Source organism: Mesorhizobium sp. B2-4-6 (genome assembly GCF_006442775.1).
Classification (GTDB): Bacteria; Pseudomonadota; Alphaproteobacteria; order Rhizobiales; family Rhizobiaceae; genus Mesorhizobium.
The window spans coordinates 113,963-226,968 of record NZ_VFVI01000006.1; the positions used below are offsets into that span (position 1 = coordinate 113,963).

Here is a 113,006-nt window from a genome sequence, read left to right on the forward strand (position 1 = left end):
GATCGGCATGGTCTTCCAGCGGTTCAACCTCTTTCCCCACCTGACCGCGCTGGAGAATATCACCGTGGCGCCCTTGCGCGTGCAGGGACGCGATCCCGGCGAGGTGAAGCGCGAGGCGCACGATCTGCTTGCCCGTGTGAAATTGGCAGACAAGGCCGGCAACTATCCTTCCCAACTATCGGGCGGCCAGCAGCAGCGCGTGGCCATCGCCCGCGCACTAGCTATGAAACCGGCCGTGATGCTGTTCGACGAGCCTACCAGCGCCCTCGATCCCGAAACGGTGGGAGAAGTGCTCGACGTGATGAAGGCGTTGGCCGAATCCGGAACCACGATGATCGTGGTTACGCACGAGATGGGTTTCGCACGCGAGGTGGCGGACCGCGTCGTAATGATGGATCACGGCGCAGTGGTCGAAATCGGTCCCGCGGCTCAGATATTCACAAATGCCGTGGAGGAGCGGACACGCTCTTTTCTCAAGGCACTTCATTGAGACTGACATCATATCTTGGCCCGTGCCACCAAACACCTCTTCGATCCGCTTGCGGCAGCGCTGTCTGGCTTCATAGACCGGATAGCGCTTCGTGCGGGCATCGATCGCTCTCACGTGAAGCTTTTGGGTTTTGCTCAGATGGCCGTCGATGGCGATATGCGGCGTGACCTTGCGCAGGCGACAGGTTCCATGTCATCCGCATTTCGCCTGCGGAAGCCGAGGCGTCGGACTAGAACGTGACGAGATGCACCAGACGCAGGTCCGAAACCAGTTCGGCAAACCTGCCTTCGACGACATCAGTATCTTCCGATGTCTTGCCGGGGCTTCCATGATTGTCGCCGAGACAGGTCAATGCCATCCTGTAGCGGCCTCCAACCCAAGGCTCGAAGTGTTCGACATGGCCTGTCATCCCGCGCGGTGGCAGCCATTGAGGCCAGGCCGCGGCATCGATAAAGGCGCTGTAGATTTTTCGGGCAAGGCCGCGACAATGCGCGAAGCCGAATCCGTTCTCCGTTGGGATCGTGCCGTTTGGGCATGTCGATTTCCGTTTGTGCTGTGACGATCGACGTTGCTGCTAGTACGACCATTCCACAGGTGAGGTTGGCGATGGCTCAAGTCATTGCTCTGGTACGATCGGAAGCGGCAAAAGGCTGCGAACTCGGCCACTTCACGCAAAGTCGGCGCACGCTGAAGCAGCGCTCCTTGCTTCGCCCGGCGGTGAACATCTCCTCCACCGAGAGGCCGGCACGGAAAACGTGGATCACAAACGCCCCTTCGTCACACAATCCCCCACGCCCGGAACCTTCCCCTGCCCGTCATCTCGCGCAGCCCGAGTTCAGCCCGGCAGGGTTGATCGTGATCGGGTGGTGGTAACCGTGCTGGATGCGGCGGACGTGCTTCTGCATACCTGGCCGCAACCGAACTCCAGCGCGCGACATCATGCAATAAGGGCATGTTTATCGTGTTGCGGGACGGAAAGCCGCCACGCGTGGCACGCCAGGCCTTCGTCGCTGCCGCAAAAGACGCAAGGATTTTCCTTGCGACCAGACTTGAGGCCGGCGCTATTTTCGCCTGCGAGCTGCGCCTCAGGTTAAAGCGACTCTTTCCGGTTCGGATAAATTTCAGCCCTGGCTTAACAAAACGCTGGCAGCCAAAGAGAGCCGGAGGGCTCGCCTAACTCTACCCCCAGGCGAGGCGGGCCCTTTTCTGCCGATCGGACCCTTGCTGCGCCAAAGCTTCCAAAGAATTTCCGCCTTCCTCTCATGGGTTAATGCGTGGCCGCGAAGCTGAGCGCAATTATCAACTGCAAGACTATAAAAGCGCAGCTAAGGGAGGTTGCGGCGTGATCAAATATCATCCTGTGCGGCTCAACGAACTCATCGAACATTACATGGAAACGCGTCTCTCGCACCGCTCGCCGGTGTCGGTGGCCGCGGCCACTCGTGCCATCTTGACGGTTATGCCGGATTGCTCGGTCGAGAGCCCGCAATTGAGCAACATGATCGCGCGATCGGCCGTAAAGCACGGCCATGCGGTGAGCTTCGACTTGATGAGCATCTGATCCGGCGACGAACGCTCAGCGTCGGAAGATGCCGGCAATGGCTGGCGTGTCATTTCCGATATGTGACGCGCCAGTTCCGTGGGATCGTAAGGCTTTTCAAACCTGCAACTTTCGCGCCCTAGCCGATGCGAAAACCAATTGCAGCCGCCGTCGCAGCAATTCGTCCGGCGACAAAGTCGATGGTTCCGACGCGATCCCGACCGACAATTCCATCGCTGGTCGCACAGGACCGATGACAGCCAGACCGAGCGCAGCGAGCGCTTTGGTGATATTCTGTGCCAGAAATGCTCCTCTTCCATTTCGAGGACACGAGCACCGGCGACCTTCTTGTCCGTGGGTCTGCCTCCCTCAAGTGGGAGTCGCGGCCCATGCTCGACATTAACATAGGTAAGGTCGTTGCCGGATCATACTGTGTATCACGGAACAAGAGGATAAGGATGAGGCGACCTCTGATCCGCAAGCTTGAGAAATTCGCTCGGCTTTCGCACGCCGACAAGGAGATGCTGATCAAAATCGCGGCGCAACGCGTTCGGCGTTTCTCCGCCCGAGAAGACATTATCCACGAAGGCGAGAAGCCTGAATTCATCAATCTGATCAACGAGGGCTGGGCTTGCCGCTATAAAACCCTCGAAGACGGGCGCCGGCAGATCATTGCGTTTTTCCTCCCCGGCGATCTGTGCGATCTCAACGTCTTCATCCTCAAGGAGATGGACCACTCGATCGCTGCCATCACGCCGGTCGCCATTTCGGAAATTTCGCGCGCGGCCTTCGACGAGATGACGATCGGGCACTCGCGCATCACTCACGCACTGTGGTGGGAGATGCTGGTCGCGGCAGCGATCCAGCGCGAGTGGACGGTCAATCTCGGCCAGCGCGATGCGCTCGAGCGGATGGCGCACCTGTTGTGCGAGTTGTTCATCCGGCTGGAGGCTGCCGGCTGCACAAGCAATAGCAGTTGCGAATTTCCGTTGACGCAGACGGAGTTGGGCGAGACGCTGGGTATGTCGACGGTTCACGTCAATCGTACGCTGCAGGAGTTGCGCGCTTCGAACCTCATTGTGCTGAAGGACAGGACGCTCACCATTCCCAATCTCCAGGCATTGCAGGATGTCGCCCTTTTCAATCCCAACTATCTGCATCTTGATCGCGAAGGCAGGCATCTCGATGCTAATGAGGAGTGATGTCCAAGGGCCCGCCCAACAAGCCGCTTGAACGCGGTCTGGCCGATGTCAAGGCGAGCATGCGCGAGCATGCGCGTGCGGAGGCTCGACTGCGTGAGAGCGAGGGGAACCTGCAGGATTTCGGAGAGGCCGCCTCGGACGTATTATGGATCCGCAACGCCGAGACGCTGCAGTTGGAATACCTGACGCCCTCCTTCGATGCAATTTACGGGATGAGCCGTGAACAGGCCTTGGCCGGCGACAACTTCGCCACTTGGATCGAGCTTATCGTGCCCGAAGATCGCGAGCATGTGCTGGGCCACATCGAGCGCATTCGCGAGGGCGAACGCGCTACCTTCGAATACCGCATATGCCGGCCGGCCGACAACGAGATGCGCTGGCTGCGCGATGCCGATTTTCCGATGCGCAATGAAGCGGGAAAGGTCGCCCATATCGGCGGCGTCGGCCAGGACATCACGCGTCAGCGGGAAGCCGAGGAACGGCAGCAGGCGCGCTTCGCTGAATTGCAGCATCATGTGCGCAACACGCTGGCCGTCATCCGTTCGATCGTTCGGCGTACGATGGAAAAAAGCCAATCGCTGGACGAGGCGGCGGCTCATCTGGAGGGTCGCATCAACGCTTTCGCCCGCGTGCAGGCAGCCATCACGCGTCGCCCGTCCATCGGTATCAATCTGGCGTCGATCATCGCGGAAGAATTGCGCGCCGTAGGTGGCCGGGAAGGCGAGAACCTGACGATCAAAGGCCCGCCCGTGGCCCTGGCTCCGAGGGCCGCCGAGACACTGGGTCTGGCCATTCACGAGTTGGCGACGAACGCGCTGAAGTACGGAGCACTTTCAAGTCGCGGGGGCCGCATCGACATCGAATGGCAGCTGGAAGAAGACACGCTCCGCTTCGCATGGAGCGAAAACAGTCCTCATGATTTCAGGCCAGCCGAGCGGCGCGGTTTCGGTTTGGAGGTGCTGGAGCACACCTTGCCTTACGAGCTCGGAGCGACGGTGGACTTGCGGATCGCTCCGAGCGGTCTCAATTTCATGGCTGCCATACCGCTTGAGGCCATCGGCAGCCAGTAGCACCAGAGCTATCGGCGGCTGGATTGCCGCTCTATCTCCTTCAACGCAATTCCGACAGGAAAGCCGCTCACTTTCCTGGGGTCCTCAGCGTGTGGCGGTATCCGTCAGCCGTTTCGCAAAAGCGGGCCTCGTCCTCGTCTCTCTGGCGGCCACCAAGCACTCCGGCGACGGCCGCGATGAAAGCGCCGATCACCAGCGACAAAGTTCCGATTAGCGCGGTCGTGGCGCTCGCCTTGTGTGCCTTATCGGCAGCCGCCTTGGCCTTGTTCTCGCATCCTCGACCCGCGCCAAGACGTCGTCGACCCGCTTTTGCGCATCAGCCCGCGGAAGACCCGTGCGCGACGCGACCAGACGGGCGAGATAAGCCTTGTCGTCCGCGCTCATTTCCCCGTTCGCGGCGCCGACCGCCAGTATGCGTGACGCCTGGGCTGCGGTCCGTGTTGTTTTGGGGCGCGCCAGCCGCGGGAGGCGCCGCGGCGGCTGCGTTGTCGGCCGACCGGAACAACGAGTCGACGAAATATCCTGCCAAGTCATTGGCGGATGGCGTTGCCGTCCAGACACCTTCAGCATAGCGGATCGATCCGAAATTTGCCCGGCCACGGCCGGGCGCTTTTTTAGGCCATGGAAACACGGTCCTTGGGAACAAAGGCAATAACGGTTGTTCGGTGCCACCAAGACCAAAGGAAGCCTTGCCCCATGAGCACGCGGATATCCCTTATCTTATCGGCGACCGCAGCGTTGATGCTTGCCTTTCCGGCCGGGGGCGGATGCCTTGGCTTGAGCTATCTTGGGCCGGCGTCCGTTCCTTCCCCTGTTCCGCTTGCCTGGGAACGGTTCGGCGTCGCTCGCGAGGATGCACGAGCGGGCACCTCTCTCGGTGCCGGCATGCGAGATTTTCGGCGCCACCAGCGCGGCAGGAACTCGGCCATCAGGCTTTTGAATAAGGCTCTTCATCCATTCACCATGGAACGTTTCACAGGCGAACAGATCCCGGCCCCAATTGTTCCGGATCGGCGCGATGTCGTCACGCGACGTCTTCAGTTGAAAGTCAATTCGGACGGGAGTTGTGCGCACGCAACGCCATTGCGGCCATTGCGGTGTCGAGCTTTCGCGCCAGTTCGAGCATTCGAGAAGGCGCTTCCTCGACTATCAGCGCCTCCAACGCCAGGATCGTCTGGCGTTCCGGCGTTATCGCCTCGGACAGTTCCTGTTCCGATCTCAGTGCTTGACGAAACTTCCGTACCACAGCCGGACCCTAACATGCGTTAATACCTGCCCCACTAACCCACTGACGGAGAAAAAGTTCCTGCTCCGCCCATCCGCTGGACCGGCGACCGTCTCTTCGCCTGCCGGAATCGGCCAGGAATCCCTCCAACCGCCTCTTTAAGGGCACCACACTGCAGTGGCGCCCAATCCTGCGCATCGGGTTGGTTCCCAGTGGCTGTCGGCCCGGCCCGATCCGATGTGAGGGAACCAACCGCAGGTCTTGCTGGTTCGGGCAGCGATAGCGGAGCCTCGCCATGCCCAATGCAGCCGAAATTCTCGTCGACACCTTGATTGCCTGGAACGTCGAAGTCGTGTTCGGGCTCCCCGGCGGCGGCATCAACGGCGTCATGGAGGCGCTGCGCAAAAGCCAGGACAGGATATCCTTCGTCCAGGTGCGACACGAGGAATCGGCCGCGTTCATGGCTTGCGCCTACGCCAAATGGACAGGCAGGCTCGGCGTGTGCCTGGCAACATCCGGACCCGGCGGCACCCATCTTCTCACCGGCCTCTACGACGCCAAGCTCGACCAGGCGCCGGTGCTGGCAATCACCGGCATGCAGTTCCATGACCTGATCGAGACTTTCACGCAGCAGGATGTCGATCTTACTCGAGTTTTCAACGACGTCAGCGTCTACAACGTCCAGGTCTCGGACGCCGCGCATATGGAGAACGTAGCAAGCCTCGCCTGCCGCACAGCGCTTGCCCGCAAGGGCGTCGCCCATCTTTCGATCGCCAGCGATATCCAGGAACAGCCCGCCGACGCGGCCAAGCGATCCAAGCGCAACCGCGCGGCGCACACGCCGCAGGACATGTTCGCACCTCACTGTCTCGCGCAAGATGCGGAGTTGGACAAAGCCGCGGCCGTCCTCAATGATGCAGGGCGCGTGGCGATCCTAGCGGGGCGCGGAGCCATCGGCGCGGCGGTGGAGCTCGAGGAAACGGCGCGGCTGCTGCAGGCGCCGATCGTCAAGGCGCTGCTCGGCAAGGCGGTGCTGCCGGACGACCATCCCTACACCACCGGCGGCATCGGCATTCTGGGCACCTTGCCATCACAGGAGGCGATGGAGACGTGCGACGCCATCCTCATCGTCGGCTCGACATTCCCCTACATCGAATATTATCCGCAGCCGGGCACAGCGCGTGGCGTCCAGATCGATTGCGACGCGCAGCGTATCGGCCTGCGCTTTCCGGTCGAGGCCGGCCTGGTCGGCGATGCGGCCGAGACATTGCGCGCCCTCAACAAGCGGCTGAAGCAGAAAGGCGACGGCGAATTCCTGGCGGCCGCGCAAACCGCGATGCAAAAATGGCGCGAGATGATGCGCCAGTCAGAAGATGGCGCGGCGCATCCGCTCAAGCCGCAGCGCATCGCGCGCGCCTTCGGCGAACGCCTTGCCGAGAATACGGTACTGGCGACTGATTCCGGCCAGAACACGGAACTCGCCGCCCGCGATGTCGATCTCCGCGCTGGGCAGGCCTTCGGCGTCTCGGGCGCGCTCGCCTCCATGTCCTGCGGTCTCAGCTATGCGATCGCCGCCGGCATCGCCTTTCCCGGCCGGCCGATCGCGGCGATCGTCGGCGACGGCGGGCTTGCCATGCAGCTCGGCGAGTTTTCCACGGCGGTGCGCTACGGCATCCCGCTGAAAATCCTGGTCATCAAGAACAACATGCTGAACCAGATCGCCTGGGAGCAGATGATGTTTCTCGGCAACCCGCAATTCGGCTGCGAATTGCAGCCGATCGATTTCGCCAAGGCCGCCGAGGCGATGGGCGGAAAAGGTTTCAGCATCGAGCGGGCGGAGGAGGTCGAGCGCGTGCTGGACCAGGCTTTCGCCACCAGCGGCCCGGTGATCATCGAGGCGCTGGTCGACGCCTATGAGCCGATGATGCCGCCGAAAATGCCACCCGACTACGCCAAGAACTTCCGCAAGGCGCTGCCTCAGACTCCGGGTCGCGGTGAGATCGAGGAAAACGTCGCCCGGGAGCCAGCCAAGACGATGATGGAGGCAGGACAATAGGAGGGAATTCCGATGCTCGATCTTTCCCGCGAGCGCCGTCGGATGGTCGATGTTCATCTCGGCCGCCGCGGCATCCATGATCGGGAAATCCTGGCGGCGATGCGCGAGGTCCCCCGCGAAGTCTTCGTGGATCCCGGCTACGAGGAATTCGCCTATGAGGATGGACCGCTGCCGATCGCGGAAGGCCAGACGATATCGCAGCCTTACATCGTTGCCTTCATGCTGGAGATGGCGGAAATCGGCCCGGGCGACCAAGTGCTCGAGGTGGGCACAGGATCGGGCTACGCAGCCGCCGTCATGAGCCGGATCGTCGACCATGTCTACACGATCGAACGCCACACAGCGCTGGCCGAAACCGCACGGCACCGCTTTCAAAGACTAGGCTACGACAACATCGAAGTTCGGACCGGTGACGGCACCAGAGGCTGGCCGGAAGCGGCGCCCTTCGATGCCATCGTGGTCGCGGCGAGCGGGCCGGGCGCGCCGCTGGCCTTGCAGCAGCAGCTCCACGTCGGCGGCAGGCTGGTCATCCCGGCGGGCGACGATCCCGACGAGCAGCGCCTGCTCAAGGTAACCCGCACGGGCGCTTCGACCTACAGCGAGGAGGATTTCGGCGGGGTGCGGTTCGTCCCGCTCATCGGCGAACAGGGCTGGCGGGAGGAAAGCCGCCCGGCGACTGTCCGCGCGATTCCACTGGCGCGCCAGCGCAGCCTCCCGGAAATGATCGCCGCGGCCGCCGAGCCGCTGCCCGACTTCAACGATCCCGGCTTTGCCGAACCGTTCGACCGCTTCGCGGACCGGCGGATCGTCTTGCTCGGCGAAGCCAGCCACGGCACATCCGAATTCTACCGGGCGCGCGCGGCAATCACCAAAAGGCTGATCGAGAGACACGGCTTCACCATCGTGGCGGTGGAAGCCGATTGGCCCGATGCGGCTGCGATCGACCGCCATGTTCGCGGTAAGAGCACTTCCGCTGGCGCCGAGCGACCCTTCCAGCGCTTTCCGACCTGGATGTGGCGCAACACCGACGTCGCGGCATTCGTGGAGTGGTTGCGCGAGCACAATGACAAGATCAAGGCACTCCAGCCGCAAGCAGGCTTCTATGGCCTCGACATCTACGACATGCGCGGCTCGATCGCCGCCGTCCTGGAGTATCTCGACCGCGTAGACCCGGAAGCGGCAAAGGTTGCGCGCGAGCGCTATGGCTGCCTGACGCCTTGGCAGACCGAGCCGTCGACCTATGGCCGCGCCGCGCTGACCAGGGGTTACCGCGAATGCGAGGAAGCGGTTCTCGAACAATGCCGCGAGATGCTGGCGAGGCAGCTTGACGATACCGGACAAGACGGCGACGACCTCTTCGACGCCGCGCAGAATGCCCGTCTCGTCGCCTCCGCCGAGCATTATTACCGCACCATGTATTATGGCGGCCCGCAATCCTGGAATTTGCGCGATACTCATATGTTCGAAACGCTGGAGCATATCCTCGATGCGGGGGGCCCCAACGCGAAGGCTGTCGTTTGGGCGCACAATTCGCATATCGGCGACGCGCGCTACACCGAAATGGGCATCTCGCGCGACGAAGTGAATATCGGCCAGCTCTGCCGGCAGAAGTTTGGCGATGCCGTGGCACTCATCGGCCTGGGCACGCATGCAGGCACCGTCGCGGCAGCGACCGACTGGGACGGAGACATGGAAATCAAGTCGGTGCGGCCCTCTCGCGAAGACAGCTACGAGCGGCTCTGCCACGACGCCGGCATTCACCGGTTCCTGCTTGACCTCGGGCACGACCCGGACCTGCGCGACCGCCTGACCGAGCGCCGGCTGGAACGATTTATCGGGGTGATCTACCGGCCGGAAACCGAACTGCACAGCCACTATGCCGACGCCTCGCTGGCGCGGCAATTCGATGCCTTTGTGTGGTTCGATGAAACCAACGCGGTCACGCCGCTCGGACCCGAGCACGCTGCCGAACGCGTGCCGGAAACCTATCCGTTCGGCTTTTGACGCTGGAACCTTCGGAGCTTCCCCGGGTTCGGAAAAACATAGCGAGGAACAGCCATGAGTGGAAACCAGCACCCGAAATCGAAAAAACCGAGCAACGCCGACATGGCGAACGATCCCGGCATCGGCACCTCCAAGGGCACCATCAAGGAAGGCGACGAATTGGAGCACGGCGAGAACACCGTTGAGGGAGATGTCGAAAACGACACCACCTCCGCGGGCGGAATCAACCCGCGCCAGAAAGTCCGTACGAACAAATAAATCCATTCGTTCCTACGTTAGACACAACGTTGCATCTTTCACAAACGAACAGCAAACAAACCAGAACTCGCGCATAGCTCAATTGGAACATTGGTAGGAGTCTCTTGTTTGAAACATATCGCAATCAGGCGATCAAACAGGAGACTTCCCCATGATTAAGCTTCTCTCGGCTTCGGCCGTCGCAATTGTCCTGGCTACATCCGCAATGGCCCAATCGAGCGGTTCCGGTACTGGGACCGGCGGCACCGGGACTGGCACCAACAACACAGGCGCCACGACCGGGACCAACGGCATGAACAACAACGGCAATGGCGGCACGGTCGATCCGAATGCCACAAACAGCACGACGACAAACGGGTCCGGCGGCATCGGCGACCGCTGCAAGGACGCGAGCGGAAACGACATCCAGAACAACACGGCCAGCGGGAACACCACGTCCGACACGCAGAATTGCAACAAGTAAGCCCTAGCCTTTACGCGGCCGGAGGCCCGTCCGGAAAGGCGGGCCTCCGGCCCTGCTACAGTGCCGGCCCGGCCACGTCTCGCGGTTAGGAAGATAAGGGCAGAAGGAGTGCTGGAACTTGTTGTCGCAGACTTGCGCTCGTTCCCGCGACCGTTGGTGCGATGATCGCTGTAGGGGATTAGCTCGCCGATCGAGAGCTGGTAGCCGTATTTGTCTCTTTCACATCCGAAGGCGGCGCCTGGTAGCAATCTACCCCAGCGCAGCAGGCGCTGGTGCGTCGATGCCGGGACGCTGAGCAAGCTCGTCAGGACATTTGCCGTCAGGGGAAGCTATGCCATCGCCGGAGCGGACGTGGCCCGCCCGTTCCCGCAGATGTTCGCTCGACGCTGTTCATGGCCGCCGATCCGCCATGGTTGCGGCGGCTCCAGATGGTTCCAGAGCCTCACAATCCGCCGCCGGATCGTCGACGGCGGCCAGTCTCCAAACTTAGAAGTCATAGCTATGCTTCACGACGTCGGCGGCGCCGTTCATTCCGTCGCATAAGCGCGGGGCTGACGACCGCTCCTGGGCGCTCGGTCGCCGGGCTGGGCGTCGGCTGCCGCGGCGGATTGCGGCCATCCGATTGATGGGTCTTGTCCTCGACCTCGCCCTGTTTGCGGTTGCGGCTTGGATCGACGTGAGGTCTGTCGTTGCTGGCGGCGTCCTGGGAAAATTCGTCGCTCGGATCCGGATCGGTGTTGGCGGGATATTTCGTGGCGCCGGTCTCGCGACGGTTCTGACTGTTCTTCATGGCTCTATCTCCGGTTGGATGAAAGATAACACCGGCGCGAGAGCGGCGTTCCAACAGCTGGGCAGTCCGTTTCAAGTCCGGTGGAACAAACCTCCAGGCATCCGATTAGGCGCAGACAATGCAGTTCAGCCGTGCGAGAGGAGCCAGGCATGGACAGGGAAGAACGCATCAGGCAACGCGCCCATGAGATCTGGGAGCGTGAAGGCCGCCCTCAGGGCCGCCAGCAGGAACACTGGGATCAAGCCGTGCAGGAGATCGAGTCGGAAGGCTCGGAAGTCGAGCGCGGTCCGGTGGCGCCCGATCCCGCAGTTGGCGCCGGCTCTGATCCGGCCGCCAACCGGCCAGGCGGCTGAAACACGTCGGCCCGGGCATGCGTCGTATCCTAATTGCGCTCGGCATTCTGGTGATCGTTCTGGTCGCCGTTTGGGTCTGGGCTGACCAAAACGGCGGGCGCCCGAGCGGTGGCGCCCAGCAGCCCTCGCCGCACGCTATCGACCAGAACGGCTGAGAGGACAGCCAGCCTCAGCGCGTCGCCGTGTCGCCGGGCTCATGCCGCCTTGCTTTGTCCGGCACCAGCCGGCCTGAGTTGGCGCGCAGGCCTCTGAAGAACTCCTCCACATAGGGCAGCAGCTCGAACAGCACGATCACGATCATCACGACGGCAATGTATATCACCGGCAGTTGCTGTTCTTTCCAGGTCAAATCGAAGCGAGCCTTTTCCGTTCCGGCGCCGAACAGCGCCAGGAATTGGCCCCAATGCAGCGCCACCACGATGACCAGACCCATCAGCGGGATCATTTCCAGGAAGCTGTGCACATGCTGCTCGATCGGGCTCACCGTGCGCGCGGTGGTCGCATAGCGAACGTCCCACAGCGCCGTCGCTTCGTGAAGGAAGAAGGTGACGATCATCACGGCGATCACCAAGGCATTCACCTCCAGGAACATTGCCGCAAGCAGCGGGATTCCAACCTCGGCGAACATCAGCAAATGAATGAGCGATTCCTTCGCACCGGTCGTCGATTCGATGTGGGTGGCGCGATGGCAGAGCCAGTCGGCAAAGCCCGCAATCAGCCAGACCGGCAAGACGAAATACATTAGGATGAGCACCATCGGATCAGCTAGCACCGGGTGTCTCCCTATTCTCCGCGCCGCGCTCGAGCTTTGCAGCCTCGCGATCGAGCACGTTCGGCTCGTTGCCGTATTTCAGCATCAGCGCCAGCACCAACCCGCTTGGAATTCTCGCTCTTCCCGGAAGGTCGCGGACACATTCGGCATTTTCGACCCCGTTGTCGTCCCTGGGAGCTTCGCCGTGCGAAGTCATAGTCATGGTTCCCGGCCGGCCTCACGCCGAACCGCAGGCCGACGGAATGGTTCCATGCCTGTCGGATCCGGATCGCGCGCGCAGTTAACGGCTGGAACGGTTCACCCATCGCCGCGTTCTACCAATTGGGTTCCCTGCGACCTCGTGGATACACGCGCCTGGTATCGACGCGCGACTGAGGTCTCACCACAATGAGAATATGAACTAAGGAGCTTCGTGTGCGAAACCTCAGGGGACTTCACCTCTTGATCGCGGAAGACGAGTGGCTGGTGGCCAGCGATCTGGCGACTTTCTACGCTGACATGGGCGCTATCATCCTCGGACCGGCAGCGACAGTGGAGCAGGCCGGGCGACACGCAAAGGCGGCGGACGCAGCGATTCTGGATATCAATCTGCATGGCCGCCACGTTTTCCCGGTAGCGGATGAATTGATGCGGCGCAACGTGCCTTTCGTCTTCTTCAGCGGGTATGACGAGATCGCCATCCCCGAGCGTTTGCGTTTCGCGAGCAGCCTGAGCAAGTCGTCAAACCGCGCTGTCGTGGTCGATGCGCTGTTCCAGCCGGAGCCCTCTGCAGAGCCATTGACCGTCGCGCAGCCGGCGACCGCGGCGGAGGACGTCGTGGCGCTGCTCCCCAAACTCCGGCTCACCGCGCGTCTGCTGTTGGACGATGCCGGCGCTTCCGACCGCCTTGTCCAGCACACTTTGGAACAGGCGCTTGACGATATCGACAAAAGGCCCGAAGGGTCGTCGATCGCCGACTGGCTGAACACCATCATGCGCAGGATGGCGCGGTTGCGCGGAGCTTGCCTGCTGCACTGATCTCAGACAGCCGAGCCGCCGGCGAGCTGCGTTCGCCGGGCGACCAGCATTGTCAATGCGTCAGGCGGCTTCTGAGCCAGCCGAGAATCCGGTTGCCTTTTATGATCCGGCGGACCCGCGCGGCAGCCCAGGTGGCTTGCATCGTCGCGCCGGCATGGCAGCTGCACACGACGTCATGCAATTGCCAATCGGACAATTCGAAAAAGCGCTTCGCCTCGCCGTAGGTGTCGGACTGCAAGCCGGCCGCGCGCAGCAACGGATCATCGAACGCAACCGCGAGCGGCGATCCGTCCGCGCGCACGCGTTCGCGAACCTCGGGATCGACATATTCGGTGCCCGTTAGCGCGGACAGGCACCGAAGGGGATTGCGGTCCAGCAGTTCCGCCCACCGCTCGATCCGCTGCGTTCTCGTTGCAAGCGGAATCAATTCAAGCCGGTCGACGGCTGCCACCGATTGAAGTTCATATGAGGTCTGATGCTTCATTGCTGTCTCCTGTGGTTTGGGGGCCGATATCTGCACGGCGCGGCAGACCTGCCGGGCCGGAAGCACGCGCCTGCAAGGGACAGGCGCTGGCCGATCAGGGTGTTGTTCACCGATCTTCGACAAACGCCTGGCGTGGCGCCTGAAGCGAACCCGAACTACCAGTCCTCCGCTATGTTCCAGCCATCCTCGCGATGATGAGCCTGGGCCGGCAGCGAATGGAACTTCGTGCAGATTGCAGGGTTGAACATCTGACCAGTCGTTTCAACCGCTGAACCGCGGTGGCGCCATCACTGCATCGGGGCGGTTCTCAGCCAAGCTTGGAGGCTTGTTGGCGAATGGCCCGTTCCAAAGGCCCATCGAACAACCACAATATCATCGTCATCGGGGCGTCGGCCGGCGGGATCGAGCCGCTGAAGCGGATTGTCAACGACCTGCCCGCCGATCTGCCGGCCGCCATTTTCGTCGTGGTGCATATCGGCCAGGTCAGCTACCTGCCGGAGATCCTAGACCGCGCGGGCACGCTCGAAACGAAGCCGGCCAGGAACGGTGAAGAGTTCAGGACTGGCTGCATCTATGTGGCGCCACCCGGCTTCCACCTTCTCCTTCACGATGGCCATATGATGCTGCGGCGCGGCCCGCGCGAGAACCTTGCCCGGCCGGCCATCGACCCCTTGTTCCGCTCGGCGGCGCTGAGCTACGGTGCGAGTGTCATCGGAGTTCTGCTTTCGGGTTCGCTTTCCGACGGCACCGCCGGGTTAAGGGCCATCAAGTCCGTCGGCGGGCTGGCTGTCGTCCAGCACCCCAAGGACACGCTGGTGCCGGGGATGATTGAAAGCGCGCTGCGCTATGTCGACGTCGACCACTGCCTGCCCGCTGCCGAGCTCGGGCCTTTGCTGGCAAAGCTTGCGGTCGAGCCGCCCGGAGAATCCTTTCCTCCCCCGCCTGTGGTTAGATTGGAAGCGGCCATTGCCGCGCAGGAGCATTCGACGATGCAAGAAGCGGATCGACTTGGCGAATTGTCAGTGTTTACATGCCCGGAATGTCACGGGCCGTTGTGGGAGATCGAAGACGGTGACATGCTGCGCTATCGGTGTCATACCGGGCATGCCTTCACCACCGACGCGGTGATGGAGGTGCAGGCGGTGGAGGCCGACGATATCCTGTGGAGCCTGCTCCGCTCGCATCAGCAGCGGGCGGCGTTTGCCAAGCGAATGGCAGAGCGGGAGCGGGCGAAGCTCCGCTCCGAACTCGCCGCCGAAATGGGCAGGCGGGCGAAGGAATATGAGGCGGATGCGGCTGTGATCGAACGCATCCTCGAAAGCAGGCGGGTTCAGGTAAGGGGCAATGGCGAAGTCAGCGCGGAAGGCAAGTACTCACAAGGCAAGGGTTAGTTCGCGCGACGATGAAAAACAGCCGGCGTCCTTCCCCATTGTCGGCATCGGCGCATCGGCGGGTGGGATCGCGGCATTGCGGAGCTTTTTTCCCGAGGTGCCCGCCGACAGCGGCTTCGCCTACGTGGTCATCCAGCATCTCGACGCCGAGCATGAAAGTGCACTTGCCAGCATCCTCCAGCGCTCAACCGCGATCGCAACGCAAACAGTTGCCGAAAGCGTAGAGATCAAAGCCGATAACATCTATGTGATCCCGCCAGGTGTTTCGGTGAGGATTGAAGAGCGGCGCTTTCACTTGGTCAAAATCGCGGCCGAGCGCGACAAACGGGCGCCGATCGATGATTTCTTCACCTCGCTTGCGCAGGAGCAGGCCGAGAACGCCGCCGGAATCATTCTTTCCGGAACCGGCAGCGACGGCACCGTCGGCCTGAGAGCTATCAAGGAGCGCGGCGGACTGACCCTTGCGCAGGAGAGCGCCGAATATGACGGGATGATGCGCAGCGCCGTCCAGAGCGGCCTGGTCGACATGGTGCTTCCCGCGGAGGAGATGGCCGGCAAGCTGGTCAGCTATTTCACTCACGCGAGCCGCACCGAAACCGAGCGGGATCGGCGCAAGCGCGAAGTGACCGAACAGCTTTCGCGCATCGTCGCCCTGCTTCGCTCGCGCACAGGCCATGATTTCAGCGGCTATAAGGACAACACCATTTTGCGGCGCATCCAGCGCCGCATGCAGGTGCTGCAGATCGACGATCCCACCGTCTTCTATGAGCGGTTACGCGAGGACCCGCAGCAGGTCGATCTTTTGTTCCAGGACCTGTTGATCGGCGTCACCAGCTTCTTCCGGGACCCGCAGGCTTTCGACGCTCTCGAACGTGTGGTCATTCCCCGGCTGCTCGAGAGCCGCAAGCCTGGCGAGACGATCAGGGTATGGGTGCCGGGCTGCGCCACAGGCGAGGAAGCCTATTCGATCGCTATGCTCTTGAAGGAAAACGCGCCGCGCGGCGCCGCCTCGCCCAACTTACAGATCTTCGCCACCGACATCGACGAGCGCGCGCTGGAAGTAGCGCGCGCCGGTCGCTACTCGGCGACGATCGCGCCGGACGTTGCGCCGAAGCGGTTGAAGGAGTTCTTCTCGCGCGAGGACGGTACGTACCGCATTTCCGCCGACTTGCGGGAGATCTGCCTATTTTCGGCGCACAATCTCTTGCGAGATCCGCCGTTTTCCAAGCTCGACCTGATCGCGTGCCGCAACCTTTTGATCTATATGGGCCCGGAACTGCAGGAGAAGATCGTCCCGATCTTTCACTACGCATTGCGCAACAACGGCTATCTCCTTCTCGGTTCCTCGGAGAACGTCACGCGCCATCCACAGCTGTTCTCGACGGTAGATAAGACAAACCGCATCTTCCAGAGGCGCAACGGGGCCACCACACATCGGTTGCCGGAATTCCCGCTCGCTGCCGCCGGGAGATCGACGGATCCAAGTGCGCGCCGGCGGGCAACGACCGAAACCCTGCAGGAAATCGCGGAGCGTTTGATCGTCGAGCGCTATTCGCCGGCATATGTGATCGTGAATGCCGCCGGCGAAATGATGCACAGCTCAGGCGGCACGGGCAAATATCTGGAGCTCGCTGCCGGCGCCCCCAGCCACAGCGTCTTTTCCATGGCGCGTCGCGGGTTGCGCATGGATCTGAGGGCCGCGCTTCACAAGGCCGTAAGCACCGGACAGGTGGCAGTCCAGAATAAGATCAGCGTCGGCACCAATGGCGGGCGTCAGACGATCAGCCTGGCTGTGCAGCCGCTGCCGGGCGATGGTTCTTCCGACCCCCTCTATATGCTGGTCTTCCGGGATGTCGGCGGGATCAAGCCTGAAGCCGAGTACGAGGCCATCCACATAACCGACGATGTTGAAAGCGCCAATGTCAGCCAGCTCGAAAGGGAGCTGAGGGAAACCAAGGAGCGTCTGCAGATCACGACGGAGGAACTCGAATCCTCCAACGAGGAGCTGAAATCCTCGAACGAGGAGCTTTCCTCGATCAACGAGGAGTTGCAGTCGTCCAACGAGGAACTGGAGACCTCGAAAGAGGAGCTCCAGTCGATCAACGAGGAGTTGCACACCGTCAATGCCGAGCTCAGTCTGCGCGTCGACGAGCTCACCCGCGCCAACAACGATGTGGCGAACCTGCTCGAAAGCACGCAGATCGCCACCGTCTTCCTCGACCGGGACCTCTGCATCAAGAACTTCACACCGACCGCGCGCGACCTGTTCCGGCTGGTGGAAAGCGATGTCGGACGGCCGCTGGCGCATGTCCGTCCGCGCTTCCCGGCCGACGGCCTGCAGGCCGACATGGAACAGGTGCTGCAAAGGCTTGGCACGATCGAGCGGCAGATCGAGGGCATGGACAACGGCAAGAGCTATATCATGAGGGTGCTGCCCTACCGGACAGTCGACAACATCATAGCGGGCGTGGTCGTCACCTTCGTCGACGTTACTCAGATCACGCAGGCCGAGAAAAGGATCGGCGCACTCTCGCATGACCTGCGCAACCGCGTCGAAAGCCTCGGGACCCTGCTCGACCTCGTGCCGATCGGCATCTTCATCGCCGAGGATGACGCTGGCGTGCAGATCCGCGCCAACCGGCGCGCGGCGGAGCTGTTGGGTCGGCCCGCTGCCGGCACCAAGCTGATATCCGTGCCCGCAATCCTGCCGCTGACGCTCAATGGAACCAAGATAGGCACCGACGACCAGCCACTGCTCAAGACAATGCGCACCGGCAGGGCAATTCCCGGCTATGAAGCCAGGGTCCAGCATGAAGACGGCACCGCAATCGACGTCATGATGTCGGCCAACCCGCTGTTCGACGAAAAGGGCAAGGTCCGCGGCGCCATCGCGGCGCTGGTCGACATATCCAGCCACAAGGAGGCCGAGCGCAGCCAGGAAAGGCTGCTGCACGAATTGCAGCACCGCGTGAAGAATATCCTCGCCACGATCACCGCGCTGACATCTCGCATGGTTCGCACATCCAGTTCGATGAGCGATTTTTCCACATCCTTCCAGCAGCGGCTGCAGGCAATGGGTCGAACGCACGACGTGCTGTCTTCCTACAACTGGACAGATGCCGATCTCGAGCAGTTGCTGCGGGCAGTGCTGTCGCCTTACAGCAGCAAGCTGCGCCAGAATATCATCATCCTCGGAAACCCTTTGCAGCTTGGCGCGAGCGCGGCCGCGACACTCGGCATGGTATTCTTCGAGCTTGCCAGCAATGCCGCGAAATACGGGGCCCTATCGACAGAGGACGGTCGCGTCAAAGTAGCCTGGAACACCGACAGGCCGGGCATTCTGTCGATCCGCTGGAGGGAAATCGACGGACCTGTCGTCGAAGAGCCGCCAAGGCGGAATTTCGGAACGAGCTTCATCCAGCAGAGTTTGGAGTACGAGCTGGGAGGGAAGGTCGATCTAAGGTTCGAACGCTCCGGACTTGAATGCGACATAGAGATTCCGCTGGCGTCAGGCAAAGGTCGCTGACATTTGCCGCTGAGCGATGAGGAGTGGACACAACATGCTCTTGTCCGGCCTGAATGTCCTCGTGGTCGAGGACGTATTTATGCTTGCGGAGGATCTCACCGACCGGTTGACGCAAGCAGGATGCACAGTGATCGGCCCGGCACCTACGGTCAGACAGGCGCTTGCACAAATCGATGGTGTTGCCCTGGACGGAGCCGTGCTGGATGTAAACCTTCGGGGGGAGCAAAGCTTTCCGCTGGCCGAGCATCTCACGCTCGGCCGTGTCCCTTTCATTTTCCTCACCGGCTACGACAGCACCACTGTCTTTCCCGACCAGTTTCGCGACAAGCCCAAGCTGTCGAAGCCGGTCGATTACAACCTGTTGATCGAAGCGGTGTCGCAGTTCCGCAAGAGCGATGCGCCGGACTGAGAAAGCCTGGCCTACGACATGGTGCGATCGCCTATCAACCGGCTCGCAAGCTCGACCAGATGCCGGATCGGCGCAGGCTTCGGCAGAAAAGGCGCGCCATGGAAGACAGGCGACTGGAAGGCCGGATCGTAGCCCGAATGCACGACAAAGGGCACACCCGCCTCCTTGAGGCGAGCGGCGGCGGTCCCCCTTTGGCCGTCGAGCAATTGGATGTCGATGATGGCCAGATCGGGCTGGTTGTCGTCCAGCCAGGTCGCGGCTGCCCGTTCCGAGGCCACGCAGGCCACCTCGAAGCCGAGCGCCTTTAAGCCATCCGCCACGTCGCAAGCGATCAGGTATTCGTCTTCAATGATCAGTGCCAGGGGCGCTTGCATGACGATCTCCTCTGACACGCTTACTTCCTCCTGGCAAACGGCTTGTTATACTCCGCCGGCCCGGGAAGCGTACGACGTTTCGTCCGCAAACGGCTGCGCGGCTGCCGATAGGATTCGGGCCGGCTTGATCCAAGCCTGCGTCCTCGCCCCGGCTGAGCTGGATCACATCGAGGTCTGACAAGGCCGCGCGGGCCTCGAACAGGCGAAGAAATTCCGGCCTCAGCCCATCGCCGCGTGTGGCGGCAATCGCGTGCAGGGGCATAAAGGTCTTTATCGTCCGATCCTTCACAGACTTGCCTCCATCACAATGCGGCGGCCTTTTCCCGCCTTGCCTCATCGAAATCGATCGACAAGATTACATCGCCGTCGCCGCCGCGAACCCGAACCGCCCAGCCCTCCCGCCGAGCTTCGGCAGCCGGATCGTCGAGAAGATCGATCGCGGAGCGCAACGCTTCATCATGAACAGCTTCGAGGTTGGGCAATTCCACCCCTTCTAGCCGCCTCAAACTGCCACCGTCACGATATTCGAATGTGTAGAGATCCTGGCCCACGTCGGTTGGCCTCTCGACGGCGGGCCGGACGGCATCCACGGACCCGTCCCGGCTGCCTTGCGCAGACCGGCCGCCGAATGCAGCACACTGAACCATCAGCTCTTTGGCGCGATCGACAAGCGCGGCATCGCCGGGCAACGGGTCGGACACAACCATGGTGACAGCGATCTTTTCCCCGCCCTCGCCGAGAAATTCGACCGTCACGTCTCCAGGACCGACATGTATCGCTGTGTCGAGAACTTGCATTCCTGCCTCTTCGTCTCCGTGTCGAGGACACAAAGCTCCCCTGCTCCTGAAAGTTCCGCCCGAGTTCACGAATCGGCTTGGATAGCCGCGCCCGACATCCCGCAACGCTCGCGATGAAACTCGAAGGCAGCGCCTGATCGATATCCGTCTTAATGGCGCGGTTGGAACAGCGCGGCCGGAAGCAGGTTTGGAAACAAAGGAGGCGCCGAATGTCACCCAACCAACGCACGCCCGCCGAAGCCCGCGGCGAAATCCAGGCCGGCAGGACGCAGGATAAGACCCCTGGGTTCGACCCTGCGGCGGCGCCGCAGGAGACGGATGCCGAGGCCGGCGATGTCCCGACTTCCGCCAAGCCGGCATGGCCGCGCGAACCGAGCTTCACCAATCAGGCAAGTTTTGCCAACGCGATGCGGCCGCCAGAGAACGCGCCCGGCCTGCAGCCGCGCAGGAACGGCCCGGTGCTGGTGATCGTGGCGCTGGTCGTCCTGGCCGCGGTTGTGTTTCTGCTCGCCGCGATCTTCCGCCAGGTATGAAAGGAACATCGTTCCCCGTCCCAGGTTTGATAGCGCAAGGTGGTAATTGCGATGCCGCGCTTGAGAAGTTTGTTTCGTCATCTATGGCGCTGGAAAGCGCAGCCGACCACGGACCCGTCTCCGGTGGACGCCATCGTGCGGCTGCTCCGCGACGCCGAAAAGCAAGGCAGATCCCGGCGTTCGGGATAACGGCTGAAAGCGTCCCTCGGCTAGCGTCTCCGGCGGATCGAGCAGTCGCCGCAGTCAGTCCCCGTCATAGATATTCTCGTGGATGATGCCGAGGATCTGCAGCTTCACCGTTTCGCGGGCCTCCGGCCGCACGAAGGGCATTAGAAGGTTGACCGTCTCCTCCACCCGCCGCGGCAGGTCGGCGCTCGGATCGCTCAGATAACTGCCATGGGCGTACAGGTTTTCGGTCAGCTTCTTGTTCAGGTCGGAAAAGAGTCCCATGGTCATTGCTCCTTGCTGATCCAACAGCCGGAGCGCCCACGCGGTTCCCACTGCCGACGCCATTCGGGAACCCCGCGCCGGGGATGGCTACGATCTTGGAACGACGCCCAGGCCGACGGACAGCCGCTCGATTGAGCGCAGCGGAATAAATGCGGCAGCCTGACCCCGCCTGCCGCGCGCCATTATAGGGCCTCCTCCCCTCCAACGGCGCCAGGTTTTCCGCCTCTCAACCTTTCTGGCTGCGCTCGACGAACTTGTTGAAGCGGCTCGTTCCACCGCTGCCGGCTTTATCCTGATGCAGGAAGGCGAGATCGTTCTCGTCGAAGATGCGGAAGAATTCGTCCCATTCGATTGGCTCGAGCGTGTCTTCGGGCTCGCCGAAATCGATGCGCAGAATGCCGCCCTTGCCTTTCGTGCGAACGACAGCCGGCTGGCCATTCCGTTCTTCTACCCACTTGCGGATTTCGTCGTGATTGGTGGTCGTCTTGGCCTCGGACATGGACTTTCCTTTCTGCAGCGGGGACCGATGAACGGTCCTAACGGCAGCCAACAGGCAATGTTCCAGATGGTGGAACGGCTCCTTGTCGAAGCTGCGGCACCTCCTGCGACGGGAACTTTGTTGAAGCAGGGAACAAACCTTTTGCCGCGCAGTTCGGGGCGCCGAAGCCAAGTCCACAAGGGAGTCATCGTGAAACGTGTATTGGTTACGGGAGGTTGCGGCTTCATCGGCCGCCACGTCGCCCAGGAACTCACCGACCATGGTTATCAGGTGCGCCTGCTCGATGCGCTTGTCGATCAAGTGCACGGCGCCGAAGCCATCAACCTCCCTGTGGGGGCCGAACTGATCAAGGGCGACGTGCGCGACCGCGACGCTGTCGCCGAAGCGGTTTCCGACGCCAATGCCGTGATCCATCTGGCGGCCGAGGTTGGCGTCGGCCAGTCCATGTACGAGATCGCCCGCTATGTCGGCGCGAACGATCTCGGCACCGCGGTGCTGCTGCAGGCATTGATCAAGCATCCGGTCGAGCGGATCGTCGTGGCGTCTTCCATGAGCATCTATGGCGAAGGCCTCTATCAGACTCCGGACGGCGAGCGGATCGACAATGCGCGCCGAAAGCCTGCCGATATAAAGGAGGGCCGCTGGGATTTGGTATCGGTGACCGGCCAAGCACTGTCGCCTCTTCCGACGGACGAGGAGAAGCGGCCCGATCTCGCCTCGATCTACGCGCTGACCAAATATGCGCAGGAACGCGCGGTGCTGATCTTCGGCCAGGCCTACGGCGTCGATGCCGTTGCACTGCGCCTGTTCAACGTGTTCGGCGCCGGACAGGCGCTTTCCAATCCCTATACCGGGGTCCTCGCCAATTTCGCTTCGCGCCTCGCCAACGGCAAACAGCCGACGATCTTCGAGGACGGTGAGCAGAAGCGCGATTTCGTCCATGTGCGCGATGTCGCCACCGCGTTCCGCCTGGCGCTGGAGCAACGCCAGGCAGCCGGCCACGCCATCAACATCGGCAGCGGCCGAGCCTATTCGATCAGCGAGGTGGCCCGGCTGCTTGCCAAGGCCATGGGCGTTCCGAAGCGCCCCGCCGAAATTCTCGGCAAGGCGCGCTCCGGCGATATACGCAACTGCTTCGCCGACATTTCCAAGGCGCGCGAACTGCTCGGCTTTGAGCCGAAGCATCGACTGGAAGATTCGCTCGGCGAATTCGCGGCATGGGTTCGCAACAGCGTCGTTATCGACCGCGGCGCGGACATGCGGCGCGAGCTGGAAGAGCGGGGATTGGTCTCATGACCCAGGGCCATCGGCATCCGCGCAAGGCACCGATAGCCGTCATTGGCGGCAGCGGCTTCATCGGCTCCAATCTGGCCGACAGCCTGCTATCCGACGGCGAGGCCGTGCTGGTCGTCGACAATCTCAGCCGTCCGGGCGTCGAGCAGAATCTCGACTGGCTGGCGCAAAAGCACGGCGACAGGCTGAGCGCCAAAATCGTCGACATACGCGATGCCAGCGCACTGGCAGCGGCGCTGGCGCCGGCAAAGGCGATCTTTCACCTCGCCGCCCAGACCGCCGTGACGACCAGCCTGACCGATCCCGCGCAGGATTTCGACATCAACCTCAAAGGCACGTTCAACGTACTGGAGACCGCTCGCAGCACCGGCGCCCCGGTAGTCTTCGCCAGCACCAACAAGGTCTATGGCAGCCTACCCCAGATCGCGGTGCGGCAAGCCGATGATCACTACGAGCCGCTCGACGAGAAGGTGCGTGCGAGCGGGGTCGATGAGAAGGTAGGCCTTGATTTCTGCACGCCCTATGGCTGCTCGAAGGGCGCGGCCGATCAGTATGTGCTCGACTATTCCAAATCCTACGGACTGCCGACAGCGGTGCTGCGCATGAGCTGCATCTACGGGCCGCGCCAGTTCGGCACCGAGGACCAGGGCTGGGTCGCACATTTTCTTTTGAGCGCCCTGTCCGGCCAGCCGATTACCATTTACGGCGACGGTCGGCAGGTGCGCGACATCCTGCACGTATCCGATGCCGTGGCTGCATATCGCGGCGTGCTCGCCAGGATCGAGGACGTCAAGGGCCAGGCATTCAATCTGGGCGGCGGTCCGCGCAACACGGTCAGCCTGCGCGTGCTGCTGGCGCAAATCGCCGACATGACCGGCAGCGACATCGCGATCCGCCATGACCGCGAGCGCCTCGGCGATCAGCCCTTCTTCGTCGCCGACACGCGCAAGCTGCAAGCCGCGATCGGCTGGCAGGCGCATGTCCCATGGCCTGAAGGCGTCCGCGATCTCGCCAGCTGGTTGCTGCGGCATCGGCTCCAATCGCGCCCCGAAGCCACGAGGTATGTCGCATGAAAGTCGCCTTGGTCAATCCTCATTGGACCTATGAGCACAGCATCTATTTCGGCTGCCGCCAGCCGCATCTGCCGCTGGAGCTCGGCTATTCAAAGGGAATGCTGGAAGCCGAAGGGCACGACGTCCTGATGCTGGATGGCTTGCTGCAGGGGTTCGACAACGAGGCCCTTGCCGAAAGCGTCGCGGCTTTTCAGCCCGACATGACCGTCGTGACCACCGCGCCGACCTACCTGTTCTGGCGCTGCGCGCCGCCTGAATTGCGCGTGCCGGCGGAGTTCCTCAACCATCTCGCAGGACGCGGCGGACGCACGGTGGCGGTCGGACCGCATGGCTCGGCGACGCCGGGCCCTACCTTGCGCAAGCTGGGCGCCGATCTCGTCGTGCGCGGCGAATGCGAGGAGGTGGTGACGGAGCTCGCGCGGCAAGACGACTGGGGCGAGGTTGTGCATACGGCTCGCCTGGAAGGCGACGTACCGGCCTGCAATGGCGGCGTGCATGCCAGCACGTTCGTCGATCACCCGGCGCTCGCCTGGCCGTCCGACTGGATCGCCGCGCATGGCCATCATCATCACAGGTTCGATTCCGTCCAGAGAGGCGCCGGCGCCGAGGTGGAGGCGTCGCGCGGCTGCCCTTACAATTGCAGCTTCTGCGCCAAGATCGATTTTCGGGATGCCTATCGGCGCCGAAGCCACGACGCCGTCATGGCCGAGATCGACGGGCTGATCGCGCAAGGCGTCGGCTACATCTATTTCATCGACGAGATTTTCCTGCCCCAGAAGGCGCTGCTGGAAGCGCTGGTCGATCGCGACGTCCAGTTCGGCGTCCAGACTCGCATCGACCTCTGGAAGCCGGAACTGCTCCGGCTGCTCGGCGAGGCCGGTTGCGTCTCAATCGAGGCCGGCCTTGAAAGCCTGACCGTCGAGGGTCGGGCGATGCTTGCCAAGCGCTGCCGGCTGGATACCGACGATTTGGCCGCGCTTCTGGTCGACGCCCGTCGCCACGTGCCTTTCGTCCAGGCCAATCTGATCGGCGTGGTCGAGGACGACCCGGCGCTGGTGGATTATTGGCGCAAGCACCTCATCGACCACGGCGTCTGGGCGAACGAGCCCGTGCCGCTCTATCCCTATCCGAGCTCTCCCAGCTACCGCGAACTCTGGGGCGAACCCGACGACCTCGCCTGGGAACGCGCGCATGAGCACTACCTCGCCTCCTTCCGCTCCTTCAGCGACATCCAGGACCAGCGCCCGCATGCGCTGGCTGAGTTGGAGTCCTCATGCTGCAGTCACTGATTCACCGTCCGCGGCGCATCCTGATGACGACCGACGCCGTCGGCGGCGTCTGGCGCTATTCGCTCGACCTGGCGCGCGAGCTGGCGGCCGGAGGCGACAGCATCGTGCTCGCCGGGCTGGGACCCGAACCTTCTCCGGAGCAGGCGCGGGAGGCGAGGGCTTTCGCCACGCTGGTTTGGCTCAAATCCCCGCCGGACTGGATGACGCGCGACGAAAAAGATCTCGACAGCTTGCCGGGCGAACTGCGAACCCTCGTCCAGACCTATGCGATCGACCTCATCCATCTCAATGCACCGGCGCAAGCGGCCGGCCTTGATCTGGCATGTCCTGTCGTCGCGGTCTCGCATTCATGCGTGGCAACCTGGCTGCACGCGGTGCGTGGGCAAGCGCCAGCGGACGCTTGGTCGTGGCAGCGAGATCGCAACAAGGCCGGATTCGATCGCGCCGAAGCCGTTGTCGCTCCGAGCCGAAGCCATGCCGAGATCCTCCAAGTCTGCTACGGCGCGATCGAAGGGTTGAGCGTCGTCCATAATGGCGCCCTGCCCGGCCCGAGGCCGGGACGGCGCGAGCCTTTCGTCTTCGCCGCTGCGCGATGGTGGGACGAGGGCAAGAATGCGGCATCGCTCGACGCCGCCGCCGCGCTCTGCGACTGGCCCATTCAGGTCGCCGGCCCGCTCGCCGGGCCTGACGGACAGCGCGCCCGTTTCGATAACTGCGTCTCGTTCGGGCCAATGGACCACGGCAAAGTTCGCCGGCTGATGAGGCGAACCGGCATCTTCGTTTCGAGCTCCATCTACGAGCCTTTCGGTCTGGCAGCCCTTGAGGCCGCGCTGTCGGCCACGCCGCTGGTGCTCGCCGATATCGCGACCTACCGCGAAATCTGGGACGGCGCGGCCATGTTCTTCAATGCGCGCGATCCACATGCGCTGGCCGGCTGCATCGAGAACCTGTCCCACGATGAAAGTTTGCGGCGCAAGCTGGGCAGGCGCGCGGCGCGGCAGGCACGCAAATTCTCGCTGGGCAAGCAGGTGAGGGTGATGCGCGACGTCTACAAACGGGCGGCGCTGACCGCAGCGGGGCGTTGACCATGCGTTTTCTATTCTACACTCATTCGGCGGTTTCGGACTGGAATCACGGCAACGCGCATTTCCAGCGCGGCATCATGCGTGAGCTTGCCGCACGCGGCCATGAGGTGGTCGCGCTCGAGCCCATCGATGGCTGGAGCCGGTCGAACCTGCTCGCCGAGCAAGGCCCCTTTGCCGTCGAGCGCTTCCGCAAGGATTTTCCGGAACTGAGGGTAGTGGCCTATGCCCCTGGCTTCGAGCACGAAGCTCGGTTGGCCGGCGCGGATGTCGTGATCGTCCACGAATGGACGGACAAGGATCTTGTCGCGCGCATCGGACAAGCGCGCGTGCTGAGCAATTTCACGCTACTGTTCCATGACACTCATCATCGCGCGGTATCGGCGATGCAGGCGATCGCTGCGCTTCAGCTCGAGCATTATGACGGGGTGCTGGTCTTCGGCGAAGTGCTACGGGAGAGCTATCTTCGCGCCGGCTGGGGCAAACGGGTGTTCACCTGGCATGAGGCGGCGGACGACCAGCTGTTCAAGCCATGCCCGGAAATCGACCCCGCCTTCGACCTCGTGTGGATCGGCAATTGGGGCGACGATGAACGCAGCGCCGAGATCGCCGAGTTCCTGATCGAGCCGGCGAGCACACTCCGGCTGTCGGGAACCGTACACGGGGTGCGCTATCCGGCCTATGCCAGCGCCGCGCTTGCGGAAGCTGGGCTGCGATATGATGGCTGGATTGCCAATGCCGACGTGCCAAAAGCCTTCGCTCGTCATCGCGTCACCATGCACATCCCCCGCAGGCCTTACCGGGAGAGCCTGCCGGGCATTCCCACCATTCGCATGTTCGAAGCGTTGGCCTGCGGGATTCCGCTGGTCTCGGCGCCGTGGTTGGATGTTGAAGGGCTGTTCCGCGCCGGCACGGATTTCCTGTTCGCCCGGAACGGCGCCGAGATGCGAGGACACCTCCGCGATGTGCTGAACGATCGCCAGGGTGCAGAAGCACTGACCGCATCCGGCCTGGAAACCATCCTGGCGCGACACACGTGCCGGCACCGCGCCGACGAGCTGTTCGACATCCTGGCCGTATGCGGCAATCGCGCGGCGGCGGAAATCAAGCCTGCAAGGGAGGCCGCCGCATGAAGATAGCCTTTTACGGATCGAGCCTTCTGTCATCCTACTGGAACGGCGCCGCCACCTATTACCGCGGCTTGCTCAAAGCCCTGTCGCAGCTCGGCTATGACATCGTCTTCTATGAGCCCGACGTATACGATCGGCAAAAGCATCGCGATATCGAGGCGCCGGACTGGTGCAGCGTCGTCGTCTACGAGCCAACAGCGCATGCGCTGATGCAGGTCGCCTCGCGCGCCGCGCAGGCGGACGTCGTGGTCAAGGCAAGCGGCGTCGGCTTCGAAGACGATGCGCTGCTGCGTGCGGTTCTCGACAATGCCCGCCCCGACGCGCTGACTGTCTTCTGGGATGTCGACGCGCCGGCGACCCTAAGCGAGTTGCGCAACGATCCCGAACACCCGTTGCACCAGGCGTTGAAGAGGATCGGCGTCGTGCTGACCTATGGCGGCGGTGACCCGGTGGTCTGGGACTATCGTGCGCTCGGCGCGACGGAATGCGTGCCGATCTACAACGCGCTCGATCCGGAGACGCATCATCCAGTCCCCACAGATCCGCGCTTTGCCTGCGACTTGGCTTTCCTCGGCAATCGGCTGCCCGACCGTGAGGCGCGTGTCGACACATTTTTCCTCGATCCGGCCCGCGGGCTCGGCGGCCAGCGCTTCCTGCTTGGTGGCTCCGGTTGGGGGGACAAGCCCTTGCCGGCAAACGTGTCGTGGCTCGGCCATGTCGGCACGCGCGATCACAACGCCTTCAACGTGACGGCGAAGGCGGTGCTCAACATCAGCCGCGACAGCATGGCGGCCAACGGCTTTTCGCCCGCAACCCGTGTCTTCGAGGCGGCAGGCGCGGGTGCATGCCTGATCACCGACGCCTGGCTCGGCATCGAGATGTTCCTAACACCCGGCGAAGAGATACTGGTCGCCCGGGACGGCGCCGATGTCGCAGAGATCATGCGCACGCTGACGCCGAAGCGGGCCAAAGCGGTCGGCGCGGCAGCGCTGCGGCGCGTTCTGGCCGAGCACACCTACACGCTAAGGGCTCAACTGGTGGAGGACATCTTCAAGGCGCATTTCGAGCGCCGGGCAATGGAGGCCGCGCAATGACGAAACCGCTCGACATCGTTTTCCTAGGGCTTTCACTATCTTCGTCCTGGGGCAACGGCCATGCGACGACTTTCCGGGGACTGCTGCGCGCGCTCGACGAACTCGGCCATCGCGTCACGTTTCTTGAACGCGACGTGCCCTGGTACGCGCATCACCGGGACCTGCGCGATCCCGATTTCTGCGTCTTGCGCTACTACGACACTGTTTCGGAGCTGCGCTGCAACCACCGGCAGGAGCTGCAGCGGGCCGACGCAGTGGTAATAGGCTCCTTCGTGCCGGAAGGCAGGGCGATCATCGACGACCTTGCTTTGCTGTGCACCGGACAGTTCTGCTTCTACGACATCGACACGCCAGTGACGCTGGCGCGGGTTGCCGAGGATGATTGCGACTATCTGGCCCGCAGGCAAATCTCCTACTTTGACATCTACTTCTCGTTCACGGGCGGACCGACGCTGGAGCGCCTCAAGTCGGAGTTCGGCGCCCGCCGGACGGAGCCGCTCTACTGCGCCGTCGATCCGAAGCGACACCATCGGACCAGGCACGCGATCGAATGGGACCTTGGGTATCTTGGCACATACAGCGCGGACCGGCAGCCCGCCCTCGACGCGCTGCTGCTGGAGCCTGCGCGGCGCCTGCCGGACCGCCGCTTCGTCGTTGCCGGCTCGCAATATCCATCCGACATCGCCTGGCCGGGAAATGTCGAGCGGATCGAGCACCTGCCGCCCTCCGAGCATGCCGCCTTCTACAGCCGCCAGCGTTACACGCTGAATCTTACCCGGGCATCGATGATTGCCGCTGGATGGTCGCCCAGCGTGCGGCTCTTCGAGGCCGCTGCTTGCGGCACGCCGATCATCAGCGACCGCTGGCCCGGGCTCGATGATTTCTTCCCGGAATCGGCGATCGAGACGGCGGCAAGCACCGCAGATGTCGAGGAGATCCTAAGCGCCAAATCCGAGCGGGCAAGGCTCGATTTGGCCAGGGCAGCGCGGGAGGCGGTGCTTTCAAGACATACCGCCATGGCGCGGGCACGTGAATTCGTTTCGGCGCTGACGCCGTCTGTTGAAACGCGTCCGGCGATCGATCTGGACGTCGAAAGTGCAGCATGAGTGACAGACAGGAGACCATCGAGATGCGGCGATCAAAAAGGGCTGAAAAAACACGGACGGCGCTTGTTGCCGGCGGTGCCGGTTTCCTCGGTTCGCATTTGTGCGAGGCGCTGCTGCATGACGGCTATCGCGTGATCTGTGTCGACAATTTTCTCACTGGCAGAATGGAGAACATCGGTTCGTTGGTTGGCCTGGCGCGCTTTAGGTTGATCGAACAGGATGTTTGCACGCCGCTGGAACTCGGCGAGCCTGTCGATCGCGTTTTCAATCTGGCCTGCGCGGCATCGCCGCCTCGTTATCAGGCCGACCCGATCCATACGACACGCACCTGTGTGATCGGGACCCTAAATCTTCTGGAGCTCGCCGCCAGCAACGGTGCCCGCTTCCTGCAGGCGTCGACCAGCGAAGTCTATGGCGATCCGGAACAGCATCCGCAGCGCGAGGACTATGTCGGCCATGTCAACTGCACGGGACCGCGAGCCTGCTATGACGAGGGCAAGCGCGCCGCCGAAACGCTCTGCTTCGATTATCTGCGAGCCGCTATGGCCGATATTCGCGTGGCCCGCATCTTCAACACATATGGGCCAAGGATGGACCCTGCCGACGGCCGCATCGTCTCGAACCTGGTCATGCAAGCGATCGAGAAGCGGCCGCTGACGATATTCGGGGATGGCCGACAGACCCGCTCCTTCTGCTATGTCACGGATCTGGTCGAGGGACTGCGCCGCCTGATGGATGTCGATCCAAATCCGCGCGAACCGGTCAATCTCGGCAATCCCGGAGAGTTTTCGATCCTCGAGCTGGCAAGATTGGTGCGCGAACTGACCGGCACCAGATCGCCCGTGAAGTACCTGCCTTTGCCGCAGGACGACCCGCGCCGCCGACGCCCCGACATAGGCCGCGCAAAGGCGCTCCTCGGCTGGTCGCCCGAGGTGCCCCTAAAGCAAGGCCTGCTGCAGACGATCGCCTATTTTTCAAATATCGACGATCTGGCGATCGAGCCCGTGGTCGCGATCGACAGAACGGGTGGAGGAAAGCTGCAGAACCTGCAGCTCTGAGACAGCGGCATCTTTTCACCGGGGCGGAACAACCAACCGACATCGCGGTTGGGCATGACAACCGCGATGGAGGAAGAACTGTGCAGTCGAAGCGATCAGTCAAGGACATAGAGCAGATGGCGGCGGTGGAGACGGCCGCATTCCTGCGGAGGGCTTCCATTACCTATCTCGAGTGCTGCGTCAGCCTGATGATGACGCATCTGCAACGCGAGGAAGTGGCAACCATCCTGGAACAGGAAGCCGACATGCTGCGCAGGCTGGACTGATCAAGTCTTCAAGCGCTCGGTGAACCGCGAAAGCCTGATCTGGTAACGGTCAGCGGCCCGAATGGCCTTCACCCGATCATGGCCGTCTGCAGACTGTGCGGCTATCGTCCACAGGCCAAGCTGCAACGCGAGATAGCAGGGCTCCATGCGATCGACCAGGGAACGATCGACGGCACGCGACATTTCTGCCTCGATGCCTTTGATGAGCCGCGCAAGCTCCGCGTCGCAAAGCTCATATTCAACCCTCGCGCCTGCAATGTCCCACGCTATATCCTGACAGCCGACGATGTCGTGCGAGCGGCAGTGGTCAACGGCATCTGTCTTGAGCACGGTCCCGTCCTGGCGAACCAGAAACTCCCATGGATGAAGGCGCCCGTCGATCTCGATCCTCCCCAGCACGGGCTGTGGCGGGTAGCGGGCGAACCAACCCGCCAATGCTTGGGCCTGACCTTCCCCCAAATCTTCCCTGCAGTTTTGTACGGCCATGGCCACGAGCTTTTCCGGCGACGCGCCGGCCTCGTCGGTCGGCAGCTTGGCGGCGCGCCAGCCGAGATAGCGCCCGAGCCAGTCGATCAGCATATCTCTGGGCAGCCCTGCCCGGTCCAGCCTGCCGGCATCGATCCAGCGCTCGACCAGGAAACCGTGGCTGATACCGGCAGGCTGAGCGCCAAAGCCCGCTTCGTGGAGTGCCTTGGCCGTACGCAGCTTGCGCTGGCCGGCCTCGCCGAAACCTGCGAACTTGACCAGCCAACGCTCGCCGCCGGCTAAAGCCATGAATTTGCGCCGCTCGAATGCCGGGAATATCGGGGGCCAAGCGCTGGTCGGCACTGAAAGAACTTCGCGCCATGCGCCGCCTGAAATTTCATGAAGCTCGACATCGGCCCTGCCGAGCAAATGTCCTATCCAGTCCCGCAGCCCCGGGCTGACCGCGCCATCAAAGGCGTCTTCGAAATCCGCGACATGACTTTGGCACTGCGACAAGGCAGCGACAGTTTCGGCAGTAGCTTGCGCGCCCGGCCCGCCGCGGTGGCTCGGGAACAGATGAATGCGCTCATGGCCGATGCCGTGCCGGCGAAGCCAGGCAATGACAGCATGAAAGGAACTGCCGGAGAGGCCCGGACCTTCATCGACGATAGCAAATTTGGCCTGCGGTCTGTCGAGCCAAGAGCGTAGGAGTTCGGATGCGGCGCTTATGTGCCGGGAAAACGGATGGCCGATCGGTCGCAGGCTGATAGGCGGCGGCGCATGCAGGGCGGCGGCGACCATCGCCGCGAGGCCGAGACCGATGCTGCGGATGCCGATGACGCATGTGTTCGCATCGAGGCCCGACCCCAGCGCCGCAAGCAGATAGGTTTCCGGGTAGAGGGCGTACAGCGCATAGCCCTCAGCCGGTCCGGTGGTTATTGCGCTGCCGCAGTCGATGGCGGCAAGCTTTGCAAGCAGCGCCTCATCCAGCGCTCCGCTTCGAGCAAATTTTTGTTGCCAGGACCGCAGCACTTCCTGCGACAACTCGACGAGAATTTCCGACCCCAGCTTCTGCCTCGACGAACTGCTGTCGCGGCCTGTTATGTCGAATTCCGCATCGGCGAGGCCCTGGAGAAGTTCAGAGACGGTGACGAATAGATCGACCACAGCGGCGTGACGTTCGAGGCCGGCAGGCAGATCGCCAATAGCTCCAGCCGCGGCCAAGACAGCCTTCCGGAGCTGTTCTGCGCTATGCGTTCGCTTGTGGTCGCCGAAGACGATCATACGGCTCCTGCCTAGCTGTCTGGCCGCCAACGCGAAACGGCGCCTGTTTGATCCGCAATCAGGCTCACCAATTTTTCGCGGCGCGAAGGAACATTCGAGGCCGCTCCCGGTTCGGCGGCGAGGAACTTACCTCCAACTTAAACGAGGCAGTGGTTTCGTGACATCGAAGAAAGTTCGTATCGGCATTGTCGGCGTAGGCAACTGCGCATCATCCCTTGTGCAAGGTCTCTCCTACTATCGCCACGCCAATGGCAACGAGCCGATCCCCGGACTGATGCATGCCGATCTCGGGGGCTACCATGTCGATGACGTCGAGGTGGTCTGCGCCTTCGATGTTGCGAAAAACAAGGTTGGGCGCGATGTGGCGGAAGCGATCTACACCGCGCCCAACAACACCTTCCGTTTCGCCGACGTCGCTCCGATCGGGGTGCGCGTTGAGCGCGGCCCGACGCTGGACGGAATCGGCAAATATCTGCGCGATGAGATCGAAGAGTCGGGTGAACCGGTCGCGGACGTGAGCGCACGACTCAAGGAAAGCGGGACCGAGGTGCTCATATGCTACCTTCCGGTCGGCTCCGAAGAGGCTGCGCACTTCTATGCCGAATGCGCACTGGACGCCGGCTGCGCCTTCGTCAATTGCATTCCTGTGTTCATTGCTTCACGACCGGAATGGCGTCAGCGCTTCGAGGACCGCGGCCTTCCCTTGGTCGGCGACGACATCAAGAGCCAGGTCGGTGCAACCATCGTGCACCGGCTGCTCGCCAATCTCTTCCGCGAACGCGGCGTGCGCATCGACCGCACCTATCAGCTCAACTTCGGCGGCAACACCGACTTCCTCAACATGCTCGAGCGCGAGCGGCTGGAATCGAAGAAAATCTCGAAGACGCAGTCCGTCACCAGCCAGCTCGATGTCCCGCTTGAGGCCGGCAACATCCATGTCGGACCCAGCGACCACGTCCCGTGGCTGACCGATCGCAAATGGGCCTATATCCGGGTCGAGGGCACCACCTTCGGCGGGGTGCCGCTCAACGCCGAGCTCAAGCTGGAGGTTTGGGATTCGCCCAACTCGGCAGGCGTCGTCATCGACGCTGTCCGCTGCGCGAAACTCGCCCTCGACCGCGGCATCGCCGGCGCGCTCACCGGGCCTAGCAGCTACTTCATGAAGTCGCCGCCGGAGCAGTTCACCGACGCGGAGGCGCGCCTGCGCACGCTCGCCTTCATCGCCGGCAATGACGAGCCGATGCTGGACGCCGCCGAATGACCACCACGTTCTTTCTCATCCGCCATGCGGCGCACGATCACGTCGGCTCGTACCTGGCCGGGCGGCTCGAAGGCGTTCGCCTCGGCGAAGCCGGCCAGGCGCAGGCGCTGCAGCTCGCGCGGCGGATGGCGCGAGAGCCGCTCGCCGCGATCTTCAGCAGTCCGCGCGAGCGCACGCTCGAAACGGCGAAGCCGATCGCCATCGCTTGCGAGATTGAGAAGATCGCGATCTGCAAGGAACTCGACGAGATCGACTTCGGGGAGTGGTCCGGCAAGACCTTCGAAGAGCTGAACGGCGATGCAAGCTGGCGACTTTGGAACGACCAACGCCAGAGCGCCCGCACGCCAAGCGGCGAGACCATGCTGGATGTCCAGCACAGGATGATCGGCCTGATGGACGCATTGCGCGCGAATGGGCAGGGCCAGTGCATCGCGCTTGTCAGCCATGCCGATGTGATCAAGGCGGCTGTCTGCGCGATCCTTGGCCTGCAACTCGGCGATTGCTTTCGCTTCGATATCGCGCCGGCCTCCATCACAACGGTCGTCCACGGCGACTGGGGTTCCAAGCTGATTCGTTTGAATGAAATCGCCTGACGGGAGCGGTAACCGATGCGCATGGTTATTTTCGGTCTCGCCGTCACCTCCTCATGGGGCAACGGACATGCCACGCTCTGGCGCGGACTGATTGGCGCGCTGGCGCCGCTTGGCTGGTCGATCACCTTTTTCGAGCGCGACACACCCTACTATGCCGGCGCCAGGGACATCGACCGATTGAACGGCGGCGATGTCGTTCTCTACCCGGCCTGGGAGGATACCCGCCAAGCGGCCGAGACGGCGATACGGCAGGCCGACGTCGTCATCGTCACCTCCTATTGCCCAGACGCTATCGAGGCCTCGCGGCTCGCCAACGATACCTGTCGCGGGCTGAAAGTGTTCTATGACCTCGATACACCGGTGACGCTGGCGAGCATCGAGCGAGGTGATCATCCAGCCTATTTCGAGCCGGACAGCTTGTCCGATTTCGACTTGATCCTGAGCTATACCGGGGGGCCGGCCATCGATGCGCTGAGGGCCATCCTGGGCGTGCGCCATGTGCTGCCGCTCTACGGCCATGTCGACCCAGACCGGCACCGGCCGGCGCAGCCAAGGTCCGAATTCGCCGGCGACCTGTCCTACCTCGGTACCTATGCCGAGGACCGGCAGAAAGCCGTGGAAACACTGCTCGTCGCTGCCGCCGCCCGGCTTCCGGACCGCCGTTTCATCATCGGCGGGGCGCAGTACCCGCAGGACTTCCCATGGAGCAGCAATATCTTTTTCGTCAGGCATCTGCCGCCCGCCGATCACCCTGCCTTCTTTTCCTCCTCGCGCCTGACGCTGAACGTCACCCGCGAGTCGATGGCGCGAAAGGGCTGGTGCCCGTCAGGCCGTCTGTTCGAAGCAGCCGCCTGCGGCGCCGCGATCATCTCCGACAACTGGGCAGGCCTCGACAGCTTCTTCACGCCGGGCAGCGATATCCTTCTGGCGCACAGCACCGGCGATGTCGTTGCCGCGCTTGGCCTGTCCGACAATGAGATCGCGACGCTCGGCCGCCGCGCCAGGGAGCGCGTCCTCGACGAGCACACATCCGCGCATCGTGCCGCCGAACTCGACCGAATCCTGAACGACGCTTTCGCGTCCAAGGCGAGAGGGACAATGGAGGAAGTCGTCTGATGTTGGGCATCGTGCCTGCCGCCGGTCGCGGCAGCCGCATTCAGCCGCTGGGCTTTTCCAAGGAGCTGCTGCCGGTCGGCAGCCGGCTCGACGGGCAGACCGAGCGCCCATGCGCGGTGAGCGAATATCTGGTGCGGCGGATGGTGCGCAACGGCGTCGACCGCATCTGCTTCATCATCGGTTCCGGCAAGTCGGACATCCTTGAATATTACGCCGCCGGCTATGGCGATGCCGCAGCAATCTTCGTGGCGCAGCCGTCTCCGGTTGGACTATGCGACGCTATCTTCCGCGCCGCGCCGCTCGTAACGCCGGAAGAAACGGTCTTGATAGGCCTGCCCGACACGATCTGGTTTCCTGAAGACGGCTTCTGCCATCTGGCCGACGACCGGCTGTCCTTCCTGATGTTTCCGGTCGATCGCCCGGAACTGTTCGACGCCGTCGTGCTCGATGGCAACGGGCGGGTCGAGCAGATCCAGGTCAAGCAAGCGGACGCCGCGACAAACTGGGTCTGGGGCGCCTTCAAGATGCCAGGTCGTATCTTCCACCAGCTTGCTGCGCTTTGGCGCCAGCGCGACGGCATCGACGAGTATTTCGGCACTCTGGTCAACGCCTATCTCGCCGGCGGAGGCGAAGCCTACGGTGTCAAGGCCGGGACTGCCTATGTCGATGTCGGTACTTTCAACGGCTACCGCACGGCGCTCAGGCTGCTCGAAAGCAATGATGCCGTCGATGATCTGACCCTGACGATATTCGCATCACAGGATCGTTCGGCAGTGCCAACCGTTCCAGGCGAAGGAGCTTAGCCATGCTGCATTCCAGCACGGAAATACGTCGCCGCATCGACGCATTAGGGCCGTGGTTTCACAATATGGAACTGGCGGGCGTGGAGACCGCTCCCGATCATTTCCTTGGCAACTACCCGCTGATCAAATGGCGCAAATTCGCGGATGCCATTCCGACTGATCTCTCGGGCAAGTCGGTGCTCGACATCGGCTGCAACGCAGGCTTCTACTCGATCGAAATGAAGAAACGTGGGGCCGATCGCGTGCTCGGAATCGACTTCGACGAAGCATATCTCGCCCAGGCGCGCTTCGCCGCCGAGATCGCCGACTGCGACATCGAGTTCAGGGAACTGTCGGTCTACGACGTCGCATCGCTCGGCGAGCGCTTCGATATCGTGCTGTTCATGGGTGTGCTTTACCACCTGCGCCACCCGCTGCTGGCGCTCGACCTGATCCGCGCGCATGTCGCGAGCGACCTGATGATCTTCCAGTCGATGCAGCGCGGCAGCGGCAAGGTCCTGCCGCTTGAGCAGAACTACCATTTCTGGACACGCGACCTCTTCGATCAGCACGAATTTCCGAAACTGCACTTTATCGAGCATCGCTATGCGGACGATCCCACCAACTGGTGGATCCCGAATCGCGCCTGCACCGAAGCGATGCTGCGCAGCGCCGGCTTCGAGATCGTGCTTCACCCTGAAGACGAGGTCTATTTCTGCCGCGCGGCCGGCAAGCCGGCGGACGGCGCCGCCGTCTATCCAGCGAAAGGAGAGGCCGATGATTGAAGCTGCCATGATCTGGAACGAACCGAACAACAAATCGCATTGGGATCCCGAGCTCGATCCGGACTGGAGCCGTTTCGCCGCAATGGCAACCCTGGCAGCCGATGCGATCGATCGGGAGAATCCGACCCTCACAAAGGTGCTGGGCGGCATTTCGCCGATCGATGCCGGCTTCATGACGCGCATGAAGGATTTCGGCGTGCTCGACCATGTCGACGCTGTCGCGGTGCATGGCTTCCCGCTCGATTGGAACCTTTGGCAGATTCATGAATGGCCGCAGAAGCTTGGCGAGATTGCCGCTGTCACCGATCTGCCGATCTGGGTCAGCGAAGTCGGCGTCTCGACCTTCGGCGCCGAGGAGATCCAGCTCTGGGGCCTGCGCCGCGCCGCCGAGCTGCTGCTCGATATCGCGCCGCGGGTGCAGTGGTACAGCCTCTATGATCTGCCGCGTTCGTGGGAGGCGACAACGCGCCATCGGGAAGCGGAAGGTTCGTCTTATTACAGGCATTTCTACATGGGCCTGCTTCGCGAGGACGGCACGCCCAAGCCGGCGCTCGAGGAATTCGTGCGCCACACCCCGCAAATGGGCCTGGTCCAGTGGTTCCATTACGAGGACCATCGGCTGGACGACGCTGTGGCCTGGATGGAACGGCTGGGTGTCACCCATCTGCGCACCGGCCTGTCCTGGGCCGACAGTTTTCGGCCGAATGCGCTGGACTGGTTCGACCGCCAGATGGAAGCGCTCGCCGACTTCAACGTCACGGTCACCTTCTGCTTCACGCCGGAACATCGCGGGCTTCAGCCTCATCACACCAGCCCGCCCCAGATCCCCGAGGAATTCGCCGAGTTCTGCGCGGCGATGATCCGACGCTACGCTCCCGCGATTGGCGACGACATGGCAGAAATGCAACGTGTGTCGGCGGCATGGTGAGGCCCGGCTCGACCAGCGATGACACTGACAGTCCTCAACGTCGCCTACCCTCTCGCGCCCGTCGGGCCGGATGCGGTCGGCGGGGCCGAGCAGGTGCTGTCGGCGCTGGATCGGGCGCTCGTTGAGAAAGGCCACCGTTCGGTTGTCGTCGCCTGCCAAGGGTCAAGCACGGCCGGCGTCCTGGTGGAAACACCAGCCGAAACAGGCGTGCTCGACGAGGCGGCGAAGAAGCGTGCCCATCAAGCGCATCGTGATGCGATAGCAGCCGCTCGGGCGCGCTGGCCGATCGACGTCGTTCACCTCCACGGGATCGATTTCGACGCCTATCTGCCTGGCGATGGTCCTACCCTGGTGACACTGCACCTGCCACTCGGCTGGTACCCGCCCGAGGTGCTTGCGCCGTCGCGCGAGGACTTGTGGGTGCACGCGGTCTCGCAGGCGCAGCACAGGACGGCTCCGGCAGGGTCGAGACTGGCGAAGCCTATTCCAAACGGCGTTGACATCGCCGCACTGAACCAGCCTCGGTCGCGGCGCAATTTCGCGCTGGTGCTCAGCCGCATCTGTCCGGAGAAGGGCGTCCATCTCGCGATCGAGGCAGCCAAGCGCGCGAGCGTCTCCCTAGCAATCGCCGGCCAAGTCTATCCTTATGAGACCCATCTGCGCTATTTCGCCGATGAGGTCCGTCCTCGGCTCGATCGGCAGCGGCGTTTTCTTGGGCCACTCGGGTTTTGCGCCAAGCGGCGCTTGCTCAACGCCGCCCGCTGCCTGGTCATTCCCAGCCTTGCCCCAGAGACAAGCTCGCTTGTCGCGATGGAGGCGCTTGCCTGCGGCACGCCGGTCGTCGCGTTCCCGAACGGCGCCCTTCCCGATGTCGTCCAGCATGGCAGGACCGGATTCCTGGTCAATGACATCGAGGAAATGGCGAAGGCCATCGTCGCTTCCGGAGCCTTGGACCGCGAAGCATGCCGAGCCGAAGCGCGCAGCCGCTTCTCGCTTGAGCGCATGATCACATCCTACATGGATGCTTACGAAGCACTGGCGAAGCTTGGCACCCGTCGCGCCTTGCTGGGAACCGCCTGATGGGCGGTCTGCGCACTGAGATCATCCGTGATGCGAGAGCGTTCATGGACCTGGAGCCTCATTGGTGGCAGCTCTGGCGCCAGAGCATCTCGGCCACGCCGTTCCAGTCTCCCGCCTGGCTCATTCCCTGGTGGCAGACATTCGCCCCCGGCGACCTTGCGGCCATTGCAGTGTGGAGCGGAGGCGCCCTCGCCGGCTTGGCGCCGCTCTATGTCGAAAGGCATGATCGCGGTCAGCGCCTGCTTCCCATCGGGATTTCGCTGAGCGACTACCTCGATATCCTGTGCGTGCCGGAGCTGGAGGCGAAGGCTGGCGCCGCCATTGCCGACGCGGTGCTCTCGCTTAAATGGTCGCAGTGGATCCAGCCTGACCTCTCGGCCGATGCCCTATCGATGTGGCTCGAACTGCCGAATACCGAAGCAAGCCGAGCGATGGCGCACGCCGCCTGTCCCGTGCTCCTGCTCGACGGCGATCGAACTCTGGCCCGTTCGGTTCCGGCTAGACGAAGACGCCAGTTGCGCCGCGCCGAGCGAGCCGCCCGGCGTAGAGGCGCCGTTGTCGTCAGCCGCAACGAGTCCGATCCGCAGATGTTTCTCGACGAGCTGGTCCGACTGCATGGCGCACGCTGGGTCGGTCATGGTGGGGGCGTGCTGTCCGACATGGCTGTGGAATTTCACCGTAAGGCCCTGCCACGACTTGCCGATAGCGGTGTGGCACGATGCCTGACGATCCAGATCGGCGATGCCATCGTCGGCGCCTATTACGGATTTCATCATCGCAATCGAGCCTATGCTTATCTCGGCGGTTTCGATCCGGCCTATGCCGACGAAAGCCCCGGCGCGATTCTGATCGGCCATGCCATAGCGGGAGCCGCCCACGAAGGCGCGCGCGAGTTCGATTTCCTGCGCGGCCGGGAAAGCTACAAATACGGTTGGGGCGCAAAAGACCGCTGGACGGCGCAGAAGGTCTGGACCCGGAGCGCGCCACAGTGAATATGGCGAGGCAAACCGGCGCGATTGCCAGACGCCTGCTGCAGGATTGCATGGCCGACGGCCTCTCCGTCGACAACGCGCTGGCCAGATTGGCCGTCTATGTGGATAAGTCGACCAGCGCGGCGCAATTGGCGAATATCGCCCTGGACATGCGCCCGAGCCAAGCTTCCGAGCGATGCTGGCTGGAACACATGGCCACGAGACTTCGGGACAAGCCCTCGGCCTTCGACGACGTGCGTAGGACCGCTGCCTGCGTGTCTCATGACCGTACCAACGGCGAAACGGCCGCCATGACCATCGAGCGGCTGGCCGGCGCCTTCGATCGGGCGGCGGCTATCTCCCCGGCAGCCAGCGTGCAACTGTCGTCGCTTGGCGACGAGGACAGGCTTTCGGCCACGACCGGCGAGATTGCCTCGTGGTTGGAACGGCACGGCATGCTCGGCACCCGCAAGCACATACTGGACATCGGCTGCGGCATCGGACGCCTCGAACATGCGCTTGGCGCCATGGCGGGATCTATCGTCGGCATCGATATTTCGCCCAGAATGATCGCCATCGCGCGTCGGCGGTGCGCCGGCGTCGCCAACGTGGAATTCCGCCTGACCTCGGGCATGGATCTCGGCGACTTCGCCGATCAAAGCTTCGACGACGTGCTGGCTCTCGACAGTTTTCCTTACCTGGTGCTTGCCGGTGTTGCCGAGCGGCATTTCGGCGAGATCGCGCGTGTGCTGCGGCCAGGAGGAATGGCGGCAGTCCTCAACTACTCCTATCGGACATCGGACATCGATTCCCGCGATATCAAACGTCTTGCCCGTGCATATCGCATGGAAGTCTTGGTTGACGGCGAAATGCCTTTCGGCAGTTGGGACGGCACGGCCTTCCTTATTCGCCGTGACGGCGGAACATAACGCGCGAGCGGCAGTTTGGTCGCCGGACAGTTTCACGCAGGCAGACCAGGGAGAAGAACAATGGCGTCCGGCGGTAAGAAGCATATGGGCCGCGGCAGCCAGGGCAAGAGCTCCGGAACCGGAGCGAAGACAACGCTCGCAAAGGACATGGTCGGCGAGAACGACATCCTGTCGAATCGGGACAAGAAGCAGCATACCGAGCAACGCGGTCTGGACGGCAACCGGGTCAAATCCGATCAGTACCAGGACCACGCAGCGAACCGTCTCCCGAAGGATTGAGCGCATGCTCGCGGATCGCCTCTTGCCACGAAACCCGAAGACAGCGATCCGGAAACCCCACAGCTTGCGGCGAACGCCTTGCAAAGGACGGTCGAGTATGACTCAGTGAGTTCTGAAGGGGCCCTCTATTGTTAAGAGAATGCAATGTCTCGCAGGAGCCAGCGCGATCTGTGCGCCCAGGCAATCCAGAGCTTGGACCAGGAGATCGCATCCCTGTTGATCGCCATCGAGCGGGAGAAGGTCCCTGACCGGCTGACCAGGCTTGCACTCGAACTGCAGAACGCGCTGATCGAAAAGCGCAAAGGCGATATGACGGCTGAGCGCGGCTGAAGACGTCGCCGGCAAGGATGCTGCACCGTTTCACGCCGAAACGCCCTATCTCTTTGTTTTTACGCAATTCCGGACGGAAAACCGCTCATACTCTCGGCGCTGCTCTAGCGTCTTGCGGCTTCGGTATCCCAATGGTCGTCCGAAAATTGACGTCGTCGCTCGATCAGCGCCCGCGGCGAGCTTTCCCCGAGGAACTCAAGAACACCGGCACGAGCACGATTGAGACGGCTTTTGACGGTGCCGACCGCGCAACCGCATATCTCAGCAGTTTCTTCGTAGCTTACGCCCAGCACACCGATCAGCACCAGAACCTCACGCTGATGGGACGGCAGTTTCTGGATGGCTTGATGCACTTCCTTGCTTTGGACGGACCAATCCTGCGACGGCTCCGAAATCGGCCGGCTGGAGGCGCAGTCAAGCAGCCCAGGAGCCTCCCTGGCCGCGGCTTTGATGCGCGTGTAATGCGTGTTGCGCATTATCGTGAAGAGCCAGGACTTCAGGCGCGTGCCCGGCTCGAACTTGTCCAGGTTGGCAAGTCCCTTGGCCAGTGTCTCCTGCACGAGATCGTCGGCATCGTCGGGCGCCCGACAGAACGTTCGCGCAAAAGCCCGCAAGGCAGGAATAAGATCGACGACGGAGATCTCACCGCCGTCAGGGTTCGACAAATTATGCTCTCTAGATGACAATTTTCCGGACCCAGCAAACAGGAGTGGATGAGATGCAGACTAGGGAAAATGCCTGAGAAAAAGGAACGTTCCTGTTTCCATCGTTCGGCCGAAACTTTTGGCCAAGGGGCTCCATCGATGGAGCGGCAACATTTCAATGGGTCGCTTCGATCCTCGGTTCCTCGACATACCAAGGCATGGAAATGATCGCGATGTCCGATCCGCCGAACTCGAGCAGTTTGGCGTGCAGTCGGCGGGCGCGATGGGTATGCAGGATGTACTGCCACCAATTGGGCGGCACGACCTCGGGAAGCAGCACCGCAACGGTGCGGCCATCGAACTCCTCTCGCAGCACCCCGATCTCCTTCAGCAATGGCTCGTACATCAGCCGGTAGTCGGCATTCAGGAGAACGAGGCGGGGCGGGCGCAGGCCAGCCGCCTTCGCCGGCGCTTCCACATCCTTCGACCACCTCCCACGAATTGCGCGCTCTTCCTCGCTCTCTCCACCCGACAGACGCGCCACATGGACGGCAATGACATCTTTCGATACCTGAAAGGCAAAGGAGAGCGCCTTGTCCGCCATCCTGTTCCATCGCTGAGTCACGACGAGAACGACAGGCGGCTGAGTGTTGCCGAGATTGAGCTTTCCGGGCTCGCGCAAACCGGCCTCAAGATGGTCGTAATAGCGCCGCACCAGCCGCAGGAGCAGGATAACCAGAGGAATAACGATCACCGTTATCCAGGCTCCCTCCCTGAATTTGGCGATGACGATCACGGCGAGCGCCACGGCGGTGATGGCGCCGCCGAGCGCATTGATCGCCAGATGCATGCGATCGCCAGCGCGCTTCGGGCCCCTCTCCATCCGCAACGCCCTCACCCAATGCAGCACCATGCCGGTCTGCGACAGCGTGAAGGTCAGAAAGGCGCCGATGGCGAAGAGCGGGATCAGATGGTCGGTGATGCCGCCAAACACCACCAGCAGCAGCCCCGTGGTCAGTCCGAGGTAGAGTATGCCGACAGAGAAAACCAGCCGGCGGCCGACCATTGCGAAGGGCCTGGGAAGATACCCGTCTTCAGCCACCATGCGGCAAAGGCGGGGAAAGTCGACGAAGCTGGTGTTGGCCGAAAGCGCCAGCACGCAGAGCAGGCTGCCGATGGCGACGTAATAGAAAATACCGTCGCCAACCACGGCATGCGCAAGCTGCGAAAGAACGCTTTGATAGCCGTCCTTCTCCTGGTCCATCGCGCCGATGCGATAGCGTGCCGACAGGAAGGCGATACCGCCGAGCAAGAGCCCCAGGATCAGGCAGATCGCCGCCAATGTGCGGCGGCCGTGCCTGACGGGCGGATCCTTGAAGGCGGTCATGCCGTTGCTGACCGCCTCGACACCGGTCATCGCCGTGCAGCCGCTGGCGAAGGCGTGCATCAAGAGCAGCAGGCTCACGCTCCCGGTCTGCTGGGGTAGCGGCGGCGGCGGAATCGCCGGCGACGGCTGACCGCCCGATAGGCTCGTCTTCCAGACACCTATCGCAAGGATCGCCAGAAAGCTCGCCACAAAGAGATAGGTGGGCAACGCAAACAGCCGCCCGGCATCCAGCGTGCCGCGCAGGTTGACGATCGTCACCAGAAGCAGGATGCCAAGGCAAAGCCACAGCGTGTAGGAGTGCAGCGAGGGTAGCGCCGAAACCAGCGCGCCGACGCCTGCGGAGATGCCGACGGCAACGTTGAGCACGTAGTCGACCATCAGCGCAGAAGCGGCGAGCAGGCTGGCATTGCGGCCAAGGTTTTCGCGCGAAACGATGTAGGCGCCGCCATTGCTGGGATAGGCCGCAATGGTCTGGCGGTAAGAAAGATAAAGGACGGCGAGCAGGCCGACTATGGCGCCCATGATCGGGCCGATATAGCCGAGGCCGGCCGCGCCGAGCGGGATCAGGATGGTGAGTGCCGCTTCCGGACCATAGGCCGAGGAACCCAGCCCATCGAGGCCCATGGCCGGCACGCCTTCGAAAACGCCGATCTTGCGCTGCGACCATTCCTGATTGGCCAGCCGGCGGCCAAGAATCCATCCAAGTATCGACATGTCACGATCCCGAGAAACGTCTCCCGAAGAGTGCGGAGGGAAGAATGTTCCTCGACGACCGAGCGCGCGACTGGAGGCGCTTGGCACTTCGGTGGAGAAACCGAGTATCGGCTCGCCTCAACGATTCCCTCGCGACCGAAATAGTCCAAGCCGCCTTCACGCGCAAAATGACTCGTGACCGAAGCGATCCTCAGAAATATTTCGTTGTATTTTTTTGGCTTTGTTGCAACGGATCGGCAGTCAACAACCTGGAAACGAAGCGGAATTTCTTGCGCTTGGATTCCGCCTCTGGGCGCGGCCCAGAACGCGCAGGCCAAGCTCGACGCGGCAAACGCCCAACTGGCCGCCGACCAGAGCAAGCTCACCGGCCTCACTCAGCAGCTCGCCGACCTCAACGCGATCGCCACGACTGGCTTCACGCCCGAACAGCAGGCGGCTCTCGATGCGCAGATCGCCCACGTTCAGGCGCAGATTGATGCCCAGAACACCGCAATCACAGCCGACAACCAGTCGGCCACCGATGCCCCAGGCCGCATCTGGAAGCGCACCGCCTCCCACCGATGCATCTTTGGACGCCGCCCTTGCCGGCATGGCCAACAAGGCGGTCGACGCGGACGTGACGGCTGCGGCGAAGGCCATGCTGGCGAGCAAGATCGGCGCGCAGGCCGCTGCCACGGCGACGACGACGGCCACGACCCCATAAGGGTCCCGCCATAACAAGAAGATGAAGCCGTTATCATGGAAGACGATCCATCCCGTGGCGAAGGACTATGTCTCCTCAATGGCAGCGATGTTCAGCGTCGCCAATGCCGATATGAAGGCCTGTGTACAGTCCCTCATCGACGAAGGTGACCTCACTCCGTGGCATTCGCGCCCAAAGTGGGAAGGACGCCTCGGCGTGCACAAAGGGAAGGCCCTCGGATCGAGCGTGTCGCTGCATGAGCTCACTCTCGCAAACCTCATGCTCTCGATCACGGGCGCGGTTGCGAATTCGAATGGTCAGAAGGTCTTCAAAACCTTGAAGAACAAGGAACTCCATTGTTCCGAGGCCGAGATGAAGGCTCATCTTGCCAGCCTCTGCGCGGAGCATAAGGGGAAATGCGCTATCACCGGTCTTACGATGCATCTGCATGGGCAGGACGATTGCGATAGCGATATGCTCGTCTCTCCGGACCGGATTGACAGCTACGGCCACTATTCGATCGGCAATGTTCAGCTGGTCTGCCGTTTCGTGAATTTCTGGAAGATGGCCCAGGATAATAACCGCTTTGCTGAACTCCTGGACCGTGTGGTGGCCTACCGGCACGCAGATACGTTGTAGCCAGACCACAGATCGTGCATTCCGTTGCTGCGTCGTCCGGCGGGGCATCAATATCTTTCCGCCAATCTTGTCGAAGGCGACAGCATCGCCGTTCATGACCCCGATCATCGGCTGCCACACGATCAGTCGTGCTGATCGTGATACCACCTGTCGTTAAGGGCGCAGCGACCCGCTCAAAACGCTTGGTCCTCAACTATATCCTCTCGCCCTCCCCGTTAGCCAACCCGGCTGGAATATCGCCGGCCAGCAGCTTCTCTTTCGACAGCAGCCCTGCGTCCTCGAGCGCCTCGAAATCCGGCAGCTGGCGCAGCGTGTCGAGCCCGAACTGCGACAGAAACGTTTTGGTCGTTACATAGGTGTAGGGCGCGCCCGGCTGCGGGCTGCGCGGCCCTGCGGCGATCAGCTGCTGCGCGCGCAGCACGCCGATCAGGTCGCGCGACACCTCCTTGCCGAAGAAGGAAGACAGCTCGCCACGGGTGATCGGCTGGAAATAGGCGATGCACATCAAGACAAGCGCCTCCGCCTGCGATAATTCTTTCGCCTCCTGCCCGGCTGAGCCGAATGCACTGCGGATAACATCTCCAAAGGCTTTTTTCGTGCGGTGCTGCCAGCCGCCGGCGACAGACACCAGCTCATAAGGGCGGCCGGAGAGCTCGGCGCGGATGTCGTCGATGACCAAGTCGAGATTGCAGCTTCTGCCTACCACGCGCCAGCACCTCGCGCGGCACCGGTTCGCTGGCGGCAAAGATCACCACTTCGACGCGGCCCATCCACTCGCGCCAGCGCAGTTCCGGCGGCAGGTGCTCGAGCTCAGTGTCCAGCAGTGCCGGTTGCTCGTTAGGCTTGCGGCGAACGGAGGCTTGGCTCATCGCTACAGCCCAAACAGCCGGAGGTCGAACAGCCGGCGCGTCGCGAAACGCGACAGGTTTTTCGTGGTCAGCGAGCCGGAGACGGCGTCTTCGTTGAGCAGCAAAAAGATCACGTCGCCAGCGCCCTTGGCGCGCAACTTTGACGCCACCGCCAGGAGTTTCTCGGTCCGGCGTGACAGCTCGGCGGCCAGCCGGCAGGCCTCGGCCGACCGCCTGAACCAAAGCAGCGCAGACCGCCCGTTCAAAGCCTTTTTCGCCAGGCCGGATGCGCTTGCCGCCAGCCTCGCCGCGAAACGCCGGACCAAAGGCTTGCGCCATCAGGAGTGGCAGCGGCCGTGGCCAGCGCAGCGTTTGCGCCAGCACCAGATCGGCCAGCCACCAGGCTAACAGCTCCGCATCGGGGCGCACGGCGACGACGCGAGCTGCGATCGCAGCGGCGGCGAACGGCGCTGGCCGCGGCGCCTCCAACGGATCTCCGATGTCCTTGGAAAGGTCGGCGAGCGCCACATTATCCAAATGAATCCCGAGCTGGTCGAAGACCTTTTCAAGCCGGTCGGGGGTAGCGGCGGGCGGCTGCGCGGCCAGTTGCCGCCAGGCGCCAAAGACGGTGCCGGCGGGACCGGGATCCGCGCCAACCGGTCGAAGATACCAGGCATCACGCAAGGCGGCTTCATCCTCGGCACGGTCGGCAAGTCGCATGCTGGCGGCAGCGCAGCGAAGCGCCAGTCGCTGGCGCCAGGCGCCGGCCCAGGCAGGCTGCGCCCGGGCAAGCGTGTCGAGCGCGCCCAGGGCGGCGCCGGCCTGGAAGGCGGCGTCGACGTCATGGAGCGCGCCGCCGGCGAGCGCCCAGGGCGGGACGGTCGGCGGCGCGACGTGACTAGCGGTCGCGGGGTCAAGGCGAATCATGATTTCGAGGTAAAATGCCGGTGCGCTTTATGCCATCAATTTCGCGCTAAAACGCACAGCCCGTCGTCGGCACAAGACGAATGATAATCTTGCAATATCAATCCTTTAACTGGAAGGCTGAAAGCCATCGGACCCAAGCTTCCGACAGCGCACAGCCTGTCAGGAAAGAGCCCATTCGTCATCGGCAGCGGTGATCATGCCCTGCCCCAATCGTCTATGAAGATCAAGCCACGATGGGTCGGTCACGAAGCTTGTCAAACTGCCACATGCCTCGGCGAGCGGAGTAGCGCCAAGGCGCTCCACAACAACGTCGGCGCCGCCGGTCGGACTGGTCAAAAACCGCTTGCAGGGATCATCGGCGCACTCAATTACCCGGTGTCCCCAAGCGCCCGAAACGTCGTCAGTCGCGAGAGCTTGCCGAAGATCGGAAGCGATGCCCGCAGCCCCGAGTGCCCTGTGAACCACATGGCGCATCAATGGGTAGAAGACTGGCTGGTGGCTGCCTCCGAGGACCCGCACCCTGGGCAGAATAGAGACGACCAACATAGCCGTCAGAAAATTTGGAATGAGGGTACGATCTGCCAACCGCGGCACGATGTCAGAGGCCGTGAAGCGGGCGACCTTCCTACCGTTCGAAGGATCGATCAAATCTCCCGCAGCAAGTCGCAGCGGGAGACGCTTGCCACTATGATAGAACCAGAAGAAATCAGTGGACCGCGTCAACCACCCACTCCAGGGGCCGGCGGCCAGCCGGTCGAGTTGCGCGAGGATGTTTGGAGCGAGCGTCGGCTCTTCAAGCAGGCACGTCCGAAGCCAGGAACCTGCGTCTGACAGATGATCCGCCACCAGGTCGGAAATGTCCTCGTCGTCGATCTGCAGAAATGCGAAACGGCTTCCGAAGAGCTTTGGCCAAAGCACCTGATTAGCAGCCTTGATGGCATGCGCTGGCCGCTGAAATTCAATGCTCGGCAGGAGATCGCGCAGCTGCGCCGCTTCGGCTTGCGCGCCTGGCTCGACAGGCACCAGCTCAAATCGGTAGGATCCGGGTCCACTCAAAAGATTGTAACCGACCAACTGGCTTCTGCTGAGGCCGAAGATGTTGACAGGCTTGCCGTCAACGGCGAGCCAACCGGGTCCTTTACGCGATCTTTCAACGAGACTTACCGTTGAAACTGCATAGGACACATAGGTCGAGCAGCCGTGCGCGCCGAGGCCGAGTATGCTGAAGATGTGCGTGTAATAGGCTTCCGGCTCGACGAGCAGAAGCAGATGTGGCCCTGTCTGCAACACGCGTCGCCGTTCCAGGTCACGGCAGATGTCCGCGGCAGCATCGGCGCTGAGCCCACATCGCAGCGCCGCTTTCCTGATGACGCCCAACAACTTGTCGAGGGCCTTCCTTCGGACCTCGGGGATGAACCCCGACGCTGGCGCCTCAAACAGGCGAAAGGCGTAGTCGCGTACCGGCCGGGAGCGAAACGGCCTCATCCAGGGATAGAGAGCCTCCACCGTCTCGAGGACAGCCCATTTCGCATCCACCTCTTCTGTTACTTTATCCACCTCACGACCCGCCCTCTCCTCCAGTTGCCAATACAGGCCCTCGCCCATGGCAGCATCGCATCAATGCTGATCGCATCATAGCGTCCGACACCAAAGCATGCTTTGCGGCTGCGTTCCGATTTTCAAATCCTTGCTGCCAACGGATATGGTCGGGCTAGATCCTGCATCTGCGCCGGAATTCCATGGGTGAAACGCCGAACGCTTGCCGGAATGCATTGGTGAAGTGGCTTGAGCTCCCGAAGCCGCACTCAAGCGCGATCTCGGTTGCCGACAGGTTGGTCGATCGCAACATGCCGGACGACTTCTCCAGGCGTCGTTGAGCGATGAACGCATGCGGCGTCTTGCCTGTCGACTGCTTGAACGCCCTGCAGAAATGAAACCGGCTGACGCCAAGCTCCCTTGCCAAGGCGGCGAGCGTCAGGTTTTCGCCCGACAGCGATCCCATCATCTCCATCGTATGCTTGAGGTCGAATGAAGACAGACCGCCTTTCAGGGGTTCTTGATAGGCGCCATTCAACCTGACCATCTGCACAAGCAGCTGCTTGGCCTGGCTCTCCACCATCGCCGCGCTGATCGGATCAGGTTGCTTGAGCTCGATCGCGATCCTCTGCAACGCCATTTCGACGAGACCGTCGCGAAATCCGATCGAAGGCGACAAAGCCGTCTGGCGGTATCGCGCCGCTTCTCCGAACATTTCTTGCGCGAACTCCTGTTCAATCGAGACCAGCAGGAAGGATGCTGTCTCGTCGCCCTCGTCCCAACCGGTCCAGTCATTGCCCGCGGGCATAAAGACGACCGAGCCGGGATGGCGCGGCGAAAAGGAGATGCGGCGTCCGTTGACAAAGTTCTCGCCGTTGCGCGCCGTGCCGTGCAAATTCAACAGGAAAACGTGTCCCGGGCAAAAGATCTTTGTCTCCTGGCGCTTGAGGCCGGTCCTCTTGACCATGTCCACCCGCACCTGTCCCCAGCTTCCACACTGATGAGCAAGCGTGCGGTGCTGCGAAGGCCGCATTTCCTTTGGATCAAAGCCAAGCCACACACGACTCAAAGCGGTTCCCGTACTTCCGTCTCGCCAGTTCTGCTGTTCTGCCTAACCTTCGATTGCCAGACAAATCACAGATAACTCAGGGTTGGTAGAAGATGTGACTTTATCGAAAAAATCGCAACCAATGGAAAGCCGCCAGTAGCCAGCCTCCCTACGACTTGCCTCAGTCAATGCCAATCCGGCCGAATATTAGACTATTCTTAAAATCTGTCGGTACCGCGCATTGGCATCTCACCGGGTCGATAAGGTGTAGAGGCATACTGCGATGCGTGGACTCGACGACTTTCTGGCTGAATGCGACCACGCCCCACGCATCAATGAACTTTCCGGCTTCTTTGCCGCGACAGCTGCAGGCAAGAATGGGGTTCCTCTGCGCAAACCAGTCGCAGACAATCGCCTGCTGCCGCAAGACGAACTTCTGCGCAACCTGGTCAGCCTGCACGCGGCGCGCCAAGGCTTTTTCGACCGGCACTATCACGGCAGCATTCCTTACAGATTGGAGGAAGAGTGCCGGATGGCCTGTGCGGTCATGAAATACGCTCGCAACCGCAACCGACCGCTCTCTCTGTACACCCTAGGAACGGCGGAAGGCACGATGGCAAGGACGCTCTCCGAACTGTCCGAGGGCCAGATACGATCCTTGTCGTGCAGCCCGAACCCCGAGAATTACCAATGTTTCATGGCCTATGGCGAGCCGGCGCACGCCGACTTCTTCATTGGCCCCTTTCATAGGCTGACCAAGGACGTTCTCGCCTCCACTCCGCGGCTGGCAGATTTCAGCATCGGCTTCGACGTGATCCTGGAGGACACCACGTTTCAAATGTACTCACCGAACAGGCCGGGACAGATCGAGTTCGTGAGCCAGCACCTGAAGCAAGACGGGATCTTCGTCTTCGTCGAGAAGTTCCGGGCGGCCGAGGAGACGGACTACAGGCTCCGTGAGTACCAGAAGGACTTTGGCTTCAAAGCGCGCTATTTTCCTCCCGACGAGATCGAGAAGAAAAAGGCCGCCGTTTTGAACACCATGTTCGGCAATGAGGTGACATTGGCGGCAATGGCTGAGGCCATACACCAACATTTCAGCCACTGCGTGCTGACCTGGAACAGCGGAAATTTCTACAGCCTTACGGCAAGCAACAGCGAGGAAAACCTGAACCGGTACGTTTCGCAGATGGGCAACCCCGCCATTCCACACGAATATGTTTACGAAACCAGCCTGCAGGGCGGCTCAGCGGCTTGACTTCTCCGCATTGCCGGGCCGGCTGTTCCGAGGACCCGTCCACGAGGCGTCTCAGCCTTGAAACAGGCCAGCAACACTTTGCGCCGTCTGGACCATGTGTTCGCAGCTGTCGACCATGGCAGCCTCAGGCAGGCGGCAAGAGCCCTCAGGGTGCGGGAATCCTGCGTCAGCCGCAATATCGTCGCCATGGAGCAGGCGCTGGACATGCAGCTGTTCGATCGCGACGTGCATGGCGTGCGGCTGACGGAAGAGGGACGCGCGTGGACGCAGCTCGTGCGGGTTCATTACGAGGGCCTGAATGATGCACTGGCCGGCGGTAGCCGCAGCGATCAGGACGCCACGACCATCAGGATAGGAATGTGCTGCCAGTTAGGGCGCGCATTCGTTGCACGTCTCGTCAAACGGTTCCACCATCTGCACCCGGATGTGGGCGTCGCCATCGAAGATGTTGCACAAGAGCATTGCCTGGCTGCAATACGGCGCCGGCGCCTCGACATCGTCTTTACGCATTGGCTTGAGAACGCTGCTTCATGCCGAAGCGAAACCTTCGCGCAGGAACGCCTGTTCGTTCTCCTCCCCCGCGGCCATCCGCTCGCGGACAGGCCCGCTCTAGGATGGCAAGATCTCGCAGGCGCAAGTCTCCTGGTTCCGGCCGCATCGCAGCTGGAGGTGCATGTGCTGAAGCATTTCGCTACCAATTATGCGCCCGCTGTTCAGTTATGCCGAGCCAGCGAAGCGACGATCATCCTCAAGGTCCAGCTCGGGCTCGGCGTTGCCCTGGCGGGCGAAGGCTTCGCCAGAACAGTCGCCATAGACGCGGTCGTGTGGAGACCGATCGAGGACCACGACAGCAGCTGCTCCATACAGGCGATGTGGCTGGAATCCAACCCCAAGCGCGCGCTCCTGCGGCTCGTGGGAACGGCTCGGAACATAGCGTCGGCCAAACCGCTCGAGTTTGGTATCGGGCAGCGTAGAGCCCGCGGCTCAGGCTAGCCGAAAGTCGGCCAATGCCATGACCCGCGACTGAGCGCGGGGCACTCACCTGCTCGCCGACCGCCTTGCGCTGGCGAAACCGCGATCGGTGGCTATGAACCGCTCCAGCATTGCAACGATGAGGCGCGGCGGCTCGGGGGGCCCTTGCCCCGACTCGCGACCGAGGATCTCGGCATAAGTGGTGAGGTCGCGATGCAGAGCGGCCGGGAGTTCCAACGTGACCTTGACCGGTTTGTCGTCGGCGATCGGCCCGAGTCTGAGCTTCGCCATTTCAATCTCCGTACGGTTCGAGAACCAGATCGCGCGTGACGATGACACGCACCGGGAAACCCGGCCGAATGGTGAGCGTCGGCGCGACGTTGAGCTGCCGCTGCACGATCTGTTGGCCGGTTTGGCTGATGCTGTCGGATGCGCCCTGGCGCAGGGCGCGCACGATGTCGCTCTCCTCACCCGATGTGCCCGCCTGCGCGCCGAGGCTCAGGATCGTGGAGAGCGTGGCAGCCTTGAACAGTTCGCCCCAATGGTAGTCCACGCCATCCTCCAGGCCAGCATAGCCTTCGGCGTCGGCGCCCGGTTCACGTTCCAGAACGATTGAGCGGCCGTCAGGAAAGATGAGCCTGGTCCAGACCAGCAGAACGCGTCGCTGGCCGAAGCTGACACCATTGTCGTACTGGCCTATGAGCCGCGTCCCTTGCGGGACAAGGAGTATCCGTCCGGTGGGGCTGTCATAGACATTCTCCGTCACCTGGGCGGTGATCTGGCCCGGCAGGTCGGAGCGGATGCCCGCAATGAGGGCGGCCGCGATCACGGCACCAGCCTGAAGGATGTTTTTCGACGCCGGCAATTCCACCCGACCTGGCGAGACTGTGCGCTTGTCGGGCGGCTGATCGAGGAAGGCGCGTTGCCGGTCCTGCGCCGCAGGCGTGGCGGGCTGGGGCGCGAGACCAAGGCTGGTGAGATCGGGCTCGGGCTTGGCGTCGGAGGTCTGGGCCACAACCGGGCCGCTCGCGGGCCGCGTTTGGGTGGCTGCAAAGAGGCGCGCAGTTCTTGCGGCCTCCAGCTCCTGCTGCCGTCGCTGCTCTTCCGGGTCAGGACCGAAGCCTTCCGGTGACGGAACGGGGCCGGCATTTCGCGCGTTGAGAATCGGACGACCGAGATCGCCGGGAAGCGGCGGACCAAGCTTGGGAACGCCCGCGTAGTCCTTTGGCAGGGTAGAGAGCCCGTCGGGGGTCTGGCGATTGTCTGTGGAATAAAGCTTCTGGCCCTGGTCCTGCTGCCGGTTCTGAAGCGCGTAGATCAGCGCCCCGCCGACAGCCAGGCCGGCGCCCAACCCCAACCCGGCCAGCACCTTGCGGGACAGGCGCGTCACGCGCGGCGGCTCGGCGCGCAGCCGCATGGCCGCGGCTGGCTCGTGCGTCAATGGCCGCGCGTCATCCCGGCCTGGCGTCTCCGGCCAGTCGTTCTCTCCGTCCGAACGTTTCGAGCGGGTTTCGTTCCGAATGCTCTGGGCTTGATCCCCGGCGAGATCGAATTCGTTGCTCAAGATGCCGGCCCTCCACTGTCGCCGCGGAGGCTGGGCGGACGCCAAGATGCGCCATGACCTCGCAGCCATGACAACACGCGGGTGCTTTGCCCATCGGTCCGAGAGACACGGACCCGGGTCTGGTTCTTGCCGGCGCCGAGGCGCAGCTCGGCGGCGGCAAACAGCCGATCGACGATCATGTAGTTGCCGCGCACGCGATAATTCACCAGCTCGGACGTATCGCCTTGCGATCCCACCACGAACAGCGGCGGCATCTCGCCCTGACCGATACCGCGGGGGAACTCGATGAACACCTGCCTGCCATCGTCGAAGGCGCGCAGCGGCCGCCATGGCGCACGATCGCCGGTCACCTCGTAGCGGAAATTGACGCGCGACAGATCGATGCCCGTCGACACCGGCTGCGCCGCCTCAGCCTGTTGGTTCTGGCGGTGGAGAGCCACGAGCTGGTCCTGCGGATACTGCCACGAGACCGAGGCCATATAGGTCGAGGGCGTCGAGCGCAGCTCCATGTGATAGCTGCGCCGGTCGGTGTTGATGACGAGATTGGTGAGAAGGTCGGCCCGCGTAGGCTTCACCAGGATGTGGATTTGCTTGGTCCCGCCCGAGCCGCTTTCCGTATCCCCGATGATCCAGCGTACGGTATCGCCGGCTGCGACCGGTCCGGAGCCGACCAGCTCTTCCCCTGCCTGCAGCGCGATGTCGGTGATCTGCCCTGGAGAAGCATAGACTTGATAGAGCGCGCCATCGACAAACGGATAGACCTGCATCGCGTTGATGAAGCCGTCGCGGACGGGCTGGACACGTGCGGCCTGGTTGGCAAGGTTCACGCGAGCGGCGGGATCGCTCGGCTCCGGACTGGGCTTCGCGCTCTTGCCTATCGGCTTCAACTGGCCGGGAAGCGGCAAAGGCTTCGCAAGCTCCACCACCTTGACGGGTCGGGGTGGGTCGACGGCTTGCATGGCCGGGGCCGGATCCTCATAGGAAATCTCCGGGGGCTTATGCGGGCTGGCGCATCCCGCGAGCGCCGAAGTGCCGAGCAGAAATGCCGGAAATGCTATCTTGCTCAAGGCCGGCATCGCGCGGCGCAGGAGCGGCGGGCGCACGGCAGGGGCGGATTCGCGGGTTGCGGGCGTCATTGGCCAAGCTCCTTCGACCAGTTGATGGCGTTGATGTAGATGCCGAGTGGGTTCTTCCTCAGCGTGTCGGCGTCGCGCGGGGGCTGGACGACGATGGTGACGATGGCGGACCAGCGCTCGGTGGAAGCAAGCGAGCCGTCCTGGTAGCGGCGCTCGATCCAGGCGATGCGGAAGCTCGCCGGAGAGGCGCGGATGACCGACGATACTTCCACGGCCACCTGCTGCTTGCCGATCCTGGTGAAGGGATCGTTGGCGCGCGCATAGTCGTTCAGAGCCAGCGCGCCGCCCTGCGTGGTGAAATCATAGGCGCGCAGCCAGTTCTGCCGCAGGATGACAGGATCGGCCGGGATCGACCTCACCTGTTCGATGAAACGCGCGAGATAGAAAGCGATCTGCGGATCGCTCGGCTGATAGTCGACAGCGGCCGGTCCCACAGCCTGGGCCTGGCCGAGCCGGTCGACCTGCACCACCCAGGGCACGATCGAGCCCCTGGCTGATTGCCAGACGAGAGCACCCGACATACCTGCGGCGAGGGCCAGGGAGCCGAAGGCCATGTAGCGCCAGCTGCGGGCCTGCACCCGGGCCGAACCGATGCGCTCGTCCCATATCTGTGCGGCGCGCTGGTATGGCGTCTCCGGTCGAGGGGATTTTCCGTAGTGCGTGGACGGTCGTTTGAACATGCTCAGTCGCTTTCAGACAGGTTGATCGAGGAGCCGCCGCCATGGCTGTCGCCACTGCGAACGGCGTGAGCGGCTGCCTGGACGCCATGAGTCATCTGTTGCGATCGCTTCATGCGCTTCGCCCAGGCGGGCTGGCTTTCGGGGACGCGCGGCGCGACGCCGGTGGAGCCGCTCGGCGCAGCGTTCCCGCCGATCGTTCCAGCGCTGGATGATCCGCCGGTCATCTCGAAGGCGGCGCGGGCGCCGGCGTGGTGACTCTGCTTTATCCCGCCAGAGGCTTGATTGGCCCCGCGCTTCAGGGGCGAGACGGCAGCCTGGGCGCCAGCGGCGGCGACGCCACCCAACCCCGACGCTATGGCTGAGAAGTCGGATCGACCGGCGGCGCCGAGCTGGTAGGCTGTGGATGCACCGCCCACGGCCGCGGCGCCACCACGGGCCGCCGCACCAGCAGCGCTGGAGAACGCCGCGCCGCCCGCTGCGACGGCGCCTGCGGCCGCCGTTCCTGCCGCGACCACCCCGCCGGCGGCGAGACCTGCGCCGACTGCCGCGCCCGCACCGAGTTGCGGGCCGCCGGAGACAAGGCCGTTGGCAATGCCCGGCCCGAATATGCCAAGGCCAAGCAGCGACAGCGCCGCGAGCACAATCGCCATGGCGTCGTCGATCGACGGGGTGCCTGCGCCGAACCCCGAAGTGAATTCCGAAAACAGCGTCGAGCCGATGCCGATGACGACGGCCAGCACCAGAACCTTGATGCCGGAGGAGATGACGTTGCCGAGCACGCGCTCGGCCATGAAGGCGGATTTGCCGAACAGACCGAACGGGATCAGCACAAAGCCGGCAAGCGTCGTCAGCTTGAACTCGATCAGCGTGACGAAGAGCTGAACCGCGAGGATGAAGAAGGCAAGCAGCACCAGCGCCCAGGCGAAGAACATGCAGGCGATCTGGATGAAGTTCTCGAAGAAGGACCAATAACCCATCAGGTTCGAGATCGAGTCGAGCAGCGGCCGGCCGGCATCGAGCCCGGTCTGCGCCACCTTGCCCGGGCGCATCAGATCGTCCACGGCGAAACCTGTGCCCGATGCCTTCAGGCCAAGCCCCGCAAAGCTTTCGAAAACGATGCGGGCGAGATTGTTCCAGTTGGAGATGAGGTAGGCGAAGACGCCGACGAACAGCGTCTTCTTGACCAGGCGCGCCAGAATGTCGTCGTCGGCGCCCCACGACCAGAAGAGCGCCGCCAGCGTAACGTCGATGACGATCAGGGTGGTGGCGATGAAACCGACCTCGCCCCCAAGCAGCCCAAAGCCGCCGTCGATGTAACGCGTGAAGACCTCGAGGAAATGGTCGATGACCCCGGTGCCGCCCATCGTCAGCGGACCTCCAAGCCGGAGGGCGCGCGCAGCGTGAATGGGGCGTTTATCCCCTTATCGTTCCCTCCCTTCCCGTCCGGATCTTCCGGTGCCGGCACGTTCGGGAAGAGCGTTGCCGGCCGAGCGGGAGCAGGCGTTGCCGCCGGTGCCCGCTGGCGCAGAAACCGGCGCCGGGTCTCCGCCCAGGCCCTCAGACAGCCAGGATCGCGGGGGCCGGCCTCGCCGATCTGCGAGCAGCGCAGCAACTCGGCCGCAAGCGGGTCTCCTGGCGCTATGGAATGGTCGCGAAGCGCGAGCGGTTCGGAGTGCTGGTGAGCGCTCTTCATGGCAATCAAAGCCGCCGCAAGCGCTGCCGCAACGAAGATGACTGCAGCTAGGCGGGCGAACATCCTGCTGTCCATCGCGCGCCTCAGTTCTTGCCATAAAACATCTGCGCATTGCCGGGCTGGTAACCCGGGCCCTGCGTCAGAAAACGGCGGCGCTGTTCCCTGCCCTGGTCGGCGGCCGTGGCCTGCTCGGCCGATTGCAAGGCCTGCGCCCGGCCGTTGGCGGCGACCACAGCGGTGAGATCAGCGAGCTGCTGCGCCTGCAGGGCGAGGAGCTGGTTGCCGGCCTGGGTTGCCTGGAGCGCGCCGGTGGCGCCCTGGCTCTGACCGACCAGTGCCGACATCTCGGAGCGATTGGCGTCGATATTGCCGACGACGCCGGCCTGCACGCGCATGGCGTCCTGAAGGCCACCGACTGTGTTTCGCCAACGCGAGCGCGCGTCGGTGACGAGTTGCTGATCCGACGCCGACAGCGGGACGGCGCCGTATTTCTGCTGGAAGGCCTGATCGATCTGCTGGACGTCATAAGCAATGTTCTGCGCCTGGCCGAGCAGTTGCTGGGTGCGCTGCACCGACTGCTGAAGCTCCTGCAGCGAGGAGAATGGCAGGCTCGCGAGATTGCGAGCCTGATTGATCAGCATCTGCGCCTGGTTCTGAAGCGAGGTGATCTGATTGGTGATCTGCTGGAGCGAGCGCGCAGCCGTCAGCACGTTTTGTGAATAGTTCGAGGGATCGAAGACGATGAAGGCATTCGCCGGGTTCGCCAGCATGGGCGCGAGACTGACGGGAGCGAGAGCGAGCGCGGCGAACCGAATGGCGACGGGACAACGCGTTTTCATGAGGACTTCTCCTTGCTGGTGAAAGCGGGGGTTTTGGAAGCGGAGCTGGTGAGGCCGGGCACGAGCTCGGCCGCCCAGCCGAGGCCGCGGTGGCCGAGCCAGGCCGCCAGGAAGCCGTCGCGGCCATGTTCGGCGATTATTCTCGCGATCGCGGCCTGGTCGGTCCTTGCGGATGCCGCGCAGAGCGCAAGAGCCACATCCGACAGTCCGAGCTCGAACAGCCTGTTGCCGCGGCGGGACTGACAATAGTAGTCGCGCTTTGGGGTCGCGCGCGCGATGATCTCGATCTGCCGGTCGTTGAGCCCGAAGCGGCGGTATATCGCCGTGATCTGCGGCTCGATGGCTCGCTCATTCGGCAGAAGAATCCTGGTCTGACAGCTCTCGATGATCGCAGGCGCGATCGCCGAGCCGTCGATATCGCTGAGCGACTGAGTGGCGAAGATGACGCTGGCGTTCTTTTTACGCAGTGTCTTCAGCCATTCGCGCAGCTGGCCGGCAAAACCCTCGTCGTCCAGCGCAAGCCAGCCTTCATCGATGATGAGCAGGGCTGGCGAGCCGTCAAGCCGGTCCTCGATGCGGTGGAACAGATAGGAAAGGACCGCGGGCGCGGCGCCCGTTCCGATCAGCCCCTCGGTCTCGAATGCCTGCACCGAGGCCGAGCCGAGGCGCTCGCGTTCCGCATCGAGCAACCGGCCGTAGGGACCGCCGACACAATAAGGGCGAAGCGCCTGCTTCAGATCGTTCGATTGCAGCAGCACAGCCAGGCCGGTGATGGTACGCTCCCCGACTGGCGCGGAGGCGAGCGAGGTCAGTGCCGTCCAGACATGCTCCTTGACCTCAGGTGTGATCGCCACGGCCTCGCGGGTCAGCAGCGCCACGATCCAGTCGGCCGCCCAGGCGCGCTCCGGAATGTGGTGGATGCGAGCGAAAGGCTGCAGGCTGACACTTTCGGTGGCTTGGTCGCTGAGATCGCCGCCGAGATCGTGCCAGTCCCCGCCCATGGCGAGCGCGGCCGCGCGGATCGAGCCGCCGAAATCGAAGGCGAACACCTGCGCGCACGGGTAGCGGCGGAACTGCAGCGCCATCAGCGCCAGGAGCACGGACTTTCCGGCGCCGGTCGGGCCGACGACCAGCGTATGGCCGACGTCGCCGACGTGAAGCGAAAGCCGGAACGGGGTCGAGCCTTCGGTCTTGCCGAAGAGCAGGGGAGGCGCTGCCAGATGCTCGTCCCGTTCCGGCCCCGCCCACACCGCGGACAGGGGAATGATGTGGGCGAGATTGAGGGTGGAGATCGGTGGTTGCCGGACGTTGGCGTAGACATGACCCGGCAGGCTGCCAAGCCAGGCGTCGACGGCATTGATGGTTTCGACGATCGCGGTGAAGTCGCGACCCTGAATGACCTTTTCGACAAGCCGCAGCTTCTCGTCGGCGACGCCGGGATCATCGTCCCACACCGTCACCGTCGCGGTGACGTAGGCCATGCCCGCATAGTCGGCGCCGAGCTCCTGCAGCGCCAGGTCGGCGTCGGCGGCCTTGTTGGCGGCATCGGAGTCGACAAGGACGGATGCCTCGTTGGTCATCACCTCCTTCAGGATCGCGGCGATTGATTTTCGCTTGGCGAACCACTGACGGCGGATTTTGGTGAGCAGCCTGGTCGCATCTGTCTTGTCGAGCAGGATGGCGCGCGCCGACCAGCGGTATGGGAAGGCCAGTCGGTTGAGCTCGTCGAGCAGACCCGGCGTGGTCGCCGTCGGAAACCCGGTCACTGTCAGGACACGCAGGTGCGATCTGCCGAGCCGCGGCTCGAGGCCGCCGGTCAGCGGCTGATCGGCGAGGACCGCGTCGAGATACATCGGCGTTTCGGGAACGCGAACGCGATGGCGATTGGTTGAGACGCAGCCATGCAAATAGGTCAGCGTCTCGGCGTCCTCGAGCCAGCGGCATTCCGGCATGAAGGCCTCGACAAGGCGAAGAACGCGATCGCTTCGGTCCGCGAACCCGGTCAGCGCCTCCTTGGGATCAAGACCTTTTTTCTGCCGTCCTTCGTAAAGCCAGTTCTCCGCGCGCGCGGTGTCTTCGGCAGGCGCGAGGTAGGTAAAGGTCAGGAAATAGCTCGATTCGAAATGCGCGCCGATCTCCTCGAAGTCGGCCTTGCGCTCGGCGTCGACCAGCGCGGAGGCCGTGTCCGGAAAACGGCTGTCGGGATAGCGGGTCGAGGGATGACGTTGCGCCTCGGCGAAGACCGCCCAGCCGGAACCGAGGCGGCGCAGGGCATTGTTGATCCGGCCGACGACAGCGACCAGTTCGGCGGGAACGGCGCTGTCAAGGTCGGGACCGCGAAACCCTGCAGTCCGCTGGAAGCTGCCATCCTTGTTGAGGACGATGCCGGCTCCGACCAGGGCCGCCCAAGGCAGGAAGTCGGCAAGGCGGCTGCTGCGATTCTGATATTCCGCAAGGTTCATCATCGAGGAAACCCGTCAAGCGGTGAGATGCGCCGGGATGCGCAGATGCCGGCGAACGACATCGACGAAGAGCGGGTCGCGCCTGGCAGCCCACGCGGCGGCGAGATGGCCGATCGCCCAGATCGCGATGCCGGCAAGCCAAAGACGCAGCCCCAATCCGACGGCGCCGGCCAGCGTCCCGTTCACGATGGCAATGGCGCGCGGCGCGCCGCCGATGAGGATCGGCTCGGTCAGAGCCCGATGGACAGGGACGGCGTACCCCGGCACTGCATGATCATGCATCGGCCCGCCTGGCTGCACAGTGTTCGCCATCAGACCAGCGCTCCGCCGGCAAACGAGAAGAAGGACAGGAAGAAGCTCGACGCCGCGAAGGCTATCGAGAGGCCGAACACGATCTGGATCAGCCGGCGGAAGCCGCCCGAGGTGTCGCCGAAGGCGAGTGTCAGGCCGGTGACGATGATGATGATCACCGCCAAGATCTTGGCCACCGGCCCCTCGACCGACTGGAGTATCTGTTGCAGCGGCTGTTCCCACGGCATCGACGACCCGGAGGCATAAGCGGGCGCCGCAATCACCAGAGTAAGCGTGGCGAGCAAAGTGGTGGTGGCGAGACGATGGCGCGCAAGGCGCAGGCATTGCATCACGGACGTTTTCCTTCTTCTTGAGTGAGCGTGGTTTGCTTGCCGGCGCCCTCCAGGAGCGCTGGCGCGACCCGGTAGTCGCCGTCGCTGCGAAGCCCTTCGATCCGGGCGAGCTCGGTCAGTCGCCGCGCGGAGCCGCGGCCGGAAAGAACGGCAATAATGTCGATCGTCTCGGCAATCAGAGCACGGGGCACCGTGACGACGGCCTCCTGGATGAGCTGCTCCATTCGTCGCAGCGCGCCGAGGGCGCTTCCGGCGTGGATCGTGCCGAGACCGCCTGGGTGGCCGGTTCCCCAGGCCTTGAGCAGTTCGAGGGCCTCGGCTCCGCGTACCTCGCCGACCGGGATACGGTCGGGGCGCAGGCGCAGCGAGGAGCGAACGAGATCAGAGAGCGATGCGATGCCGTCCTTCGTGCGCATCGCCACGAGATTGCGCGCGGCGCATTGCAGCTCGCGCGTATCCTCGATGATGACGACGCGATCGTCGGTTTTGGCCACTTCGGCCAGCAGCGCGTTGATCAGCGTTGTCTTGCCAGAGGATGTTCCGCCGGCGACCAGGATGTTGGCGCGGGCGGCAATGCCCTCACGCAGGATGTCCGCCTGGCGCGCCGACATGAACCCGCCGGCCACATAGTCGTCGAGGGTGAAGATTGCGACAGCCGGCTTGCGGATCGCGAAGGCCGGTGCCGCGACCACCGGCGGAAGCAGCCCCTCGAACCGCTCGCCGGTCCCAGGAAGCTCTGCGGACACGCGCGGAGCAGACGGATGCACCTCGGCGCCGACGTGGTGCGCAACCAGGCGGATGATGCGCTCGCCGTCCGCGGCCGACAGACGCTCGCCGCTGTCGGCCAGGCCCTCGGACAGCCGGTCTATCCAAAGTCGCCCATCCGGGTTCAGCATCACCTCGACAATGCCGACATCGTCGAGATAGCGCGCGATCGCCGGTCCGAGCGCCGTGCGCAGCATGCGGGCGCCGCGCGCAAATCCTTCTGAGTTGTGATGTGAAGCTGTCATCCCAGTCCCCGTTTCGATCCGGGAAGACGAGTTGGCCACCCGGACGGGGATGATTAAGAGAACGGTATTTTGGGCCGCTGCAACAGGTTTATCGAGGCGTCGTAGCGCGGCGTGTAAAGACAGGAGAAAGGCGGTGCTTGCGCTTACAGCCTTTCCATTGGATTTGGGCCGTCAATGGCAGGATCCATACGCGATTGCGTATACTACGACTTTATACGCATTTGCGTATTAAATGGATTTATACGCGACCGCGTATATTGACATATCATACGCGAATGCGTATATGGCGCTGCGGAGACTTATCATGACCGACCAGATCGCTCGCAATGAAAAGCAACTCGGCGCCATTCTGCGCCGCGCTCGCCGACAGGCCGACCTAACGCAAGAGGCGCTTGGCAATCAAATTCGCCTGCGCCAGGCTACGGTGTCCCGCCTTGAAGCCGGCGAGCCAGCGGTGCAGCTCAGCACTCTGATGGCCGCTCTCTCAGCCCTCGACCTCGAGCTCGTGGTTCGCTCACGTAGCAAGGGCAGCGCCGCCGAGATCGAGGATCTGTTCTAATGGCGCGGCGGCCGATTCACTCGCCGCTGAATGTGTTCCTGAACGGACGCCTAGTTGGTGTGCTGCGCAGGGAATCGACTGGCGCAATAGACTTCCGGTACGCCGGCGAATGGCTGGACTGGCGCGGTACCTTCCCGGTCTCGCTCTCGCTTCCCTTGCGAGAGGACCGCTATATCGGCGCGCCTGTGATCAACGTCTTCGATAACCTGCTTCCCGACAACGACACCATCCGCAAGCGCGTAGCCGAACGGGTCGGCGCGGAAGGCACCGACGCCTACAGCATGCTCGCCGCCCTCGGTCATGACTGCGTCGGAGCGCTGCAGTTCCTGCCCGACGGCGTCGATCCGGGCAATCCTGGCAGCAGCGAGGGCAAGCCGGTCAGCAGACAGGAAATCGCCGGAATAATCGAAAACCTCGCAACCGCTCCTCTCGGCCTCGGTAAGGATGAGGATTTCCGCATTTCGATCGCCGGCGCCCAGGAAAAGACGGCGCTATTGCGCAAGGACGGGCGCTGGTTCAAGCCAATCGGCACGGCGGCGACCACCCATATCCTGAAGCCGCAGATCGGCCGGCTGCCCAACGGCATCGACCTCTCCAATAGCGTTGAGAACGAGTATCTGTGCCTCAAGCTCCTCGAGGTGTTCGACGTGCCTGCCGCCAAGACGGAGATCGCGGATTTCGGGGGACGCCGCACGCTGATCGTCGAGCGCTTCGACCGGCTGTGGGCCCGCGACGGCCGCCTCCTGCGCCTGCCCCAGGAGGATATGTGTCAAGCGCTATCGGTCCCGCCGACACGGAAGTACCAATCAGAGGGCGGTCCCGGCATCGTCGAGATTGTCGAACTTCTAAAAGGCAGCGATACGCCCGAAGACGACATCGCGGTTTTCCTGCGCGCTTGCATCGTATTCTGGCTGATCGGCGCCACCGACGGCCACGCCAAGAACTTCAGCATTTTTCTCGGGCCCGGCGGACGGTTCCGCATGACACCGCTCTACGACGTACTGACCGCGCAGCCCAGTCTTGACGTCGGACAGATCCCTCGCAAAAAATTCAAGCTTGCGATGTCCGTCGGCAAGAGCCGGCACTATTCGATGCATGAAATTATGCCCCGCCATTTCGTGCAGACCGCCGAGGTTGCAGGCGTGGGGACATCCCTGATGCGCAAGATCTTCGAAGATATCGCCGCAAATGCCGAGAAGTGGCCCGACGTCGTGATTTCCAAATTGCCTCGTCACTTTCCCGCGCAACTCGTCGAGTCTGTCAGGTCGGCAATAGCCAGGCGCGTGATGCTTCTGTCTGAGACCTACTGATCGAGTTCCAAGGACGCTCGGACAAGAAATTCAGGCTACCCGATCGGCATTCCACATCGACATCATGCGCGCAAGCCAGATGCGCCGGGGCAAGGATACGCGGAGCCTCGAAAGGATACGCGGAGCCTCGAAGCAGTGGCCATACCAGCGCCAGTGACTGTCACCGGCCATGGGCGGTCTAACTTTCGCGTATTTCAAATACGCGAAAGTTAGACTCTACCGCCAAATCCCGCGGTGTCGCCACACCGATGTCGCGCCGCAGCTAAGACTACCTTTTCTCGACGCCCGGATCGATATCTTCCGAAATCTCCTGCCGCAGTTTCGGGCCCTTCGCCAGGCGCCTGCCCAGCGCCGTGACGAAAGCCTCATAACGTTCGCCCGCCTTGGCACGTGCGGCCTGCGCGGCGGGCTCGGGCAAGGCAGGCGTGGTCGCGAGCCAGAAGCGCACAAACACCGCCAGCGTCTCGATCGCGATACCGATATCCCGTTCCTGCCGGTTCAGCCGCCGGTCGACCTGGTCGAGGCGTTTGGCGATCGCTGCCTCGCGACGTTCATCGGAATCCGGCGACAGGAACGAAGCGATCGCTGCCTCGGCAACCATGGACTGGGACTTATCGCGCCGGGCCGCATAGTCGGCAAGCACCGTCATCACAGCCGGATCGAGATAGACAGAGATCTGGACCTTCTTCTTGCTGCTGGTCATGCGCCTTACAACTCCATGCCGTCATCAGGATCGAGGGACACCTGTCGCGCCACGCCCTGCATCAGGCCGGTCAGGCGACGGTTCGCGATCAGCGCATCATCGTCGGCGTCGTCCACAGAACCGATCTCGAATTCGTTCTCGATCGGCGCCGTCTTCTCGACCGGATGTGTCCGGCTGAGCTCGGGCTGCAGGCGGCGCTCCGATTCCGTCGCATCCTCGCTGCCCTGCCTTGATGTACCGGACCTTTCTATGCGTTCCGAGCAGGCGAGGATCGGCAGATGGCTCCAGTCGTCCGCATCGCGATCCTGCGATCGGGCAGGCTCGGGAGGCGGCAGCACGCGGTCGCGAAAGCGGACATCCTCGTAATAGCGCGCCTTCTTTGCCCTGATCGGCGGCGTCCCCGCCAGCATCACGATCTCGTCCGTGGGCGGAAGCTGCATGATTTCGCCGGGGGTCAGCAACTGGCGCGCCGTCTCTTGCCGCGACACCATGAGGTGTCCCAGCCAAGGCGAAAGCCGGTGGCCGGCATAGTTCTTCATCGCCCGCATCTCGGTTGCCGTTCCCAGCGCGTCCGAAACGCGCTTGGCGGTCCGTTCATCGTTCGTGGCGAAGCTGACGCGCACGTGACAATTGTCGAGGATCGAGTTGTTCGGCCCGTAAGCCTTCTCGATCTGGTTCAGCGACTGCGCGATGAGGAAGCTTTTCAGCCCATAGCCTGCCATGAAGGCCAAGGCTGACTCGAAGAAGTCGAGGCGCCCGAGCGCCGGAAATTCGTCGAGCATGAGCAACAGCCGATGGCGGACCGTGTTTCTGTGCAAATCCTCGGTCAGACGGCGCCCGATCTGGTTGAGGACGAGCCGAATGAGCGGCTTCGTCCGGTTTATGTCGGATGGGGGTACCACCAGGTAGAGCGTCGCTGGAACCTTGCCGCCGACGATGTCGGCAATGCGCCAGTCGCAGCGCCGCGTCACTTCCGCGACGATGGGATCCCGGTAAAGGCCGAGGAAGGACATGGCGGTCGAGAGCACGCCCGAGCGCTCGTTGTCGGATTTGTTGAGCAATTCTCTCGCCGCGCTGGCGATGACCGGATGCGGACCGGCTTCTCCAAGGTGGGCGGTTGTCATCATTGCGGCCAAGGTGGACTCGATCGGCCGCTTTGGATCGGAGAGCAAGGCGGCGACGCCGGCGAGCGTCTTGTCCTTCTCGGCATAGAGGACGTGCAGGATGGCGCCGACCAGCAGCGCGTGGCTGGTTTTTTCCCAGTGGTTGCGCTTCTCGAGGCTTCCTTCCGGGTCGACCAGGATGTCGGCGATGTTCTGGACATCGCGGACCTCCCATTCGCCGCGGCGGACTTCGAGCAAGGGATTGTAGGCGGACGATTTCGCATTGGTCGGGTCGAACAGCAGGACGCGACCGTGCCGCTCACGAAACCCGGCGGTAAGCTGCCAATTCTCTCCTTTGATATCGTGGACGATCGCTGAGCCAGGCCAGGTAAGCAGCGACGGCACCACCAGCCCGACACCCTTGCCGGATCGGGTCGGCGCGAAGCACAGCACATGCTCTGGCCCATCGTGGCGCAGGTAATGGCGATCATAGCGCCCGAGCACCACGCCATCCGCTCCGAGCAGGCCGGCAGCCTCCACCTCCTTCTTTCCGGCCCAACGTGCTGAGCCGTAGGTGTAGACATTCCTGATTTCGCGCGCCCGCCAGACCGACATGCCGATCGCAACGATGATCGAAAGGAAGCCGCCCGAGACGGCGATCAGCCCGCCTTCCACGAAAATGGCCGGGGCATAGGCATCATAGAAGTACCACCACCAGAACAGAGCCGGCGGGTAATAGACGGGAACGCCTGCGACAGCGAACCAGTGCGGCCCGAGCTGTGGCTGAAAGCCGAGTCGCCACGCTGTCCATTGTGTTGCCGTCCAGGTCGTCGACAGGACGATCAGGAAGACTGCCAGGATCTGGCCCCAGAGGATTTTCGTGGCGGACATCGTCGGACCCTTTCTTTCCGCTGCTAAAGGCCGAGCCCCCGATTTCGGGCAAAGCTCCAGTCGACGCCGCCATCGGCTCGGGCGACGCCACTGACATGCTGGCCGAGACGATTTTCGAGCGAGGGCGTCCAGGGAACGAGTTGGAAGCCAAGGCCGTCGTCGATCAGGGCAAAACGACCGGAGGCGAGCGAAAGGCGTCGGCGGTAGGTGCCAGCAACATGGTCGCCGCTGGCGGCATGGTTGAACGGCTGTCCGCTGTCGGTCGCGAGCTTGCCGCCAATCGCCTCCAGTTCGCGGCGGCGCAGCGTATCAAGCAGGTTGCTCGTGAACTTGATCCGGTTGCCTTGCCGCTCTGCCAGTCCTTGCTCGAGAAGACGCCGGGCGCGGCGCTCCAAAGCGTCCTGGACGTTGGCGCCGAAGCCGGCTTGGGCGAGTTCCGCGGGCTTGCGCGCGAGGGCTTGGCGATCAAGCCACGTCGCCCCTGGCGCCTCGACTTGTTCATCCAGAGTGAGATCGGAGCGAACCGCCAGCGCAACCCGACGTTGGCCGCGCGCGTCGTCGAATTTGCGCAACTCGACGATCGACCCGGGCGCGCTATCACCAGCCGCTTCAAGACCGGGAAGCCTGATGTGATGGGTGCGGCCATCCACGCCATCGACGACGGCGTAGGCCGTGCCGCGCAGTTCATCATCGAGCCCGCGATCGATGAGCCGTCCGACAATGGGTGTATCGAGACTTTCGGCGGCCAGAACATAGCTGCTTGAGCCACGCTCGATACCTCGCCCGGTCATCGCGCGGTGCATTCGCTTTATGATGTCGCCGCGCTCGCCAAGCTCGCGCAGAATGGCTTCGGCCTTGTCGCTGATCACCCATTGGCCGGATCCGACGTGATCGGCGAGGCCAAGAACCTCAAGCCTGCGCAGGCGACCAATCTTCAATGCGCGATACTCGTCGGGTTGCGAACTGGCGGACGGAGCCAGGTCGATGAGGCCGGTGTTGCGGCTGTCGCGAAGCAACTGGCGATCGAGTTGCGTCCAGCGCTCGGACTGTACCTGGCTTTCCAGCGAGCGGCGGATGTCGAGATCAGTGCGCGGCCCCAGTTCCTGGGTGATCAGGTCGCGAGCCCGGTCGCGCGTTCCTTCCTTGATGTAATCGCGCGAGATGACGAGATCCTCGCCGTCATCGCGCACACCGCGAACGATGAGGTGAACGTGCGGATGCTGCGTGTTCCAGTGATCGACGGCCACCCAGTCGAGCTGTGTGCCAAGGTCCTTTTCCATCTGCGCGACAAGGTTGTGGGTAAAGGATTTGAGATCCCCCATCTCGAGGGCATCGTCCGGCGAGACGATGAATCGGAAATGGTGCCGGTCTTCCGCTGTGCGCGTCGCGAAGGCTGCGCCATCGGCGTCATTCGCGCCCGACCCAAACATCCTCCCCTTCTCTCCATCCCGGGTCACGCCCTCGCGACGCAGGTAGCCGAGATGGGTTGCCAGTGGCGCCGCGCGCGCGGAGTGACGGACGACACGCGCCTTGACGACAGCTCCGCGCGATCGCGAGGTGATCAGGCGATTGGCCTGGATGCTGGCGCGTTGACCGTGGCCAAAACGGGAGCGGCTGCCGGGGACGATCCGGCCCGATCTTGAGATGCCGCCGCCAGCCCTTTTCGCGGCGGCAAGCGCCTGGGCAATGAAGGGCCGTGCCCGCTGGGCGCGATTTGAGCGAATGCGGCCGGGCCGAATGCGAAACTCGCGTTCATCGGCCATGACGCGGACCCGCAATGTGAAGAATAACCTTTGCAAGCAACGCCTTGGGTCGTGATGCCACATTGCGGCGAATGGCGACAATGTGCGGAGCTCGCCAAAATCCCGAGTGAAACCAACCGCTCGACCGAGGCGCAAAGTGCGCCCTTTTATCCTGCCATCTCCCGGTTGCTCTGACTGCCATCAGCCTCCACACACGCCATGCCGCGCTGGAGCCTGCGATTGTGCGACAAGGACGATCTAGCCTCATGGGTGGACCCCTCTCGCCGGTTCGCTTCACGAAGAGACCCGCCGACGGCGGCACGAGGCCAGAGACATCACGAACGACTGTCGCGGAGACAGTGCTATTCGGCGGCCGGTCGGCCATCGGGACGACGACGGACGGCGCGCGATCCGGCCAACGCACAAACAGCGCGGCATGCTTGCAGGGGACTGCCGTGACGGGGGCGGTGGCGAAAGGGCGAGCGGTCGCCAGTCCGCGCGCGAGCGGAGAAAGCGCTGCGACATAGGCGCGGGTCTCGTCGGGTAGCGGACGCCCAGCGAGGTATGCTTCGTAGCGCGCAGGTCCCGCATTGTAAGCGGCCAAAAAGCCCGGCGAGCCGAAGCGATCATGCAGCTCGCGCAAATACGCCGTGCCAGCCAGGATGTTGTCACGAGGATCGAAGGGATCGGCACCGAGCGACCAGCGGGCGCGCAAATCCTCCCAGGTGCCGGGCATGATCTGCATCAAGCCACGGGCGCCTGCGCTGGAGACAGCACGCGTGTCACCTGCACTTTCCTGGCGCATTATGACGCGGATCAGTGCAGCCGGAACGCCAAAGCGATGCGAAGCTTCGCTGACGTGTGCGGCAAACGGGTCGCGTTGGGACGACCGTGCGATGGCCGGGTCCTGCGCAACCGCCTCCGGTGGTAAGCCGGTTGCGATGGACAGTCCGCAAAGCAGCGGTAGAGCCAAACGCCGGGCGGCGCGAAGCCGCCCGGGCGCATTGTGACGGCTCGTTGGCCAAAGGCCCGCGAACATCGCTCACTCCTTTTCGCCGCGCTCGCGCGGGCGCGACCAGTGCAGCGACCACGACGTCTTGTCGTCGCCATTGCGAAAGAGGCTGGCGCGTATCGGCTGCGCCAGGACGGGGTCGTCGAGCTGTATAGAGACGAAGTCGCCGGCCTTCTCGCTGGAGCGTCTCCAGCCTGCGCCGATCTCGGGGCCGTCCTCGTTGCCGGCATGGACGCGATAGTCAGGTGCGTTCTCGCCATCGCTCGCCTCTGCTGCCACGATGACGATATCGAGGTTGAGGCTGAGCGTATGGATGCGTCCGCAATAGCCGGTCTTCTCGCGCGTGAACTCTCCGATCTGCTGCATGTCAGGCTCCTATTCCTGTGACAGTGCGGTGATGAGGTCGGCGCCAGAGGCGCTGCCGCTCGCGCGCTCACCGCGTTTGCGCGCGCCGTTCGAAGCGACCGTCGTCAAACCCGTAGGTCCACAGCGGGGTGGCACGGCCGATGATCCGATCGGTGGGAACGAGGCCGAAGTACCGACCGTCGAGGCTGTCGCGCACCTGTCGATTCATAAGAAAGACCTCACCCGTCGCGACGCGTCGGCAGCCCTCCCAGACAGGCAGGGCACGGCCTGTCTGGTCGCGCCGAAGCGCCATGCCAGCGAGGGCGCCGTCGACGGTTATGAGGAGGCCCGATCGGCACACGCATTGCCCGGACGCCGCCAGGATGTGCTTCAGGAGTGGCACGCCCCTCGGCAGATAGCCGCGATCGGCGAGGAAGGCGGCGAGCGGCTCGGGCGCGTTCACGGCGACCAGATCGCCCACCACCGGTGGTTCGTCAAAGTCGATTAGGTAGAGGCCGAGCGGCGCGCTGGCTGATGCGTTCCAGATCATTCGGACCGGCATCGGCACGAAAGCCGGATAGCCGACGGCCAGACTCGCGACGGCACCGACCAGGATGGGCGCCGCGCGCGTCACAGCCCTACCCTCCTGCGCAGAAAGGCCGCGCGATGCTGTTCGAGCGAATAGGCGCGCGGCTCCTGCCCGGCGGCGATGCGGTTGTTGATGTGGCGCCAGTGATCGGGCGACACTGACGCAGGCTCTATGCCAAGGCGCTCAATGGCGTCGATCGTCCGCAGAACGTGGTCAACCCAGGCCCATCCTTCGACTTTCAGCAGGATCTCGCCGCCTGGACGAACGAACGGAAGCGTCTGATAGGCTTCGCCGGGCGACACCGCCTGCACGATGTCGAGGCGCGAGATGACCGTGCCGAAGTCGCTCGCGGCCCAGCGTACGAACGCGAAGACCGCGCCGGGCCGGTAGGACAGGACGCGCCGGTGGCGGTCAACGATCTGCTCGTGGGAATGGGTGCCGAAGCGTATCCAGCTCTCCTGTCTCTTCGCCATCCAGATCAGTTCGACATGGACGAGATTGTCGGATAGCTGGGGCGCGGCGGGGAACGCAGGACGCAGGCGTGGAGCGGCGATGCACGGCATGGAAGTTGCTCCTGGCTTTGGCAGAGAATAGCGCTCGTTTCTCGTGCTGCGCGGCGGCGACGGTGACGCCGCGCGGCAGCGGCGTCAGCCGTGTCAACTCAGCGCGAATATCGTCCGTCATGTGCAGTTGGTGCAGGCGTATGCCGCTTGGCCGGCAGAACCGAGCCGCGAGGATCCGATGTGGAGGTTACGGCGCCTCGCTCGGCCCAGGCCTGGAGATCGTCGACCGCATAGACGACGCGGCCACCGAGCTTTTTGTAAGCAGGACCCGTGCCGTAGGTACGGTGCTTTTCAAGGGTACGGGCGGACAGGCTGAGGAAATCAGCAGCTTCCTTGGTGCGCAGAAAGCGCGGCGGCAACACGGCGATATCGGGTCGCATTGGATCGGAGCTCCGTGGGGTTTCGGGCTACCGCTGACATCCAGCGGCGGACAGAGACCACAGTGGCGGAGGATGGGCTTCGGAAGGGATGGGGAAGTTGCGGGGTGCCAAAATCCCACCCCATCGCCTGAGCCGGAAGAGCTAGGCTCGTCGCCGATGGCGCAGTATTTGCAGATAGCCGCCGCCGATAAGAGACGTGGCGCCTTCAACCAGGCCGATCACCGCATCGCGAAGAGCGGACGTTTTCCAAGGATCGGCGGCGATGCGGCTCAGCCCATAGAGGGCGATTGCAATGTCGCGATAGCTGGCGCCGTTCGAACGGCCATCAGCGGCCTGCATCATCAGGCGGAAGCGGCGTCGCTGCTGCGCAGTCACTCGGGTGTCTGGCGGCACCGCGCGGCCCTGCCAGGAACGCCAGAAGCGGGTAAGCGCCTCGATCCGGCCCAGCGTCTGTGCGTCCAACGGGATCAACGCCGCCAGTTGACCGTGCGCGTCGCTGCCAGGCAGGAAAAGAAGTTGTGTCAAGGCGCGGGCATTGTGAAGCGCGTGGCGCCCTTCCGGGCTCTTGTGCTCCTCGCCCAGCGCCGTCAAAGGACCGGAAGAGGCCGACGACAAGAAATCGGGTGTGCGAACAAGAGGAAGCACCGCCGGATCGACGTCAGGCGACCAGAGGACCTCTTGCGCCAATGCGGACAAGTCGGGCCTGGCCGGGAAATCGCAGCCCCCATATCCGCTGTAGCTCAGGCGTTATCGGCGCTTTTTGAGCTCTCGTCGCCAGGAGCAGGCGATAGTGCCGTTGATAGGGTTTGTGACGCCGCAGGCATTCCCAGGCGAGCCCTTCGACTGGTAGAGCATCGAAATAGTCGTAGCTGTCATGGTCTCGCCAATGGGATGTATCCGGCGTCATCTGAAGAGCTCCTCGCGATAGCGTGCAGCCCCCGCCTCAAAACGATTCCGGCTAGCGAGGTCTCACGGAAGCCCGTCACCCGGCATAGGGTGATGCCGCTTCGGCATCACCCCGCGACCGGTAGAGGCTTTAGCGCTGGCTGTCGGCTTGACGCAGAAGATGGCGGTAGCCGGCGCGTGCCATCCAGCGCGCACGCGCCAGATGGCTGTCATGGATGCGCCGTGCGCGCTGCGGCTCTTTCGCCAAATCAATGCCGAAGAGGATCTCGACCACTTCGCGCCAGTCCGCGCCGTCATCGGCCGCATCGAGCAGGCGCGCGTAGAGCTTGATGTGCTCGCGGTCATATTCGGTAAGTTCGTCGGCAGTCGGCGCCAACTCGTCAAACGGCTCAATCATTGCTGGTCTTCCTATCAACGGAGTGAAGGACGCATTTTACAGGTTCAGCTTGCGCTGGGTGCGTGGTTCAGAAGCATCAGGCGATGCGATCACGGCATCGCCCCCTCCCTAGCCGGCGATACCGCCTGTTTGTCAGAAGAAGGCCCCGGCTGTCGGCCGGGGCCTTCTCGGACTATCAGTCGCGCCGCGCGCTTGGCCGCGACCAGATGAGCGAGAAGCCGTCTCCCTCTTCGTCGTCGAAGAGGTTGGCGTAGATCGGGGCGTTGAAGCTCGGATCGTCGAGCTTGAGGCCCAGATAGTCGCGGCCCTCGTTGGAGCGCTTGGACCAGGCGGCGCCGATCTCGGCGCGGCCGACCACGACCCGGTGGCTGGGAGCGTTCTCGCCGGAGGCGCGCGTGTCAGGGACGATGCGCACGTTCTTGGCCTGGACGCTGAGGGTGACGATCTCGCCGGTGAACTCGTTCGAGCCGGTCTTCTTGAAAGAACCGATGGTAGCCATTGTAAGTCTCCGTTTTCTGTTTCCGAGCCCGCACCATTGCGGCCTCGATGGCGATCGGCAGGCCGGAGGCGATCGACGGCGCACCCCGAAGGGGCCTGACAGGCAAGGAGGACTTTCTTGTCTCGCGAGGAATGACGGCGCCTCGGGGTCCCCACGCGACTTGTCGCGTGGGGTGGGGCCCCGGCAGGGGAAGAAAGTTGGACGCGGCTGTTGCGTCATAGGCGATCGAGGCGCAGCCGGCCTTCGGTCAGATCAGGCCATTGAAGAGGCCGTTTGGAGCGGTTGAGACACGGCCAAACAACGGAGAAGATGGCGGCCGTCCCGCATCGGACAAACAGGTGTCACCGCGTGCCTACCGGCTTCGTCTCCCTCCGGCCTGGCCTACACTGCTCCACCCTTGCCGCCCTCGGTATGATCGCCCCTCGCCGGCCATTTGGCCGCCGAGACATGAGCGTGCCCAGGCAGCGCTCCAGCGACCACCGCTTTTCCGGGTAGCGCGTCGATCCCCGCCGCACACGCCCATCGCAACCGCATGGGACAACGGGGGCCAATACGCCCGTTGCTGCTTTGACACCCGTGACGGCAGGACGAAGTTTAGGCTTGAGCAAGATCCCGGCCGCGCGGGCCCTGGGCCGCCGCCATTCCCTCGACCCGCACGAAGGCGGTGAAGCCGACCGCGATCGCGCCGATGACGGAGAACGTCATCCGCCAGGCGTCGGACGGCATGAAGGGCTTCACGATACCATGCGTCGCGTGGAAGCCAGCGATCGCCGCCGGCGTGACGAAGGCAGCCGCCACGATCAGCTTCAGCCACGTAGGCCGAACGAAGGTCATGAGCAGACGCCCGGCCGCGAGCGCGGCGGCGGCCGCGACGGCGCCGACCAGGATGGCGCCGGGAAGGCCAGCGCCTGTGCAGTGCGCGCAGGCGCCCGCGGCCAAACCGATAAACGCCGGTAACGCGAAGACAGCGAGGGTGGACAACAGCCAGCAAAGCAGACCGATCGCTGCGAGGGATGCAAGTGTTGCCGGGACGATCACGGTGGTGGCCTCCGTGAGGAAAAGTCTGACGATCGCGCCTTCCACCACCACTAGGGCGCACCCGTAATATAGCGCAAGACCGGCAGTGCCGAGAGCGGAAATCTTCGGTGATTTCCGCCGTACCGGCCGGCGCGCGTCAGGGAGCGAAGGGATCGATCTCATGGACGATGGCGGCAATCTCGCCGTCATATTCGCTGGCGGGCGTGACCGACAGCGTGCCGTCGCCGGCCTCGAAGATGATGATAACGGTCATCAGCGTGGTGGCAAGGCTAAAGGCGAAGGCGTGGGCGTCGTTTGGGGACATTGATCCGGCTCCTGTTCCGAGCGGAGGACCATCCTCCGCTGACAGGCGCCCGATGTGTCGGACTGAGCGCTGCAATCACCGCGCAGGCCAAGCCGCAGCGGCGGCATGCTCGCATAGCCGACCCTTTACGGGTTGATGGCGTCAAGCGATCAGTCGGACCAAGGATTAGCGCAGATAAGCGGGCGGTGGTTCTTTCGAGGAACACCGCAGCCGATCTGATGTTTTCGAAAACTAGCGTTCAACCGGCGTGGCATCGATCCATCGCATCGCTGCCTGGTCGGAGTCTGCCGGCTGGCTATTAAAGGCGAACTTCGCACTCGGCGCCCGTTCGTGGAGGACGTTCACAAGCCGCTCGAACTGTTCGGCCATCCTGGGGAGCGTGCGAAGTCCGGCGCCGATAACAATGACGTCATAGGTCGTGCCGGACAGTGCTTCGATGGTTTGTCGCTCCACCGTGGCTGCGTCCTTTGTGAGTAGCAGCGTCGCCCTGTGCCCGGCCTCTTGTAACCGCGCTACTGAGCCGTTCAGGCCATCCATGACCTTGCGGGCAGTCATGTCTTTGGGCGCATCAGGCGCGTCAAAGTCGATCTGTGCGGGATCTTCGCCGATGATCAGAATGGATTTTGGCATGGATCTTCCTCTCGAGCCGGTTGTATAAGTTCAGTTGGTCGGCTAACGCTGACGGAGCCGACCAACTTCAGCGCTCCTAATGAACGCTTCCGTCAGCTATTTGTGTCGTTCGATGCAGGGGAAAAGGTGCGGCGCTCACGCGCCGCCGAACTTCCAGACCGGGATGCCGAGCTTCTTGGCCTTGTCGGCGAGGTTGTCGTTGATGCCGGTGCCGGGGAAGTGCATCACGCCCTTGGGCACGATCTCCAGGATTTCGTCGTTGCGCTTGAACGGTGCTGCCCGGCCATGCTTGGTCCAATCGGGTGCGAAGCCGATCTGCGGCACGTTGCGGTTCTTCGCCCAGAGGGAGGCGATCTTCTCGGCGCCCTTCGGCGACTTGCCGTGAACCAGCACCATGTCCGGGTGCTTTTCATGCACCTGGTCGAGCTTCATCCAGATGAGACGGTGATCGTTGTAGTCGAGCCCGCCGGTGACGACGACCTTTGGGCCGGGAGGCAGAAGGACCTCTTGCTCGGCTCGCTTCTTCGCAATCAGGAAGTCGCGGCTGTCGATTATCGCCGCGGTCAGATTGAGATGGTTGACCTTCGATCCGCTGCGCGGCAGCCAGGGCTTGCAGACGTGGCGCTCGTAATGTTCGGCGGCCTGGTCGCGCATTAGCTCGAAGGCGTTCTGGCGCTCAATCAGGGTGATGCCCTCGGCGATCAGGCGTTCCAGTTCGACCGATTTCACCTCGCTGCCATCCTGTTCGCGCTGCGCTCGCTTCTGGGCCAGCTCATTGTCGTCCAGTTCCCGGGCAATCCGGCCGGTGGCGCGGTGGAAGATGTTGACCGTCGACCACAGGAGACCGTCGAGGTCGGGTTCGAGGCGCGTGTCCTCAAGGGTGCCGATCAGGGCGTCGAAGATGTCGGCGATGGCGCCCGCGACCTCGATGCCGTCGGGCAGAAGCCGCTGATCGGGCTCGTCGGCGAAGGGGCGATAGCCGTGGAGCTGGAGTTCGTTGAGGATCTGGTCGGCGGGTGAGGATACTTGGGTAGCGTCATAGTCGTCGTGCTCGCGCATGGGATGCTCCGTCGTTTGGATCGCGGCCGTCGCGGCCTCATGGCGGCGAAGCCCACCAGCCGCACGGCCGGGCACCCGGAGCGCGAGCGTAGGGTTCGATGGCTAAGGCCGGCTATTTTGTCTCGCGATGGAAAGGCGCGGCCCGCGCCGCTGGAAAATAGTTGGCCGCCGCCATTGCCCGGCCGGCCGGCTTGTGGGCCGATCGCCCTCTGGAAGGCCGGGGCGCGGTCCTCTCCGACGGCTGGCGCATCCTAGGGGCATGGCGAGCCGCACTACACCGGTTCCCCTGCCGGCTATGCCGCCAGCGCCATGAAGCGGGCGACGTCCTGCGGCGCGACCTGGAACCGAGCCTCGCTGCGAAGCGCCTCGATGCCAAGGGTGCGGAGATCATCGTTGAAATCCCCAAGCTCCGGCGAGACGACGATCGCCTCGATCCCGGCCGCGTTGGCACGTTCGATGAGGGTGTCACGCGCCCCGTCACCGGCCGGATCGTTGTCGCGGACGATGTAGAGCCGCCGCAGTGCGACGGGGAACAGGATGGCTGCGAGATGCGCGGCCGAGAGCGCTGCGAGCATCGGCATATCGGGAAGGACTTGCCGGAGCGACAGAACGGTTTCGATACCTTCGCCGGCCGCCAATACATCGCTTGCCGTTCCGAAGCGGACCGCGTTACCTAGAAAATCGCCCATTGCGCGCCGCGGCGTTTCGATTGGAGCCTTGTCCAGACGGCGCGGATCCAGCCAGGTGCGATGCGCCCCTGTGATGTTGCCTTGGAGGTTGGTGACGGCTGCAATCATTGCGGGCCATGTTTCGATCGGCGAATGCTCGTCGGGGCGATAATAGCAGCGCGGATGGTAGTGCAGGCTTCCGGTTCCGCGTAAGTCCAAAATGCCGCGTGCCCGTAAATAGGCCTGTACGAGCGTGCCGTTGATCGGCTGCGACATGCGGACCAGCCGTCGGGCCCCTTCCGGCAAGCCACGCGGTGCCGGACACGGCTGATCGTGGTCACGGGCTTCCGGTCCCGGTGGCGGCATGCTGAGGAAGGCCCGGGCCTCCTCAGTTACGTCCCTGAAGTCTACCAGACCGCAGCTCTCGCTGATGACGTCCAGAAGATCGCCATGCTCGCCGGTCGCGGCGTCGGTCCATTTGCCGGCGAGACCGTTCGGCGTGTCCTTGAGGCGGACATACATCGAGCGGCCCGGCGTGTTGCGCACGTCGCCTACGAGCCAGTAACCACCTTCGCGACGGCCGGCAGAGAGATAGTGGCGGCAGACTGCCTCGGCGCGTTCGGCGAGACAGCGCGCAAGATCATGCGGGTTTTGCGCCATGGTCGTTTCCCATACGAAAAAGGCCCGCCGTCGCCGGCGGGCCAGTCTCGCAAGTCGTTGACGGTTATTCGGCCGCGATCGCGTGAGGATCGTCTTCGTCCGCCTCATTCTCCGCGATCGGCTCGTTTTCGGCCATGGTCGTTTCGCCGCCGATGGCCGTCGATTCATCCCCGACTTCGACAGGTTGCTCGGTGGCCGCAGAGGCAGCGTGCGTCACTGGCTGACCGACGGTGCGGAGCGGCTCCGGCAGCCAAACGGTGTCGGCCAACAGGGTTTCCGCCTCGGCAGCCATGTCGCCTTTCTTCAGATGCTCGATCCGATCGGCGGCGCGCTGGCCTTTCGCCTGCGCGACTGCCTGCAGAATGCGCGCCTTCGTCACGCGGCCGAGGAAGTTGTCCACGGTGGGCTTCCAGCCGGCAGCCGCCATGTCGAGATCGACGGCCTGCGCCAGCTGATCGGCATGGGCGAACGCCCGCGGCCGCCTGTTCCATGGCTCGTACACGGCATTGATCGAGAGGCTGATGATATGCGCAAATAAACCGGCCCGGCTGTCGCCGTCCCACTCGTGCAGTGCGTCCCAGAGATCTGCCGATTCCTTCGGAAGCGCCTTCGCCCAGCGTTCGTGACGCGCGCGGATCGCCTCGGCCGAGGCGCTGTCGTTTAGCCGCGGCGCCTGCGTGCCAAAGCTGACGCTCTTCAAATCGAGTTCGAGGCAGCTATCCGAGCCGTAGTGGTAGAAGGTCCTGAGCGTAAGGACGTGCAGGGCCGCGAGGAAAGCGACGTCTCGCCGCTCGCCGAGCGCGTGGCGCAAGCCCAGCGTCCGGTGTGAGGTCAGTTCGGTCATCAGGCGATCGGAGATCGGCGAAAGGCCCTCGCCCTCCTCCGCCTCGGCTTCAGGCTCGGCCTTGTCGACCGCCTCGGCGCCCTCGTATCTGGCGGCCGCGGCGTGCTGGTCCTCGCTGTTCGCGGACAGCTCGGATTCTGGCTCGGCCGTCACCTCATCCTCGGGCCGGACATAGCCACGCTCAACGCGAAGCTGGCCTTCGACGCCGATGCTGACGAAGGCGCCCGCCCGGGCGACCTCGGCGGCGTCGAACACAACGGGCCGGCTGTCGAAGCCCTCCAGGACCGTTTCTAGTTCCGACAGGCGTTCGTCCACTTCGTCCGGCAGTTCGTCGGCGTCCTGATACTCGTCGGATAGCCGGTCGAATTCGGCTCGGAGCGCGTCGCGGCTCGCTTCCTCATCAGCGGTCAGCGGAACGGTCTCACCGCGAAGCTGGCGTAGGCCAAAGGCGTGGCCGTAGGCGAAGTCGGGCGCGACGTCGATCCACTTCCAGCCCTCGGCGGCCACCGCTTGCGATTCCGCCTTGAGCTTGTCGGCCACCATCTGGTCGACGAGCGGGACATCCTGCAGCCAACCGCCATCGTCGCCCTGGAACAGGTCGCGCAGCACCGTGCCGCCCGCCGCCACATATGCGTCGAGGCCGATGAACTGCGCCCGCTTGTCGGAGGCGCGGATAGCGCCCTCGGTCAGCATGCGACGGATGACAAAGGGCTGCTTGTCGTAGGCAGCCTTCAGGCGTTCGAATACCTGCTCCTGGCGCTCATGGTCGCCCGAGACGGTGAAAGCCATGAGCTGGTCGAGCGTCATGCCGTCATCGGCATAGATCTCGAGGAGCGTCGGCGAGACCGACGCCAGCTTGAGGCGCTGCTTCACCACGTTGACCGAGACGAAGAACGCGGCAGCGATCTCTTCCTCGGACTGGCCCTTCTCCCGCAGCGCGAGAAAGGCCCGGAACTGGTCGAGAGGGTGCAACGGCGCGCGCTGGACGTTCTCGGCGAGCGAGTCCTCCTCGGCGATGCCGCTGTCGCGAACGATGCACGGCACCGGGGCGGTCTTGGCGAGGCGCTTCTGCTTCACGAGCAACTCCAGCGCCCGATAGCGCCGGCCGCCGGCTGGGATCTCGAACATGCCGGTCTCAACGCCAGCCTGGTCGACGACCGGGCGAACGCTGAGGCCCTGCAGCAGGCCGCGGCGGGCAATGTCTTCCGCCAACTCCTCGATTGAGACGCCGGCCTTCACACGCCGGACGTTCGATTGGGACAAGACGAGCTTATTGAAGGGGATGTCGCACGAGGGCGAAAGGGTGATCTTCTGAACGGCACGTGCCATCGGGATGTACTCCGCGACGGGCGGCCGAAAGCCTCTCTCTCGACCTCCAACCCGTCACGAAGCGCAGCGCCGCCCTCTCACTCTGGAGGGCAGCGCCGCAGAACCGACGAGACGGAAAGCCAGAAGGTCACGGAGCCTGAGACGCGCCGTTCCGCATCTCAGATTCTCCCCGGGATCAGGCTGCCCGGTCGAGCAGCTTCTTTGCCCGCGTCTCCAGGTCGAGGCGTACGTCCTGGTGGGGCTTGTCGCGCGCGACGGCAGTGATGCCCTGCACGAAGTCGAAGACGCTCTCAGGTTGGCGCCCTTCCTCGGACAGCACGGTCTCGATGATCTTTGCCGTCTCCGTCTTCGAGAACCCTCGCTTGCGTAGGAAATCGCTACGATCCTCGTCGGTGCGGGCAACGATCTTCTCCCGCGCCGCCCTGATGCCGTTGACGAACGGCATGGGCGAGGAGTTCGCAAAGCGGGTGAGCGCCGGCGCCGCCTCGTGGGCGAAGCGCGACGAGGCATGTTTGGAGTGGCGGATGGTGATCTCCTCGAAGTCCTCGACGCCCCAGAGATTGCGGTTTTGGCAGACGGCGCGGAGGTAGAAGCTCGCCATGCCGAGCGTCTTGGAACCAACCTCGGAATTCCAGCAATAGAAGCCGCGAAAGAAGAGATCCGGCGCGCCGTGGGGCAACCGACCTGCCTCAATCGGATTGAGATCGTCGACCAGAAACAGAAAGACATCGCGGTCACTTGCATAGAGCGTCGTGGTATCCTTCGTCACATCAACCCTGGGATTGTATGTGCTTGATGACCAGTCCAAGATGCCTGGAACTTTCCATCGCGTGTCGCCGGTGCCGTTGCCTGCAATGCGCTGAACGGCACCAACCAGCTCATGGTCATGGATCCGGCCGTAGTCGACACCGGTAACGGCGCGGAGTTCCATGCGACCGTTGTCTGTCTCAAGCGTCTTGATCTGCTCGGCTCGATGTGTGGCCAAGCCGTATTGAAGATTGATGCCGGCCAATGAGGCCGGGAGCTGGCGCAGGTAGGTCGCCGGCGCGCCGATCAGGCCAGCAAGTTGCCCAAAGCTCCAATGGGTCGGCGCCAATGGCTCGGCTGAACCAGGCAGGACAAGCGACAGGCGCTCAGCATTGTCACGGCTCGCTTCGACACGAACCGCCGCGGTCTCAACGGTCCGTGTTCTGCTTCGTTCGCTGCGGGTTTGCACGGACGCGAACAGATCTGACAACGAAAGAAACTTTTCATCGTCAGGTCGGGAAAACCATTCCGACGACACGCGACCGATACGCTGGCCCCGACCGACATCGACTTTGTAACCGCCGTTGACGTCACGAGTTGCATCCAGGAACTCAACATTGCTCATCGGTTATCTCCCTGACGGACGACCGAGAGCCTCTCCCTCGAACCCAATCCGTCACGACACAGACCGACCTGACTTTCACTCTAATTTGGCACTGCGGGGCGGTTCGGCTCACCACGCGGGTCGCGTGGCGGAGACCGGTGCGAGAAGCGCCCGAGCGCCGCCGACCGTCACTTTTGATTGACAGTCCACTTGCCGAAAGACGGCGCCTAAGGATAACGGCGTATAAACCGCAATCCTGTGCGCGCCCGTGACAATGACGATTGTCGCGCGCAGGACGGAGGAAATTCGCCTCCGCCGCGGGCGGTGATCAGGACAGCCGTAGGAGCGTCAGCATAGCGCCGGCCGCAGGGGCGGGACGCGGGACCGACTGTCCCCGCCTGCGGTGGTCCGCATGAGGCCTGTGGATGGCCATTCCGCATCGTGACATATCTGTGGTGCGTCCCTGAGTATTCTGTCGGACGCCTGCTGCTACATCTCGACCTGGATCGTCCGCGCGTGGACGCCGTCCTAAATGCACGCCATCGCCGCCGCCTGCCGGCCGAGCTAAAGCTCCACCTTTCGAGTATTTTGTGTAGTATATTCAATGGCTTACGGGGAAGCCCGATGGTACCGACTATTCCAGATTTTCCAGCCGTCATTGCAACGTTCGGCACGTGCCAACCTATTGCGAAAATCGTCGCCCAACTAAATTGAAACAAAACGAGCGACTGTCCGAATTGCACGCCGAGGCGCGCTGGTGTCCGACAGGGAGCAACGGCGGCTTCCATCTTTCCAGATCTATTGCTCTCTATCTCCTCATTTGAATCAGAGGAGATGCAATGTGAGCACTCACGCGATCACGCCGATCAAGAAAACGATCCGGCGGCGGGAACTGCGCGAGATCGTGCCTTTGGCCGATAGCACAATTTACGAAATGGAGAAGCGCGGTGAGTTTCCGCGCCGCTTCGCGCTGACCCCTCGTTGCGTCGTTTGGGACTTGGCCGAGGTCGAGGCGTGGTTGCGGGCTCGCCGGGCGGTCCCTATCGAGCGCGCCAAAGCTCCCGATGTAAATTTGCGAAAGACCGCTCCTGTCAAAGGGCTGGATCGGGCTCAAAGCCGGTCATCGTAGGCGGAACGAGCACGACCGGCCGTTTCCTTCCTTCAGCCCATGCCTCTACGATGTCCGACCACTCTTGCATCATGTGCCTACGCTGAATTTCATATTCGGCTTTGTTGTAGACGCCGCGCGACGAGCGCCCGTCCTCGTGGGCCAGGCTCTTTTCTATCCAGTCGCTATTGAAGCCCAATTCATTCAGCAGGGTTGAGCCCGTCCGCCGGAGGTCGTGGACGGTGAACGGCTCAAGTGGCAGGCCCTCGTTATTAGCCTGTTCGGCGACCGAATAAGTCACGCGATTGAAGGTTGCGCGCGACATCGGCGCATCCGCATCGTAGCGAGATGGCAGCACGAAACGCGAGTTGCCTGAACAGGTTTTCAGCGCAATGAAGATATCGAGCGATTGCCGTGACAAATAGACATTGTGAGCCTTCGATCGCTTCATCCGCTCCTTGGGGATGGTCCAAACCGCGTTTTCGAAGTCAACTTCATCCCAAGTCGCGTCCTGAAGTTCGCTCTTCCGCACCATCGTGAACAGGATGAGACGAAGGCCGAGGCGAATGGTCGGTAAGGTGGCGACCTTCTCCAGCATCTTGAGCATCACGCGGATTTCAGATGGGGAGAGCGAGCGATCTCTCGGAACAAAATTGGCGATCGATGCCGGGCCGACGTCATCGGCCGGATTGGGCACCTTCTCGCCATGAAGGATGGCAAAGCCGTAGATTTGCTTGAGAATATCACGGACGTGGATTGCCGTGGCAGGCGCTCCGCGTTCGACGATCTTGGCACACTGGGCGCGAAGGTCGTCCGGTGTGATTTCAGTCAGCAGCCGATTGCGCCAAATCGGCAGTAGCTCGCGATCGAAGATTGAGCGCCTCATCGATCGAGTGCTATCCGCCATTGGCGCGGAGCTCAGCCACTTCTCACCAAATTGGCCAAAGCTCCTGGCTTCCTTCAGTCGGCGCTTCTGCCGCTGCTTCTCGATAGCGGGAGATTGACCATCCCTCACCGCGCGACGCGCATCGAGGCACTTCTCCCGCGCCTGGGCCAGAGAGATGCCGTCGCGGCCGTATTTACCAAGATAGACGGTCTCGCGGCGGCCATTAAGCCTGTAATCGAGGCGGAACGAGATTGCGCCACTCGGCATCACGCGGACATACATGCCGTCACGGTCCGCCACTTTGTAGATTTTTTCTTTTGGTTTCAATGCCTTGAGAGCGGCATCCGTCAGCATCCCGACTGCCTTTCAAAAAGTACCGTCACAGGTTTTTGGAGGGTTTCAGACAGGAATTCTTCTTTATTTTCAGCATCTTGAGCTGAAAAAAGTACCGTCACTAGCCCTATGGACCGCGACGGTACTGTCAAAAATTTCGTTTGGCAATATGTCGGAGGGCCGTCAGCCGGTACCGCAAAGCCAAAGAGTGTGGGCCGATAGCCAGCGAACGTCTTTGGCCGAAAACATTTTTGATTTCAGTGACTTAAATCAAAGTCTGGCGCAAATTCGGCGACGTTGGGATGGGCCTGAATCATTCCCACTCGATTGTGCCGGGCGGCTTCGAGGTCACGTCGTAGACGACGCGGTTGATACCCTTGACCTCGTTGATGATGCGGGTGGCGGCCGCACCCAGGAAGTTCATGTCGTAGTGGTAGAAGTCGGCCGTCATCCCGTCGACGGAGGTCACGGCACGCAAAGCGCAGACGAATTCGTAGGTGCGGCCGTCGCCCATGACCCCGACCGTCTGCACCGGAAGCAGCACCGCGAAGGCCTGCCAGATCGCGTCGTAGAGTCCGGCCTTGCGTATCTCGTCGAGATAGATGGCGTCGGCCTCGCGCAGGATCTCCAGCTTCTCGCGCGTGATGCCGCCAGGGCAGCGTATGGCGAGGCCGGGACCGGGGAACGGATGGCGGCCGATGAAGCTTTCGGGCAGGCCGAGCTCCTTGCCGAGCGCCCTCACCTCGTCCTTGAACAGTTCGCGCAGCGGCTCGACCAGCTTCATGTTCATGCGCTCGGGCAGGCCGCCGACATTATGGTGCGATTTGATCGTCACCGACGGGCCGCCGGAGAAGGAGACGCTTTCAATGACATCGGGATAGAGCGTGCCCTGCGCCAGGAAATCGGCGCCGCCGAGCTTCTTCGCCTCGTCCTCGAACACTTCGATGAACAGGCGACCGATGGTCTTGCGCTTCTTTTCGGGGTCGGCCTCGCCTTCCAGCGCCGAGATGAAGCGGTCTGAGGCGTCGACCAGGATCAGCGGCAGGTTATAGTGCTGGCGGAACATCTCCACCACGCTTGCCGCCTCGTCCTTGCGCATCAGGCCATGGTCGACGAGGATGCAGGTCAGCTGGTCGCCGACCGCTTCGTGGATCAGAAGTGCGGCGACCGAGGAATCGACACCGCCCGACAGCGCGCAGATGACCTTGCCCTTGCCGACCTGCTTGCGGATCGTCTCGACCGCGTGCTCGCGATAGGCGCGCATCGTCCAGTCGCCCTCGATGCCGGCGATGTTGTGGACGAAGTTCCTGAGCAGCCTGGCGCCGTCCGGCGTGTGCACCACTTCCGGATGGAACATGATGCCGTACATCTTGCGCTCGATATCGCCGAAGATGGCGAAGGGCGAGCTTTCCGACTTGCCGAGCACCTTGAAGCCCGGCGGCAGTTCGATGACGCGGTCGCCATGGCTCATCCACACCTGGTGGCGCTGGCCGGGCGCCCACAGGCCTTCGAACAGCGGGCTCTCCTTCTCGATCTCGACGAAGGCGCGGCCGAACTCGCGGTGGTTGGAGCTTTCGGCAACGCCGCCCATCTGCACGCAGAGCGCCATCTGGCCATAGCAGATGCCGAGCACCGGCACGCCGGCGTCGAAGACGATCTGCGGCGCGCGCGGGCTGCCGATATCGGTGGTCGAGGCCGGACCGCCCGACAGGATCACCGCCTTGGGATTGATGCGCTTGAAGGCTGCTTCGGCCGATTGGAACGGCACGATCTCGGAAAAGACGCCGGCCTCGCGGATGCGGCGGGCGATAAGCTGGGTGAACTGGCTGCCGAAATCGACAATCAGTACGGTGTCGGTGTGATTGGCTGTCGTCGTCATGGCGAGCCTTTAGAGAAAGAAACGAGTCGGCGCAATGGGCTCAGCGCTGCGGCTTTCCGTCCTTTTTGGCCTATCCCAGCCGGATCGCGCCGGAGACGACCGCCTGCTCCAGCAAGTCGATGGCAGCGGCCAGCTTCTCGTCGATCACGTGCAGATATTCCGTCCAGTCGTTGACGTGCCTGAGATCGGCCGCGCCGTCGGAAATGCCGCGCAGGCCGACTAGCGGCACGCCGAACAGTTGGCAGGCGCGCAAGCAGGCGAAGGTCTCCATGTCGACCATGTCCGCATCGATGGCATCATAGGCGGCGCCGGAAATGATCGCGCCGCCGGTCGAGAGCGAGGCGGCCTTGACCCCCGGGATGACGAAAGGCAGCGGCACCGTCACCGGTAGGTCGAGGAAAGGCGTCGCGCCCTTCTCGAAGCCGAGCGGCGAAGCGTCCATGTCGCGATAGCTCACCGACACGACCTGGTAGATCTCGGCCTGTTCCAGCTTGCGGCTGCCGGCCGAGCCCAGCGAAACGACCAGGTCCGGAAGCGCTCCCTCGGCCTTCAACGCCGCCAGCTCGGCGCCCAGCCTGACACCGGCCTCGACCGGGCCGACGCCGGTCATCAGCGGCGTGAACAGGTTTTTCAGGTGCGGGCCGTATTCGGCCTCGACCGCCATGACGAAGAGAACCGCCTTGCCGGCAATCTGAACTGCACCCGCCATGGATTAGCCTTCTATTCCGTCGCGGCCGACCACCGTCATCATCGTGCCGGTCATGGTGGCGATCAGCTTGGCCTCGCCGTCGCCGGCGAAGGCATAGGCTTGGCCGTCGGCGACGATGATGGTGCGGCCGGGTTTGGTCACGGAACCGCGGAACAGGAACCGCTCGCCCCTGCCCGGCGCCAGGAGATTCACCTTGAACTCGATGGTCAGCACGCTGGAATTCTGCGGCATCAGTGAAAATGCGGCATAGCCGCAGGCCGAATCCAGCGCGGTCGAAATGACGCCGGCATGCAGGAAGCCATGCTGCTGGGTAAGCGAGGCGGAATAAGGCATCTCGATCTCGATGATGCCGGGCGTCACCAAGGTCAGCTCGGCGCCGATCGTGGCCATTGCCTCCTGCCGGGCAAAGGACGCCCTGACGCGTTCCTCGAAGTCGGGAGCGGGTACGATCTTGGCTGCTGCCATGGCGCTTCGCCTCATATTTGCTGGCGAAGCTTATTGCAGAGCCAGGCAAGACAGGCAATCTTTTATGTTGCAGCGCAGCAAAGGGCGGACATCCTCAGGCAGTCCGGCGCAAGGCGTGGAAATAGAACCCGTCAGTGCCGCTCAGCGCCGGGGACAGCGAGATGCCGCCGTCTTCGGCGATACGCGCGGCCCCTTCATGGCCAGGGAAGCGGCCATCCCAGAGCTGACGATGATCGACCGGCGCGAAGCCCTCATGGCGCTCGCGGAAGGCCGCGACCTGCTCGCCGTTCTCGGCATCGAACACCGAACAGGTGATGTAGACCAGCAAGCCGCCCGGCTTGACGAAGGCTTGCGCCGTGTCGAGGATCGCCTGCTGCTCTCCCTTGCGGGCATCGAGCTGCCTTTCCGTCAATCGCCATTTGGCGTCGGGCCGTCGCCGCCAGGTGCCGCTGCCGGTGCAGGGCGCGTCGATCAGCACGATATCCATGTGTTTGGTGAGGGGCGCAAGCTCCGCGGGCTTGCTGACGACCTGGACGTTGCGGTTGTGCGAGCGGCGGATGCGCTCGAAGATCGGCGCCAAGCGCACCTTTTCCGCGTCATGGGCGAAGAGCTGGCCCCGATTGTCCATCTCGGCCGACAGCGCCAGCGTCTTGCCGCCGGCGCCGGCGCAATAGTCGAGCACCTGCATGCCGGGCGCGGCGCCGGCAAGTGCCGCGGCAAGTTGCGAACCCTCGTCCTGCACTTCGAACCAGCCTTTCTGGAAGGCCGGCTCGGCCTGCACGTTCGGGTGCCGGCCGTCGCCGTCGATCGGCGGAATACGGATGCCGTGCGGCGCGATCGCCGCGGGCGCGGCACCTGTACCCTCAAGCTCGGCCACCACCTTGGCGCGATCGGCCAGGAGCGTGTTGACCCTCAGGTCCAGCGGCGGGCGTTGCGCCAGAGCGGCGCCTTCCTCGACCCAGGCGTCGCCATAGGCTTGCTCGAGCAGCGGCGCGCACCAGTCCGGGATATCGGCGCGCACCACGTCGGGCGCGTCGGCGAGCCGGCGCCCGGCCGCCGCCTTCAATTCGGACGCGCTGAGCAGCGGCGGCGCGAATTTGTCGCCGTCCAGTGCATCGTTGAGCGACTGCGCCGTCTGCCCCCACTCCAACAGAAGCGCGCCAAAGCCGATGGCACGCGGCATGTCCTCGCCGAACAGCCAGCCGGCGGAGCGCTTGCGGCGCAGCGCGTCATAGACGATGTTGCCGATCGCCGCGCGATCGCCGCCGCCGGCGAAGCGATGCGACAAGCCCCAATCGCGCAAGGCATCGGCCACCGGCCGGTGGCGCCGGTCGACGTCTTCCAGAACCTCTATGGCCGCTGCCAGCCTTCCGCCCAGTCGCATTCCGTTTTCCGTTTACACCACAAAATTGGCTCCAGTCCGCTCTTAAAGCGTTTCAGGCCCGGATTGAAAGAGTTCTGTTCGCGTTGGCTGTGAAACCACGTTTCAAACCGGGCGATTTCGCCGAACGGTTTTCAAAACGGGGCGGCGCCGGAAAACATGAACAATACGCCAGAATATGAAAGGTCTCCAATGTCTTTGACTGGCGGTACAAGCAAGCTCCTTGGCTTAACCTCTCGGCTTTCCAAGTGTTGTCCGCGGGAATACTCTTCCGGCAGTGATTCGCGGTGCGGGAAACGCGCTTTGACGGGTCCTATGAGGAGAGGGCAATGAAGACTTATCTGGCAGAAGTTCTCGGCACGTTCTTGTTGGTGTTCATCGGTACGGCTTCCGTGGTCACGGGCGGTTTCGGCGGCGCGCTGCCGCTCGGACAGGAAGGCATCGGCCTGGCGTTCGGCATCGGCCTGATCGCCGCGGCCTATGCGATCGGCCCGATCTCGGGCGCGCATCTCAATCCGGCGGTGACGCTCGGCGTGTTCCTGGCGGGGCGGATGCCGGCCAAGGACGTCGTCCCCTACTGGATCGCGCAGATCATCGGCGCCATCATCGCCTCGCTGGCGCTGTGGATCATCGTTTCCGGCCAGGCCGGCGGCCACACCGGCGGCTTCGGCGCCAATGGCTGGGACGAGACGAAATGGGGCATGAGTTCGGCCTTCCTGTGGGAGCTGATCGGCACCTTCACCTTCGTCACCGTGATCCTCGGCGTCACCAACGCCAAGCACACCACGGCCTTTGCCGGCCTGGTCATCGGCCTGACGCTGGCAGGGATCCACTTCGCCATGATCCCGGTGACCGGCACCTCGGTCAATCCGGCGCGCTCGATCGGCCCGGCGCTGTTTTCGGGAGGTGCCGCGCTCAGCCAGCTTTGGCTGTTCATCGTCGCGCCGCTGATCGGCGGGGCGATCGCCGGCGTCGTCGCCAAGGCCGGCATCTTCGAAAAAGACTGATAGTTCTGGATAAATGCAAAAAAAGGCGCGGGCATGACCCGCGCCTTTTTCGTTGGGAGGATACGATCTTACTTCGTGGCGATGTCGAAGCGGTCGGCGTTCATCACCTTGGTCCAGGCCTTGACGAAATCCTTGACGAACTTCGCCTTGGCGTCGGCCGAGCCGTAGACCTCGGAAAGCGCGCGCAGTTGCGCGTGCGAGCCGAAGATCAGGTCGGCACGGGTGCCGGTCCACTTCACTTGCTTGGTCTTGCGGTCGCGCGCTTCGTAGACCTCGTCCGAGCCCGGCTCTGAGCCGGCCGCCGGATCCCAGACGGTCGCCATCGAGAGCAGGTTGACGAAGAAGTCATTGGTCAGCGTGCCCGGCCTGTCGGTGAAGACGCCGTGCTTGGAGCCGCCGACATTGGCGCCGAGCACGCGCAGGCCGCCGACCAGTACGGTCAGTTCGGGCGCCGTCAGCGTCAACAGTTGGGCGCGGTCGACCAGCATCGCTTCCACCGACATCGGCAACCTGCCTCTGCTGTAGTTGCGGAAGCCATCGACGGTCGGCTCCAATGCCGCGAAGGAGGCGACGTCAGTCTGCTCCTGCGAAGCGTCCATGCGGCCCGGCGTGAAGGGCACTGTCACCTCGGTGCCGCCGTCCTTCGCCGCCTTCTCGATAGCGGCGACGCCGCCGAGCACGATGAGGTCGGCGAGCGAGACCTTCTTGCCGCCGGTCTGGGCTGCGTTGAACTCCTTCTGGATGGCTTCCAGCTTGCCGAGCACCTTGGCGAGCTTGGCCGGCTCGTTGACCTCCCAATCCTTCTGGGGCTCAAGCCGGATACGGCCGCCATTGGCGCCGCCGCGCTTGTCCGAGCCGCGGAAGGTCGAGGCCGAGGCCCAGGCGGTCGAGACCAGCTCGGAAACCGACAGGCCGGAGGCCGGGATCTTGGCCTTGAGCGAGGCAATGTCGGCCTCGCTGACCAGCTCGTGGTCGATGGCCGGGATCGGATCCTGCCAGATCAGCTCTTCCTTCGGCACGAGTGGGCCGAGATAGCGCACGACCGGGCCCATATCGCGGTGGGTGAGCTTGAACCAGGCGCGGGCGAAGGCATCGGCAAACTGTTCCGGATGCTGGTGGAAACGGCGTGAGATCTTCTCGTAGGCCGGGTCGAAGCGCAGCGCGAGGTCGGTGGTGAGCATCGCCGGCGCGTGACGCCTGGAGGGGTTGTGCGCGTCCGGAACGGTACCGGCGCCGGCGCCACCCTTCGGCGTCCATTGGTGGGCGCCGGCCGGGCTCTTCGTCAGCTCCCATTCGTAATTGAACAGATTGTCGAAGAAGTTGTTGCTCCATTTGGTCGGCGTCGTCGTCCAGATGACTTCGAGGCCCGAGGTGATGGCGTCGCCGGCGATGCCGGAGGCATATTTGCTCGACCAGCCGAGGCCCTGCGCCTCGATGCCCGCGCCTTCCGGCTCGGCGCCCACCAGCGAGGCGTCACCGGCGCCGTGCGTCTTGCCGAAGGTGTGGCCGCCGGCGATCAACGCCACGGTTTCCTCGTCGTTCATGGCCATGCGGGCGAAGGTCTCGCGGATGTCGCGCGCCGCGGCGATCGGGTCCGGCTTGCCGTTCGGGCCTTCCGGATTGACGTAGATGAGGCCCATCTGCACGGCGCCGAGATGGCCGCGAAGCTCGCGGTCGCCCGAATAGCGCTCGTCGCCAAGCCATTTGGTTTCGGAGCCCCAATCGACGTCTTGCTCCGGCTCCCACACATCGGCGCGGCCGCCGGCGAAGCCGAAGGTCTTGAAGCCCATCGATTCCAGCGCGACGTTGCCGGTGAGGATCAGAAGGTCGGCCCAGGATATCTTGCGGCCGTATTTCTGCTTGACCGGCCACAGCAGCCGGCGCGCCTTGTCGAGATTGGCGTTGTCCGGCCAGCTGTTCAGCGGCGCGAAGCGCTGCTGGCCGGCACCGGCGCCGCCGCGGCCGTCGCCGATGCGATAGGTGCCGGCGCTGTGCCATGCCATGCGGATGAAGAGCGGCCCGTAATGGCCGAAGTCCGCCGGCCACCAGTCCTGCGAATCCGTCATGACCTTGTGGAGGTCTGCGACCACCGCATCGAGGTCGAGGCTCGCGAACTCCTTGGCGTAGTCGAAATCTTCGCCCATCGGGTCCGACAGGTTCGACTGCTGGTGCAGGACAGCAAGGTCGAGCTGGTTCGGCCACCAGTCACGGTTGGTCCGGCCGGCGGATCCATGCGCCACGGGGCATTTGCCAGCGCTGTTGTCGTCGGTTTTGGCGTCCATCTTAGTCTCCGATTCTGCCGAGGTTTTTTGCCGAGGTTGAATTTTGCCGAGGTTGATTTTTCCCGAAATTCTCGGGGGCGGCCGCTGGCCGCGCCAACCTGGAATGATTCCAGACTAGGCCGGCCAGCCGATAAAGACAAATTGCCTTTCCTGTTTCATTTGATAGGATTTTCTTATGATTGGCCTCACTGTCCGGCAGATGCAATATTTCGACGCGCTGGCGCAAACGCTGCATTTCGGCCGCGCCGCGAAGCTTGCCGGCGTCAGCCAACCGGCGCTTTCCGCGCAGATCGCCGAGATGGAAGAGCGGCTGAACTGCCTGTTGTTCGAGCGCGGCGGCAAGACGGTGCGCATGACCGACGAGGCGCTTGCCTTGCAGCCGCGTATCGAGCGCATTCTGGCCGACATACGTGACGTCGAGACGACTGCCCGGCGCGGCCGCCTTGCCATGGAGGGACGCTTCCGGCTGGGCATCATCCCGACGGTCGCGCCCTACCTCCTGCCGCATGTGCTGCCGGAGTTGAGAAAGCACTACCCTTCCCTCCAACTCGAGCTGCGCGAAGCGGTGACCGCGTCGCTGGTCGAGGACGCGACGTCCGGCCGGCTCGACGCCTTCATCGCGGCCTTGCCGCTCGATCAGCCGAAAATCGTCACCGAAGAACTGTTTCCCGACCGCTTCTTCCTCGCCGTTCCCGCCGGCGATCCGGCCTTCGCCTCGCCGCCGGTGCCGCCCGAGAGCCCGGCGCTGGAGCGGCTGATGCTTCTGGAGGAAGGCCACTGCCTGCGCGAGCAGGCCCTGGCCGTCTGCGGAAATGTGCGGCCGGTGGCGATGGCAAGCTATGGCGCGACCAGCCTGACGACGCTCTTGCAGATGGTGGCGCATGGGCTCGGCGTCACGCTGGTGCCGGAAATGGCGGCAAGTGCCGCCGGCGTCATGCCGGATCTGAGGGTCGTGCCGTTCCAGGAGCCGATGCCGCAGCGCATGATCTGCATGGCCTGGCGCAAGAACAAGGTGCGCCAGGACGAGTGCGTGGAACTGGCGAGGATCATACGCGGGCTGGATCGGGCGGTGCTGGGGGTGTGAGTCCTTCTCTCACCGGCCCATCAGCGCGTTGCGGTGACCGTAGATCTGCCTTAGCCTGGTGTCGATGATCTTGCCGACAGCCTGCGGGCTGTGGAAAGTCTCCATGAATAATTTTCCCTTGGCCCCGACGGCGATCGCCTTGTCGCGATTGTCGGCGAGCGAGGCCATAATGCGCGCGGCCTCGTCGAGATCCGGATCGGCCCATTGCTGACCGCTTACGAAATAGGGGTACTGATCCGGTTCGACGTCGATCAATCGGAACGGAACGGGAAAGCCGGTCTTGTCGCTGACAAAATCCCTGCTACCCGAAAAGTCCGTGGCTACCACCGCTTTGCCGAAGGCCATCGCTTCGGCGATTCCGAGGCCAAAACCCTCTGAGCGGTGCAAAGAGACGAAGACGTCGCAGGAGGCGGTCAGGCAGTGCATTGCGGCGCGCGTCAGCACCTTGTCGATCAGCACGATCCTGCCGTCGCCCTGCGCCAAGCGGCGAATGGCGGCCAGGATATCGTCCTTCTCGGCGCTTTGCCCCATTGTCTTGATGACGAGCGAGACATTGCGCTTCCGGTCGGCCGCGAACGCCCGCAAATAAGCCTCAAGCACCGCTCCGGGGTTCTTGCGGGCGGGGTAGGATGAGAAGTCGAAGGCGAACAGAAACGCGGTGGCGTCATTCGGTATGCGAAAATGGCCTCTGTCCGGCCGCACGTCGGACGGCACCGAAACCGAGACCGGTATATGGATCACCTCGCGGTCGATGCCTGAGATGAATGCGTCCGCGACAAAGCTCGTAGGCGCCCAGATTTCGTCGACCTGTTTGAGGCCCTCGATCCATCGCGGATGGATGCGCGGCAGTTCCCAGAAAGGGCGGATAACGTTGTAGCGGTTGTGGAGCGCGCCGGTGCCGACGCCGCGCACGGTCGACATCAGCATGTCGGCGTTGACGCAAAAGACATTGACCGATTTCGATGGCGTATCCGTCAGCCTGTTTTCGAGCGTCCGATCCTTCTGCGAGGAACGTACCTGCTCGTCGAAGTTCACGACCTCATAGCTGACGCCGGCGTTCTCGATCGAGCGGGCCAACGACCGCATGGCCTCGCCCATGCCCATCTCCGCGAACGGGTAGCCGATCAGCGAAACGCCCTGCCCGAGCGGTACCGATCCGCCGCCGAAGGCAGCGGGCCAGGCGCGCCGGAACAAGGCGTCGAGGAAGCGCTTGCGGGCGGCCGGCGGGATCCGCCGGTAGAGCCATCTAATCCTGGGCTGAAGCTTCATCATCAGGCGATAGCCGTGCCGCGCCAAGCCCGTGCGGAGCCGCGAATTCCTTGCGGTGAGCCTGTCCTGGGCGCCAAGGTTGGAGAGCTGTTTTGCCACGCCTTGCACGAACGCCGCGGGAACTCGGGCGTCCGCCGCCCCTTCCCTGACAAACCATTCAGCATAGCTCAGTTGCGAGTCGCTGCCACGCAAATCAAAATAGGCCTGCACGTCCGGCCGCGTCTCCCAGAATGCGTACATAAACCGCGTGATCGCGCCACCGGGATTGGGAATGAGGTCCGCCGGGCGATTGAGACCGGCGGGCAAATCCACGAAAGGATCGCCGGAAAACGGTTCCAGCCGTTCGCGAAAAAGCCGCCGGGCGGCGTTCGGAATGCCAGTCCCGTCGGCGAAGGTTCCGAAGCCGTATGGGATCGATGCGAAACGCTCCAGGCCGAATTCTTCGAGACGGGCATGGTAGTCGTCGACAAGGCTTTGCAGTTCGGGCGTGCTGCCAGGCTTCCATCGTCGCTGGTGCTTTGACAGGATTGATCGGTCGCGGGGAACCACGCCGCTGAAATGGAAAAAGGCAAGCGGCACGCCGTTGACCTTGTAGACATCGCCATGCCGCTCGATCGTGCGGGTGTCGAGGTTCCAATAGGCGACGTTGTAGGCCGGGTTGCGCAGGATATGCGTTCCAGGGCCGTAGGCCGGCCATAGGTCGACGAACTTCTGGTCGACGAAAAGGCCGTCCGCGAGCCGGCTGGTGACGCATTCGGTGCGCAGTCGCGTCGCCCACCACTTCAGCAGTTGAAGCGTCTCTGGCGTCTTGGCCAGGGCCATGAACCCCAGATTGTAGACGCCCGCCCGCATGAATGTCAGGTCGTTCGGGCTGTCGGGGTTGAGGTTCGGCGCCAGCGCGTGCGGAGTGAGAACCGCCGATGCTCCCTGGTCCAAGGCATCGAATATCTCGTCGAAGCGGCGGTATGCGATGATGTCGGGGTCGAGATAGACGACACGGTCATATCCTTCGGCAAACAAGCGGCGAAACACAGTCGGCTTAATCGCCGTGTTCAGTTCCATGACGTCGTAGCGGAAGCTAAAGGCGCGGCGATCCGGCAGATCGAGATCGTCGAAGAAGACGCAAGCATCGAACTCCGGGAAATCCCCGCCGCTCAGGCAGTCGCGCCTTGTATCGGCGATGGCAATTATGCGTGCAGTGTCCGGATGGTATGCCGCGAGCGAGGCGGCAAGCGCACGCGCATAGTGGAGGTAGTTCCAGGACGAGATCGTGAAAAACGCGGTCCGTGCCACATCAACTCCAGGTCCCGGACTGCCTTCGACTTGCGGTCCACACTTGAACCGGGACGTGAGACCATATCGACCGGCCGAACGCAAGCCGGCTGTGGCTTTGCGGCAGCGTCCGTCCGGTTTCAATATCCCCAAACAGCCGGCAGGTCGCGGCCGACGAACTCCGCCGCGGTCCTGATCTCCGGGGCAAAAAGACTTTTCAGTTCTGCGACGAGGTCTTGCGCAACCGTCAGCCGTTCATCCGTCGCCCGGTTTTCCCACGCTCGTTCGCTCACCTTGACACCGAGGAACGACCGCAGGTCCTTATGCCATCGGCCTCGCTGCCAGAACCTGCGCGGCTGCAGCAGATCCTCATAGAGCAGGACCAAGATCTGCTCCCTAGCAAAGCAATCGTGGAACCGCTCGAGATTGCGCCCGTAGAAGGAGTGGGTGATGTTCAGCGCGGCCGAATACCAGGAATTTGGCTTGAACGCGCCGGCCTGCAGATCGGAAAGGCCCTTGCGGATGTATCCGTTCATGTCAAGCTGAAGGTCGGGAGCCAATAAAGCGTCGTCGATCGTTTGCCGCCGCATGTGAGAATATTGCGAAACGATGCGCGACAAAGGCTCGCGCAGTGTGACGATGATCCTGGCGTCCGGATTGTACGACTTGATGCGCGCAGGCACCCGTTCATTCGAGAAGTAAATCGGTGAGATGTCGGCGATGTATCGATGTCGCGCGCGGGCGTCGGCGAAATGCAGATCGTAAAGTTCCTCGGTTAGTTCCGGCGTGATGCCGAAGCCGTTGACCTCTTTTTCCTCCGGTACAAAAACCTGCCGCGTCTTGGCCAACATAGCGGCCAGGCTGCTGGTAGCCGTGCGTGGCGCCCCGACGCCAAACAGATTCACCCGCCGGGCATCGTCCATGCCGTTCGTTCGCAAACCTGCCGCAGAAGTGCTTTGGTCGCCCATGACCTCTCCACTGCACGGCGTCGCAATCAGACTTCAAGATGCATAATGTCTGTTTGAACAGTTTGTTCTTGGAAGCCGCGGTGGGGTGAGGGCGCAGGCAAACCTCATTCCGAGACCGAGGGCTGCAAGATGGGTGCGGCGTGCAGTCTTTTGTTAATGCGCGGAAACAGCTGTTGAAGCATAGGAGCCGCGCCGATATAGGGCTGCCAGGTGCCTGGGGATCAGGGTCATTGCCAACCGAAGCATATTCGGCCCGTACGCTAGGGCAGAAACAATCGACTGAGTCGGCCCGGCGCAGCACGCTCAGGGATTTCGCCATCGCCGTCCTGCTCGGGCTGGTGGCCTTCGTCGTCTTCAACGCCAATATGCGGTCTATTCCGGCAGGCGACACATATGGCGCGCGGTACTTGCCGTTCTCGATCTGGCGCAATCATAGCGTACTTCTTGACCCCATCGTCGACACGGTCGCGCAAGGCCGCGAGATACCCACGGTTCAAGGCAAAGGCACCAATGCATATTGGATGTTGAAAGGGCGCGATGGTCACCTGGTCTCGCAATATCCGGTCGCGGTTCCCGTGATGATCGCGCCGCTCTATTTGCCGGCAGTCAGCTACCTGGAAGCAAGGAACTGGAACCCCCTGTTGCTCGACAGGATCGCCAGGATCATGGAGAAGCTCTGTGCGTCCTTGCTCGCGGCCGCATCGGTCGCGTTCTTCTACCTGGTGCTGCGGCGGCGCTGCGACGCCAAAACCGCGGCGCTCCTCACCCTGCTCTACGCCTTCGGCACGACGACCTGGGTGATCAGCAGCCAGGCGCTCTGGATGCACGGGCTTGGCCAACTCCTCATCGTCGCGACGATGCTCTTGATCACTGGACCGGTGAGTCCGCTTCGCGCCGCCGCAGCCGGCTTCTGTTGCGCGCTCATAGCCGTCAACCGCCAGCCTGACGCTATTCTGGCGGCCGGCCTCGGACTTTACGGCCTGTGGTGGGCAGGGCGCAAAGCGCCGTTGTTCGTCATAACGGGTTTGATCCCGGTGGCGCTGATCGTCGCCTACAATCTGGAGCTTGTCGGCAACATCGCAGGCGCCTATGCCTTGATCGATCGAAGCCTGAGCTACAGCGACAGCATGATCGAAGGCATCGCCGGCCTGTTGTTCAGCCCGATGCGCGGCCTTTTCGTCTTCTCGCCGTTCCTGCTGTTCGTGCCCCTGTTCCTGATCCCGGTTCTGCGCGAGCCGAAGATGGGCGGCCTCGCCATCCTGATGGCCACTGCCGTGACCGTGCAGGTGACCCTCTATGGTTTCATCGACTGGCGGCAGGGCGCGTCCTGGGGGCCGCGATGGCTGACCGAAATCGTTCCGATGCTGATATGGATGCTGCCGCCGGTGCTGGCGACGCTGTCGGCAAAAGGCCGCGCCGCATTCGCGCTGGCCTGCGGCCTGGCGATCGGCATCCAGGCGATCGGCGCATTCTGGTATACGGGCGAGTCCGACAAGGTTCTGGTCGCCGCAAAGGCGCCAGACCGGACGCGGCCGGCATGGGAGATCGGCAATGCGGCCTTCATCGCCGAGCTGAGACATCCGCCAGCGCCCATGGATCTCTTCACCGAGTTATACGGCAGTGTCGACGAAATCAATGTTGTCGAAGCCACGCCGCCGGATAGTCCGACAGGTGCGGCCATGCGCCAGGTCGAGGTCCTGGGCTGGGCACTCGCCGACAGGAAAACCCCCACAGACGTCGCCGTGTCGGTCGACGGCCAAATCATGGCCGGAACAGGCCAGTTCTTCGAACGCAGCGATGTCGTCCAAACATTGCGGGCATCGAGCCCGGCCGGCTGGCGAATCGCTTTCCCGGCCGATCAAATGAAGCCCGGTGAGCATGTGGTGACCGCGCTTGTTCGTGGCCAGGCTGGCGGCCCGCATCGTCTTCTCATGGAACGCAAATTTTTTCTGGCGCCGAATCAGGCTTTGGCGGAAGCCTTTCCGCGAGCCGTGCAGGGCCTGGTTTCACGCCTGCAAGCGCCCGGCTACTGGCTGACGTCCTTCACCGCCGGCACAGCATTCGACAAGTCGCATGCCGAACTGAACACCTATCTGAATGCGGTGATGCTCGATGTGCTAGGCCCAGTCGCGCAACAGACCGGGCTTGAAGGTACGACGACGCTGGTACGCGGTTACTTGACCAGCCAGATCGAGACGAACGGCCTCGTCCGCTATCATGGCCGCCCCGATGCACCGGCCATCGGCACGCTTGGCTGCGCCATCACCCCGGATGCGGACGACACCGCCCTCGTCTGGAGGACGGCTCCTGGCCCACGGAGGGAGCTGCTGTCGACGGCGCTCGCCACGCTCGATCAATATAAAAGGCCGGACGGCCTCTACCGGACCTGGCTCGCGCCGCGCGACAGCTATCAGTGCCTCGACCCGGGCAAGGACCCGAACCCCGCCGATCTCGGCATCCAGATGCATGTCTACATGCTGCTTGCCGAACAGAACCCCGGCACGGCAAAGGCGCTATGTGAGGCGATGGCACGCAAGGCGGATGATGACGATGTATGGGTCTATTACGCCAAGGCGCCGCTTCTTCTCGCCCTGCGGCTGCCGGACCTGAAGAAGGCCGGCTGCGCGCTGAAGATATCGCCGGCGCGGCTGCAGGCCAGCGTTTCCGGTCAGGATGTCTGGGCTAGGATGGTTGAGCTCGTGCGTCAAATGGAAAATGGCGCTCCAACAAAGGAGACCCGGCTGGAGGCGATCGATCTTCTGAGCAAAATCGCCGCGGAGAATTTTTCCTTGCTCAATCGAGCGCCACCGCTTTTCTATCACAACGACCTCAGTGCTTCGGTGCGGCGATTCTACTGGTCACAGGAACTCGGATATGCACTCTGGCTAAGGCTTTACGTCGCGAGCCAATCGATGCAAACGGCGCTTTCGTGCCGCTCCGGCGAGTCAGAGCAGAAATGTGGGGGCATATGACGCCGCTGGAACCGGCAGTTGCGATTCGCTCGGCGAGGCCACGATGGTGGTCCCGGCTGTTGTCCAGCATCCGTTTCGACGAGGTCTGCGCACTTCAGGGCGCGCCGCTGATCGGCGCGATCCTCTCGATCAGCGCCCTGACCATAACCAACACGCTTGAGGTCGCCATCCTCGTTGCCGGCAATTTTTGCCTGGTGTCGCATGTCTTCCTTTTCAACGACTGGTCCGGTATCGGCGGCGATCTCAACGATCCCAGGCGAGCGCCAAGGACTTTTGCCGCAAAGGGCCTGTCGCGAAGCGAGGTCGGGTACCTGACGCTCTCGCTCCTGGCGCTCGGCCTGTTGCTGCTCAGGGTGGTTGGCGCGACGCCTTTCTGCATCGGACTGGCCATCGCCGGCTTGAGTGCCCTCTATTCGGCGCCTGGCTTGCACCTCAAGGGCACACCGCTCTTCAACTCAGGGCTTCATCTTGCGGGCGGCATGTTGCATTTCCTGCTCGGCTACGCGGCCTTCTCCGCCATCGACGCGCGCGGCCTGCTCGTCGGCTGCTTCTTCGGGCTGGTCTTCAGCGCCGGCCATTTCACCCATGAAGCACGCGATCATGACGGCGACACGCTGAACGGCATCCGCACCAATGCGGTCGCCTTCGGCAGGACGCAAAGCTTCATTGCGGGCCTTGTCCTCTTCACAGCGACCTATGCCCTGTTGGTAGCGCTCGCGGCGTCTGGCCTCGTGCCGGGCGTGCTCACGGTGGCGGCGCTGCTCTACCCGCTGCATCTCGTGGCATCGCTGCGCGCGCTGCGGGCCGGCCTGACTTTTGAAAGTCTGGTCGGCCTCCAGCGCTGCTACCGCGCGCTTTACGCAATCATAGGAATTGTGATGGTGGTGGCGACGCTGACCTCGTTGTCGAGATCATGAGTCCCGGAACAGAGCCGACCTCCGCCGCATCAGTGCTCTCGATCATTGTCCCGGTCTTCAACGAGGCGGCGACGCTTGCCAGCGTGCTCGCCATCGTCAGCGAGGCGCTGCCGGCTGTTGGGAAAGAGATCATCGTCGTCGATGACGGATCGACGGATGGAACCCGTGAATGGCTGCGCACGCATTTTCCAGACGGAGCTCGTTCAGGCCATAGCATAAAAGTCGATGCGGGCAACAATCTCGCCGTCATCGATGACGGACCGGCCGCCAAGACGATCATCCGGCCGATCTATCACGAGAAAAACAGCGGCAAGGGCGCCGCGGTGCGGACCGGATTTGCGGCCGCCAGCGGCGACGTCATCGTCATCCAGGATGCCGACCTCGAGTACGATCCAACCGACTGGGCGGCCATGTACGATCTTATCGCGAGGCGCAAAGTTGCCGACGTGGTCTACGGCTCGCGGTTCTACGGCCGGCCACACCGGTCCTTGTATTTCCACCACTATGTGGCGAACAGGTTCATCTCGCTGACGTTCAATCTGCTCTACAACCAAACGCTGACCGACATTGAATGTTGCTACAAGATGTTCACCCACGCGGTCAAAGAGCGGCTCACCCTCACCTGCGACGATTTCGGCTGCGAAATCCAGATGAGCGCCCAGATTGCGCGCGCCGGCGACCTGCGCATCTATGAGGTCGGCATCAGCTATTACGGCCGCACTTACGAAGAGGGCAAGAAAATCGGTTGGCGCGACGGGATCAAGGCGCTCTGGTATCTGATCCGATTCCGCCTGTCCGCCTGAAGCTACTCCCTGTCAGGAATGCCGATCTTGGAAGGATCCCGCGTGACAACCGGCGGCGGCTTCTTGCCATATGGTGCTAGGTCTTCGCCGATCTCGACCGGCGCGCCCTGCCCCTTTTTGCGGATGTGCAGCTCCCATTGAAAGCCGCGGATCCCCGGAGGCTTAGCCAGGGTCACCTGCAAGCCGGCGTTTGCAAGCAGTTCCATCAGCCAGATCCGGTCGAAGATGGTCGCATTGGTCGGATCGAACTCGTTGATGTAGAGCGCGTTCTGAAAATCCTGCATCATGGGGAAATTCCGCTTCTCGAACAGGAACCATGTCGAGACAAGAATGCCGCGATCATTGAGGACGCGCGCCGCCTCCCTGACGTAGTGCTCGGTCTGCCGCTGCGTGGTGTGGGTGAAGACCGACCAGGCGATCATCAATGTCACGGCGCCGTCCTCGATCGGGAGCGGAGCGAAACGTGGCAGGGATGGATCGGGGTTGAAGCCGGGGTTGAAGACATTGTGATGCGCGAAAGTGAAATCGGGGTTGGCCGGCGTCAAATTCTCCTGACACCACCTCACCATGCCTTCGTGCAGGTCGATGCCTCGATATTTCGCTGGCACCGCCGACTGCTGCATCATCTGCCTGGCAAGCCGGCCGCAGCCCGAGCCGAAGTCGAACACATTGTCATAGGCCCCGTCCAGCATTCCCGAAAAGACCGGCGCGCGGCTTGGATTGTCAAACATCGCCGGGTCAGTCGGGCCGACGAGTTGCCGCATCTCAAAGGGCGGAACGGGCAGTTCCCCCGGCAAGGAATTCGCGCCAGCCTCTGAGATCGCCTCCGCTCGCCGCGGCCACAGACCCTTTCCCGACCACGACGGCATGGGGGATCAACTCCAGTTCTCAAGCGCGGTCGCAGAACCGCTTTGTCTCTTCGTTCGACGCAATTCCGTACAGCGAACCGCTGCGCACTTTCCAATGGATGGCGGCGCCGATAGCGATTGGTCGCCGCAAGGCGGCCGATGACATACGCTCTCGTTGTCTTCTGGGCCGCCCACCAATTGTCCATTTTCGCCTTGCGTCAGGAACTTGGCAGCCAATTGCTGATGCCTGTCAAGCGGCTGACGATGTTGCAACGGCCTCCCGCGTCGCGAGGTCGCTAGGTGGCGTCAATCGCTTCACCAGTCGGTCCGCATCATTCCAAGCCTTCACGGCACAAAGATCAGGAACACATAGGTGAAAAACACCACGACGTGCACCATGCCGGTCAGGAACGTCGTTCTTTCGGTGCTGAAGCTTACGCTGCATATGAAGAGCGCCAGCACCAAAAGCACGGCATCGGAAGCCGGGAGCCCAAGGGTCAGCCCCCTGCCCGTCAGCAGGCTGGCGGCCGCGACCGCCGGTATCGTCAAACCGATCGTGGCGCAGGCCGAGCCCATCGCGACGTTAAGGCTGCGCTGCAGCTCATTCTTGAACGAGGCGCGGATCGCCGAGATGGCTTCCGGCATCAAAACCAGTGCAGCGATCATTGCTCCCACGATGCTGTCGGCCTGGGTCACCTGATAGGCGGCGAGCGCATCTTCCACGCTCGCGGCGACCTGCTCGGCGAGCAGGACTATTCCGATGAGCCCGCTCAGCAGCAGCAGGGCGCTGACGGAAATGCTGTCGTGGGAAGCAGTTCGCGTCGGGACGTCGTGTGCCTGCCCCTGGACGAAGTCCTCCCGATGCCGGACGGTCTGGGCGAACACGAAGCTCGCATAGAGAAGCACCGAAAGGACGCTTACGAAACCAAGCTGAGCCGCCGAAAACGTGCCGGGATCCGTGGCCTGGGTGTAAGTCGGAAGAATGAGCGTCATCACGGTCAGCGCGATCAGAACCGACAGGTAGGCGCTGGTCCCTTGCCGGAGGATCGCCTGCTTGCGATAGCGCCAGCCGCCAAGCGTGAGACAGATGCCGACAACGCCAGTGGAGGTGATCATCACCGTCGAGAAAACGGATTCGCGCGCCAGGGTCGGGTTGTTTGCTCCATGCAGCATCATCGAGACGATGATCGACACTTCGATCGCCGTCACCGCAAAAGTCAGCACCAAGGTTCCGTAGGGCTCCCCTATACGCCGGGCGAGCGCCTCGGCGTGGTCGAGCACCACGAAAATGGTGGTGAACATGATGGCGCTCGACAGCGCTCCAACGAGTATCCTGGCGTTCAGCGACCCTTCGTCGACCGAGAGGCCGCTGGCCCTGACCGCGAGAGCCATCGCCAGCGCGGCCAACGGCATCGTGTAGGAAGTCACCGACCGCCGGTAACCAGTCATTCAAGCCCCCCGAAGGCCATGCGTTTGCGCGAACTTAGCCGAAAAGCGCGCGGGGAGCACCTCTCATGGGCATCTTTGCCCGCCAAGCGTACCGTTCAAAACTCGATTGAGGACCGGGCATCATTTCTGGCGTCGAATGCCTCGATGGCCTTGCGAACCGCCCCACAGAATCTTTCCAGAAGTTCCGGCTCGTTCCCCATTCGACGGCGCAGCGAGAAGGGCACTTCCAGCTGTGCGCCTTTGCCCGTCAGTCCTCGGTTGACGATGTTCGAATCCTGGACACCCGGAAACGGATGGTTATCCTTCTTTGTCTGGAAGCCGGCCTCCTGCAGACGCCAGGCTATCTCTGAAACCAACGCGGCATCCTTGCCGCCCATGTAGACTGTCGCGAGATCGTCCCGATCCTGGCGACCGTGGATAGCGACGACAGTGGACTTCGTCCGCAACAGTTCCAGCGCGGTTGCCTCGTCAAAGTTCCTGGATGTTATGTGCAGCTCCCGGTTGCTTTCCGGCATGAGCCCTTCAAAGCAATACATATCGAGATCGCCCCCTGCTATCGTCTCGGCGATCAGGGAGGTGCGGGGCTCGATCTTGCCGCCATGCGGGGCGATGACGATGGCACTGCCGGTTCGCGCGCCGCGCCGGACGACTATGCGATAATCTATGTTTTCGATTTTGGCGGCTTTCAGCGCCGCAAAATTTGGAAACTCGTTGTCCATAAATGCCGTTTCACGCCGTCTTCTGCGCCACCAATCCCAATTCCTCCACCATCGCCTCGCGCATCAGGAATTTCTGCGGCTTGCCGGTCACCGTCATCGGCAGCTCGGTGCGGAAGCGGATGTGGCGCGGCACCTTGTAGTGCGCGATCTGGCCGGCGCAGAAGGCCTTGATCTCCTCGGCGGTGGCGATCTGGCCGGGCTTCAGCACGATCCAGGCGCAGAGCTCCTCGCCATATTTATCGTCCGGGATACCGAAGACCTGAACTTCCTTGATCTTGGGATGGCGATAGAGGAATTCCTCGACCTCGCGCGGATAGACGTTCTCGCCGCCGCGGATGACCATGTCCTTCACCCGGCCGACGATGTTGCAGTAGCCCTCGGCGTCGATCGTGGCGAGGTCGCCCGTGTGCATCCAGCCGTCGGCGTCGATCGCCTCGCGGGTCTTGTCGGCGTCGTCCCAATAGCCCTTCATCACCGAATAGCCGCGCGTGCAGAGCTCGCCAGGCTCGCCGACCGCGACGGTGGCGCCGTCGGCGCCGATCGCCTTGACCTCGACATGCGGATGGATACGGCCGACGGTGGAGACGCGCTTTTCCAGCGGATCGTCGACGCTGCTTTGGAAGGAGACGGGACTGGTCTCCGTCATGCCATAGGCGATGGTCACTTGCGCCATGTGCATGAGCGACACCACCTTCTTCATCACTTCGATCGGGCATGGTGAGCCGGCCATGATGCCGGTGCGCAGGCTGGAGAGGTCGAAGCTGGAAAAATCGACATGGTCGAGCATGGCGACGAACATCGTCGGCACGCCGTACAGCCCCGTGCAGCGCTCCTGCGCGACCGCTTTCAGCGTCGCGCCGGCATCGAAGCCCTCGCCCGGGAAAACCATGGTGGCGCCCTTGGAGACGCAGCCCATCGTGCCCATCGACATGCCGAAGCAATGGTAAAGCGGCACCGGGATGCAGAGCCGATCGTCGACGGTGAGCCTGATCGCCGAAGTGACGAAATTGCCGTTGTTGACGATGTTGGAATGCGTCAGCGCCGCGCCCTTCGGCGCACCCGTCGTGCCGCTGGTGAACTGGATGTTGATGGCGTCGCCGGGCTTCAGGCCTTCGGAGATGCGGTCGAGGCTGTCATGTTCGTCACGCCCGGCCATGGCCAGCACATCGCCGAAATTGAACATGCCGGGCGAATTGTCGTCGCCCATCCGGATGACGATCTTCAGCGCCGGCAGTTTCTTGGCCTTGAGCTTGCCGGGCTCGGCGGCGGCGAGCTCGGGCGCAAGCGTTCCGATCATGCCGAGATAGTCGGATGTCTTGAATTGGGCGGCGGTGACGAGCGCCTTGCACCCAACTTTGTTGAGAGCATATTCGAGCTCGGTCAGCCGGTAGGCCGGGTTGATGTTGACGAGGATCAGGCCAATGCGCGCGGTGGCGAACTGCGTCACCAGCCATTCCCAACGGTTCGGCGACCAGATGCCGACGCGGTCGCCTTTTTCCAGACCCAGCGCCAGGAAGCCGGCGGCCAAGGCGTCGACCGCGTCTGAGAGCTCGCTCCAGGTGAAGCGCTTGTCCTGGCCAACGAAAACGGCGGCGTCGAGCGTGGCGTATTTGCTCACCGTTTCGGAAAACAGTTCGGGAATGGTCTTGTCGAGCAGGGGCACCAAGCGATCGCCCGATACATGCGCCTTGCCGCCCAGCGGGGCAATGAAGGTGCCGCTGGCGCCGCGCCCGCGCAGATTGGTGGCGTTCATGAGCTCGTCGAGTTTGATCGCCATCGCCGTCTCCTCCCGGGATAAGCCAGCCTATCAGCCTGCCGGGATGGTGGAAACCCGCCGAAGGTATGGGTTACGCGACCAGCGCCGCCATTTTGGCGGCGATTTCCTGCAACCGCCCCTCATCCGCCATATCACGAACCTTCTTCGAAGCCACCAGGCAGGCCTGCGACTTCAGGATCGTGCCGTCGCCCAGCACCTTGAGGTGGTTGGCGCGCAGTGTCGAGCCGGTGGTGGTGATGTCGACGATGACGTCGGCCAGTCCCGCCGCCGGCGCGCCTTCGGTGGCGCCGAGGCTTTCGACGATGCGGTAGACCTGGATGCCGTGCTTGAGCGAAAAGAACTGCTGCGTCAGCCGCCAGTACTTTGTAGCTATCCGCAAGCGCCGGCCGTGGCGCTGGCGGAAATCGGCGGCGACATCGTCGAGATCGGCCATGGTATCGACATCGAGCCAGATGTCGGGCACGGCGACCACGACATCGGCATGGCCGAAGCCGAGGCGGGCGACGATCTCGGCGCGCGCTTCCCAATCGGCAAGATTCTCTCGCAAAAGGTCCTCGCCGGTGATGCCGAGGTCGACCGCGCCCTGGCCGATCTCGCCGGCGATTTCGGATGCGGACAGGAAGGCCACCTCGACATTGTCGAGGCCTTCGATGCGGGCGCGGTATTTGCGGTCGTCCTCGGGCAGGGTAACGGCCAGGCCGGCCTTGGCCAGCACTTCGAGGGACTGTTCCTTGAGACGGCCCTTTGACGGGATCGCCAGCGTGATCATTGCGCCGCCTCACGCAAGGCTTCGATCCGGTCGAGCCACACCGAGAAGCCGACGCCGGGGATCGGCTTCTTGGCGCCGAGCAGCGTCAGCAGCCGATCGTAGCGGCCGCCGCCGGCCAGCGGGCGGTCGCCGTCACCGGCGGCAATCTCGAAGACCAGGCCGGTGTAGTAATCGAGCGGACGGCCGAAGGCGGCGTCATAGCGGATTTGCGCCGAGGACAGGCCATGCGCCTCGATCGCCTTGGCGCGGGCGGCGAAGTTCTCCAGCGCCGGTCCCAGCGCCAGGCCGGCATCAACGGCGAATTTTTCGAGCGCCGCGGTCGCGCTGTCCAGCGCGACATCGATCTCGAGAAAACCCTTAAGCGCCGAGAACGCCTCGTTGGATAGGCGGACGCTGCGCAGTTGCGCTTTCTCGATCAGGCGCCGCGCGATGTCGGCAGGCGCGCGGCCGGACGATGCCGACAGCCCGGCCTTCTCGATGCCGGCAGAGATATGCGCGGCGAGGCCTTCCGCATCGCCGTCGAGCGCCAGCAAGGCGACGGGGCCGGAGAGCTGGCTGTTGCGCGGCGGATTGGCGAGGTCGGCAAGGGCTGCCTCCAGCATCGGCGCCGAGCCGAAGGCGCGCGCGAGCCGCATGCGCCAGCCGCGCGGCAAGCCGAGCGCGGCCAGCACCGCCTCGAACAAAGTCTGGTCGCCGAGCGTGATGGCAAGTGTCTGGCCGGGCAGCACCAGCGAAAGCAGCGCATGCGCATCGGCCAGCGAGCGGGCGTCGGCGGCGGCCGTGTCGCGATCGCCGAGGTCCTCGATGCCGGCCTGGAAGAATTCGTTGCCGCCCTCGCGGCGCTGGCGGAACACTTCGCCCAGATAGGAGTAGCGGCGCGGCGTGCCGGCCTGGCTGGCGATGTGGTCGAGACAGACCGGAATGGTGAATTCGGGCCGCAGGCACAGCGTCTTGCCGGTCTCGCTTTCGGTCAGGAAGATGCGCCGGCGCAAATCCTCGCCGGCCATATCGAGGAACGGATCGGCCGGCTGCAGCACGGCGACTTCGACCGCGTGGGTGTCGCGGGAGGCGAAGAGTTTTACGATGTCGGGACGGGAGGTCATGGATAGGTAGGGCGCGAGGCACCCCCCTCTGGCCTGCCGGCCATCTCCCCCGCAAGGGGGGAGATCAGCAGTTTTGGGCTCGGCTCCCATTCTCCAACGCTGGAGATTGGCGAAAGCATACGCGACATCCAATCTCCCCCCTTGCGGGGGAGATGTCCGGCAGGACAGAGGGGGGTGTTCAAGCGCCACCCTTCGCGCGATCGGCAGCCTGCTCCGCCAGAATCTTCTTCACCTCGCCAACCAGTTCGGCTTCCGCCACCGTCACCTGCGCCGGCCGTGCCGCCCGCCATTCGGCATTGTCGGTGATCTCGGCCGACATGCGGGCGCCTTCGATCAGGTCCTTGATCTGCAGTTCGCCCTTGGCGCGCTCGTCGCCGCCCTGGATGATGGCGACCGGGCTGCCGCGGCGGTCGGCGTATTTCAGCTGCGCCTTCATGCCGGCGCCGCCGAGATACATTTCGGAGCGGATGCCGGCGGCGCGGAGGTCCGCGACCATCTTCTGGTAGCGGCCGAGGCTTTCCGTGTCCTTGTCCATGACCAGCACCACGACCGGCGCGATGACGTCCGAGATATCGAGCTTGCCGAGGTTCTTCAGCGCCGTCATCAGGCGTGAGACGCCGATGGAGAAGCCGGTCGCCGGCACCGGCTCGCCGCGAAAGCGCGAGACCAGCCCGTCATAGCGGCCGCCGCCGCCGACCGAGCCGAAGCGCACGATTTGACCTTCGTCATTGGGGATCTCGGCGAGAAGCTCGGCCTCGAAGACCGGGCCGGTGTAGTATTCGAGGCCGCGGACGACTGAACGATCCATGGCGACACGGTCTTCGCCATAACCCGCAGCCCTGACCAGAGCCTCGATCGTTGCGAGCTCGCCGACGCCTTCCTGATAGACAGCGTTGGTATTGACGTTTGAATCCTGGGCCGTCTGGCCGTTCCTCGCGGTTGCAAGAAGCACCGCTTCGGCCTGTTTGTCATTCAACCCGGCGCCCTTGGCGAAATCGCCCTCGCCTTCCTTGCCGCCATCCCAGCGCCCCGGGCCGAGCAGCAACCTCACACCTTCCGGCCCGAGCTTGTCCAGCTTGTCGATGGCGCGCAGCACCGTCAGCCGGCGGCCGGCGTTGTCATCGCCGCCAAGCCCGATCGCCTCCAGCACCCCATCCAGCACTTTCCGGTTGTTGACGCGGATGACGTAGTCGCCGCGCTTGATGCCGAGCGCTTCCATGACATCGGCCATCATCATCGCCATCTCGGCGTCGGCGGCGACGCCCGGCGTACCAATGGTGTCGGCGTCGAACTGCATGAACTGGCGGAAGCGGCCGGGGCCGGGCTTCTCGTTGCGGAACACCCAGCCGGAGCGATAGCTGCGATAGGGTTTTGGCAGCTTTTCAAAATTCTCGGCGACGAAACGCGCTGTCGGCGCGGTGAGATCATAACGCAGCGACAGCCACTGGTCGTCGTCGTCCTGGAAGGAGAACACGCCTTCGTTCGGCCGATCCTGGTCGGGCAGGAATTTGCCGAGAGCATCGGTGTATTCGATCATCGGCTGGTCGACCGGCTCGAAGCCGTAGAGCTCATAGACCGAGCGGATGGTCGCCATCATCTTCTCGACGGCGCGGATGTCTTCGGCGCTGCGGTCGGCAAAACCGCGCGGCAGCCGTGCTTTCGTCTTTTCCGATTTGTCGGCCATGGGATGATCTTCTCTGGTCAATGGGCGCGCGTTTCCTAAACGATGCTGCTTGGAGCGGCAAGGGTTAGCGCCTCTGCTTCTCCCCTTGCGGGAGAAGGGGAGTCTGCGCCTCTACTTCGGCCTCTTGAGCCTCTTGCGCTCTTTCTCCACCTCCGTCCGGCAGTAGCAGCCTTCGAGATGGTCGTTGACCAGGCCCATGGCCTGCATGAAGGCGTAGACGGTGGTGGGGCCGACAAAGCTCCAGCCGCGCTTCTTCAACTCCTTCGATATCCTGACCGACACCGCCGTCGTCGGATTGGCGCGCAGATGCGCAAGGTCGACGATTTCGGGCCGCTCCTGCGGACCCGGCTCGAACTTCCAGAACCAGGCGGCCAGGGAGCCGAACTCGTCCACCATCTCGCGGGCGCGTTTTGCGTTGTTGATGGTCGAGACGATCTTGCCGCGATGCCGGATGATGCCGGCATTGCCGAGCAGGCGCTCGACATCCGCGTCGGTGAACGCCGCCACTTTGTCGAAGTCGAAGCCGGCGAAGGCCTCGCGGAAATTCTCACGCTTGCGCAGGATGGTCAGCCACGACAGGCCCGACTGGAAGCCTTCCAGGCAGATTTTCTCGAACAGCCGGCGGTCATCCATTACCGGCCGGCCCCATTCATGGTCGTGGTAATGAAGATAGTCGGGCAGGTTGCCGTGCCAGAAGCAGCGCGCCTTGCCGTCGGGACCATCGAGAATGCCGGCATGTTCAGTTGTCATCGCTACCAAATCCGTCCGTTAACGCGCCTCGGCGCCAAGTTTACGGTGGCTTTACCAGATTCCTGAACCGGCCGGTAACCACACCAAAAGGTTTACTGACAAAGCGGCATTTTACGCATTCCGATTCATGCTTTGCTTGCCGCTGCGCGCCAAGGATCGCGAAGCCGAGGCCCTCCCGCCCGGACGAGTTCGACGATCAAGGTGCGTTCCGATGAAGACAGCGTTTTGTTCCCTGCTTGGCGCGGTGGTCATTCTTGCCGCCGGCGCCACGACCTCCCTTGCCAATGACCGGTACGCCGACCGACCGCCGGTGATGGTGAGCCCCGACCTTTCGGCGCCCTGGGTGCTGCAGCTTGGCCGTGCGCCGGGCATCGTGCGCCCGGCCCGGCAGGCAACGCAGCAGCCGCTGCGCCGCCTCTTCCAGGCACAGCCCGACCAGCAGCGCACGGCGGCCGTGCAGCAGCCGGCCAAACGCATGGTGATGCGGCCACAGATCAACCCGATCTACCTGCCTCAGGAAGTCGCCTATGACGGGCCGGCGAAGCCGGGCACCATCATCATTGATACGCATCAGAACTTCCTCTTCCTGGTCGAGAAGAACGGCAAGGCGCGACGCTACGGCGTCGGCACCGGCAAGCCCGGTTTCGAATGGTCGGGCACGCACAAGATCACCGACAAGAAGGTGTGGCCGGACTGGCGCCCGCCGGCGCAGATGATCAAGCGCGAGGCGGCCAAGGGCCGCTACCTGCCGACTTACCTGGCCGGCGGCATCGAGAACCCGCTCGGGGCGCGCGCGCTCTATCTCGGCACCACCGAATACCGCATCCACGGCACCAACCAGCCCTGGACGATCGGCGGCGCGGTGTCTTCCGGCTGCATCCGCATGCGCAACGAGGACGTCGTCGACCTTTACGAACGCGTGAATGTCGGAACCACGGTCGAGGTGATATAGTCACAGCGAATCAGCCGGTTAGGCGGCGCGGCATTTTTAGTCTCCTGCTGTTGCCGCCAAGTCATAGTGCGATCCCGCGGGATGTGCTTAAACCGGTGACAGAGTTTACGGGGGACGGGCCGTGTGGGGATACGGCCGGTCACGAAAGGGCAGCGCGGGCAATCGCGCTGCCCTTTTCGTTTTTTGAGTTTTTCTTCTGATGCAGGGCGCGGCAAGTCGCCTCGAAAGCAGGCGGTTTCGCTTTCGGGGCTGATTCCCCGGCGCTCCTCTGCTATTGCAGCGCACAAAATCTTAGTTGTTAGGCAATTCCAGACAGAAAGCCGCTCCAGCGCCTGTCCCCTGAATTGCTCAAGAAGGCAAAAGGTGCCAGCCATGATCCGGACCGACGACAGCCGCTATCTGAAAGGCGGCCCGGTCGCCCAGCGCATCGTCGCTTCCGTTCGCGAGGACGCGGCGATCGCCACTGCCGAGGGTTTTCCGCCTAAGCTGGTTTCGATCACCGTCGGCGATATCGCGGCGGTCGATGTCTACGTGCGCAACCAGCGCGCCAAGGCAGCGCTTGCCGGCATCGGCTTCGAGGAGCGGCGCTTCGCCGCCGACATCACCGCCGGCGAGTTGGAGGCCGCGATCCATGGCCTCAACGCCGATCCGCGCGTCACCGGCATCATCATCCAGCGGCCGGTGCCGGCGCATATCCCGATCAAGACGCTGCAGGCGGCGGTACATCCGCTGAAGGACGTCGAGGGCATGCATCCGGCCTCGATCGGCAACATCGTCTACAACCAGCTCGATCTGGCGCCCTGCACGGCGGCGGCCTCGGTCGAACTGCTGAAGGAGACCGGCCTCGAGCTCAAGGGGCTCGAAGTGGTCGTCGTCGGCCATTCCGAGATCGTCGGCAAGCCGATCGCCTTCCTGTTGATGAGCGAGGGCGCGACGGTGACGGTGTGCCACCACATGACGCGCTCGCTGGCGGCCCATGCGCGCCGCGCCGATGCGCTGTTCGTCGCCGTCGGCAAGCCCAGGCTGATCAAGGCCGACATGGTGAAGCCGGGCGCTGCCGTCATCGACATCGGCATCAATTCCGAGGTCGGGCCTGACGGCGAAACCCGTATCGTCGGCGACGTCGATACCGACAGCGTCAAGGAAGTGGCCTCCTGGATCACGCCGGTGCCGGGCGGCGTCGGCCCGCTCACGGTCGCGATCCTCTTGCGCAACACCATGGTGGCGCTCAACCGCCAGCGCGCGCTCTACCGCGCCACCTACGGCGTACCGGATCAGCTCGCGGCGGAGTAGTTATTCCGCGGCGATCAAACCGCTGCCGGAAACGCCTTCCGGCTTCGGACCGCCATAGGCCCAGTCGAGCAACTTTATCGTGTGCACCACCGGCAGCTTCGCCGCGGAGGCGATCTGCGTGATGCAGCCGATATTGCCGGTGGCGACGATCTCGGCGCCGGTCGCCTCGATGTTTTTCACCTTGCGGTCGCGCAGCTTGGCGGAAATCTCGGGCTGCAGGATGTTGTAGGTGCCGGCCGAGCCGCAGCACAGATGCCCTTCGCGGGGCTCGCGCACGACGAAGCCGGCCTTGGCGAGAAGCTCCTTCGGCTGGCGCGTGATCTTCTGGCCATGCTGCATCGAGCAGGCGGAGTGATAGGCGACGACCGTGCCCGGCTTGCGCGCCGGCTCCGGCAGGTCGAGGGAGGCCAGATATTCGGTGACGTCCTTGGCCAGCGCCGAGACGCGCGCCGCTTTTTCGGCATAGGCGGGATCCAGACGCAGCATGAAGCCGTAGTCCTTGATCGTCGTGCCGCAGCCGGACGCGGTGATGACGATGGCGTCGAGCCCGCCCTGGTCGATCGCGCGTGTCCAGGCGTCGACATTTTGCCTCGCCGAGGCAAGGGCGGCCGCCTCGCGGCCCATGTGGTGAACCAGCGCGCCACAGCAGCCCTCGCCTTCCGGCACTACGACCTCGACGCCGAGCCTGGTCAGCAAGGAGATGGTCGTTTCATTGATGGCGGGGTCGAGCACCGATTGCGCGCAGCCGGTCAGGATCGCCACACGACCACGCCGTATGCCTTGCCCGGCATGCGTGCCTGGTTTCGCCATTGGCGATGCCGACGCGATCGAGGACGGCGCGAGCTTCAGCATCGCGGCGACCGGC

The 113,006-nt window shown here is 63.3% G+C and carries 111 protein-coding genes and 3 pseudogenes (2 of these 114 running past the window's edge); 49 read left to right on the top strand and 65 right to left on the bottom strand.

The window, feature by feature from the left end:
- Positions 1–490, top strand: the 3' portion of a protein-coding gene (locus FJ957_RS17250; protein WP_140833311.1) for an amino acid ABC transporter ATP-binding protein. 284 nt of this gene lie to the left of the window's left edge; 490 of the gene's 774 nt are visible here — the last part of the coding sequence; the start codon falls outside the window, past its left edge; the stop codon is at positions 488–490.
- Between the two features lie 27 nt (positions 491–517).
- On the opposite strand, the pseudogene FJ957_RS17255 reads toward FJ957_RS17250, so the two are convergent.
- Positions 518–670: pseudogene (locus tag FJ957_RS17255) on the bottom strand (IS5/IS1182 family transposase); the annotation flags it as partial.
- A gap of 49 nt (positions 671–719) precedes the next feature.
- Positions 720–848 carry a hypothetical protein gene (locus tag FJ957_RS32460; RefSeq protein WP_281405131.1) on the bottom strand — a complete coding sequence of 43 codons (129 nt, stop codon included), beginning with the start codon at positions 846–848 and terminating at the stop codon, positions 720–722.
- Between the two features lie 535 nt (positions 849–1,383).
- On the opposite strand from FJ957_RS32460, the gene FJ957_RS32280 reads away from it, so the two are divergent.
- From FJ957_RS32280 to FJ957_RS17295, 8 genes are all read left to right on the top strand, one after another.
- Complete coding sequence (locus FJ957_RS32280) at positions 1,384–1,584, top strand: hypothetical protein (protein WP_246685875.1); 201 nt, start codon at positions 1,384–1,386, stop codon at positions 1,582–1,584.
- Positions 1,585–1,760: 176 nt separating this feature from the next.
- Positions 1,761–2,051, top strand: coding sequence for a hypothetical protein (locus FJ957_RS17265; RefSeq protein WP_140833313.1), 291 nt, complete (start codon positions 1,761–1,763; stop codon positions 2,049–2,051).
- A gap of 437 nt (positions 2,052–2,488) precedes the next feature.
- Positions 2,489–3,232: a Crp/Fnr family transcriptional regulator gene (locus tag FJ957_RS17270; RefSeq protein ID WP_140833698.1), complete on the top strand. Its 744-nt coding sequence runs from the start codon at positions 2,489–2,491 to the stop codon at positions 3,230–3,232.
- Positions 3,232–4,302: an HWE histidine kinase domain-containing protein gene (locus FJ957_RS17275; RefSeq protein WP_140833315.1), complete on the top strand. Its 1,071-nt coding sequence runs from the start codon at positions 3,232–3,234 to the stop codon at positions 4,300–4,302. The genes FJ957_RS17270 and FJ957_RS17275 overlap by 1 nt, the downstream gene beginning before the upstream one ends.
- A 1,520-nt stretch (positions 4,303–5,822) precedes the next feature.
- Positions 5,823–7,583, top strand: a complete 1,761-nt coding sequence (locus tag FJ957_RS17280; RefSeq protein ID WP_140833317.1) for a thiamine pyrophosphate-dependent enzyme — start codon at positions 5,823–5,825, stop codon at positions 7,581–7,583.
- Positions 7,584–7,595: 12 nt separating this feature from the next.
- Complete coding sequence (locus tag FJ957_RS17285; protein ID WP_140833319.1) at positions 7,596–9,587, top strand: protein-L-isoaspartate(D-aspartate) O-methyltransferase; 1,992 nt, start codon at positions 7,596–7,598, stop codon at positions 9,585–9,587.
- Positions 9,588–9,641: 54 nt separating this feature from the next.
- Positions 9,642–9,845, top strand: a complete 204-nt coding sequence (locus tag FJ957_RS17290) for a hypothetical protein (RefSeq protein ID WP_140754205.1) — start codon at positions 9,642–9,644, stop codon at positions 9,843–9,845.
- 151 nt (positions 9,846–9,996) lie between these two features.
- On the top strand, positions 9,997–10,308 hold the full coding sequence (locus FJ957_RS17295; RefSeq protein WP_140833321.1) for a hypothetical protein: 312 nt from the start codon (positions 9,997–9,999) through the stop codon (positions 10,306–10,308).
- A gap of 499 nt (positions 10,309–10,807) precedes the next feature.
- Here FJ957_RS17295 and FJ957_RS17300 read toward each other — a convergent pair whose 3' ends face one another.
- On the bottom strand, positions 10,808–11,098 hold the full coding sequence (locus FJ957_RS17300; protein WP_181177578.1) for a hypothetical protein: 291 nt from the start codon (positions 11,096–11,098) through the stop codon (positions 10,808–10,810).
- A gap of 149 nt (positions 11,099–11,247) precedes the next feature.
- Between FJ957_RS17300 and FJ957_RS17305 the strand changes: the two genes are divergently transcribed.
- Positions 11,248–11,451, top strand: coding sequence for a DUF2934 domain-containing protein (locus tag FJ957_RS17305; RefSeq protein ID WP_140833323.1), 204 nt, complete (start codon positions 11,248–11,250; stop codon positions 11,449–11,451).
- A 169-nt stretch (positions 11,452–11,620) separates the two neighbouring features.
- Here the strand turns inward: FJ957_RS17305 and FJ957_RS17310 are convergent, their stop codons facing one another.
- Together FJ957_RS17310 and FJ957_RS17315 are read right to left on the bottom strand one after the other, a co-directional pair.
- Positions 11,621–12,223 carry a diguanylate cyclase gene (locus FJ957_RS17310; RefSeq protein WP_140833324.1) on the bottom strand — a complete coding sequence of 201 codons (603 nt, stop codon included), beginning with the start codon at positions 12,221–12,223 and terminating at the stop codon, positions 11,621–11,623.
- Positions 12,213–12,425, bottom strand: a complete 213-nt coding sequence (locus tag FJ957_RS17315; RefSeq protein ID WP_140833326.1) for a hypothetical protein — start codon at positions 12,423–12,425, stop codon at positions 12,213–12,215. Before FJ957_RS17315 ends, FJ957_RS17310 begins: the two co-directional genes overlap by 11 nt.
- 212 nt (positions 12,426–12,637) lie before the next feature.
- Here FJ957_RS17315 and FJ957_RS17320 point away from each other — a divergent pair, with 212 nt between their 5' ends.
- A complete protein-coding gene (locus tag FJ957_RS17320) occupies positions 12,638–13,240 on the top strand; it encodes a response regulator (RefSeq protein ID WP_181177577.1) in 603 nt (200 codons plus the stop codon).
- Between the two features lie 52 nt (positions 13,241–13,292).
- Here the strand turns inward: FJ957_RS17320 and FJ957_RS17325 are convergent, their stop codons facing one another.
- Positions 13,293–13,724, bottom strand: a complete 432-nt coding sequence (locus tag FJ957_RS17325; RefSeq protein WP_140833328.1) for a hypothetical protein — start codon at positions 13,722–13,724, stop codon at positions 13,293–13,295.
- A gap of 335 nt (positions 13,725–14,059) precedes the next feature.
- Between FJ957_RS17325 and FJ957_RS17330 the strand changes: the two genes are divergently transcribed.
- The 3 genes from FJ957_RS17330 to FJ957_RS17340 are packed head-to-tail and all read left to right on the top strand — an operon-like array spanning position 14,060 to position 19,050.
- Positions 14,060–15,115: a chemotaxis protein CheB gene (locus FJ957_RS17330; RefSeq protein ID WP_140833330.1), complete on the top strand. Its 1,056-nt coding sequence runs from the start codon at positions 14,060–14,062 to the stop codon at positions 15,113–15,115.
- Complete coding sequence (locus tag FJ957_RS17335) at positions 15,069–18,641, top strand: CheR family methyltransferase (protein WP_140833332.1); 3,573 nt, start codon at positions 15,069–15,071, stop codon at positions 18,639–18,641. Before FJ957_RS17330 ends, FJ957_RS17335 begins: the two co-directional genes overlap by 47 nt.
- Before the next feature lie 34 nt (positions 18,642–18,675).
- Positions 18,676–19,050, top strand: a complete 375-nt coding sequence (locus tag FJ957_RS17340; RefSeq protein ID WP_140833334.1) for a response regulator — start codon at positions 18,676–18,678, stop codon at positions 19,048–19,050.
- Positions 19,051–19,061: 11 nt separating this feature from the next.
- Here FJ957_RS17340 and FJ957_RS17345 read toward each other — a convergent pair whose 3' ends face one another.
- Both FJ957_RS17345 and FJ957_RS17350 read right to left on the bottom strand, forming a co-directional pair.
- On the bottom strand, positions 19,062–19,424 hold the full coding sequence (locus tag FJ957_RS17345; RefSeq protein ID WP_140833336.1) for a response regulator: 363 nt from the start codon (positions 19,422–19,424) through the stop codon (positions 19,062–19,064).
- Between the two features lie 302 nt (positions 19,425–19,726).
- Positions 19,727–20,221, bottom strand: a complete 495-nt coding sequence (locus FJ957_RS17350; protein ID WP_140833338.1) for a hypothetical protein — start codon at positions 20,219–20,221, stop codon at positions 19,727–19,729.
- Between the two features lie 209 nt (positions 20,222–20,430).
- Here FJ957_RS17350 and FJ957_RS17355 point away from each other — a divergent pair, with 209 nt between their 5' ends.
- On the top strand, positions 20,431–20,754 hold the full coding sequence (locus FJ957_RS17355; RefSeq protein WP_140833340.1) for a hypothetical protein: 324 nt from the start codon (positions 20,431–20,433) through the stop codon (positions 20,752–20,754).
- A 243-nt stretch (positions 20,755–20,997) separates the two neighbouring features.
- On the opposite strand, the gene FJ957_RS17360 is transcribed toward FJ957_RS17355, so the two are convergent.
- Both FJ957_RS17360 and FJ957_RS17365 read right to left on the bottom strand, forming a co-directional pair.
- Positions 20,998–21,204 (bottom strand): hypothetical protein, encoded by a 207-nt coding sequence (locus FJ957_RS17360; RefSeq protein WP_140833342.1) that lies wholly within the window; start codon positions 21,202–21,204, stop codon positions 20,998–21,000.
- 226 nt (positions 21,205–21,430) lie between these two features.
- A complete protein-coding gene (locus tag FJ957_RS17365) occupies positions 21,431–21,703 on the bottom strand; it encodes a hypothetical protein (RefSeq protein WP_140833344.1) in 273 nt (90 codons plus the stop codon).
- A gap of 189 nt (positions 21,704–21,892) precedes the next feature.
- Here FJ957_RS17365 and FJ957_RS17370 point away from each other — a divergent pair, with 189 nt between their 5' ends.
- The 9 genes from FJ957_RS17370 (at position 21,893) to FJ957_RS17410 (ending at position 31,094) form a co-directional block, all read left to right on the top strand.
- Positions 21,893–22,999, top strand: coding sequence for an SDR family NAD(P)-dependent oxidoreductase (locus tag FJ957_RS17370; RefSeq protein ID WP_140833346.1), 1,107 nt, complete (start codon positions 21,893–21,895; stop codon positions 22,997–22,999).
- Positions 22,996–24,069 (top strand): NAD-dependent epimerase/dehydratase family protein, encoded by a 1,074-nt coding sequence (locus FJ957_RS17375; RefSeq protein WP_140833348.1) that lies wholly within the window; start codon positions 22,996–22,998, stop codon positions 24,067–24,069. The genes FJ957_RS17370 and FJ957_RS17375 overlap by 4 nt, the downstream gene beginning before the upstream one ends.
- Complete coding sequence (locus tag FJ957_RS17380; RefSeq protein ID WP_140833350.1) at positions 24,066–25,358, top strand: TIGR04295 family B12-binding domain-containing radical SAM protein; 1,293 nt, start codon at positions 24,066–24,068, stop codon at positions 25,356–25,358. The genes FJ957_RS17375 and FJ957_RS17380 overlap by 4 nt, the downstream gene beginning before the upstream one ends.
- Positions 25,343–26,443, top strand: coding sequence for a glycosyltransferase family 4 protein (locus FJ957_RS17385; protein WP_140833352.1), 1,101 nt, complete (start codon positions 25,343–25,345; stop codon positions 26,441–26,443). The genes FJ957_RS17380 and FJ957_RS17385 overlap by 16 nt, the downstream gene beginning before the upstream one ends.
- Positions 26,444–26,445: 2 nt before the next feature.
- Positions 26,446–27,573, top strand: a complete 1,128-nt coding sequence (locus FJ957_RS17390; RefSeq protein WP_140833354.1) for a glycosyltransferase — start codon at positions 26,446–26,448, stop codon at positions 27,571–27,573.
- The gene (locus FJ957_RS17395) at positions 27,570–28,664 is read left to right on the top strand and encodes a glycosyltransferase (RefSeq protein ID WP_140833355.1); all 1,095 of its coding nucleotides are present in this window, start codon (positions 27,570–27,572) and stop codon (positions 28,662–28,664) included. Before FJ957_RS17390 ends, FJ957_RS17395 begins: the two co-directional genes overlap by 4 nt.
- On the top strand, positions 28,661–29,770 hold the full coding sequence (locus FJ957_RS17400; protein ID WP_140833357.1) for a glycosyltransferase: 1,110 nt from the start codon (positions 28,661–28,663) through the stop codon (positions 29,768–29,770). Before FJ957_RS17395 ends, FJ957_RS17400 begins: the two co-directional genes overlap by 4 nt.
- Positions 29,771–29,793: 23 nt before the next feature.
- Positions 29,794–30,828, top strand: a complete 1,035-nt coding sequence (locus FJ957_RS17405; protein ID WP_140833700.1) for a UDP-glucuronic acid decarboxylase family protein — start codon at positions 29,794–29,796, stop codon at positions 30,826–30,828.
- Between the two features lie 80 nt (positions 30,829–30,908).
- Complete coding sequence (locus FJ957_RS17410; RefSeq protein ID WP_140833359.1) at positions 30,909–31,094, top strand: hypothetical protein; 186 nt, start codon at positions 30,909–30,911, stop codon at positions 31,092–31,094.
- Here FJ957_RS17410 and FJ957_RS17415 read toward each other — a convergent pair whose 3' ends face one another.
- Entirely contained in the window at positions 31,095–32,843 is a 1,749-nt protein-coding gene (locus FJ957_RS17415) for a hypothetical protein (protein WP_140833361.1), read from the bottom strand.
- Positions 32,844–33,000: 157 nt separating this feature from the next.
- Between FJ957_RS17415 and FJ957_RS17420 the strand changes: the two genes are divergently transcribed.
- The 11 genes from FJ957_RS17420 (at position 33,001) to FJ957_RS17470 (ending at position 41,897) form a co-directional block, all read left to right on the top strand.
- Entirely contained in the window at positions 33,001–34,104 is a 1,104-nt protein-coding gene (locus tag FJ957_RS17420) for an inositol-3-phosphate synthase (RefSeq protein WP_140833363.1), read from the top strand.
- The gene (locus FJ957_RS17425; RefSeq protein WP_140833365.1) at positions 34,101–34,697 is read left to right on the top strand and encodes a histidine phosphatase family protein; all 597 of its coding nucleotides are present in this window, start codon (positions 34,101–34,103) and stop codon (positions 34,695–34,697) included. The genes FJ957_RS17420 and FJ957_RS17425 overlap by 4 nt, the downstream gene beginning before the upstream one ends.
- 15 nt (positions 34,698–34,712) lie before the next feature.
- A complete protein-coding gene (locus FJ957_RS17430) occupies positions 34,713–35,813 on the top strand; it encodes a glycosyltransferase (protein WP_140833367.1) in 1,101 nt (366 codons plus the stop codon).
- Positions 35,813–36,616 (top strand): sugar phosphate nucleotidyltransferase, encoded by an 804-nt coding sequence (locus tag FJ957_RS17435; RefSeq protein WP_140833369.1) that lies wholly within the window; start codon positions 35,813–35,815, stop codon positions 36,614–36,616. The genes FJ957_RS17430 and FJ957_RS17435 overlap by 1 nt, the downstream gene beginning before the upstream one ends.
- Positions 36,617–36,618: 2 nt before the next feature.
- The gene (locus FJ957_RS17440; RefSeq protein WP_140833371.1) at positions 36,619–37,380 is read left to right on the top strand and encodes a TIGR04290 family methyltransferase; all 762 of its coding nucleotides are present in this window, start codon (positions 36,619–36,621) and stop codon (positions 37,378–37,380) included.
- Positions 37,373–38,308: a beta-xylosidase gene (locus FJ957_RS17445; protein ID WP_140833373.1), complete on the top strand. Its 936-nt coding sequence runs from the start codon at positions 37,373–37,375 to the stop codon at positions 38,306–38,308. The genes FJ957_RS17440 and FJ957_RS17445 overlap by 8 nt, the downstream gene beginning before the upstream one ends.
- Positions 38,309–38,326: 18 nt before the next feature.
- Entirely contained in the window at positions 38,327–39,388 is a 1,062-nt protein-coding gene (locus tag FJ957_RS17450; protein WP_140833375.1) for a glycosyltransferase, read from the top strand.
- Positions 39,388–40,380, top strand: coding sequence for a GNAT family N-acetyltransferase (locus FJ957_RS17455; RefSeq protein WP_140833377.1), 993 nt, complete (start codon positions 39,388–39,390; stop codon positions 40,378–40,380). The genes FJ957_RS17450 and FJ957_RS17455 overlap by 1 nt, the downstream gene beginning before the upstream one ends.
- 50 nt (positions 40,381–40,430) lie before the next feature.
- Positions 40,431–41,288, top strand: a complete 858-nt coding sequence (locus FJ957_RS17460; protein WP_246674306.1) for a class I SAM-dependent methyltransferase — start codon at positions 40,431–40,433, stop codon at positions 41,286–41,288.
- A gap of 60 nt (positions 41,289–41,348) precedes the next feature.
- On the top strand, positions 41,349–41,567 hold the full coding sequence (locus FJ957_RS17465) for a hypothetical protein (protein WP_140833379.1): 219 nt from the start codon (positions 41,349–41,351) through the stop codon (positions 41,565–41,567).
- 144 nt (positions 41,568–41,711) lie between these two features.
- Positions 41,712–41,897 (top strand): hypothetical protein, encoded by a 186-nt coding sequence (locus FJ957_RS17470; protein ID WP_140833381.1) that lies wholly within the window; start codon positions 41,712–41,714, stop codon positions 41,895–41,897.
- Positions 41,898–42,001: 104 nt separating this feature from the next.
- Here the strand turns inward: FJ957_RS17470 and FJ957_RS17475 are convergent, their stop codons facing one another.
- The gene (locus FJ957_RS17475; protein ID WP_140833383.1) at positions 42,002–42,562 is read right to left on the bottom strand and encodes a sigma-70 family RNA polymerase sigma factor; all 561 of its coding nucleotides are present in this window, start codon (positions 42,560–42,562) and stop codon (positions 42,002–42,004) included.
- 154 nt (positions 42,563–42,716) lie between these two features.
- Entirely contained in the window at positions 42,717–44,642 is a 1,926-nt protein-coding gene (locus tag FJ957_RS17480; protein WP_140833385.1) for an APC family permease, read from the bottom strand.
- Positions 44,643–44,816: 174 nt separating this feature from the next.
- Between FJ957_RS17480 and FJ957_RS17485 the strand changes: the two genes are divergently transcribed.
- Together FJ957_RS17485 and FJ957_RS17490 are read left to right on the top strand one after the other, a co-directional pair.
- On the top strand, positions 44,817–45,359 hold the full coding sequence (locus FJ957_RS17485) for a hypothetical protein (protein ID WP_140833387.1): 543 nt from the start codon (positions 44,817–44,819) through the stop codon (positions 45,357–45,359).
- 40 nt (positions 45,360–45,399) lie between these two features.
- A complete protein-coding gene (locus FJ957_RS17490; protein WP_140833389.1) occupies positions 45,400–45,963 on the top strand; it encodes a hypothetical protein in 564 nt (187 codons plus the stop codon).
- Between the two features lie 193 nt (positions 45,964–46,156).
- On the opposite strand, the pseudogene FJ957_RS17495 reads toward FJ957_RS17490, so the two are convergent.
- The 5 genes and pseudogenes from FJ957_RS17495 to FJ957_RS17510 form a co-directional block, all read right to left on the bottom strand.
- Positions 46,157–46,832: pseudogene (locus tag FJ957_RS17495) on the bottom strand (SMC-Scp complex subunit ScpB).
- 2 nt (positions 46,833–46,834) lie between these two features.
- Entirely contained in the window at positions 46,835–47,137 is a 303-nt protein-coding gene (locus tag FJ957_RS32285; protein WP_348642561.1) for a DUF1403 family protein, read from the bottom strand.
- Positions 47,094–47,738: pseudogene (locus FJ957_RS17500) on the bottom strand (DUF1403 family protein); the annotation flags it as partial. The pseudogene FJ957_RS17500 and the gene FJ957_RS32285, both read right to left, overlap by 44 nt.
- A 159-nt stretch (positions 47,739–47,897) precedes the next feature.
- Entirely contained in the window at positions 47,898–49,343 is a 1,446-nt protein-coding gene (locus FJ957_RS17505; protein WP_140833391.1) for a hypothetical protein, read from the bottom strand.
- A 106-nt stretch (positions 49,344–49,449) separates the two neighbouring features.
- Positions 49,450–50,241, bottom strand: coding sequence for an AraC family transcriptional regulator (locus tag FJ957_RS17510; protein WP_246685866.1), 792 nt, complete (start codon positions 50,239–50,241; stop codon positions 49,450–49,452).
- Between the two features lie 364 nt (positions 50,242–50,605).
- On the opposite strand from FJ957_RS17510, the gene FJ957_RS17515 reads away from it, so the two are divergent.
- Entirely contained in the window at positions 50,606–51,580 is a 975-nt protein-coding gene (locus tag FJ957_RS17515; RefSeq protein WP_140833397.1) for a class I SAM-dependent methyltransferase, read from the top strand.
- 57 nt (positions 51,581–51,637) lie between these two features.
- Entirely contained in the window at positions 51,638–52,573 is a 936-nt protein-coding gene (locus FJ957_RS17520) for a LysR family transcriptional regulator (protein WP_140833399.1), read from the top strand.
- Between the two features lie 45 nt (positions 52,574–52,618).
- Here FJ957_RS17520 and FJ957_RS17525 read toward each other — a convergent pair whose 3' ends face one another.
- The 11 genes from FJ957_RS17525 to trbB form a co-directional block, all read right to left on the bottom strand.
- On the bottom strand, positions 52,619–52,843 hold the full coding sequence (locus FJ957_RS17525; protein ID WP_140833401.1) for a DUF2274 domain-containing protein: 225 nt from the start codon (positions 52,841–52,843) through the stop codon (positions 52,619–52,621).
- A 1-nt stretch (position 52,844) separates the two neighbouring features.
- On the bottom strand, positions 52,845–53,993 hold the full coding sequence (locus tag FJ957_RS17530; protein ID WP_246685877.1) for a TrbI/VirB10 family protein: 1,149 nt from the start codon (positions 53,991–53,993) through the stop codon (positions 52,845–52,847).
- Positions 53,994–54,112: 119 nt separating this feature from the next.
- On the bottom strand, positions 54,113–55,192 hold the full coding sequence (gene trbG, locus FJ957_RS17535) for a P-type conjugative transfer protein TrbG (protein ID WP_246685878.1): 1,080 nt from the start codon (positions 55,190–55,192) through the stop codon (positions 54,113–54,115).
- A gap of 56 nt (positions 55,193–55,248) precedes the next feature.
- On the bottom strand, positions 55,249–55,932 hold the full coding sequence (gene trbF, locus FJ957_RS17540) for a conjugal transfer protein TrbF (protein WP_140833404.1): 684 nt from the start codon (positions 55,930–55,932) through the stop codon (positions 55,249–55,251).
- Positions 55,933–55,934: 2 nt separating this feature from the next.
- The gene (trbL, locus tag FJ957_RS17545) at positions 55,935–57,296 is read right to left on the bottom strand and encodes a P-type conjugative transfer protein TrbL (protein WP_140833406.1); all 1,362 of its coding nucleotides are present in this window, start codon (positions 57,294–57,296) and stop codon (positions 55,935–55,937) included.
- Between the two features lie 2 nt (positions 57,297–57,298).
- Positions 57,299–57,700, bottom strand: coding sequence for a putative entry exclusion protein TrbK-alt (gene trbK-alt, locus FJ957_RS17550; RefSeq protein ID WP_140833408.1), 402 nt, complete (start codon positions 57,698–57,700; stop codon positions 57,299–57,301).
- A gap of 8 nt (positions 57,701–57,708) precedes the next feature.
- Complete coding sequence (trbJ, locus tag FJ957_RS17555; RefSeq protein ID WP_140833410.1) at positions 57,709–58,464, bottom strand: P-type conjugative transfer protein TrbJ; 756 nt, start codon at positions 58,462–58,464, stop codon at positions 57,709–57,711.
- A complete protein-coding gene (trbE, locus tag FJ957_RS17560; protein ID WP_140833412.1) occupies positions 58,461–60,929 on the bottom strand; it encodes a conjugal transfer protein TrbE in 2,469 nt (822 codons plus the stop codon). The genes trbJ and trbE overlap by 4 nt, the downstream gene beginning before the upstream one ends.
- A gap of 12 nt (positions 60,930–60,941) precedes the next feature.
- Positions 60,942–61,238 (bottom strand): VirB3 family type IV secretion system protein, encoded by a 297-nt coding sequence (locus FJ957_RS17565; RefSeq protein WP_246685867.1) that lies wholly within the window; start codon positions 61,236–61,238, stop codon positions 60,942–60,944.
- On the bottom strand, positions 61,238–61,567 hold the full coding sequence (locus FJ957_RS17570; protein WP_140833705.1) for a TrbC/VirB2 family protein: 330 nt from the start codon (positions 61,565–61,567) through the stop codon (positions 61,238–61,240). Before FJ957_RS17570 ends, FJ957_RS17565 begins: the two co-directional genes overlap by 1 nt.
- Positions 61,567–62,580, bottom strand: a complete 1,014-nt coding sequence (trbB, locus tag FJ957_RS17575; protein WP_140833414.1) for a P-type conjugative transfer ATPase TrbB — start codon at positions 62,578–62,580, stop codon at positions 61,567–61,569. The genes FJ957_RS17570 and trbB overlap by 1 nt, the downstream gene beginning before the upstream one ends.
- Positions 62,581–62,884: 304 nt before the next feature.
- Here trbB and FJ957_RS17580 point away from each other — a divergent pair, with 304 nt between their 5' ends.
- A complete protein-coding gene (locus tag FJ957_RS17580; protein WP_140833416.1) occupies positions 62,885–63,139 on the top strand; it encodes a helix-turn-helix domain-containing protein in 255 nt (84 codons plus the stop codon).
- Complete coding sequence (locus tag FJ957_RS17585) at positions 63,139–64,449, top strand: type II toxin-antitoxin system HipA family toxin (protein WP_140833418.1); 1,311 nt, start codon at positions 63,139–63,141, stop codon at positions 64,447–64,449. Before FJ957_RS17580 ends, FJ957_RS17585 begins: the two co-directional genes overlap by 1 nt.
- Before the next feature lie 268 nt (positions 64,450–64,717).
- On the opposite strand, the gene FJ957_RS17590 is transcribed toward FJ957_RS17585, so the two are convergent.
- The 19 genes from FJ957_RS17590 to FJ957_RS17670 form a co-directional block, all read right to left on the bottom strand.
- Complete coding sequence (locus tag FJ957_RS17590; RefSeq protein ID WP_140833420.1) at positions 64,718–65,152, bottom strand: CopG family transcriptional regulator; 435 nt, start codon at positions 65,150–65,152, stop codon at positions 64,718–64,720.
- 5 nt (positions 65,153–65,157) lie between these two features.
- A complete protein-coding gene (locus tag FJ957_RS17595) occupies positions 65,158–67,146 on the bottom strand; it encodes a conjugal transfer protein TraG (protein ID WP_140833422.1) in 1,989 nt (662 codons plus the stop codon).
- 23 nt (positions 67,147–67,169) lie between these two features.
- Positions 67,170–68,909, bottom strand: coding sequence for a VirD2 family relaxase/mobilization nuclease (locus tag FJ957_RS17600; protein WP_140833424.1), 1,740 nt, complete (start codon positions 68,907–68,909; stop codon positions 67,170–67,172).
- Positions 68,899–69,927, bottom strand: a complete 1,029-nt coding sequence (locus tag FJ957_RS17605; protein ID WP_140833426.1) for a lytic transglycosylase domain-containing protein — start codon at positions 69,925–69,927, stop codon at positions 68,899–68,901. Before FJ957_RS17605 ends, FJ957_RS17600 begins: the two co-directional genes overlap by 11 nt.
- A gap of 3 nt (positions 69,928–69,930) precedes the next feature.
- On the bottom strand, positions 69,931–70,266 hold the full coding sequence (locus FJ957_RS17610; protein WP_140833428.1) for a DUF736 domain-containing protein: 336 nt from the start codon (positions 70,264–70,266) through the stop codon (positions 69,931–69,933).
- Positions 70,267–70,333: 67 nt separating this feature from the next.
- Complete coding sequence (locus FJ957_RS17615; RefSeq protein WP_140833430.1) at positions 70,334–70,879, bottom strand: S26 family signal peptidase; 546 nt, start codon at positions 70,877–70,879, stop codon at positions 70,334–70,336.
- The gene (locus tag FJ957_RS17620) at positions 70,876–71,397 is read right to left on the bottom strand and encodes a DUF2840 domain-containing protein (protein WP_140833432.1); all 522 of its coding nucleotides are present in this window, start codon (positions 71,395–71,397) and stop codon (positions 70,876–70,878) included. The genes FJ957_RS17615 and FJ957_RS17620 overlap by 4 nt, the downstream gene beginning before the upstream one ends.
- A gap of 98 nt (positions 71,398–71,495) precedes the next feature.
- Positions 71,496–71,777 carry a helix-turn-helix domain-containing protein gene (locus FJ957_RS17625; protein WP_140833434.1) on the bottom strand — a complete coding sequence of 94 codons (282 nt, stop codon included), beginning with the start codon at positions 71,775–71,777 and terminating at the stop codon, positions 71,496–71,498.
- Between the two features lie 141 nt (positions 71,778–71,918).
- Complete coding sequence (locus FJ957_RS17630; protein ID WP_246685868.1) at positions 71,919–72,473, bottom strand: DUF2285 domain-containing protein; 555 nt, start codon at positions 72,471–72,473, stop codon at positions 71,919–71,921.
- Entirely contained in the window at positions 72,436–72,684 is a 249-nt protein-coding gene (locus FJ957_RS32290) for a DUF6499 domain-containing protein (protein ID WP_246685869.1), read from the bottom strand. Before FJ957_RS32290 ends, FJ957_RS17630 begins: the two co-directional genes overlap by 38 nt.
- Before the next feature lie 129 nt (positions 72,685–72,813).
- Positions 72,814–73,080: a DUF2285 domain-containing protein gene (locus FJ957_RS17635; protein WP_140833436.1), complete on the bottom strand. Its 267-nt coding sequence runs from the start codon at positions 73,078–73,080 to the stop codon at positions 72,814–72,816.
- Between the two features lie 175 nt (positions 73,081–73,255).
- The gene (locus FJ957_RS17640) at positions 73,256–73,579 is read right to left on the bottom strand and encodes a DUF736 domain-containing protein (protein ID WP_140833437.1); all 324 of its coding nucleotides are present in this window, start codon (positions 73,577–73,579) and stop codon (positions 73,256–73,258) included.
- A gap of 594 nt (positions 73,580–74,173) precedes the next feature.
- Positions 74,174–74,617, bottom strand: coding sequence for a hypothetical protein (locus tag FJ957_RS17645; RefSeq protein ID WP_140833709.1), 444 nt, complete (start codon positions 74,615–74,617; stop codon positions 74,174–74,176).
- 136 nt (positions 74,618–74,753) lie between these two features.
- Complete coding sequence (locus tag FJ957_RS31845) at positions 74,754–74,921, bottom strand: hypothetical protein (RefSeq protein ID WP_181180604.1); 168 nt, start codon at positions 74,919–74,921, stop codon at positions 74,754–74,756.
- Between the two features lie 231 nt (positions 74,922–75,152).
- Positions 75,153–75,551, bottom strand: a complete 399-nt coding sequence (locus FJ957_RS17650; RefSeq protein WP_140833439.1) for a hypothetical protein — start codon at positions 75,549–75,551, stop codon at positions 75,153–75,155.
- A 135-nt stretch (positions 75,552–75,686) separates the two neighbouring features.
- Entirely contained in the window at positions 75,687–76,610 is a 924-nt protein-coding gene (locus tag FJ957_RS17655; protein ID WP_140833441.1) for a DUF2493 domain-containing protein, read from the bottom strand.
- A gap of 293 nt (positions 76,611–76,903) precedes the next feature.
- Positions 76,904–77,938: a toprim domain-containing protein gene (locus FJ957_RS17660; RefSeq protein ID WP_140833443.1), complete on the bottom strand. Its 1,035-nt coding sequence runs from the start codon at positions 77,936–77,938 to the stop codon at positions 76,904–76,906.
- A gap of 64 nt (positions 77,939–78,002) precedes the next feature.
- A complete protein-coding gene (locus tag FJ957_RS17665) occupies positions 78,003–80,111 on the bottom strand; it encodes a ParB/RepB/Spo0J family partition protein (RefSeq protein WP_140833445.1) in 2,109 nt (702 codons plus the stop codon).
- Positions 80,112–80,286: 175 nt separating this feature from the next.
- A complete protein-coding gene (locus FJ957_RS17670; protein ID WP_140833447.1) occupies positions 80,287–81,483 on the bottom strand; it encodes a DUF932 domain-containing protein in 1,197 nt (398 codons plus the stop codon).
- An 820-nt stretch (positions 81,484–82,303) separates the two neighbouring features.
- Between FJ957_RS17670 and FJ957_RS17675 the strand changes: the two genes are divergently transcribed.
- The gene (locus FJ957_RS17675) at positions 82,304–82,591 is read left to right on the top strand and encodes an AlpA family phage regulatory protein (protein WP_140833449.1); all 288 of its coding nucleotides are present in this window, start codon (positions 82,304–82,306) and stop codon (positions 82,589–82,591) included.
- Here the strand turns inward: FJ957_RS17675 and FJ957_RS17680 are convergent.
- The 5 genes from FJ957_RS17680 to FJ957_RS17700 form a co-directional block, all read right to left on the bottom strand.
- Positions 82,554–83,810 carry a site-specific integrase gene (locus tag FJ957_RS17680; protein WP_140833451.1) on the bottom strand — a complete coding sequence of 419 codons (1,257 nt, stop codon included), beginning with the start codon at positions 83,808–83,810 and terminating at the stop codon, positions 82,554–82,556. The genes FJ957_RS17675 and FJ957_RS17680 overlap by 38 nt on opposite strands.
- A gap of 292 nt (positions 83,811–84,102) precedes the next feature.
- The gene (gene guaA, locus FJ957_RS17685; RefSeq protein ID WP_140833453.1) at positions 84,103–85,668 is read right to left on the bottom strand and encodes a glutamine-hydrolyzing GMP synthase; all 1,566 of its coding nucleotides are present in this window, start codon (positions 85,666–85,668) and stop codon (positions 84,103–84,105) included.
- A gap of 70 nt (positions 85,669–85,738) precedes the next feature.
- The gene (locus tag FJ957_RS17690; RefSeq protein ID WP_140833455.1) at positions 85,739–86,377 is read right to left on the bottom strand and encodes a 5'-methylthioadenosine/S-adenosylhomocysteine nucleosidase; all 639 of its coding nucleotides are present in this window, start codon (positions 86,375–86,377) and stop codon (positions 85,739–85,741) included.
- Between the two features lie 3 nt (positions 86,378–86,380).
- A complete protein-coding gene (locus FJ957_RS17695) occupies positions 86,381–86,842 on the bottom strand; it encodes a PaaI family thioesterase (RefSeq protein ID WP_140833457.1) in 462 nt (153 codons plus the stop codon).
- Positions 86,843–86,936: 94 nt separating this feature from the next.
- Positions 86,937–88,226: an RsmB/NOP family class I SAM-dependent RNA methyltransferase gene (locus tag FJ957_RS17700; RefSeq protein WP_140833460.1), complete on the bottom strand. Its 1,290-nt coding sequence runs from the start codon at positions 88,224–88,226 to the stop codon at positions 86,937–86,939.
- 326 nt (positions 88,227–88,552) lie between these two features.
- Between FJ957_RS17700 and FJ957_RS17705 the strand changes: the two genes are divergently transcribed.
- Complete coding sequence (locus tag FJ957_RS17705; protein WP_040997556.1) at positions 88,553–89,230, top strand: MIP family channel protein; 678 nt, start codon at positions 88,553–88,555, stop codon at positions 89,228–89,230.
- A 68-nt stretch (positions 89,231–89,298) separates the two neighbouring features.
- Here FJ957_RS17705 and katG read toward each other — a convergent pair whose 3' ends face one another.
- The gene (gene katG, locus FJ957_RS17710) at positions 89,299–91,512 is read right to left on the bottom strand and encodes a catalase/peroxidase HPI (protein ID WP_140833462.1); all 2,214 of its coding nucleotides are present in this window, start codon (positions 91,510–91,512) and stop codon (positions 89,299–89,301) included.
- A gap of 175 nt (positions 91,513–91,687) precedes the next feature.
- Here katG and FJ957_RS17715 point away from each other — a divergent pair, with 175 nt between their 5' ends.
- Positions 91,688–92,596 (top strand): hydrogen peroxide-inducible genes activator, encoded by a 909-nt coding sequence (locus tag FJ957_RS17715; RefSeq protein WP_140833464.1) that lies wholly within the window; start codon positions 91,688–91,690, stop codon positions 92,594–92,596.
- A 9-nt stretch (positions 92,597–92,605) separates the two neighbouring features.
- Here FJ957_RS17715 and FJ957_RS17720 read toward each other — a convergent pair whose 3' ends face one another.
- Together FJ957_RS17720 and FJ957_RS17725 are read right to left on the bottom strand one after the other, a co-directional pair.
- On the bottom strand, positions 92,606–95,158 hold the full coding sequence (locus tag FJ957_RS17720) for a glycosyltransferase (RefSeq protein WP_140833469.1): 2,553 nt from the start codon (positions 95,156–95,158) through the stop codon (positions 92,606–92,608).
- Between the two features lie 119 nt (positions 95,159–95,277).
- A complete protein-coding gene (locus FJ957_RS17725) occupies positions 95,278–96,105 on the bottom strand; it encodes a sulfotransferase (protein WP_140833471.1) in 828 nt (275 codons plus the stop codon).
- 230 nt (positions 96,106–96,335) lie between these two features.
- On the opposite strand from FJ957_RS17725, the gene FJ957_RS17730 reads away from it, so the two are divergent.
- The 3 genes from FJ957_RS17730 to FJ957_RS17740 are packed head-to-tail and all read left to right on the top strand — an operon-like array spanning position 96,336 to position 100,797.
- Positions 96,336–99,077 carry a hypothetical protein gene (locus tag FJ957_RS17730; RefSeq protein WP_140833473.1) on the top strand — a complete coding sequence of 914 codons (2,742 nt, stop codon included), beginning with the start codon at positions 96,336–96,338 and terminating at the stop codon, positions 99,075–99,077.
- A 59-nt stretch (positions 99,078–99,136) separates the two neighbouring features.
- Complete coding sequence (locus FJ957_RS17735; RefSeq protein WP_181180605.1) at positions 99,137–99,994, top strand: UbiA family prenyltransferase; 858 nt, start codon at positions 99,137–99,139, stop codon at positions 99,992–99,994.
- Positions 99,991–100,797, top strand: coding sequence for a glycosyltransferase family 2 protein (locus FJ957_RS17740; RefSeq protein WP_140833478.1), 807 nt, complete (start codon positions 99,991–99,993; stop codon positions 100,795–100,797). Before FJ957_RS17735 ends, FJ957_RS17740 begins: the two co-directional genes overlap by 4 nt.
- A 2-nt stretch (positions 100,798–100,799) precedes the next feature.
- Here FJ957_RS17740 and FJ957_RS17745 read toward each other — a convergent pair whose 3' ends face one another.
- From FJ957_RS17745 to FJ957_RS17785, 8 genes are all read right to left on the bottom strand, one after another.
- Positions 100,800–101,528, bottom strand: coding sequence for a class I SAM-dependent methyltransferase (locus tag FJ957_RS17745; protein WP_181180606.1), 729 nt, complete (start codon positions 101,526–101,528; stop codon positions 100,800–100,802).
- Between the two features lie 462 nt (positions 101,529–101,990).
- Complete coding sequence (locus FJ957_RS17750; protein WP_246685880.1) at positions 101,991–103,058, bottom strand: calcium:proton antiporter; 1,068 nt, start codon at positions 103,056–103,058, stop codon at positions 101,991–101,993.
- A 131-nt stretch (positions 103,059–103,189) separates the two neighbouring features.
- Entirely contained in the window at positions 103,190–103,813 is a 624-nt protein-coding gene (locus FJ957_RS17755; RefSeq protein ID WP_140833484.1) for a poly-gamma-glutamate hydrolase family protein, read from the bottom strand.
- A 10-nt stretch (positions 103,814–103,823) separates the two neighbouring features.
- Positions 103,824–105,590, bottom strand: a complete 1,767-nt coding sequence (locus tag FJ957_RS17760; protein ID WP_140833485.1) for an AMP-binding protein — start codon at positions 105,588–105,590, stop codon at positions 103,824–103,826.
- A gap of 70 nt (positions 105,591–105,660) precedes the next feature.
- The gene (gene hisG, locus FJ957_RS17765) at positions 105,661–106,359 is read right to left on the bottom strand and encodes an ATP phosphoribosyltransferase (protein WP_140833489.1); all 699 of its coding nucleotides are present in this window, start codon (positions 106,357–106,359) and stop codon (positions 105,661–105,663) included.
- A complete protein-coding gene (locus FJ957_RS17770) occupies positions 106,356–107,462 on the bottom strand; it encodes an ATP phosphoribosyltransferase regulatory subunit (protein WP_140833491.1) in 1,107 nt (368 codons plus the stop codon). The genes hisG and FJ957_RS17770 overlap by 4 nt, the downstream gene beginning before the upstream one ends.
- 178 nt (positions 107,463–107,640) lie before the next feature.
- The gene (gene hisS / locus FJ957_RS17780) at positions 107,641–109,146 is read right to left on the bottom strand and encodes a histidine--tRNA ligase (protein WP_140833493.1); all 1,506 of its coding nucleotides are present in this window, start codon (positions 109,144–109,146) and stop codon (positions 107,641–107,643) included.
- Positions 109,147–109,257: 111 nt separating this feature from the next.
- Positions 109,258–109,896: a DNA-3-methyladenine glycosylase I gene (locus FJ957_RS17785; protein ID WP_140833495.1), complete on the bottom strand. Its 639-nt coding sequence runs from the start codon at positions 109,894–109,896 to the stop codon at positions 109,258–109,260.
- 211 nt (positions 109,897–110,107) lie between these two features.
- Here FJ957_RS17785 and FJ957_RS17790 point away from each other — a divergent pair, with 211 nt between their 5' ends.
- Together FJ957_RS17790 and FJ957_RS17795 are read left to right on the top strand one after the other, a co-directional pair.
- Positions 110,108–110,848 (top strand): L,D-transpeptidase, encoded by a 741-nt coding sequence (locus tag FJ957_RS17790; protein ID WP_140833497.1) that lies wholly within the window; start codon positions 110,108–110,110, stop codon positions 110,846–110,848.
- A gap of 372 nt (positions 110,849–111,220) precedes the next feature.
- Positions 111,221–112,141: a bifunctional 5,10-methylenetetrahydrofolate dehydrogenase/5,10-methenyltetrahydrofolate cyclohydrolase gene (locus tag FJ957_RS17795; RefSeq protein WP_140833499.1), complete on the top strand. Its 921-nt coding sequence runs from the start codon at positions 111,221–111,223 to the stop codon at positions 112,139–112,141.
- Here FJ957_RS17795 and glcF read toward each other — a convergent pair whose 3' ends face one another.
- A protein-coding gene (glcF, locus tag FJ957_RS17800) for a glycolate oxidase subunit GlcF (protein WP_140833502.1) crosses the window boundary here: on the bottom strand, positions 112,142–113,006 show its 3' portion. The gene runs 461 nt beyond the window's last position; 865 of the gene's 1,326 nt are visible here — the last part of the coding sequence; its start codon lies beyond the right edge, outside the window — the gene reads right to left on this strand; it ends in the stop codon at positions 112,142–112,144.

Coding starts and splice junctions, on each gene's coding strand:
- FJ957_RS17770 (WP_140833491.1), bottom strand. CDS start 107,462: ATGACCTCCCGTCCCGACATCGTAAAACTCTTCGCCTCCCGCGACACC.
- FJ957_RS17785 (WP_140833495.1), bottom strand. CDS start 109,896: ATGACAACTGAACATGCCGGCATTCTCGATGGTCCCGACGGCAAGGCG.
- FJ957_RS17570 (WP_140833705.1), bottom strand. CDS start 61,567: ATGCAATGCCTGCGCCTTGCGCGCCATCGTCTCGCCACCACCACTTTG.
- hisS (WP_140833493.1), bottom strand. CDS start 109,146: ATGGCCGACAAATCGGAAAAGACGAAAGCACGGCTGCCGCGCGGTTTT.
- FJ957_RS17350 (WP_140833338.1), bottom strand. CDS start 20,221: ATGCAAGTTCTCGACACAGCGATACATGTCGGTCCTGGAGACGTGACG.
- FJ957_RS17300 (WP_181177578.1), bottom strand. CDS start 11,098: ATGAAGAACAGTCAGAACCGTCGCGAGACCGGCGCCACGAAATATCCC.
- FJ957_RS17580 (WP_140833416.1), top strand. CDS start 62,885: ATGACCGACCAGATCGCTCGCAATGAAAAGCAACTCGGCGCCATTCTG.
- FJ957_RS17795 (WP_140833499.1), top strand. CDS start 111,221: ATGATCCGGACCGACGACAGCCGCTATCTGAAAGGCGGCCCGGTCGCC.
- FJ957_RS17755 (WP_140833484.1), bottom strand. CDS start 103,813: ATGGACAACGAGTTTCCAAATTTTGCGGCGCTGAAAGCCGCCAAAATC.
- trbE (WP_140833412.1), bottom strand. CDS start 60,929: ATGATGAACCTTGCGGAATATCAGAATCGCAGCAGCCGCCTTGCCGAC.
- FJ957_RS17365 (WP_140833344.1), bottom strand. CDS start 21,703: ATGTCCGAGGCCAAGACGACCACCAATCACGACGAAATCCGCAAGTGG.
- FJ957_RS17695 (WP_140833457.1), bottom strand. CDS start 86,842: ATGGCAGCAGCCAAGATCGTACCCGCTCCCGACTTCGAGGAACGCGTC.
- FJ957_RS17430 (WP_140833367.1), top strand. CDS start 34,713: ATGCGCATGGTTATTTTCGGTCTCGCCGTCACCTCCTCATGGGGCAAC.
- FJ957_RS17305 (WP_140833323.1), top strand. CDS start 11,248: ATGGACAGGGAAGAACGCATCAGGCAACGCGCCCATGAGATCTGGGAG.
- hisG (WP_140833489.1), bottom strand. CDS start 106,359: ATGATCACGCTGGCGATCCCGTCAAAGGGCCGTCTCAAGGAACAGTCC.
- FJ957_RS17340 (WP_140833334.1), top strand. CDS start 18,676: ATGCTCTTGTCCGGCCTGAATGTCCTCGTGGTCGAGGACGTATTTATG.
- FJ957_RS17745 (WP_181180606.1), bottom strand. CDS start 101,528: ATGTTTGACAATCCAAGCCGCGCGCCGGTCTTTTCGGGAATGCTGGAC.
- FJ957_RS17610 (WP_140833428.1), bottom strand. CDS start 70,266: ATGCAGCAGATCGGAGAGTTCACGCGCGAGAAGACCGGCTATTGCGGA.
- FJ957_RS17450 (WP_140833375.1), top strand. CDS start 38,327: ATGACACTGACAGTCCTCAACGTCGCCTACCCTCTCGCGCCCGTCGGG.
- FJ957_RS17345 (WP_140833336.1), bottom strand. CDS start 19,424: ATGCAAGCGCCCCTGGCACTGATCATTGAAGACGAATACCTGATCGCT.
- FJ957_RS17665 (WP_140833445.1), bottom strand. CDS start 80,111: ATGGCACGTGCCGTTCAGAAGATCACCCTTTCGCCCTCGTGCGACATC.
- trbL (WP_140833406.1), bottom strand. CDS start 57,296: ATGGGCGGCACCGGGGTCATCGACCATTTCCTCGAGGTCTTCACGCGT.
- FJ957_RS17385 (WP_140833352.1), top strand. CDS start 25,343: ATGCTGCAGTCACTGATTCACCGTCCGCGGCGCATCCTGATGACGACC.
- FJ957_RS17295 (WP_140833321.1), top strand. CDS start 9,997: ATGATTAAGCTTCTCTCGGCTTCGGCCGTCGCAATTGTCCTGGCTACA.
- trbF (WP_140833404.1), bottom strand. CDS start 55,932: ATGTTCAAACGACCGTCCACGCACTACGGAAAATCCCCTCGACCGGAG.
- FJ957_RS17505 (WP_140833391.1), bottom strand. CDS start 49,343: ATGGGCGAGGGCCTGTATTGGCAACTGGAGGAGAGGGCGGGTCGTGAG.
- FJ957_RS17760 (WP_140833485.1), bottom strand. CDS start 105,590: ATGGCGATCAAACTCGACGAGCTCATGAACGCCACCAATCTGCGCGGG.
- FJ957_RS17400 (WP_140833357.1), top strand. CDS start 28,661: ATGACGAAACCGCTCGACATCGTTTTCCTAGGGCTTTCACTATCTTCG.
- FJ957_RS17355 (WP_140833340.1), top strand. CDS start 20,431: ATGTCACCCAACCAACGCACGCCCGCCGAAGCCCGCGGCGAAATCCAG.
- FJ957_RS17360 (WP_140833342.1), bottom strand. CDS start 21,204: ATGGGACTCTTTTCCGACCTGAACAAGAAGCTGACCGAAAACCTGTAC.
- FJ957_RS17330 (WP_140833330.1), top strand. CDS start 14,060: ATGGCCCGTTCCAAAGGCCCATCGAACAACCACAATATCATCGTCATC.
- FJ957_RS17690 (WP_140833455.1), bottom strand. CDS start 86,377: ATGGCGGGTGCAGTTCAGATTGCCGGCAAGGCGGTTCTCTTCGTCATG.
- FJ957_RS17470 (WP_140833381.1), top strand. CDS start 41,712: ATGTCTCGCAGGAGCCAGCGCGATCTGTGCGCCCAGGCAATCCAGAGC.
- FJ957_RS17725 (WP_140833471.1), bottom strand. CDS start 96,105: ATGGGCGACCAAAGCACTTCTGCGGCAGGTTTGCGAACGAACGGCATG.
- FJ957_RS17715 (WP_140833464.1), top strand. CDS start 91,688: ATGATTGGCCTCACTGTCCGGCAGATGCAATATTTCGACGCGCTGGCG.
- FJ957_RS17335 (WP_140833332.1), top strand. CDS start 15,069: ATGGCGAAGTCAGCGCGGAAGGCAAGTACTCACAAGGCAAGGGTTAGT.
- trbB (WP_140833414.1), bottom strand. CDS start 62,580: ATGACAGCTTCACATCACAACTCAGAAGGATTTGCGCGCGGCGCCCGC.
- FJ957_RS17640 (WP_140833437.1), bottom strand. CDS start 73,579: ATGGCTACCATCGGTTCTTTCAAGAAGACCGGCTCGAACGAGTTCACC.
- FJ957_RS31845 (WP_181180604.1), bottom strand. CDS start 74,921: ATGTCCCCAAACGACGCCCACGCCTTCGCCTTTAGCCTTGCCACCACG.
- FJ957_RS17515 (WP_140833397.1), top strand. CDS start 50,606: ATGCGTGGACTCGACGACTTTCTGGCTGAATGCGACCACGCCCCACGC.
- FJ957_RS17280 (WP_140833317.1), top strand. CDS start 5,823: ATGCCCAATGCAGCCGAAATTCTCGTCGACACCTTGATTGCCTGGAAC.
- FJ957_RS17525 (WP_140833401.1), bottom strand. CDS start 52,843: ATGGCGAAGCTCAGACTCGGGCCGATCGCCGACGACAAACCGGTCAAG.
- FJ957_RS17440 (WP_140833371.1), top strand. CDS start 36,619: ATGCTGCATTCCAGCACGGAAATACGTCGCCGCATCGACGCATTAGGG.
- FJ957_RS17415 (WP_140833361.1), bottom strand. CDS start 32,843: ATGATCGTCTTCGGCGACCACAAGCGAACGCATAGCGCAGAACAGCTC.
- FJ957_RS17585 (WP_140833418.1), top strand. CDS start 63,139: ATGGCGCGGCGGCCGATTCACTCGCCGCTGAATGTGTTCCTGAACGGA.
- guaA (WP_140833453.1), bottom strand. CDS start 85,668: ATGACGACGACAGCCAATCACACCGACACCGTACTGATTGTCGATTTC.
- FJ957_RS17620 (WP_140833432.1), bottom strand. CDS start 71,397: ATGCCGTGCATCGCCGCTCCACGCCTGCGTCCTGCGTTCCCCGCCGCG.
- FJ957_RS17445 (WP_140833373.1), top strand. CDS start 37,373: ATGATTGAAGCTGCCATGATCTGGAACGAACCGAACAACAAATCGCAT.
- FJ957_RS17700 (WP_140833460.1), bottom strand. CDS start 88,226: ATGCGACTGGGCGGAAGGCTGGCAGCGGCCATAGAGGTTCTGGAAGAC.
- FJ957_RS17510 (WP_246685866.1), bottom strand. CDS start 50,241: ATGGTCAAGAGGACCGGCCTCAAGCGCCAGGAGACAAAGATCTTTTGC.
- FJ957_RS17435 (WP_140833369.1), top strand. CDS start 35,813: ATGTTGGGCATCGTGCCTGCCGCCGGTCGCGGCAGCCGCATTCAGCCG.
- FJ957_RS17375 (WP_140833348.1), top strand. CDS start 22,996: ATGACCCAGGGCCATCGGCATCCGCGCAAGGCACCGATAGCCGTCATT.
- FJ957_RS17455 (WP_140833377.1), top strand. CDS start 39,388: ATGGGCGGTCTGCGCACTGAGATCATCCGTGATGCGAGAGCGTTCATG.
- FJ957_RS17405 (WP_140833700.1), top strand. CDS start 29,794: ATGCGGCGATCAAAAAGGGCTGAAAAAACACGGACGGCGCTTGTTGCC.
- FJ957_RS17290 (WP_140754205.1), top strand. CDS start 9,642: ATGAGTGGAAACCAGCACCCGAAATCGAAAAAACCGAGCAACGCCGAC.
- trbJ (WP_140833410.1), bottom strand. CDS start 58,464: ATGAAAACGCGTTGTCCCGTCGCCATTCGGTTCGCCGCGCTCGCTCTC.
- FJ957_RS17425 (WP_140833365.1), top strand. CDS start 34,101: ATGACCACCACGTTCTTTCTCATCCGCCATGCGGCGCACGATCACGTC.
- FJ957_RS17270 (WP_140833698.1), top strand. CDS start 2,489: ATGAGGCGACCTCTGATCCGCAAGCTTGAGAAATTCGCTCGGCTTTCG.
- FJ957_RS17265 (WP_140833313.1), top strand. CDS start 1,761: ATGCGTGGCCGCGAAGCTGAGCGCAATTATCAACTGCAAGACTATAAA.
- FJ957_RS17395 (WP_140833355.1), top strand. CDS start 27,570: ATGAAGATAGCCTTTTACGGATCGAGCCTTCTGTCATCCTACTGGAAC.
- FJ957_RS17680 (WP_140833451.1), bottom strand. CDS start 83,810: ATGCTGACGGATGCCGCTCTCAAGGCATTGAAACCAAAAGAAAAAATC.
- FJ957_RS17635 (WP_140833436.1), bottom strand. CDS start 73,080: ATGATTGAGCCGTTTGACGAGTTGGCGCCGACTGCCGACGAACTTACC.
- FJ957_RS17605 (WP_140833426.1), bottom strand. CDS start 69,927: ATGTTCGCGGGCCTTTGGCCAACGAGCCGTCACAATGCGCCCGGGCGG.
- FJ957_RS17480 (WP_140833385.1), bottom strand. CDS start 44,642: ATGTCGATACTTGGATGGATTCTTGGCCGCCGGCTGGCCAATCAGGAA.
- FJ957_RS17595 (WP_140833422.1), bottom strand. CDS start 67,146: ATGTCCGCCACGAAAATCCTCTGGGGCCAGATCCTGGCAGTCTTCCTG.
- FJ957_RS32290 (WP_246685869.1), bottom strand. CDS start 72,684: ATGACGCCGGATACATCCCATTGGCGAGACCATGACAGCTACGACTAT.
- FJ957_RS17625 (WP_140833434.1), bottom strand. CDS start 71,777: ATGCGACCCGATATCGCCGTGTTGCCGCCGCGCTTTCTGCGCACCAAG.
- FJ957_RS17285 (WP_140833319.1), top strand. CDS start 7,596: ATGCTCGATCTTTCCCGCGAGCGCCGTCGGATGGTCGATGTTCATCTC.
- FJ957_RS17390 (WP_140833354.1), top strand. CDS start 26,446: ATGCGTTTTCTATTCTACACTCATTCGGCGGTTTCGGACTGGAATCAC.
- FJ957_RS17460 (WP_246674306.1), top strand. CDS start 40,431: ATGGCCGACGGCCTCTCCGTCGACAACGCGCTGGCCAGATTGGCCGTC.
- FJ957_RS17590 (WP_140833420.1), bottom strand. CDS start 65,152: ATGACCAGCAGCAAGAAGAAGGTCCAGATCTCTGTCTATCTCGATCCG.
- FJ957_RS17705 (WP_040997556.1), top strand. CDS start 88,553: ATGAAGACTTATCTGGCAGAAGTTCTCGGCACGTTCTTGTTGGTGTTC.
- FJ957_RS17660 (WP_140833443.1), bottom strand. CDS start 77,938: ATGGCGCAAAACCCGCATGATCTTGCGCGCTGTCTCGCCGAACGCGCC.
- trbK-alt (WP_140833408.1), bottom strand. CDS start 57,700: ATGGACAGCAGGATGTTCGCCCGCCTAGCTGCAGTCATCTTCGTTGCG.
- FJ957_RS17740 (WP_140833478.1), top strand. CDS start 99,991: ATGAGTCCCGGAACAGAGCCGACCTCCGCCGCATCAGTGCTCTCGATC.
- FJ957_RS17670 (WP_140833447.1), bottom strand. CDS start 81,483: ATGAGCAATGTTGAGTTCCTGGATGCAACTCGTGACGTCAACGGCGGT.
- FJ957_RS17465 (WP_140833379.1), top strand. CDS start 41,349: ATGGCGTCCGGCGGTAAGAAGCATATGGGCCGCGGCAGCCAGGGCAAG.
- FJ957_RS32460 (WP_281405131.1), bottom strand. CDS start 848: ATGGCATTGACCTGTCTCGGCGACAATCATGGAAGCCCCGGCAAGACA.
- trbG (WP_246685878.1), bottom strand. CDS start 55,192: ATGCCGGCCTTGAGCAAGATAGCATTTCCGGCATTTCTGCTCGGCACT.
- FJ957_RS17790 (WP_140833497.1), top strand. CDS start 110,108: ATGAAGACAGCGTTTTGTTCCCTGCTTGGCGCGGTGGTCATTCTTGCC.
- FJ957_RS17315 (WP_140833326.1), bottom strand. CDS start 12,425: ATGACTATGACTTCGCACGGCGAAGCTCCCAGGGACGACAACGGGGTC.
- FJ957_RS17325 (WP_140833328.1), bottom strand. CDS start 13,724: ATGAAGCATCAGACCTCATATGAACTTCAATCGGTGGCAGCCGTCGAC.
- FJ957_RS17655 (WP_140833441.1), bottom strand. CDS start 76,610: ATGCGCGAGCACGACGACTATGACGCTACCCAAGTATCCTCACCCGCC.
- FJ957_RS17750 (WP_246685880.1), bottom strand. CDS start 103,058: ATGCCGTTGGCCGCGCTGGCGATGGCTCTCGCGGTCAGGGCCAGCGGC.
- FJ957_RS17565 (WP_246685867.1), bottom strand. CDS start 61,238: ATGGCGAACACTGTGCAGCCAGGCGGGCCGATGCATGATCATGCAGTG.
- FJ957_RS17275 (WP_140833315.1), top strand. CDS start 3,232: ATGTCCAAGGGCCCGCCCAACAAGCCGCTTGAACGCGGTCTGGCCGAT.
- FJ957_RS17600 (WP_140833424.1), bottom strand. CDS start 68,909: ATGGCCGATGAACGCGAGTTTCGCATTCGGCCCGGCCGCATTCGCTCA.
- FJ957_RS17650 (WP_140833439.1), bottom strand. CDS start 75,551: ATGCCAAAATCCATTCTGATCATCGGCGAAGATCCCGCACAGATCGAC.
- katG (WP_140833462.1), bottom strand. CDS start 91,512: ATGGACGCCAAAACCGACGACAACAGCGCTGGCAAATGCCCCGTGGCG.
- FJ957_RS17380 (WP_140833350.1), top strand. CDS start 24,066: ATGAAAGTCGCCTTGGTCAATCCTCATTGGACCTATGAGCACAGCATC.